This is a genomic window from Pseudomonas sp. NBRC 100443 (genome assembly GCF_030268185.1).
In the GTDB taxonomy this organism is placed as follows: Bacteria; Pseudomonadota; Gammaproteobacteria; order Pseudomonadales; family Pseudomonadaceae; genus Pseudomonas; species Pseudomonas citronellolis.
Genome location: NZ_BSQE01000021.1, coordinates 1 through 109,212 on the forward strand (window position 1 = coordinate 1; position 109,212 = coordinate 109,212).

The 109,212-nt window shown below is 68.9% G+C and carries 107 protein-coding genes and 1 pseudogene (1 of these 108 only partly in view); 53 read left to right on the forward strand and 55 right to left on the reverse strand.

What is annotated here, in order from left to right; all coding sequences use genetic code 11:
• From QSJ95_RS24190 to QSJ95_RS24205, 4 genes and pseudogenes are all read left to right on the forward strand, one after another.
• Positions 1-267, forward strand: a pseudogene (locus QSJ95_RS24190) (IS4 family transposase); the annotation flags it as partial.
• 203 nt (positions 268-470) lie between these two features.
• Positions 471-1,229 carry a gluconate 2-dehydrogenase subunit 3 family protein gene (locus QSJ95_RS24195; protein ID WP_043313361.1) on the forward strand — a complete coding sequence of 253 codons (759 nt, stop codon included), beginning with the start codon at positions 471-473 and terminating at the stop codon, positions 1,227-1,229.
• A 4-nt stretch (positions 1,230-1,233) separates the two neighbouring features.
• Positions 1,234-3,021 carry a GMC family oxidoreductase gene (locus QSJ95_RS24200; protein ID WP_285645778.1) on the forward strand — a complete coding sequence of 596 codons (1,788 nt, stop codon included), beginning with the start codon at positions 1,234-1,236 and terminating at the stop codon, positions 3,019-3,021.
• 11 nt (positions 3,022-3,032) lie between these two features.
• The gene (locus QSJ95_RS24205; RefSeq protein ID WP_502945316.1) at positions 3,033-4,346 is read left to right on the forward strand and encodes a cytochrome c; all 1,314 of its coding nucleotides are present in this window, start codon (positions 3,033-3,035) and stop codon (positions 4,344-4,346) included.
• 216 nt (positions 4,347-4,562) lie between these two features.
• Here the strand turns inward: QSJ95_RS24205 and QSJ95_RS24210 are convergent, their stop codons facing one another.
• Positions 4,563-4,742: a hypothetical protein gene (locus QSJ95_RS24210; protein WP_009622599.1), complete on the reverse strand. Its 180-nt coding sequence runs from the start codon at positions 4,740-4,742 to the stop codon at positions 4,563-4,565.
• 345 nt (positions 4,743-5,087) lie between these two features.
• Between QSJ95_RS24210 and QSJ95_RS24215 the strand changes: the two genes are divergently transcribed.
• Together QSJ95_RS24215 and QSJ95_RS24220 are read left to right on the forward strand one after the other, a co-directional pair.
• Positions 5,088-5,753 carry a TIGR04211 family SH3 domain-containing protein gene (locus QSJ95_RS24215; RefSeq protein WP_043313368.1) on the forward strand — a complete coding sequence of 222 codons (666 nt, stop codon included), beginning with the start codon at positions 5,088-5,090 and terminating at the stop codon, positions 5,751-5,753.
• Between the two features lie 712 nt (positions 5,754-6,465).
• On the forward strand, positions 6,466-7,083 hold the full coding sequence (locus tag QSJ95_RS24220) for a DUF502 domain-containing protein (RefSeq protein WP_285645781.1): 618 nt from the start codon (positions 6,466-6,468) through the stop codon (positions 7,081-7,083).
• Positions 7,084-7,096: 13 nt separating this feature from the next.
• Here QSJ95_RS24220 and yghU read toward each other — a convergent pair whose 3' ends face one another.
• The 17 genes from yghU to QSJ95_RS24305 form a co-directional block, all read right to left on the reverse strand.
• Positions 7,097-7,939: a glutathione-dependent disulfide-bond oxidoreductase gene (gene yghU, locus QSJ95_RS24225; RefSeq protein ID WP_064583368.1), complete on the reverse strand. Its 843-nt coding sequence runs from the start codon at positions 7,937-7,939 to the stop codon at positions 7,097-7,099.
• Between the two features lie 162 nt (positions 7,940-8,101).
• Positions 8,102-8,866: an SDR family NAD(P)-dependent oxidoreductase gene (locus QSJ95_RS24230; RefSeq protein ID WP_285645784.1), complete on the reverse strand. Its 765-nt coding sequence runs from the start codon at positions 8,864-8,866 to the stop codon at positions 8,102-8,104.
• Positions 8,867-8,908: 42 nt separating this feature from the next.
• On the reverse strand, positions 8,909-9,616 hold the full coding sequence (locus tag QSJ95_RS24235) for a GntR family transcriptional regulator (RefSeq protein ID WP_009622591.1): 708 nt from the start codon (positions 9,614-9,616) through the stop codon (positions 8,909-8,911).
• 62 nt (positions 9,617-9,678) lie between these two features.
• Positions 9,679-10,707: a proline racemase family protein gene (locus QSJ95_RS24240; RefSeq protein ID WP_058489956.1), complete on the reverse strand. Its 1,029-nt coding sequence runs from the start codon at positions 10,705-10,707 to the stop codon at positions 9,679-9,681.
• Between the two features lie 10 nt (positions 10,708-10,717).
• The gene (locus QSJ95_RS24245; protein ID WP_285645789.1) at positions 10,718-12,196 is read right to left on the reverse strand and encodes an aldehyde dehydrogenase family protein; all 1,479 of its coding nucleotides are present in this window, start codon (positions 12,194-12,196) and stop codon (positions 10,718-10,720) included.
• Entirely contained in the window at positions 12,193-13,473 is a 1,281-nt protein-coding gene (locus tag QSJ95_RS24250; protein ID WP_285645791.1) for an NAD(P)/FAD-dependent oxidoreductase, read from the reverse strand. Before QSJ95_RS24250 ends, QSJ95_RS24245 begins: the two co-directional genes overlap by 4 nt.
• Positions 13,470-14,513: a 4-hydroxyproline epimerase gene (locus QSJ95_RS24255; RefSeq protein WP_285645793.1), complete on the reverse strand. Its 1,044-nt coding sequence runs from the start codon at positions 14,511-14,513 to the stop codon at positions 13,470-13,472. The genes QSJ95_RS24250 and QSJ95_RS24255 overlap by 4 nt, the downstream gene beginning before the upstream one ends.
• Positions 14,514-14,565: 52 nt before the next feature.
• Positions 14,566-15,444 carry a 4-hydroxy-tetrahydrodipicolinate synthase gene (dapA, locus tag QSJ95_RS24260; protein ID WP_043313382.1) on the reverse strand — a complete coding sequence of 293 codons (879 nt, stop codon included), beginning with the start codon at positions 15,442-15,444 and terminating at the stop codon, positions 14,566-14,568.
• A 28-nt stretch (positions 15,445-15,472) separates the two neighbouring features.
• Positions 15,473-16,138, reverse strand: coding sequence for an amino acid ABC transporter permease (locus QSJ95_RS24265; RefSeq protein WP_043271778.1), 666 nt, complete (start codon positions 16,136-16,138; stop codon positions 15,473-15,475).
• A gap of 10 nt (positions 16,139-16,148) precedes the next feature.
• Positions 16,149-16,820 carry an amino acid ABC transporter permease gene (locus QSJ95_RS24270; RefSeq protein WP_009622578.1) on the reverse strand — a complete coding sequence of 224 codons (672 nt, stop codon included), beginning with the start codon at positions 16,818-16,820 and terminating at the stop codon, positions 16,149-16,151.
• A 10-nt stretch (positions 16,821-16,830) separates the two neighbouring features.
• Positions 16,831-17,652, reverse strand: coding sequence for an amino acid ABC transporter ATP-binding protein (locus QSJ95_RS24275; protein WP_043313386.1), 822 nt, complete (start codon positions 17,650-17,652; stop codon positions 16,831-16,833).
• A 54-nt stretch (positions 17,653-17,706) separates the two neighbouring features.
• Positions 17,707-18,546: a substrate-binding periplasmic protein gene (locus QSJ95_RS24280; RefSeq protein WP_043313388.1), complete on the reverse strand. Its 840-nt coding sequence runs from the start codon at positions 18,544-18,546 to the stop codon at positions 17,707-17,709.
• Positions 18,547-19,063: 517 nt separating this feature from the next.
• Positions 19,064-19,225: a DUF2474 domain-containing protein gene (locus tag QSJ95_RS24285; protein WP_285645796.1), complete on the reverse strand. Its 162-nt coding sequence runs from the start codon at positions 19,223-19,225 to the stop codon at positions 19,064-19,066.
• 28 nt (positions 19,226-19,253) lie between these two features.
• Positions 19,254-20,153, reverse strand: coding sequence for a LysR family transcriptional regulator (locus tag QSJ95_RS24290; protein ID WP_285645797.1), 900 nt, complete (start codon positions 20,151-20,153; stop codon positions 19,254-19,256).
• Positions 20,154-20,456: 303 nt separating this feature from the next.
• The gene (locus QSJ95_RS24295) at positions 20,457-21,626 is read right to left on the reverse strand and encodes a GGDEF domain-containing protein (protein ID WP_285645798.1); all 1,170 of its coding nucleotides are present in this window, start codon (positions 21,624-21,626) and stop codon (positions 20,457-20,459) included.
• Between the two features lie 116 nt (positions 21,627-21,742).
• A complete protein-coding gene (locus QSJ95_RS24300) occupies positions 21,743-26,224 on the reverse strand; it encodes a PAS domain S-box protein (protein WP_285645799.1) in 4,482 nt (1,493 codons plus the stop codon).
• Between the two features lie 40 nt (positions 26,225-26,264).
• A complete protein-coding gene (locus tag QSJ95_RS24305) occupies positions 26,265-27,956 on the reverse strand; it encodes a putative bifunctional diguanylate cyclase/phosphodiesterase (protein ID WP_043271758.1) in 1,692 nt (563 codons plus the stop codon).
• 263 nt (positions 27,957-28,219) lie between these two features.
• Here QSJ95_RS24305 and QSJ95_RS24310 point away from each other — a divergent pair, with 263 nt between their 5' ends.
• The 7 genes from QSJ95_RS24310 (at position 28,220) to QSJ95_RS24340 (ending at position 34,256) form a co-directional block, all read left to right on the forward strand.
• Positions 28,220-29,911: a sensor domain-containing diguanylate cyclase gene (locus tag QSJ95_RS24310; RefSeq protein ID WP_285645800.1), complete on the forward strand. Its 1,692-nt coding sequence runs from the start codon at positions 28,220-28,222 to the stop codon at positions 29,909-29,911.
• A gap of 60 nt (positions 29,912-29,971) precedes the next feature.
• On the forward strand, positions 29,972-30,424 hold the full coding sequence (locus QSJ95_RS24315; RefSeq protein WP_009622497.1) for a GNAT family N-acetyltransferase: 453 nt from the start codon (positions 29,972-29,974) through the stop codon (positions 30,422-30,424).
• A gap of 69 nt (positions 30,425-30,493) precedes the next feature.
• Positions 30,494-30,781: a hypothetical protein gene (locus tag QSJ95_RS24320; protein WP_074978542.1), complete on the forward strand. Its 288-nt coding sequence runs from the start codon at positions 30,494-30,496 to the stop codon at positions 30,779-30,781.
• 865 nt (positions 30,782-31,646) lie between these two features.
• Positions 31,647-32,204, forward strand: coding sequence for a tetratricopeptide repeat protein (locus tag QSJ95_RS24325; protein WP_285645803.1), 558 nt, complete (start codon positions 31,647-31,649; stop codon positions 32,202-32,204).
• A gap of 152 nt (positions 32,205-32,356) precedes the next feature.
• Positions 32,357-32,851: an RNA polymerase sigma factor gene (locus QSJ95_RS24330; protein WP_285645959.1), complete on the forward strand. Its 495-nt coding sequence runs from the start codon at positions 32,357-32,359 to the stop codon at positions 32,849-32,851.
• Positions 32,848-33,642, forward strand: a complete 795-nt coding sequence (locus QSJ95_RS24335) for an anti-sigma factor family protein (RefSeq protein ID WP_285645805.1) — start codon at positions 32,848-32,850, stop codon at positions 33,640-33,642. Before QSJ95_RS24330 ends, QSJ95_RS24335 begins: the two co-directional genes overlap by 4 nt.
• Positions 33,639-34,256 carry an START domain-containing protein gene (locus tag QSJ95_RS24340; RefSeq protein WP_502945317.1) on the forward strand — a complete coding sequence of 206 codons (618 nt, stop codon included), beginning with the start codon at positions 33,639-33,641 and terminating at the stop codon, positions 34,254-34,256. The genes QSJ95_RS24335 and QSJ95_RS24340 overlap by 4 nt, the downstream gene beginning before the upstream one ends.
• A 687-nt stretch (positions 34,257-34,943) precedes the next feature.
• Here QSJ95_RS24340 and paaZ read toward each other — a convergent pair.
• The 15 genes from paaZ to paaF all read right to left on the reverse strand — a co-directional run bounded on the left by paaZ (position 34,944) and on the right by paaF (position 50,716).
• Complete coding sequence (gene paaZ, locus QSJ95_RS24345) at positions 34,944-36,995, reverse strand: phenylacetic acid degradation bifunctional protein PaaZ (RefSeq protein WP_285645808.1); 2,052 nt, start codon at positions 36,993-36,995, stop codon at positions 34,944-34,946.
• A gap of 270 nt (positions 36,996-37,265) precedes the next feature.
• Positions 37,266-38,342 (reverse strand): 1,2-phenylacetyl-CoA epoxidase subunit PaaE, encoded by a 1,077-nt coding sequence (gene paaE, locus QSJ95_RS24350; protein ID WP_285645810.1) that lies wholly within the window; start codon positions 38,340-38,342, stop codon positions 37,266-37,268.
• A gap of 25 nt (positions 38,343-38,367) precedes the next feature.
• Positions 38,368-38,901, reverse strand: a complete 534-nt coding sequence (paaD, locus tag QSJ95_RS24355) for a 1,2-phenylacetyl-CoA epoxidase subunit PaaD (protein ID WP_285645812.1) — start codon at positions 38,899-38,901, stop codon at positions 38,368-38,370.
• Entirely contained in the window at positions 38,888-39,649 is a 762-nt protein-coding gene (gene paaC / locus QSJ95_RS24360) for a 1,2-phenylacetyl-CoA epoxidase subunit PaaC (RefSeq protein WP_285645814.1), read from the reverse strand. Before paaC ends, paaD begins: the two co-directional genes overlap by 14 nt.
• Positions 39,650-39,663: 14 nt before the next feature.
• On the reverse strand, positions 39,664-39,945 hold the full coding sequence (gene paaB, locus QSJ95_RS24365) for a 1,2-phenylacetyl-CoA epoxidase subunit PaaB (protein ID WP_024764426.1): 282 nt from the start codon (positions 39,943-39,945) through the stop codon (positions 39,664-39,666).
• Between the two features lie 20 nt (positions 39,946-39,965).
• Positions 39,966-40,961: a 1,2-phenylacetyl-CoA epoxidase subunit PaaA gene (gene paaA, locus QSJ95_RS24370; RefSeq protein WP_285645823.1), complete on the reverse strand. Its 996-nt coding sequence runs from the start codon at positions 40,959-40,961 to the stop codon at positions 39,966-39,968.
• A 365-nt stretch (positions 40,962-41,326) separates the two neighbouring features.
• Positions 41,327-41,680 (reverse strand): DUF1428 domain-containing protein, encoded by a 354-nt coding sequence (locus QSJ95_RS24375; protein WP_009622479.1) that lies wholly within the window; start codon positions 41,678-41,680, stop codon positions 41,327-41,329.
• Positions 41,681-42,197: 517 nt separating this feature from the next.
• Positions 42,198-43,832: a cation acetate symporter gene (locus QSJ95_RS24380; RefSeq protein ID WP_285645825.1), complete on the reverse strand. Its 1,635-nt coding sequence runs from the start codon at positions 43,830-43,832 to the stop codon at positions 42,198-42,200.
• Positions 43,829-44,134: a DUF485 domain-containing protein gene (locus QSJ95_RS24385; protein ID WP_043271749.1), complete on the reverse strand. Its 306-nt coding sequence runs from the start codon at positions 44,132-44,134 to the stop codon at positions 43,829-43,831. Before QSJ95_RS24385 ends, QSJ95_RS24380 begins: the two co-directional genes overlap by 4 nt.
• 342 nt (positions 44,135-44,476) lie before the next feature.
• The gene (gene paaK, locus QSJ95_RS24390; RefSeq protein ID WP_285645827.1) at positions 44,477-45,796 is read right to left on the reverse strand and encodes a phenylacetate--CoA ligase PaaK; all 1,320 of its coding nucleotides are present in this window, start codon (positions 45,794-45,796) and stop codon (positions 44,477-44,479) included.
• Between the two features lie 128 nt (positions 45,797-45,924).
• Positions 45,925-47,151 (reverse strand): 3-oxoadipyl-CoA thiolase, encoded by a 1,227-nt coding sequence (gene pcaF, locus QSJ95_RS24395; RefSeq protein WP_285645829.1) that lies wholly within the window; start codon positions 47,149-47,151, stop codon positions 45,925-45,927.
• Positions 47,148-47,594, reverse strand: coding sequence for a hydroxyphenylacetyl-CoA thioesterase PaaI (paaI, locus tag QSJ95_RS24400; RefSeq protein WP_285645831.1), 447 nt, complete (start codon positions 47,592-47,594; stop codon positions 47,148-47,150). Before paaI ends, pcaF begins: the two co-directional genes overlap by 4 nt.
• Entirely contained in the window at positions 47,587-49,104 is a 1,518-nt protein-coding gene (paaH, locus tag QSJ95_RS24405) for a 3-hydroxyacyl-CoA dehydrogenase PaaH (protein ID WP_285645833.1), read from the reverse strand. Before paaH ends, paaI begins: the two co-directional genes overlap by 8 nt.
• 1 nt (position 49,105) lies before the next feature.
• Positions 49,106-49,897, reverse strand: coding sequence for a 2-(1,2-epoxy-1,2-dihydrophenyl)acetyl-CoA isomerase PaaG (gene paaG / locus QSJ95_RS24410; RefSeq protein WP_009622460.1), 792 nt, complete (start codon positions 49,895-49,897; stop codon positions 49,106-49,108).
• A 45-nt stretch (positions 49,898-49,942) separates the two neighbouring features.
• Positions 49,943-50,716, reverse strand: a complete 774-nt coding sequence (gene paaF, locus QSJ95_RS24415; protein ID WP_285645836.1) for a 2,3-dehydroadipyl-CoA hydratase PaaF — start codon at positions 50,714-50,716, stop codon at positions 49,943-49,945.
• Positions 50,717-51,226: 510 nt separating this feature from the next.
• Here paaF and paaY point away from each other — a divergent pair.
• From paaY to QSJ95_RS24450, 7 genes are all read left to right on the forward strand, one after another.
• Complete coding sequence (gene paaY / locus QSJ95_RS24420) at positions 51,227-51,823, forward strand: phenylacetic acid degradation protein PaaY (RefSeq protein ID WP_285645838.1); 597 nt, start codon at positions 51,227-51,229, stop codon at positions 51,821-51,823.
• 80 nt (positions 51,824-51,903) lie between these two features.
• The gene (paaX, locus tag QSJ95_RS24425) at positions 51,904-52,827 is read left to right on the forward strand and encodes a phenylacetic acid degradation operon negative regulatory protein PaaX (RefSeq protein WP_024128733.1); all 924 of its coding nucleotides are present in this window, start codon (positions 51,904-51,906) and stop codon (positions 52,825-52,827) included.
• 139 nt (positions 52,828-52,966) lie between these two features.
• The gene (gene feaR / locus QSJ95_RS24430; protein ID WP_058071930.1) at positions 52,967-53,884 is read left to right on the forward strand and encodes a transcriptional regulator FeaR; all 918 of its coding nucleotides are present in this window, start codon (positions 52,967-52,969) and stop codon (positions 53,882-53,884) included.
• A gap of 844 nt (positions 53,885-54,728) precedes the next feature.
• Entirely contained in the window at positions 54,729-55,130 is a 402-nt protein-coding gene (locus QSJ95_RS24435; protein WP_009622449.1) for a c-type cytochrome, read from the forward strand.
• Positions 55,131-55,197: 67 nt separating this feature from the next.
• The gene (locus QSJ95_RS24440) at positions 55,198-56,688 is read left to right on the forward strand and encodes an aldehyde dehydrogenase family protein (RefSeq protein ID WP_285645844.1); all 1,491 of its coding nucleotides are present in this window, start codon (positions 55,198-55,200) and stop codon (positions 56,686-56,688) included.
• Positions 56,689-56,763: 75 nt separating this feature from the next.
• Positions 56,764-57,477, forward strand: coding sequence for a ferric reductase like transmembrane component (locus tag QSJ95_RS24445; protein WP_285645845.1), 714 nt, complete (start codon positions 56,764-56,766; stop codon positions 57,475-57,477).
• The gene (locus QSJ95_RS24450) at positions 57,474-57,851 is read left to right on the forward strand and encodes a cytochrome c3 family protein (protein WP_009622446.1); all 378 of its coding nucleotides are present in this window, start codon (positions 57,474-57,476) and stop codon (positions 57,849-57,851) included. Before QSJ95_RS24445 ends, QSJ95_RS24450 begins: the two co-directional genes overlap by 4 nt.
• Here the strand turns inward: QSJ95_RS24450 and QSJ95_RS24455 are convergent.
• The 4 genes from QSJ95_RS24455 to QSJ95_RS24470 all read right to left on the reverse strand — a co-directional run bounded on the left by QSJ95_RS24455 (position 57,848) and on the right by QSJ95_RS24470 (position 62,352).
• A complete protein-coding gene (locus QSJ95_RS24455) occupies positions 57,848-58,783 on the reverse strand; it encodes a FecR family protein (RefSeq protein WP_285645848.1) in 936 nt (311 codons plus the stop codon). The two genes, QSJ95_RS24450 and QSJ95_RS24455, sit on opposite strands and share 4 nt — an antisense overlap.
• Positions 58,784-58,844: 61 nt before the next feature.
• A complete protein-coding gene (locus tag QSJ95_RS24460; protein WP_285645850.1) occupies positions 58,845-59,366 on the reverse strand; it encodes an RNA polymerase sigma factor in 522 nt (173 codons plus the stop codon).
• A gap of 152 nt (positions 59,367-59,518) precedes the next feature.
• On the reverse strand, positions 59,519-60,907 hold the full coding sequence (locus QSJ95_RS24465) for an FAD-dependent oxidoreductase (RefSeq protein WP_285645852.1): 1,389 nt from the start codon (positions 60,905-60,907) through the stop codon (positions 59,519-59,521).
• Between the two features lie 86 nt (positions 60,908-60,993).
• Entirely contained in the window at positions 60,994-62,352 is a 1,359-nt protein-coding gene (locus QSJ95_RS24470; protein ID WP_285645854.1) for an MFS transporter, read from the reverse strand.
• Between the two features lie 269 nt (positions 62,353-62,621).
• Here QSJ95_RS24470 and QSJ95_RS24475 point away from each other — a divergent pair, with 269 nt between their 5' ends.
• A complete protein-coding gene (locus QSJ95_RS24475; protein WP_009622435.1) occupies positions 62,622-63,506 on the forward strand; it encodes a LysR substrate-binding domain-containing protein in 885 nt (294 codons plus the stop codon).
• Positions 63,507-63,697: 191 nt separating this feature from the next.
• Here QSJ95_RS24475 and QSJ95_RS24480 read toward each other — a convergent pair whose 3' ends face one another.
• Complete coding sequence (locus QSJ95_RS24480; protein WP_043314358.1) at positions 63,698-64,567, reverse strand: LysR substrate-binding domain-containing protein; 870 nt, start codon at positions 64,565-64,567, stop codon at positions 63,698-63,700.
• Positions 64,568-64,713: 146 nt separating this feature from the next.
• Here QSJ95_RS24480 and QSJ95_RS24485 point away from each other — a divergent pair, with 146 nt between their 5' ends.
• The 3 genes from QSJ95_RS24485 to QSJ95_RS24495 all read left to right on the forward strand — a co-directional run bounded on the left by QSJ95_RS24485 (position 64,714) and on the right by QSJ95_RS24495 (position 68,239).
• Entirely contained in the window at positions 64,714-65,829 is a 1,116-nt protein-coding gene (locus QSJ95_RS24485) for a 2-aminoethylphosphonate--pyruvate transaminase (protein ID WP_285645858.1), read from the forward strand.
• 51 nt (positions 65,830-65,880) lie between these two features.
• The gene (phnX, locus tag QSJ95_RS24490) at positions 65,881-66,708 is read left to right on the forward strand and encodes a phosphonoacetaldehyde hydrolase (protein ID WP_285645860.1); all 828 of its coding nucleotides are present in this window, start codon (positions 65,881-65,883) and stop codon (positions 66,706-66,708) included.
• Between the two features lie 109 nt (positions 66,709-66,817).
• Positions 66,818-68,239: an IS1182 family transposase gene (locus QSJ95_RS24495; RefSeq protein WP_285645861.1), complete on the forward strand. Its 1,422-nt coding sequence runs from the start codon at positions 66,818-66,820 to the stop codon at positions 68,237-68,239.
• A 444-nt stretch (positions 68,240-68,683) separates the two neighbouring features.
• On the opposite strand, the gene QSJ95_RS24500 is transcribed toward QSJ95_RS24495, so the two are convergent.
• Positions 68,684-69,286 (reverse strand): helix-turn-helix domain-containing protein, encoded by a 603-nt coding sequence (locus QSJ95_RS24500; protein ID WP_285645862.1) that lies wholly within the window; start codon positions 69,284-69,286, stop codon positions 68,684-68,686.
• A 50-nt stretch (positions 69,287-69,336) separates the two neighbouring features.
• On the opposite strand from QSJ95_RS24500, the gene rhtA reads away from it, so the two are divergent.
• Complete coding sequence (gene rhtA / locus QSJ95_RS24505) at positions 69,337-70,224, forward strand: threonine/homoserine exporter RhtA (protein WP_043271732.1); 888 nt, start codon at positions 69,337-69,339, stop codon at positions 70,222-70,224.
• Here the strand turns inward: rhtA and QSJ95_RS24510 are convergent, their stop codons facing one another.
• From QSJ95_RS24510 to QSJ95_RS24525, 4 genes are all read right to left on the reverse strand, one after another.
• Complete coding sequence (locus QSJ95_RS24510) at positions 70,225-71,124, reverse strand: LysR family transcriptional regulator (RefSeq protein WP_043314362.1); 900 nt, start codon at positions 71,122-71,124, stop codon at positions 70,225-70,227.
• 332 nt (positions 71,125-71,456) lie between these two features.
• Positions 71,457-72,221, reverse strand: a complete 765-nt coding sequence (locus tag QSJ95_RS24515) for an SDR family oxidoreductase (protein WP_276213804.1) — start codon at positions 72,219-72,221, stop codon at positions 71,457-71,459.
• Between the two features lie 76 nt (positions 72,222-72,297).
• Positions 72,298-73,101 (reverse strand): 2,5-didehydrogluconate reductase DkgB, encoded by an 804-nt coding sequence (gene dkgB, locus QSJ95_RS24520; protein ID WP_276213805.1) that lies wholly within the window; start codon positions 73,099-73,101, stop codon positions 72,298-72,300.
• A gap of 475 nt (positions 73,102-73,576) precedes the next feature.
• Entirely contained in the window at positions 73,577-75,043 is a 1,467-nt protein-coding gene (locus QSJ95_RS24525) for a high affinity choline transporter 1 (RefSeq protein WP_249916836.1), read from the reverse strand.
• A 460-nt stretch (positions 75,044-75,503) separates the two neighbouring features.
• On the opposite strand from QSJ95_RS24525, the gene QSJ95_RS24530 reads away from it, so the two are divergent.
• Positions 75,504-76,388, forward strand: coding sequence for a Dyp-type peroxidase (locus tag QSJ95_RS24530; RefSeq protein ID WP_285645868.1), 885 nt, complete (start codon positions 75,504-75,506; stop codon positions 76,386-76,388).
• A gap of 16 nt (positions 76,389-76,404) precedes the next feature.
• Here QSJ95_RS24530 and QSJ95_RS24535 read toward each other — a convergent pair whose 3' ends face one another.
• Positions 76,405-76,569 carry a hypothetical protein gene (locus QSJ95_RS24535; RefSeq protein ID WP_167361018.1) on the reverse strand — a complete coding sequence of 55 codons (165 nt, stop codon included), beginning with the start codon at positions 76,567-76,569 and terminating at the stop codon, positions 76,405-76,407.
• Positions 76,570-76,759: 190 nt separating this feature from the next.
• On the opposite strand from QSJ95_RS24535, the gene QSJ95_RS24540 reads away from it, so the two are divergent.
• From QSJ95_RS24540 to QSJ95_RS24560, 5 genes are all read left to right on the forward strand, one after another.
• Entirely contained in the window at positions 76,760-77,122 is a 363-nt protein-coding gene (locus QSJ95_RS24540; protein ID WP_285645874.1) for a VOC family protein, read from the forward strand.
• 186 nt (positions 77,123-77,308) lie between these two features.
• Positions 77,309-77,470, forward strand: coding sequence for a hypothetical protein (locus QSJ95_RS24545; RefSeq protein ID WP_156060087.1), 162 nt, complete (start codon positions 77,309-77,311; stop codon positions 77,468-77,470).
• 11 nt (positions 77,471-77,481) lie between these two features.
• Positions 77,482-78,996, forward strand: a complete 1,515-nt coding sequence (gene ilvA, locus QSJ95_RS24550; RefSeq protein WP_276213811.1) for a threonine ammonia-lyase, biosynthetic — start codon at positions 77,482-77,484, stop codon at positions 78,994-78,996.
• A gap of 118 nt (positions 78,997-79,114) precedes the next feature.
• Complete coding sequence (locus QSJ95_RS24555) at positions 79,115-79,513, forward strand: cupin domain-containing protein (protein ID WP_276213809.1); 399 nt, start codon at positions 79,115-79,117, stop codon at positions 79,511-79,513.
• 64 nt (positions 79,514-79,577) lie between these two features.
• On the forward strand, positions 79,578-80,102 hold the full coding sequence (locus QSJ95_RS24560) for a thioredoxin family protein (RefSeq protein WP_285645876.1): 525 nt from the start codon (positions 79,578-79,580) through the stop codon (positions 80,100-80,102).
• 479 nt (positions 80,103-80,581) lie between these two features.
• Here QSJ95_RS24560 and QSJ95_RS24565 read toward each other — a convergent pair whose 3' ends face one another.
• Positions 80,582-81,031 carry a GNAT family N-acetyltransferase gene (locus QSJ95_RS24565; RefSeq protein WP_285645877.1) on the reverse strand — a complete coding sequence of 150 codons (450 nt, stop codon included), beginning with the start codon at positions 81,029-81,031 and terminating at the stop codon, positions 80,582-80,584.
• A 96-nt stretch (positions 81,032-81,127) separates the two neighbouring features.
• Between QSJ95_RS24565 and QSJ95_RS24570 the strand changes: the two genes are divergently transcribed.
• The 4 genes from QSJ95_RS24570 (at position 81,128) to QSJ95_RS24585 (ending at position 84,547) form a co-directional block, all read left to right on the forward strand.
• Positions 81,128-81,688, forward strand: a complete 561-nt coding sequence (locus QSJ95_RS24570) for a GNAT family N-acetyltransferase (protein ID WP_502945318.1) — start codon at positions 81,128-81,130, stop codon at positions 81,686-81,688.
• 142 nt (positions 81,689-81,830) lie between these two features.
• Positions 81,831-82,259 carry a nuclear transport factor 2 family protein gene (locus tag QSJ95_RS24575; protein ID WP_069866708.1) on the forward strand — a complete coding sequence of 143 codons (429 nt, stop codon included), beginning with the start codon at positions 81,831-81,833 and terminating at the stop codon, positions 82,257-82,259.
• Between the two features lie 103 nt (positions 82,260-82,362).
• On the forward strand, positions 82,363-83,559 hold the full coding sequence (locus QSJ95_RS24580) for an MFS transporter (RefSeq protein ID WP_285645882.1): 1,197 nt from the start codon (positions 82,363-82,365) through the stop codon (positions 83,557-83,559).
• A 106-nt stretch (positions 83,560-83,665) separates the two neighbouring features.
• Positions 83,666-84,547, forward strand: coding sequence for a helix-turn-helix domain-containing protein (locus QSJ95_RS24585; RefSeq protein WP_285645883.1), 882 nt, complete (start codon positions 83,666-83,668; stop codon positions 84,545-84,547).
• A gap of 206 nt (positions 84,548-84,753) precedes the next feature.
• Here QSJ95_RS24585 and QSJ95_RS24590 read toward each other — a convergent pair whose 3' ends face one another.
• Genes QSJ95_RS24590 through QSJ95_RS24600 form a run of 3 tightly spaced genes read right to left on the reverse strand, consistent with a single transcriptional unit; the run spans position 84,754 to position 88,552 of the window.
• Positions 84,754-86,049 (reverse strand): NAD(P)/FAD-dependent oxidoreductase, encoded by a 1,296-nt coding sequence (locus QSJ95_RS24590; RefSeq protein ID WP_285645884.1) that lies wholly within the window; start codon positions 86,047-86,049, stop codon positions 84,754-84,756.
• A gap of 14 nt (positions 86,050-86,063) precedes the next feature.
• Positions 86,064-87,149: a polyamine ABC transporter substrate-binding protein gene (locus QSJ95_RS24595; RefSeq protein WP_285645886.1), complete on the reverse strand. Its 1,086-nt coding sequence runs from the start codon at positions 87,147-87,149 to the stop codon at positions 86,064-86,066.
• A 44-nt stretch (positions 87,150-87,193) separates the two neighbouring features.
• Positions 87,194-88,552, reverse strand: a complete 1,359-nt coding sequence (locus QSJ95_RS24600) for a glutamine synthetase family protein (RefSeq protein WP_009622397.1) — start codon at positions 88,550-88,552, stop codon at positions 87,194-87,196.
• A 533-nt stretch (positions 88,553-89,085) separates the two neighbouring features.
• On the opposite strand from QSJ95_RS24600, the gene QSJ95_RS24605 reads away from it, so the two are divergent.
• The 3 genes from QSJ95_RS24605 (at position 89,086) to QSJ95_RS24615 (ending at position 90,308) form a co-directional block, all read left to right on the forward strand.
• Positions 89,086-89,355 carry a hypothetical protein gene (locus QSJ95_RS24605; protein ID WP_009622396.1) on the forward strand — a complete coding sequence of 90 codons (270 nt, stop codon included), beginning with the start codon at positions 89,086-89,088 and terminating at the stop codon, positions 89,353-89,355.
• A 176-nt stretch (positions 89,356-89,531) separates the two neighbouring features.
• On the forward strand, positions 89,532-90,095 hold the full coding sequence (locus tag QSJ95_RS24610) for a GNAT family N-acetyltransferase (protein ID WP_009622394.1): 564 nt from the start codon (positions 89,532-89,534) through the stop codon (positions 90,093-90,095).
• A 15-nt stretch (positions 90,096-90,110) separates the two neighbouring features.
• On the forward strand, positions 90,111-90,308 hold the full coding sequence (locus QSJ95_RS24615) for a hypothetical protein (RefSeq protein ID WP_009622391.1): 198 nt from the start codon (positions 90,111-90,113) through the stop codon (positions 90,306-90,308).
• 79 nt (positions 90,309-90,387) lie between these two features.
• Here QSJ95_RS24615 and QSJ95_RS24620 read toward each other — a convergent pair whose 3' ends face one another.
• Positions 90,388-91,284, reverse strand: a complete 897-nt coding sequence (locus QSJ95_RS24620; protein WP_009622389.1) for a universal stress protein — start codon at positions 91,282-91,284, stop codon at positions 90,388-90,390.
• 106 nt (positions 91,285-91,390) lie between these two features.
• Positions 91,391-92,092, reverse strand: a complete 702-nt coding sequence (locus QSJ95_RS24625) for a ferredoxin reductase domain-containing protein (protein ID WP_285645891.1) — start codon at positions 92,090-92,092, stop codon at positions 91,391-91,393.
• 205 nt (positions 92,093-92,297) lie between these two features.
• Here QSJ95_RS24625 and QSJ95_RS24630 point away from each other — a divergent pair, with 205 nt between their 5' ends.
• The 4 genes from QSJ95_RS24630 (at position 92,298) to QSJ95_RS24645 (ending at position 94,987) form a co-directional block, all read left to right on the forward strand.
• On the forward strand, positions 92,298-92,840 hold the full coding sequence (locus QSJ95_RS24630; protein ID WP_043271710.1) for an Hsp20/alpha crystallin family protein: 543 nt from the start codon (positions 92,298-92,300) through the stop codon (positions 92,838-92,840).
• A 111-nt stretch (positions 92,841-92,951) separates the two neighbouring features.
• A complete protein-coding gene (gene fnr, locus QSJ95_RS24635; protein WP_285645893.1) occupies positions 92,952-93,692 on the forward strand; it encodes a fumarate/nitrate reduction transcriptional regulator Fnr in 741 nt (246 codons plus the stop codon).
• A 144-nt stretch (positions 93,693-93,836) separates the two neighbouring features.
• Complete coding sequence (locus QSJ95_RS24640) at positions 93,837-94,301, forward strand: CBS domain-containing protein (RefSeq protein WP_058071656.1); 465 nt, start codon at positions 93,837-93,839, stop codon at positions 94,299-94,301.
• A 14-nt stretch (positions 94,302-94,315) separates the two neighbouring features.
• The gene (locus QSJ95_RS24645) at positions 94,316-94,987 is read left to right on the forward strand and encodes a phosphoribosyltransferase (protein ID WP_285645895.1); all 672 of its coding nucleotides are present in this window, start codon (positions 94,316-94,318) and stop codon (positions 94,985-94,987) included.
• 2 nt (positions 94,988-94,989) lie between these two features.
• Here the strand turns inward: QSJ95_RS24645 and QSJ95_RS24650 are convergent, their stop codons facing one another.
• On the reverse strand, positions 94,990-95,556 hold the full coding sequence (locus QSJ95_RS24650) for a phosphoribosyltransferase family protein (RefSeq protein ID WP_009622377.1): 567 nt from the start codon (positions 95,554-95,556) through the stop codon (positions 94,990-94,992).
• 190 nt (positions 95,557-95,746) lie between these two features.
• Here QSJ95_RS24650 and QSJ95_RS24655 point away from each other — a divergent pair, with 190 nt between their 5' ends.
• Complete coding sequence (locus QSJ95_RS24655) at positions 95,747-96,655, forward strand: universal stress protein (RefSeq protein ID WP_285645898.1); 909 nt, start codon at positions 95,747-95,749, stop codon at positions 96,653-96,655.
• On the opposite strand, the gene QSJ95_RS24660 is transcribed toward QSJ95_RS24655, so the two are convergent.
• The gene (locus tag QSJ95_RS24660) at positions 96,652-97,338 is read right to left on the reverse strand and encodes a type 1 glutamine amidotransferase domain-containing protein (RefSeq protein WP_285645900.1); all 687 of its coding nucleotides are present in this window, start codon (positions 97,336-97,338) and stop codon (positions 96,652-96,654) included. The two genes, QSJ95_RS24655 and QSJ95_RS24660, sit on opposite strands and share 4 nt — an antisense overlap.
• A gap of 178 nt (positions 97,339-97,516) precedes the next feature.
• On the opposite strand from QSJ95_RS24660, the gene QSJ95_RS24665 reads away from it, so the two are divergent.
• From QSJ95_RS24665 to QSJ95_RS24700, 8 genes are all read left to right on the forward strand, one after another.
• Positions 97,517-97,834, forward strand: coding sequence for a DUF2388 domain-containing protein (locus tag QSJ95_RS24665; RefSeq protein WP_285645902.1), 318 nt, complete (start codon positions 97,517-97,519; stop codon positions 97,832-97,834).
• Between the two features lie 121 nt (positions 97,835-97,955).
• Positions 97,956-98,471, forward strand: coding sequence for a sigma-70 family RNA polymerase sigma factor (locus QSJ95_RS24670; protein ID WP_064583078.1), 516 nt, complete (start codon positions 97,956-97,958; stop codon positions 98,469-98,471).
• Positions 98,468-99,442: a FecR domain-containing protein gene (locus QSJ95_RS24675; RefSeq protein WP_285645904.1), complete on the forward strand. Its 975-nt coding sequence runs from the start codon at positions 98,468-98,470 to the stop codon at positions 99,440-99,442. Before QSJ95_RS24670 ends, QSJ95_RS24675 begins: the two co-directional genes overlap by 4 nt.
• Positions 99,443-99,563: 121 nt before the next feature.
• Complete coding sequence (locus QSJ95_RS24680) at positions 99,564-102,008, forward strand: TonB-dependent siderophore receptor (RefSeq protein ID WP_285645908.1); 2,445 nt, start codon at positions 99,564-99,566, stop codon at positions 102,006-102,008.
• 601 nt (positions 102,009-102,609) lie between these two features.
• The gene (locus tag QSJ95_RS24685; RefSeq protein ID WP_043271693.1) at positions 102,610-103,068 is read left to right on the forward strand and encodes an HvfA family oxazolone/thioamide-modified RiPP metallophore; all 459 of its coding nucleotides are present in this window, start codon (positions 102,610-102,612) and stop codon (positions 103,066-103,068) included.
• Between the two features lie 61 nt (positions 103,069-103,129).
• On the forward strand, positions 103,130-103,975 hold the full coding sequence (locus tag QSJ95_RS24690) for an HvfB family MNIO-type RiPP peptide maturase (protein ID WP_061561867.1): 846 nt from the start codon (positions 103,130-103,132) through the stop codon (positions 103,973-103,975).
• Positions 103,968-104,759, forward strand: coding sequence for an HvfC family RiPP maturation protein (locus QSJ95_RS24695; RefSeq protein WP_285645912.1), 792 nt, complete (start codon positions 103,968-103,970; stop codon positions 104,757-104,759). The genes QSJ95_RS24690 and QSJ95_RS24695 overlap by 8 nt, the downstream gene beginning before the upstream one ends.
• Positions 104,756-105,181: an organic hydroperoxide resistance protein gene (locus QSJ95_RS24700; RefSeq protein ID WP_285645914.1), complete on the forward strand. Its 426-nt coding sequence runs from the start codon at positions 104,756-104,758 to the stop codon at positions 105,179-105,181. The genes QSJ95_RS24695 and QSJ95_RS24700 overlap by 4 nt, the downstream gene beginning before the upstream one ends.
• Before the next feature lie 422 nt (positions 105,182-105,603).
• Here the strand turns inward: QSJ95_RS24700 and QSJ95_RS24705 are convergent, their stop codons facing one another.
• The 3 genes from QSJ95_RS24705 to QSJ95_RS24715 form a co-directional block, all read right to left on the reverse strand.
• A complete protein-coding gene (locus QSJ95_RS24705; RefSeq protein ID WP_285645916.1) occupies positions 105,604-106,092 on the reverse strand; it encodes an HvfX family Cu-binding RiPP maturation protein in 489 nt (162 codons plus the stop codon).
• A gap of 109 nt (positions 106,093-106,201) precedes the next feature.
• Complete coding sequence (locus QSJ95_RS24710) at positions 106,202-107,494, reverse strand: sensor histidine kinase (RefSeq protein WP_043314552.1); 1,293 nt, start codon at positions 107,492-107,494, stop codon at positions 106,202-106,204.
• Positions 107,495-107,499: 5 nt separating this feature from the next.
• The gene (locus tag QSJ95_RS24715) at positions 107,500-108,240 is read right to left on the reverse strand and encodes a response regulator (protein ID WP_009622351.1); all 741 of its coding nucleotides are present in this window, start codon (positions 108,238-108,240) and stop codon (positions 107,500-107,502) included.
• A 222-nt stretch (positions 108,241-108,462) separates the two neighbouring features.
• Between QSJ95_RS24715 and QSJ95_RS24720 the strand changes: the two genes are divergently transcribed.
• Complete coding sequence (locus tag QSJ95_RS24720; RefSeq protein WP_009622349.1) at positions 108,463-108,717, forward strand: DUF2790 domain-containing protein; 255 nt, start codon at positions 108,463-108,465, stop codon at positions 108,715-108,717.
• Positions 108,718-108,778: 61 nt separating this feature from the next.
• On the forward strand, positions 108,779-109,212 hold the 5' portion of the coding sequence (locus tag QSJ95_RS24725) for a cytochrome c biogenesis protein DipZ (protein WP_285645917.1). It continues 775 nt past the right edge of the window; the window shows 434 of its 1,209 coding nt (coding positions 1-434); it begins with the start codon at positions 108,779-108,781; the stop codon falls past the right edge of the window.

Below are 109,212 nucleotides of genomic sequence, written 5' to 3' on the forward strand. Positions count from 1 at the left end.
TGGATCAAGCAACACCTGAAGGTCAGGCGTTTCCTGGGCCGTAGCGAGAATGCCGTGCGCCTCCAGATTCTCTGTGCGCTGATCAGCTACTTGCTGCTGAACCTTTACCAACGCAGGACGGGAACGCGGCAAAGCCTGTGGATGCTGATGGTGGAGGTACAGGCGACGCTGTTTCAGCGTCCTGGCCTGGAGGCCGAACGTTACCGACGACGGCAGGAGCGAATACGCGAGATCAACCTGCGTCAGGGGCAACTGTTAATAGCATGAGGCGTGCCGGACAGTAGTGCGCGTTCGCGGGAATGACGAGGGGAGATCGGATCACCAGACCGATGACCCCAGCGCGCTTTCGATAGCCACCTATGCTTACCGACACGAACAACAGCCCCGCGCGCCCGGCACCACCGGCCGCAAGAGGGGCGAGAAGACCTACACGACCTGATTGACCTGTTGGAAAAAGGAGAGACCCAGCCATGTCCAACGACGACCCAGCCGCCGCGCAACCGGCGCGGCGTGACTTCCTGCGCAAGTCCCTGGCGCTGATCCCCGTGGCCACCCTGGCCGGCACCGGCGTGGGCAGCGTGGTGCTCGGCGGCCCGAGCACGCCCGCGGCCGACCCGCAGCCCGCCGCCGAGCCGCGGCAGGGCGGCGCGCGCGCCTACCAGCCGACTTTCTTCACCGCCCAGGAATGGGCCTTCGTCCAGGCCGCCGTGGCCGTGCTCATCCCCACCGACGCGCTGGGCCCGGGGGCCGCGGACGCCGGCGTGCCGGAGTTCATCGACCGCCAGCTGAACACCCGCTACGGCAGCGGCGGGCTCTGGTACATGCAGGGGCCCTTCCACCCGGATGCCGCGCCGGAGCTGGGCTACCAGCTCAAGCTCAGCCCGCAGGAAATCTACCGCCTGGGCATCCAGGAGACCGACGCCTGGTGCAAGGCCAAGTGGAACAAACCCTTCGCCGAACTGGACGCGGCGCAGCAACAGCAGGCGCTGGAAGCCCTGGACGGTGGCAAGGCCGAGTTCCAGGCGGTGCCGGCGGCGACCTTCTTCGCCATGCTCTGGCTGAACACCCGCGAGGGCTTCTTCAGCGACCCGCTGCACGGCGGCAACCAGGGCCTGGCCGGCTGGAAGCTGATCGGCTTCCCCGGCGCCCGCGCCGACTTCATGGACTGGGTGGAGCGCGACGAGCGCTATCCCTTCCCGCCGGTTTCCATCAGTGGCGAGCGAGGTTGAGGCAATGGCCCAGGTATTGAAGAAAGTCGATGCGGTCATCGTCGGGTTCGGCTGGACCGGCGCCATCATGGCCAAGGAACTGACCGAGGCGGGCCTGCAGGTGGTGGCCCTGGAACGCGGCCCGGCCCGCGACACCTACCCCGACGGCGTCTACCCGCAGACCATGGACGAGCTGACCTACAACTCGCGCAAGAAGCTGTTCATGGACATCTCCCGCGAGACCGTGACCCTGCGCCACGGCCTCGACGACCTGGCCGTGCCCTACCGCCAGTTCGGCGCCTTCCTGCCCGGCACCGGCACCGGCGGGGCGGGGCTGCACTGGTCGGGCGTGCATTTCCGCGTCGACCCGGTGGAACTTCGCCTGCGCAGCCACTACGAGGAACGCTACGGCAAGGCCTTCATCCCCGAGGGCATGACCATCCAGGACTTCGGCGTCAGCTACGACGAGCTGGAGCCATACTTCGACTTCGCCGAGAAGGTCTTCGGCACCTCCGGCACGGCCTGGTCGATCAAGGGCCAGGTGGTGGGCCGCGACAAGGGCGGCAACCCCTTCGCCGCCGACCGTTCCAGCGACTTCCCGCTGCCGGCGCAGAAGAACACCGTGTCCGCGCAACTGTTCGAGAAGGCCGCCCGCGAGGTCGGCTACCACCCCTACAACCTGCCCTCGGCCAACACCTCCGGGCCCTACACCAACCCCTACGGCGCGCAGATGGGGCCGTGCAACTTCTGCGGCTTCTGCAGCGGCTACGCCTGCTACATGTACTCCAAGGCCTCGCCCAACGTGAACATCCTGCCGGCGCTGCGCCAGGTGCCCAACTTCGAACTGCGCAACAACGCCCACGTGCTGCGGGTGAACCTCAACGCCGAGAAGGACCTGGCCACCGGCGTCACCTACGTCGACGCCCAGGGCCGCGAAGTGGAGCAGCCGGCGGACCTGGTGATCCTCGGCGCCTTCCAGTTCAACAACGTGCGCCTGATGCTGCTCTCGGGCATCGGCAAGCCCTACGACCCGCTGAAGAACGAGGGCGTGGTGGGGCGCAACTTCGCCTTCCAGAACATCTCCACGGTGAGCGCCTTCTTCGACAAGGCCAGCCACCACACCAACCCCTTCATCGGCGCCGGCGGCAATGGCGTGGCGGTGGACGACTTCAACGCCGACAACTTCGACCACGGCCCCCACGGCTTCGTCGGCGGCTCGCCGTTCTGGGTCAACCAGGCCGGCACCAAGCCCATCGCCGGGGCCAAGGTGCCGCCGGACACGCCCAAGTGGGGCAGCGCCTGGAAGGCCGCGCTGGCCGACAGCTACCGGCACATGCTGGCGATGGACACCCACGGCGCGCACCAGTCCTACCGCGACAACTACCTGGACCTCGACCCGGTGTACAAGGACGCCTACGGCCAGCCGCTGCTGCGCATGACCTTCGACTGGAAGGACAACGACGTGAAGATGAACCGCTTCATGGTCGCGCAGATGCGCAAGATCGCCGATGCCATGGGCGCCAAGGTGGTCACCGCGCCGATGAAGGAGTTCGGCCAGCACTTCGATGCCACCGTCTACCAGACCACCCACCTCAACGGCGGGGCGATCATGGGCACCGACCCCAAGACCAGCGCCTTGAACCGCTACCTGCAGGTGTGGGACGTGCACAACGTGTTCGTCCCCGGCGCCTCGGCCTTCCCCCAGGGCCTGGGCTACAACCCCACCGGGCTGGTGGCGGCGCTGACCTACTGGTCGGCGCGGGCCATCCGCGAGGTGTACCTGAAGCACCCGGGCCCGCTGGTGCAGGCATAGGAGGCCGGAACATGAAGACATTCCTCAGCGCCGCCCTGGCCATGGCCGCCAGCACCGCGCTATACGCCGCCGATACAACCGATCCTGCGCAGGTGAAGCAGGGCGAATACCTGGCCCGCGCCGGCGACTGCGTGGCCTGCCACACCGCCAAGGGCGGCGAGCCCTTCGCCGGCGGCCTGCCGATGGCCACGCCCATCGGCACCATCTACTCGACCAACATCACCCCGGACAAGACCGGCATCGGCAACTACAGCTACGAGGACTTCGAGCGCGCCGTGCGCCAGGGCATCGGCAAGGGCGGCAGCACCCTGTACCCGGCCATGCCGTACCCGTCCTACGCCCGCGTCAGCGACGAGGACATGCGCGCGCTCTACGCCTACTTCATGCACGGCGTGGCGCCGGTGGTGCAGGAGAACAAGGACAGCGACATCCCCTGGCCGCTGAGCATGCGCTGGCCGCTGGCGATCTGGCGCGGGCTGTTCGCCCCGGAGGTGAAGCCCTTCGCTGCCGCCGGGCAGGACCCGACCCTGGCCCGCGGCGCCTACCTGGTGGAAGGCCTGGGGCACTGCGGCGCCTGCCACACGCCGCGGGCGCTGACCATGCAGGAGAAGGCCCTGGACGCCGCCGACGGCCCGGCCTACCTGTCCGGCAGCGCGCCGCTGGAAGGCTGGATCGCCAAGAACCTGCGCGGCGATCACAAGGACGGCCTGGGCAGCTGGAGCGAGGCGCAGATCGTCGCCTTCCTCAAGACCGGGCGCAGCGAGCGCAGCGCGGTATTCGGCGGCATGAGCGACGTGGTCGAGCACAGCATGCAGTACATGACCGACTCCGACCTGACCGCCATCGCCCGCTACCTGAAGTCCTTGCCGCCGGTGAACCCTGACGACAAGCCGTTCCGGGAAGACCGCCAGGTCGCCGGGGCGCTGTGGAAGGGCGACGACGGCAAGACCGGCGCCGCACTCTACGTCGACAACTGCGCCGCCTGTCACCGCACCGACGGCAAGGGCTACGCCCGGGTGTTCCCGGCGCTGGCCGGCAATCCGGTGCTGCAGAGCGCGGACGCCACCTCGCTGATCCACATCGTGCTCGACGGCAGCACCCTGCCGGCCACGGCGACGGCGCCGTCCACCTTCAGCATGCCCGGCTTCGCCTGGCGCCTGTCGGACCAGCAGGTGGCCGAGGTGGTCAACTTCATCCGCAGCAGCTGGGGCAACCAGGCCGAGCCGGTGGACGCCGGGCAGGTGAAGACCTTGCGCAGCCAGCCCAGGCCGGAGCTGAAGGCGGCGACGTTGATCGGCGATACCACGAGGAAGGAGGCGCCGTAGGGGGCGCCGCCGGCGAGTCCAATCGCGGACAAGGTCCGTTCCTACGACCGTGCTTCCTGGAATCGTAGGAGACCTTGTCCGCGATAGCCGAAACCACCGGTGCGATTCGCGGATGAGCTCCTACGCCTCCGGCAAACACCATACCCCGTAGGATGGGTATCGCTTCGCTCAACCCATCCTACGAAAAGCACCCCGGCACCGCCGCCAATCCAAACCTCAATACCTGGGCAACGACTGAATCCGCGGATCGATCTGTTGCCTGGGAATCTGCTGGCGGCTGTCGCGTTCCTTGCAGTCCGTCTGCTGCCCGGAGGCGCAGTCCCGGCTGCTGCAGGCGGCCGTTCCCAGCGTCAGGACGATCAGCGTGGCGAGCGAGAACAGGATCTGCCGGCGCATGGCGGGCCCTCCGCGAAGGTGGTGCTTAAAGCAAACACGCGAATGCCCGCGGGCGCCCGGGCGGGCGACGAGCGGAGGCGGGCGGTGCGACGAACTACAGGCTCGCCGTCAGTCATCAGTGCGCCACCGACCACCCATCCCCCCATCATGGCGCCCGGTGAACTCATTGCGCCGTTGCGCTGTCTGTCTGCTGTCGGCCCACCGGGCGGCGGGCCCGGGCCCGCACCAGCCGGGTGATTGCGCCGCGTCGATAGCAAGATCGTAGCCGCCCCGGAGCATCTGCCTGGCCGGCTTTTTACCGCGCCCGCTCGCCGGGGTTCGTTTATCGCCATGTGAAGATTGCCCATGTCCCTATCCCGTCATTTCCCCGCCTCCGTATCCCTTCCCACCCGCGCCCTGGGGGCCTGCCTGCTGGGTGGCCTGCTGGCGGCCGGCGCCGCGGCGCAGGCCGAGGAGGGCGCCGGCAATGCGCGCTGGGTGAGCGACAGCCTGACGACCTACGTGCGCAGCGGCCCCACCGACGGCTACCGCATCGTCGGCACCCTGACCTCGGGGCAGAAGGTCGAGCTGCTGAACACCCAGGGCGACTACAGCCAGGTGCGCGGCGAAAGCGGCAGCAGCGTGTGGATCCCCAGCCGCGACCTGCAGGACAAGCCCGGCCAGGCCGAGCGCCTGCCGCAGCTGGAGCAGAAGGTGAGCGAGCTGAGCGCTGAACTGGCGGGCATCAACGACAGCTGGAAGACCCGCGTGCAGGGCATGCAGGAAACCCTGGACTCGCGCAAGAAACTCATCGACGAACTGCAGGCGGCCCGCGCCGGCCTCGACGACGAACTCACCAAGGCCCGCTCCGAACTGCGCGCGGCGCAGGCGCAACTGGGCGACGAGAACAAGCAGGTGCTGATGCGCTACATGGCCTACGGCGGCAGCATCGCCGGCGCCGGGCTGCTGGTCGGGCTGATCCTGCCGACCCTGCTGCGGGTGCGGCGCAAGCGCAACGATCAGTGGATCTGAGGCGCTGGTTGCGGTGGGATTAGGGGTGCCTTGGTTCAGCGAAGGCGCCCAGTCCAGGCTCCGCACCCTCACCCCAGCCCTCTCCCGGAGGGAGAGGGGGCCGTTCGGCGTGGGCGGCAAGTTCGGAATCATCCTGAGCGCGTAGGGCGTATAACCGTTCGCGGTTATACGCCGTTGGCCGAAACGCCGAAGCGATTCTGGACCCGTAGGAGCGGACTCCGTCCGCGATTGGTTTGGCTAGACGGATGTGGGGGCAGGGCGCTTCGTGATTGCGCTTCATGCCGAACGGTTCCCTCTCCCGCTTGCGGGGGAGGGTTAGGGAGGGGGAGCGGAGTCAGGGTTGGCAGAGGTGTGTGGGGGGAGTCCGTAACCCTCTCCCCAGCCCTCGGCTGCGCGCCCCGCCCTGAAGGGAGAGGGGGCCGTTCGGGGTGGGAGGAAAATCCTGAGTCATCCTGAAACGCCTAACCATCCCCCGTCATTCCCGCGAACGCGGCAACCCAGTGACTGCGGGGTTCGCGAGCAAGCTCGCTCCTACGAAGAGCAAAAGCGGCTCTTGCTCTGGTTTTTGGTCTTCCAGAGCCAAGGGAAAGTGAAACGACCCACCGTCGTCTAGGCTATCTCCAAGCCCTGCCGGCCTCCCGCCGGCACGCGTGGCCGACCCTGCGCAGGTGTTTTCCACGGGCCGCGGCCAGCAACCCGAGGAGGTGCTTCCGTGAAAAACGCCGTCGCTTTCATCGGCAGGTGCGTGCTGGCAGGCCTGCTGGTCATCCTGCCGATCTACCTGGCCCTGCTGCTCCTGCTCAAGGGCATCGCCTCGGCCGGCCAACTGGTCCGGCCCTTCACCCAGCTGCTGCCGGAGAGCCTGCCGGCCCAGCAGATATTGTCCGCGCTGCTCGTGCTGGTGATCTGCTTCGTCATCGGCCTCGCCGTGCGCACCCGCCTGGGAAAGCTGGCCCGTGGCCGGCTGGAGCGCTCGGTGTTCGAGCGCATTCCGGGCTACGAACTGCTGCGCAGCCTGACCCTGCAGGTGGCCGGCGAGAAGAACGACGGCATCTGGAAGCCGGCCCTGGTGGAAATCGAAGAGGCCCTGGTGCCCGGCTTCATCATCGAGGCCTTCGAGGACGGTCGCTACACCGTGTTCGTGCCCTCGGTGCCGACGCCCTTCGCCGGCGCCGTGTACGTGCTGGAGGCGCATCGCGTGCACCCGGTCGACGTGCCCTTCACCGAGGCGGTGAAGGTCATCACCAAATGGGGCTCCGGCGCCCGCGGCCTGGTACAGGCCATGGAGGCGGCCCGTGGCCGGGAACCGCCCGGCGGCGGTTCCGCCTGACCGGCTGCCCGTCTCAGCGCCGGAAGTCGTCGGGCCCGTGGCGTTCGGGCACTTGCTCGTGGGCCTCGCCCCAGGTCCGGTTGACCTTGACCCCACGCTGCACGGCGGGGCGCTTGCCGATTTCGTCCGTCCAGCGGCGCACGTGGGTGTAGGTCTCGACGTCGAGAAATTCGGCGGCGGCATAGACCTGGTTGTTCATCAGCGCGCCGTACCAGGGCCAGATCGCCATGTCGGCGATGCTGTATTCGCTGCCGGCGACGTAGCGGTTGCTCGCCAGCTGCTGGTCGAGCACGTCCAGCTGGCGCTTGACCTCCATGGCGTAACGGTTGATGGGGTACTCGAACTTTTCCGGCGCGTAGGCGTAGAAGTGGCCGAAGCCGCCACCCAGGAAGGGGGCGCTGCCGACCTGCCAGAACAGCCAGTTCAGGGTTTCGGTGCGCCCGGCAATGTCGCCTGGGATGAAACGCCCGAACTTCTCGGCCAGGTAGAGCAGGATCGAGCCGGACTCGAAGACGCGCAGCGCGGGCTCCAGGCCGGTATCCAGCAGGGCGGGGATCTTGGAGTTCGGGTTGACCTCGACGAAGCCGCTGCCGAACTGCTCGCCCTGGCTGATGCTGATGGGCCAGGCATCGTATTGCGCGCCCTCCAGGCCCAACTCCAGCAGCTCTTCGAGCAGGATGGTCACCTTGACGCCATTGGGCGTGGCCAGCGAATACAGCTGCAGCGGATGCTTGCCGCGCGGCAGGGGCTTGTCGTGGGTGGCCCCGGCGACCGGACGGTTGATGCCGGCGAAGGCGCCGCCATTGTCCTTGTCCCAGGTCCAGACGCGCGGTGGGGTGTAGGTTTCGTTCGGCATGTCGATCCTCGCCTTGGACGGAGTTCGTCGGTCGCCACGCGCTTGGTTCTGTCGTGGCCGCTAAAGCCCTTCAGAAAACCCTGTCAGCCGCCTGATGTCCAGCCTCTCGTTGTAACGGGCGGGACGGCCTCCGGCAACCTGGTCGGCGACCAGGGTCAGCCGCTAGCGGATATAGCTGCCGCCGTTCAGGTCCAGCGTCGCGCCGCTCAGGGACGGCAGCGAGGGCCGCAGGGCGAAGGCCACCAGTTCGGCCACTTCGTCCGGCTCGGCCATTTCGCCGATGGGGATTTCGGCGACCGCCGCGGCCTTGCCGTGCCTGGCGATGAAGTCTTCGGCCATGTCGGTGCGCACCCAGCCGGGGGCGATGGCCACCGCCGCCACGCCGTCCTGGCCGAAGCTGCGGGCGATGGATTTGGTGAGGTTGAGCAGCGCCGCCTTGGTCGCGCCGTAGGGCATGGCGTCGGCGGCATAGCCGCGTTGCCCGGCGCGGCTGGCGAGGTTGACGATGCGCCCGCCGCCGAGGGCGCGGAAATGGCGCAGGGCTTCCTTGCACAGCGTGGCGGCGGAGAAGAAGTTGACCTGGAACTCCCGTTGCCAGGCCGCCGTCCAGGCCGTCTCGTCGGCATCGATGGAGATTTCCGTGCGGATGCCGGCGTTGTTGACCAGGCCGTGCACCCGCCCGGCCAGGGCCTGGGCCTCGTGCCACAGTTCGAAGGGCCCCTGCGCGTCCGACAGGTCGGCCTGGACCAGCCAGCCCTCGCCGCCGACAGCGGCGAGCAGCGCCTCGGCGCCGGCCCGGTCGCGGCCGAAATGGATGATCGGCCGGGCGCCTTCCTGCGCCAGGCGGCGGACGATGGCCGCGCCGATCTGGCCGGAGCCGCCGGTGACTAGAATGTTTTGCCCGCACAGCGGTTTCGCGGAAGACATCCCTTGCTCCTGTGTCGGTTGAAGTTCAGGGGTGGTCGAAGTTCAGGCCAGGCTCATTTTCGCCGTCAGGTTCTGCTGCATGTATTCCAGGAAGCGGCGCTGGAACAGCATGGTGTGCTCGTGGGCGGCCTTTTCGGCGGCTTCCGCGTCGCGGGCGGCGATGGCTTCGATGATTTCCTCGTGGTCGCGGCCCAGGCGGGCGGTGCCGGCCGAGCTGACGATGTAGTCGAAGTGCAGGTGCAGCAGGCGCTGGCCTTCGCCCAGCAGGCGTTCGTAGTAGCTGACGAAGTAGGGGTTGCGCCCGGCCTCGGCGATGGCCATGTGGAAGGCCTTGTTCAGCTCGGACATCGCCTGGAAGTCGCCGGACTCCACGGCCGCCATGTAGGCCGCGTCGGCCTTGCGGATCGCCTGCAGGTCCTCGTCGCTGCGCTGGAGCGCGGCCAGGCGCGTGACCGCCCGCTGGATGAGGTCCAGCGCGGCCACGTAGTTGGGGAACTCCTCGATCTCGAAGGGGGTGACCAGGGTGGTGCGGTTGGGCAGGATGGTGACCAGGCCTTCGCTGGTCAGCCGGGCCAGGGCATCGCGCACCGGCGAGCGCGACAGGCCGAACTGCGCCGCCAGGGAGACCTCGTCCAGCTGCACGCCGGGCTTGAGCTTGAGGGTGAGGATCTGCTTGCGCAGCTCCTCGTAGATATAGCGCCCGCCATGGCGGCGCCCGGGGCTTTCCACTTCTTCTTCTTTGGCCATCATCAGGTCTCGGTGTGCGCGGGCTGTGTCATACAGACCAGCCCGCCATCTTAGCGTGGCCGCGTTCAGCGCGGAAACGCCGGGCCCCAGGTGTCACTGAGCATGAAGCCCGCGGCCAGCGGGTCGTCCGGGTCGACGCCGATCTGCTGGATGCCGTACAGCCACGCGCGGCCCTCCACCCGCGGCAGCACCGCCGGCTTGCCGGCCACTTCCGTGGTGCCGAGCAGTTCCACCTGGAACTCGCCGCCGATGGTGGAGCGCGACACCAGGCGCTCGCCGGGCCGCACCAGGCCGCGCGCGCTCAGCGTGGCGAGGTTGGCCGAGCTGCCGGTGCCGCAGGGCGAGCGGTCGACGCGCCCCGGCGGCAGGGTGGTGCAGGTCTGGTAGGTGCGCGCGTCCAGGCGGTTGCGGAACATCACGTAGGCCACCTCGTCGATCTGCGGGTACAGCGGGTGGCGCACGCGCACCTGCTGGTTGATCAGGCCGCGCAGCTTCACGCCGGCATCGGCCAGCTCGCGGGCGTTCTCCGGGGCGATGGCCAGGCCGACCTGCTCGACGTCGATCAGCGCGTAGTACACGCCGCCGAAGGCGATGTCGGCCTTCAGCGGGCCGAACTCGCCGCCGTCGATCGGCACGTCCAGTTGCTCGACGAAGGCCGGCACCATGTCCAGCGACACTCCCAGGCAGCGCCCGTCGGCGCAGCGCGCGCGGGCGGTGACCAGCCCGGCGGGGGTGTCCAGCACCACGGTGGTTTCCGGCTCCTGCATCGGCAGCATGCCCAGCTCCAGCAGCGCGGTGACCACGCAGATGCAGTTGCTGCCCGACATCGGGTGGGCCTTGTCCGCCTGCAGCACGATGAAGCCGGCGTCGGCCGCAGGGTTGGTCGGCGGCAGCAGCAGGTTCACCGACATCTGCAGGCAGCCGCGCGGTTCCATGACCACCAGGCGGCGCAGGCTGTCGTCGACCTCGTTGATGTAGTTCATCTTGTCCAGCATGGTTTCGCCGGGGATGCCCAGCACCCCGCCGGTGATGACCTTGCCGATCTCGCCTTCGCAGTGCACGTCGGCCAGTTGCAGCGTCTTCTTCCAGCGCATCAGTCGCACCTCACTTGATGTACCAGCCCCAGGGCTGCTCGCTGTCGTAGCGGGTGATCTGCTTGGTTTCCAGGTAGTTGTTCAGGCCCCATTCGCCCAGCTCGCGGCCGATGCCGCTGTGCTTGTAGCCGCCCCAGGGCGCCTCGCTGAAGGTCGGTTGCGAGCAGTTGATCCACACGATGCCGGCGCGGAACCGCCGGGCGACGCGCTCGCAGCGCGGCAGGTCGCGGGACATCACCGCGGCGCCCAGGCCGAAGCGCGAGGCGTTGGCCGAGCGCACGGCTTCGTCCTCGCTGTCGAACGGGCGCACGCAGACCACCGGGCCGAAGATTTCCTCGTTCCAGATCCAGGCGTCTTCGGGCACGTCGGCGAACACCGTGGGCTGCACGTAGTAGCCCTTGTCCAGCCCGGCCGGGCGCTCGCCGCCGCAGACCAGCCGCGCGCCTTCTTCCTGGCCGCGGGCGATGGCCTGCAGCACCTTGTCGTACTGCGCCTTGTTGACCAGCGGGCCGAGCAGCACGCCTTCGCGCAGGCCGTTGCCGATGGTGATCTTCCGCGCCTCTTCGGCCAGGCGCGCCAGCAGCGGCTCGTACAGCGCCCGCTGCACCAGCACGCGGGAGGTGGCCGAGCAGACTTCGCCCTGGTTCCAGAAGATGCCGAAGAGGATCCACTCCACGGCGGCCTCGATGTCGCTGTCGGCGAAGATCACGAAGGGCGACTTGCCGCCCAGCTCCAGGCTGATGTTTTTGATGTCGCGGGCGGCGGCCTGCATGATCCGGCTGCCGGTGGGCACGCTGCCGGTGAAGGCCAGCTTGTCCACGCCCGGGTGCTCGGCCAGCGGCGCGCCGGCGTCGGCGCCCAGGCCGGTCACCACGTTGAGCACGCCCGCCGGCAGGCCGGCTTCATGGGCGATCTGGGCCAGGTGCAGGGCGGTCAGCGGCGTCAGTTCCGAGGGCTTGAGCACCATGGCGCAGCCGGCGGCCAGGGCCGGGGCGACCTTCCAGGCGGCCATCAGCATGGGGAAGTTCCAGGGGATGATGGCGCCGGCCACGCCCACCGGCTCCTTGCGCGCCACCGAGCTGAAGCGCTCGTCGGCCAGGGCGATTTCCTGCTCCTGGCCAGCGTCGAGCTTTTCCGCCAGATCGGCGTAGAAGTCGAAGCAGCCGGCGGTGTCGCCGATGTCCCACAGCGCCTCGGGCAGCGGCTTGCCGTTGTCGCGCACTTCCAGTTCGGCCAGTTCCTGCTGGCGGCCGCGGATGCCTTCGGCGATGCGGCGCAGCACGGCGGCGCGCTCGGCTCCGCTCATGCGCGGCCAGGGGCCTTCGTCGAAGGCGCGGCGGGCGGCGCGCACCGCGGCGTCCACGTCCTCGGCGGTGGCGGCGGCCACCCGGGCGAGGAGGGTTTCGTCGCTGGGGTCGAAGGTATCGAAGCTGCCGCCCTGGGCGGGGGCGAGCCATTGGCCGTCGATGTAGAGCTGCTGGTAGTTCATGCGGTTCCTCCGATGAAGGCGAAGCGGCGAGCGCTGAAGGGGCTGAGGTCCTGGGCCGGGCGGCGGCCGGCGGCGAGGTCGGCGACCAGGCGGCCGGTGGTGGCGCCCAGGGTGAGGCCGAGCTGGCCGTGGCCGAAGGCCATGAGCACGTTGCCCAGGCGCGGCGAGCGGTCGATCACCGGCTTGGTGTCGGGCAGGAAGGGGCGGTAGCCGACGCCGAACTCGACCTTGGCGGTGTCGAGCTGCGGCAGCACGCGGCGGGCCTTTTCCAGGATGATCTCGGCGCGCCGGAAGTTGGGTTCGGCGTTGGGGCCGGCGAACTCGATGGTGCCGCCGATCTGCAGGCCGCGGGTCATGGGGGCGAAGCAGAAGCCGCCGTCGGCGTAGATCACCGAATGTCGGATGTCCACGCCCGGGGTGGGCAGCACCGCCTGATAGCCGGCGATGCCGGCCAGCGGGATGCTCACTCCGAGTTGCTCGAAGAACTGCCGCGAGCCGGTGCCGGCGGCCACCACCACCAGTTGGGCGGGGTAGCGGCTGCCGTCAGCCAGGGTGACGCCGGCGGCGCGGTCGGCGCTTTCGTCGATGTGCTTCACCCGCTCGCGCACGCGGATGCCGCCCTGGGCGACGAAGCTTTCGGTCAGCGCGGCGATGAAGCCTTCGGTGTCGTTCACCGCGCGCCAGTCGGGGAATAGCAGGCCGTGCTGGAACTTGCCGGCCAGGGCCGGTTCGAGGTCGCCGATGGCGGCGCCGTCGAGTTCCTCGGACTGGAAGCCCAGCGACTTGCGCAGCTCCAGGTGCGGGCGCTCGTGGACCAGGGCGGCGGGCGAGTCGAACACCTCGATGATCGGCCGCTGGCCGAGCAGGCTCTTGTCCGCGCAGGCGTCGAGCAGCGGCGCGTAGTCCTCATAGACCTGGTGGGTGAGGCGCGCCATGTCGCGGGCGATCTCGGCGATCTTCGAATGCCGCGCGCAGGCGACGAAGCGCAGGAACCACGGCAGGATGCCCGGCAGCGCGCTGGGGCGCAGGGCCAGCGGGCCCCGCTGGTCGAGCAGCCAGCCGGGCACCTTCATCAGGATGCCCGGCTTGGACAGCGGGATGACCTCGCTCACCGCCATCTGCCCGCAGCTCCATTTCGCCGTGCTGTCGCCCGGCGCGGCCGGGTCCACCAGGGTCACGCGGTAGCCTTCGCGCTGCAGGTACAGGGCGCAGCAGACACCGACGATGCCGCCACCGACGACGATGGCGTTTTGCGAAGCGGCTTGCGGGTCGTTCATTTCAGGGTCTCTTCCGGGCTGCGGTGGTCGGTGAAGTCTTCCAGGCTGAAACCCTGCCAGTAGGGTTGGGCCCTGTCGACGTAATGTTCGGCGCGACCGGTGATGCAGGCCCGGCCCTCGATGCTCGGGCGCACCGCCGGCGTGCCGTCGGCCAGGGCCAGGACTTCCTCGACGCGGCCGTCGAAGCGGCTGCCGATCAGGCTTTCATGGCGGAACACGGCGTCGCGCGCCAGCAGGCCGCGGGCATGGCGCTGGGCCACCCGGGCCGAGGTGCCGGTGCCGCAGGGCGAGCGGTCGATCAGGCTGTCGCCGGCAATCACTACGCTGCGCCCATCGGCGTCGGCTGCCAAGGGGCGGCCGGCCCACATGCAGTGCTTCACGCCGCGGATGCTGGCGTCCTCGGGGTGCGCCACGGCGAACTCGCGGTTCACCAGTGCCTGCACCTCGCGCCCCCAGGCCAGCAATTGCTGCGGGGTGAAGTGCTCGCAGCCGGGGTAGTTCGGCTGCGGCTCGATGATCGGGTAGAAGTTGCCGCCGTAGGCGATGTCCAGGCGCAGCTCGCCGAGGGCCGGCAGCCGGATGCTCAGGTCGCGGTGCAGGAGGAAGCTCGGCACGTTGGCGAAGCGCACGCCGCCGACCTTGCCGTCCTGCATGCGGTATTGCGCGCTGACGCGCCCGGCGGGGACGTCGACGATCACCGTGCCCGGCGTCTTCGGCCGGACCAGGCCGGCTTCCAGGGCGAAGGTAATCGAGCCGAGGGTGGCGTGGCCGCACATGGGCAGGCAGCCGGAGGTCTCGATGAACAGCAGCGCGAGGTCGGCGTCCTCGCTCACGGGCGGGTAGAGCAGGGTGCCCGACATGTGCGCGTGGCCGCGCGGTTCGAGCATCAGCGCCCGGCGGATCCAGTCGTGCTCGGCCAGAAAGTGCTGGCGCCTTTCGCTCATGCTGGCGCCGTGCAGCTCGGGGACGCCGTCGATGACCATGCGCACGGGCATGCCTTCGGTATGGCCTTCGATGCAGGTGAAACTCTGTCGGCTCATGGGGTGCGTCCTCCAGGGGACGCCGCTGCCGGGGGCAGCGGCGTCCATGCGCTCAGCGCTGGGAAGCCTCGAATACCTTGCGGAATTCGGCCTTTTCTTCGTCGGTCAGCGGCAGCAGCGGGGCGCGCGCGTTGCCGGCGCTGAAGCCGGCCAGCTCGCAGCCGTACTTCACCTTCTGCACGAACTTGCCGCTTTCCAGGCTGGCCATCACCGGGAACAGGCTGCGCATCACGTCCTGGGCGCCGGCCAGGTCGCCGGAGGCGAACTTGCGGTAGAAGTCGGTCACCTGGTCGGGGAAGCAGTTGGCCGGGCCGCAGATCCAGCTGCTGGCGCCCCAGAGGAAGAAGTCCAGGGCCTGGTCGTCGGAGCCGCAGGACAGCTGCACCTTGTCCTTGTAGTTGGTGCCGATCTCGATGGCGCGCAGCAGGTTGCCGCTGCTTTCCTTGATGGCGATGACCCGCGGGTGCTCGGCCAGCGCCTGGACCACGCCCATGCCGACCTCGACGTTGGTGCGCACCGGGTAGTTGTAGAGCACCAGGTTGATTTCCGGGAAGGTCTCCAGGATGGTCCGGTAGTGCGCCAGCAGTTCTTCCTGGGACGGCAGCGCGTAGTAGGGCGGGGCGATCAGCAGGTTGGTGTAGCCGGCTTCCACGGTTTGCTTGACCTGCTCCAGCACCTCGCGGGTGCAGGAGCCGTTGGCGCCGGCGATCAGGGTGCCGCGCTCGCCGACCACTTCCTTGACCGTGGCCAGGACCTGGCGGCGCTCCTCGTTGGTGAGCGCGTAGTACTCGCCGGTCGAGCCCAGCGGGACGAAGCCGCTGACACCGGCCTTGAGCTGGTATTCGAGGATCGAGGCCAGGGTGTCGTGGTCGACCGCGCCGGACTTGTCGAAGGGCGTGACGAGGGCGGGCAGGATGCCAGTGAGTTGCATGGTGGATCTCCGCATCGGTGGTGGGGGGTTAGTAGGCGTAGCGCCTGAGCATCCGGGCTTCGATCACGCCGACCAGGCGGGTCAGCGGGAAAGCCACGAGGAAGTAGATGACCGCTACGGCGGAGAGGAACTCGACCGGCCGCGCGGTGCTGTTGGAGATGTTCTGGCCGACGAACATCAGGTCGGCGACGCCGACGGAGGAGATCAGCGCGCTCTCCTTGAACAGGCTGACGACGTTCGACAGCAGCGGCGGCACCGCGCGCAGCAGCGCCTGCGGGAAGACCACGTAGAGCACCTTCACCCGCGGCGTCAGGCCCAGCGCGGTGCAGGCGTCGTGCTGCTCGCCGGCGATGGACTTGAGCGCGCCGCGGAAGGTCTCGCTGGTGATGGCGGCCATGTACAGCGTCAGCGAGATCACCACCGAGACGTAGGGCGGGATGTCCAGGCCGAACACCACCGGGAAGCAGAAGAACACCCAGAACAGCTGGATCAGCAGCGGCGTGCCGCGGAAGAACTCGACGAACAGCGTCACCGGCAGCTTCAGCAGGCGGCTGCGCACGTTGCGCAGCAGGGCCAGGACGAAGCCGGCCAGGCTGCCGATAAGGGCGCAGCCGAGGGTGAAGGCGAGGGTCAGGGCCAGGCCCTTGAGCAGCACCTGCCAGTAGGAGAAGACGACGGAAAAATCGAGGCTCATGGCGGTTTCCTCAGCGCTGCGTCGCCAGGTCCTGGCGCCGTTCGAGGTACTGCACCAGCTGGCCGATGGGCAGCGACAGGGCGAAGTAGACGAGGGCGATCAGGGTGTAGGTTTCCAGGGGGCGGTAGGCCTCGGTGGCCAGGCTCTTGCCGACGTACATCAGGTCGGACACCGCGACTATCGCCACCAGGGCGCTTTGCTGCAGGCTGCCGATGCCGTTGGTCATCAGCACCGGCACCGCGCTGCGCAGGGCCTGTGGCAGCACCACGTAGAGCGTGCGCTGCCAGGGCTTCAGGCCCAGGGCTACGCAGGCGTCCAGGTGCTCGCGCGGCACCGCCTGCACGCCGGCGCGGTAGGCCTCGGCGTTGAACGCGGTGAGGTTCAGGCCCAGGGCCAGGAAGCCCATGGCGATGGGGTCGATGAACACGTTGAAGAGCATCGGCACGCAGTAGAAGAACCAGACGATCTGCAGCAGCGCCGGGGTGCAGCGGAAGAACTCGATGAACAGCTGCGCCGGCCAGCGGACGAAGAACCAGCGGCTGAGGGTCATCAGGCACAGGCCGAAGCCGCAGACCAGGCCGATCAGGTTCGACACCAGGGCCAGCTCCAGGGTGACCTTCAGGCCGCCGAGCAGCGCCGGCAGGCTGCCGCTCAAGAAATGGAAGTCGAATTGGTAATTCATGGCGCCGCCCTCAATCCAGGTGCACGACCTTTTCCAGGAACTCGCGGGTGCGGGCTTCCCGGGGTTGGCTGAAGATCTGCTCGGGCGGGCCCTGCTCGACCACCCGGCCGTTGGCGCAGAACACCACGCGGGTGGCGATGTGGCGGGCGAAGTGCATGTCGTGGGTGACGATGATCATCGCCATCTTCTGCTCGGCCAGCTGCAGCATCACGTTCTGCACCTCGATGACCATCTCCGGGTCCAGCGCCGAGGTGACTTCGTCGAACAGCATCAGCTTGGGTTCGAGCATCAGCGCGCGGGCGATGGCCACGCGCTGCTTCTGGCCGCCGGAGAGCTGGCTGGGGTAGGCGTGCAGCTTGCTCTCCAGGCCCAGGCGGGCGAGGTAGGCGCGGGCCTTCTCCGTCGCCGCGGCCCGGGACAGGCCATGGACCTTGCACGGGGCGAGGATCAGGTTGCCCAGCACCGACAGGTGCGGGAACAGCGTGTAGTGCTGGAAGACCATGCCGATCTGCGTGCGCAGCGCCTCGTTCAGCGGCTTGCCGCGGCGCTGGCCGCCGCTGATGTAGGGCTGGCCCTGGAAGGCGATGCTGCCGCCCTGGATGCCCTCCAGGCCCATCAGTACCCGCAGTAGAGAGCTCTTGCCGCTGCCGGACGGGCCGATGATGACCAGGCGGTCGTCGGCGCGCATGTCCAGGTCCATGTTGTCCATCACCACCAGCTGTTCGCCGTAGGCCTTGCACACGCCTCGGAGCTGGATGAAGTCGCCGCCGGCGGTGGAATCCGGGGCGAACGGAGCCTGTGGCTGGGCAGCCACCAAACGCGGGGTATTCATGAGCGGTGTTCTCCGCGGGGGCCGCCGTTGCGCGGCCCCCGGTGTCGGCGGGAGTTACTTGGCGGCGGTCTTGGCGTTGACTTCGGCGGAGGCCTTGTCGACCAGGCGGTCGATCTCGCCGGTCTCGCGGCGCTGGGTCACGTAGATGTTGAGCACCTGCAGGTCCGCCGCGGAGATGTCGCGGCGCATGCCGAAGGCCACGCCCTGCTTGGCCAGGGCCGGCTTGGGCAGGACTTCCCTGGCCCAGTCGTTGGCCATGGCGAACAGGTGGTTGGTGTCGCTGGCGTCGACCAGCACGTCGGCGCGCCGCGACATCAGCGCCAGGCGCGTTTCGTCCATGCCCGGCAGGCGCATGACGGTGCCCTGCTTGAGCACAGAGGAAATCGCCTTGTCCTGGGCGGTGCCGGACATCACCGCGAAGGTCACGCCGGGCTTGTCGTAGTCGGCGATGGCGTTGCCGGCGCCGCTGAACTTGGGGTTCTCCTTGTTCACCACCAGCGACACCTGGTAGTCGGTGGCCGGCGCCGAGAAGGCCACCGCCAGGGCGCGCTCGGGCGTCTGGTTGAGGGCCATGGCCAGGTCCCACTTGCCGCTCTGCAGGCCGGCGACGAGGTTGTCCCAGTTGGTGTCGACGAACTCCACCTTGACCTTCAGCACCTTCTCGCCGAAGTCGCGGCACAGGTCGACGAAGTAGCCGCTGTACTGGCCGCTGCCGGCGTCACGCATCACATAGGGCGCGGCGACCGCCGCGCCGCAGCGCAATACGCCGGTCTTCTGCACGCCCTGCCACATGGACGTATCGGCGGCCTGGGACGGGGTCTGGGTGAGCAGCGCGCCGACGGCGGCCGCGCAGGCGAGGGCCTTGCGGATGGAGCGGGGGAACATACGAGCCATTTTGACCTCTCCGTAAATTTGTTTTTGTAGGCAGAAGGCAAACAACTTTCATCGCTGTGTGGTGTGTTGTGCGCTTTGATGTGTGCAGCGATGTATTCAGCGTATGGGCGATGGGCAAAACCTGTCAACAGAGGTCGCGGGCTTTTTCTTCAGCGAATGACCGGGCGGTCGGCTACGTCGGCCGGGCATAGGGCGCAATGGTCGGTCGCGTCAGGCCGCCAAGCGGCCGCCGACGCGCGCCGGAGGCGGGCTGGGGCGCTGGGGAGAGGAACTGGAGGGGGAGGGCTTGCGTGAGGTTTTTGAAACCTGAAGGTGAGAAAAAGCGTACTCAACCAATCTATCGGGGCGAGGTGAGCGGCACGGGGCGGCTGGGCCGCCGCGGGCGGGGTGCGTGCCGGCCAGCACGTTGGGCTCGTCGAATAGCTGCAGCAGGGCGCTGGCGATGCTGTCGCCCTCGTAGCCCTTATAGTCGCGGCCGTGGCGGCGAACCTGGCGAAGCGCCGCGACTAGCGGCGCGTCAGTGGCTCTTCAGGCCGGCGGCGGCCATGGCCAGGCGGATCGCCTCGGCGGCCAGCAGCACGCTGCCGACGCCGCCCAGCCACAGGGCGAGCAGCCATAGCAGCTGCTTGCGCAGGGGCTGGCCCGGCTGCCGCGGTGCGGGGTTCGGGGTAGGGCTCATGGGGGCTCCGTGACTGGGTTTCAGTGGCTCATTCGGCCGGGCTTTCGCCGGCGAGGATAGTGCGCGCCTCGGCGAAGCATTTCTCCGCCAGGGCCGAACGCGGTTCGGTGCGCCGCTGCAGCAGGCCGATGGGGCTGTGGATGCTGGCGCCGGCGATGGGGGTGATGCGCAGGTGCTCGCTGAGGGTTTCCAGGCCGCAGTTCAGCGGCATGATGGCGCAGCACATGCCTTCGCCGATGGCCTGGATCAGCTGGAAGGTGGAGTCGCTTTCCAGCACCGGCAGCGGGTCCAGGCCGCGGCTGCGGAAGCTCAGGTCGACGGACTGGCGGTAGTGCATGCCCTTGCTCAGCAGCCCCAGGGGCAGGTCGTTGAGCTTGTCCCACTTGAGCTCGCCGTCCTCGAACTGGAAGTGCCGCACGTCGTGCAGCAGGCCCATGGTGGTGGTGGCCAGTTCCAGCACTTCGAAGTAGGTGGTGTTGACCTGGTCGAGGTAGCAGATGCCCAGGTCCAGCTGGTTGCGGCTGAGGCCGTCGATGATCTGCTCCGAGCTCATCGACGACAGCTGGAACTGCAGCTCCGGGTAGCGCTGGGACAGTGGCTTGAGCACCTGCATCGGGTTGAAGCTGGACAGCGGCACCAGGCCCAGGCGCAGGCTGCCCACCAGTTGCCCGCGGCAGCTGGCGGCCTCTGCCTGCAGGCCGTCGTAGGCGGCCAGCAGGGTGCGGGCCCAGGCCAGGATGCGCTCGCCGGCCTCGGTGAAGCCCTCGAAGCGCTGGCCACGGGTCACCAGCACCAGGTCCAGCTCGTCCTCGAGGTTGCGCAGGCGCATGGACAGCGTGGGCTGGGTGATGTGGCAGAGCGCGGCAGCCTGCCCGAAGTGGCGGGTCTGGTCCAGGGCGATGAGGAACTTGAGCTGCTTGATGTCCATGGGAGCTGCCTGTCGGGTAGTGGGGCCAAGGCCTGGCCGGCGTCATTTATCGATATGTAGCCGAACGTGCGGCGCTGCGCCGTCGGTCTTGTCGTGGGAATGCGGATGAGCGGCACGTTACCGGGCGCGGCGGGCGGCGTCCAATCGTTGCTGCCGACCGCCCGATAGGCCGGCCTCAAGCCGGGCAGGCCCTGCGAATCGCGGCAGGTCGTTCTCCGCTCGGCCGAAGGGGGCTTCCAGTTCGTTGTTGATGGCGTCCGGACCCCGGCGGGCCTTTCCCGGCCCGGGAACTGGCAGTGGCGGCTAGTCGCCGGCCAGGCACACGCGGTCGCGGCCCTGTTGCTTGGCCTGGTAGAGCAGGCGGTCGCAGCGGGCGAGCAGTTCGCCCGGCTCGGCGGCGCCGTCGGACAGCCCGCCGCCCAGGCTGATGGTCAGGTGGCAGCGGCGGTCGGGGCGCTTCAGGTGCTCGATGTCCAGTTCCGCCACGCGCTCGCGCAGGCGCTCGGCGACCTGGCGCAGCTCCAGCGGGCTGGCCACCTGCAGGAGGATGACGAATTCCTCGCCGCCGTAGCGGAACACCCGGGCCTGGCCGCTGCGCAGGGTGTCGGCCATGCAGTTCGCCACCTCGCACAGGCAGCGGTCGCCGGCGGGGTGGCCGTAGTGGTCGTTGAACGGCTTGAAGTAGTCGATGTCGGCCAGCAGCAGGGCGAAGGGCCGGCCGTGGCTGCGCATCTGCCGCCAGCTCTGTTCCAGGTGCAGGTCGAAGGCGCGGCGGTTGCCCACGCCGGTCAGCGCGTCGGTGGCGGCCAGGGCCTGTAGGCGCTGGTTCAGTTCGGCCAGTTCGGCGCGCTGGCGCTGGCCCTCCAGGTCGGCGAGGAAGGCCCGGCGCACGCCGTTGATGTTGGTCCAGCTGATGAACAGGCTGAAGGCCAGCACCGGCAGGTAGACCAGGGTGAACACCAGCAGCGCCTTGGGTTCGCCGGCGTGGATCAGCGCCACGTTGCCGAGGATCACCGCTGAGATGGCGATGGAGCAGGCCAGGATGCCGGCGAAGGAATAGCGCACGCCGAGGTTGCCGAGGACGATGAACACCACCGAGGCGTAGAGGAAGGTGGGCACCTCCGGCGAGGCGCTGCGCTTGAGCAGTTCGAACCAGGCGATGGCCGAGACGATGTCGTGCAGCGGCATCAGCAGATCCATCAGCAGCACGCTGCGGCTGTGGCGGAACACCAGGTAGATGTTCAGCAGGCCGACCAGGCTGAGCAGCCCGCGCAGCAGCAGCGACTGCAGGGCCATGTCCGGGATCAGCGCGGCGTCGGCGAGGACGTAGGCGTCGTAGGCCGCCATGGCGATGAAGTTGATCGCCAGCAGGAAGCCGCGGTAGTGCTGCAGCACATAGGCGCGCAGGGCCGGCTGCAGGTGCGCGGGGATGTGCCGCTCGCTGCTGGCCAGAGGGTGCTCGGGTAAGCTCATGACGCCCGCCTCATCGGGATGCCGCGCGCAGGCCCACGCCAGGCACGCTACTGCAGGAGTGTGTCGGCAACATGTCCGCCGGCTTGAGCGGACGCCGGCCATGCCCGCCGCGCGGCTCACAGCTCATCGAGCATCTCCCGGCCCAGTTGCAGCGCGCCCTTGAAGTCCAGGGCCTGGACCAGGTCGTTGAAGCGCAGGAACTGCCGCGGCCAGGCGTGCTGGTGGCGGGCCAGCGCCTCCAGGCGTTCGAGGGCGTCGAGGTTGCCCGACTCCAGCAGGCCGAGGATTTCCCCCACCCGCTCGCGCACCTGCGGGCGGCTGAGTTGCGCGGCGGTGCCCGGGGCCAGGCCGGGCGGTTCGGCGAACAGCGTCTGCAGCTCGGCCAGTGTCACCGCCAGCAATTGCCGCAGCTCGTCCACCGGCAGCGCGGCGAGGGCAGCGGCCTGCGCCTCGGCCGGGGTGCGCAGCAGGTCGCTCTCCAGGGCCGCGCAGCGCGCGGCCAGGGCACGGGCGCCCATGGTGCCGGCGCTGCCCTTGAGGGTGTGCAGCAGGCCGGCGCTGGCGCTCACGTCGCCGCTGCCGCGCAGGCTGTCGAGGCGCCCCAGCAGCTTGTCCATCTCCGGCTCGAAGCTGCGCAGCACGCGGTGGATCAGCTTCTCGTCGCCGCCGAAGCGGCCCAGCACGCTGTCGCGGCCCTCGACGATGGCGTCTTCCTCCGGCAGCTGCGGCGGCGCTTCCCGCGCGCGCTGCGGCGCCTCCAGGTGGGCCAGCAGGCGGTTGACCATGTGTTCCTTGTCGATCGGCTTGGCGATGTGGTCGTTCATCCCCGCCAGCAGGCAGGCCTCGCGGTCGGCCTGGGCGGCGTTGGCGGTCATGGCGAGGATCGGCAGGGCGGCGAAGCGGCCGTCGGCGCGGATCCGCCGGGTGGCCTCCAGGCCGTCGATGTCGGGCATCTGCACGTCCATCAGCACGGCGTCCAGGGGCACGCCGCCGTGGCACACCTGCTCGACACCCTCCAGCCCGCCCTCGGCCAGCAGCACCTCGGCGCCCTCGCTGGCCAGCAGTTCGGCGGCCACCTGGCGGTTCAGCGCGTTGTCCTCCACCACCAGCAGGCGCCGCCCGGCCAGGCGCCTGCTGTCGGCGGCGGGCGCCGTGGCCGGCTCGGCGGCCTGGCCGCCCAGGGCCTGCTGCACGCTGTCGGCCAGTTGCCGCGGGGTGACCGGCTTGGTCAGGAAGTCGATGAAGGGCGGGGTGTCGCCGTCGCGCACGTCGGCCAGCACCTCGCGGCCATAGGCGGTGATCATGATGATGGTCGGCGGCGTGTGCGCCCCGGCCTCGCGCTGGATCAGCCGCGCGGCGCGCAGGCCGTCGAGGTCGGGCATGCGCCAGTCCATCAGCACCACGTCGTAGCTCAGGCCCTGGCCCGTGGCCTCGCGGTAGCGCGCCACCGCCTGCATGCCGCCGCTGACCTGGTCGGCCTGCCAGCCCAGGGATTCGCAGGTGCGCAGCAGCAGTTCGGCGGCGCTGGGGTTGTCGTCCACCACCAGCAGCCGCAGCGGCCGGTCGATGACGGCGCAGCCGGCCTTCAGCGGGCGCTCGCCGACCACCGCCAGGTCCAGGTCGAACCAGAAGCGGCTGCCGAAGCCCAGCTGGCTTTCCACCTGCAGGCGGCCGCCCATCAGTTCCACCAGGCGCTTGCAGATGAACAGGCCCAGGCCGGTGCCGCCGAAGCGCCGGGTGGTGGAGGCCTCGGCCTGGGTGAAGCTGTCGAAGATGCTCTGCAACTGCGCCGGGCCGATACCGATGCCGCTGTCGCGCACGCCGATGCGCAGGCGCAGGCGGTCGCCCTCGCGGCCCAGCTGCCTGACGCTGACCACCACCTGGCCGTGGTCGGTGAACTTGATGGCGTTGCCGGCCAGGTTGATGAGGATCTGCTGCAGGCGCAGGGCATCGCCCAGCAGGCTGCCGGGCAGGTTGGGGTCGATGTCGAAGAGCATCTCGACGTCCTTGCTGCCGAGGTTGCCGGAGAGCACCACGGCGAGGTCGCGCATCAGCGTCTCCAGCTCGAAGGGGTGTTCCTCCAGCAGCAGCTTGCCGGCCTCGATCTTGGAGTAGTCGAGGATGTCGTTGAGCAGGCCGAGCAGGGCGGTGGCGGCGGAATGGGCCTTGTCTATGTAGTCGCGCTGGCGCGGGTTCAGCTCGGTCTGGCGGGCCAGGAAGAGCATGCCCAGCACGGCGTTCATCGGCGTGCGGATCTCGTGGCTCATGTTGGCCAGGAAGCTGGACTTGGCCGCGTTGGCGGCGTCGGCCTGCTCCTTGGCCTGGCGCAGCGAGGCCTGCATCTCGCGCTCGCGGGTGATGTCCAGGTTGATGCCGGTGACGCGCAGCGGCGTGCCGTCGGCGTCGCGCTCGACGCGGGCGGCGGCCTGGATGTAGCGCACCTGGCCGTCGGGGCGGACGATGCGGAAGGTCGGCTCGTAGTTGCCGTGGCCCTGCACCGCGGCGTTCAGGCTGGCGAGGGTGGCCGGGGCGTCTTCCGGGTGCAGGCGCTCGCGCCAGTGGCCGATTTTCAGGCCGTTGCCGTTGAGTTCCGGCGGCTGCTGGTAGAGCTCGAACATGCGCTCGTTCCAGTGCAGGGTGTCGTCGGCCGGGCGCCACCACCAGATGCCCAGGCCGGCCGCTTCGGCCGCCAGGGCGAGCTGGTCGTGGGCCAGGCGCAGGCGGTCCTCGGCGGCCTTGCGCTCGGTGATGTCGACGGCGATGCCCAGGTAGCCGCTGACCTGGCCGGCCTCGTCGCGCATGGCGGTGACCACCAGGCTCATCGGCACGCGGCTGCCGTCCTTGCGCAGGTAGGTCCATTCGCGGGTCTCGGCGCCTTCGTCCTCGGCCTTCTGCACCAGGGCGCGGAAGCCCGGCACCGGGCGGCCGTATTCCTCGCCCAGCTGGGCGGCGCGGCTGGCCACCTCGTCCTCCGGGTGCAGGCGCTGCGGCGTGGCCTGGCCGACCAGTTCCTCGGCGCGGTAGCCCAGCAGGCGCTCGGCGCCGCGGTTGAAGATGCGGATGATGCCGTTGGCGTCGGTGGCGATGATCGACACCTCCGAGGCCGAGTGCAGCACGCTGGTCAGCAGGCGGTTGGCCGCGGCGAGTTCGGCGGTGCGCTCGGCCACCTGGCGCTCCAGGCCGCTGTTGAGTTCGTGGATGCGCGCCTCGGCGGCCTTCTGCGCGGAGATGTCGCGCACCGTGGTCGAGGTGCCCACCACCTCGCCGTGGGGGCCGCGGATGGGCGAGGCGCTCAGCGATACGTCGATCAGCCGGCCGTCCTTGTGTCGGCGCTGGGTGTCGAAGGGCGGCAGGCGCTCGCCCTGGGCCACGCGGCGCAGCAGCGGTTCCTCTTCGGCCACCCGCTCGGCGGGCACCAGCAGGCCGTTGGCCTGGCGCCCGAGGACTTCCTCGGCGGTATAGCCGAGCAGCTTCTGCGCGCCGGCGTTCCAGCTGGTGATCTCGCCCTGCAGGTTCTTGCCGGCGATGGCGTCGGCGGAGGACTCGACTATCGCCGCCAGCCGCGCCTGCTGCTCCAGCACCTGGGCGCGGCGCTGGCGGCTGACCGCGGTGGCCCCGAGCAGGGCGGCCAGCAGCAGGCTGCCCAGGCAGCCGGCGCCGAACACCAGGGGCGGGGAGAGCGGGTGCAGGCGCTGGACGAACGCCGGGTGGGCGCTGAAGTCGATCTGCCAGCGGCGGCCGAACACGTCGCGCTGCAGGCTCTGCGGGTACAGCCGCGGCGCCTTGGCGTCGTCGGCGCTGCTGTAGAAGGTGTCGCCGGGCTCGCCGTCGGTCACGTCGGCGAGCTGGAAGTGCACGGCGGCGTCGTCCAGGCGCAGGTCGTCGAGCACCTCGCGCATCAGCAGCGGCGCGTAGCCCAGGCCGATGGCCTGGGCCTCGCGCTGTTCGATGCTGGCCGGAGTGACGCCGCCGCGGTAGATGGGCAGCAGCATCAGGAAGGACTGCTGGGTCGCGCCGGAAGCCTGCACCAGGGTGATGGGCGCGGAGAGCCGCGGCAGCCCGGTGCGCAGCGCCGCCTGGGCGGCCTGCTGGCGGCGCGGCTCGGAGGCCACGTCCAGGCCGATGGCGGCCAGGTTGGGCTGTTCCGGCTCGATGTACTGGATGACGTAGCGCTCGCCGGGGTTGGGCGTCACCTCGTGCACGGCGAAGTCCGGCCGGCCTTCGGCGCGGGCGTTGCGCAGGAAGTCGTCGAGCGCCTCGGCCGGCACCCGGCGGACGAAGCCGAAGCCGCGGGCGCCGGGAAACTCCCGGGCGACGTCGCGGGTCTGGGCGTAGCGGTGGAAGACCTCGCGGCTGATGTGCGCCTCGCCGGCGGTCAGTACCGCGCCGCGGGCGCCGCGCAGGCCGTACTGGTACAGCTCGATGCGCGCCAGCACGGTGTCGGCCAGGCGGTTGGCCTCCTGGGCCACGGCGGCGCGCGCCTGCTGCTGGTTGCCGCGCTGCACCAGGGCGGCGCCGAGGGCCGAGCAGAGCACGCCCAGGGCCAGGACGGCCCAGGACCAGCGGTTGAACCTGAGGTTGCCCGGTGTCGTCTTCACCCGATCCTTCCCGTTGCGGTCGTGCCCGTGGCACGGGTGGTCATGGCTGCAGGCCGGTGGCCAGCAGGCGGCTCATGTCGTCGCGCGGCACCGGGCGGCAGTAGAGGTAGCCCTGCATCACCGGGCAGCCCAGCGCCGCCAGCGCGCGCTCCTGGTTCGGGCATTCCACCCCTTCGGCCACCAGCTCCAGACCCAGGGCCTGGGCGAGCTTGATGATGGCCTCGATGATCGCCGCGTCGCTGCGGTCCTGGAGCATGTCGCGGACGAAGCTCTGGTCGATCTTCAACACGTCCACCGGGAAGCGCTTGAGGTAGGCCAGGCTGGAGTAGCCGGTGCCGAAGTCGTCGATGGCGATGCGTACCCCCAGCTCGCGCAGCGCCGCCAGGGTCTGGCGCGAGGCGTAGCGGTCGCTGGCCAGCACGCCCTCGGTGATCTCCAGTTCCAGGTTGCCCGGCTGCATGCCGGTCTGGGCGAGGATCTCGGCCACCTGGTCGACGAAGCTCTCGCTGCGGAACTGCACCGCCGAGATGTTCACGCTGACCGTCAGCGCGTGCCCGGCATCGTTCCAGGCGCGGGCGTCCTGGCAGGCGCGCAGGAGGATCTGCTGGCCGATGGGCACGATCAGCCCGGTTTCCTCGGCCAGCGGGATGAACTCCGCCGGCGGCACCAGGCGGCCCTCGCCGTCGCGCCAGCGGATCAGCGCCTCGACGCCGACGATGGCGCGCGTGGCGGCGTGCACCTTGGCCTGGTAGAACACCTCGAACACGCCCAGCTCCAGGGCCAGGCGCATGTGCCGTTCGAGCAGGTGGCGCTCGCGCATGCGCGCCTCGATGTCCGCCGAGAAGAAGCTGTAACCGTTGCGCCCGGCGGCCTTGGCCTGGTACATGGCGGCGTCGGCGTGGCGGTAGAGGTCCTCGGCGCCGTCGCTGTCGTCGGGGTAGAGGCTGATGCCGATGCTGGCGGTGAGGTGGTAGCTGGTGCCGCGGATGACGTAGGGCTCGCCCAGGGCCGCCTGCACCCGCGCGGCGAAGTCGCCGATGGCCTCCAGGCTGTGCACCTCCGGCAGCAGCACGGCGAACTCGTCGCCGCCCGGCCGGCACACGGTGTCCATGGCCCGGCACTGGCGGCTGAGGCGCAGGGCGGTCTCCTGCAGGATGGCGTCGCCCAGGGAGTGGCCCTCGGCGTCGTTGACCGCCTTGAAGTTGTCCAGGTCCAGCAGCAACAGGCCGACGCGCTGCTGGTTGCGCCGCGCGCCTTCGATGGCCTGGGCCATGCGGTCGGCGAGCAGGGCGCGGTTGGGCAGGTTGGTCAGCGGGTCCTGATTGGCGAGAATCTTCGCCATGTGCCGCAGGCGCGCGTGGGTGCGGATGCGCGCGCGGGCCACCGGCAGGTTCATCGGCTTGGTGATGAAGTCCACGCCGCCCATCTGCAGGGCGCGCAGCTCGTGGGACACCTGGTCGTAGGCGGTGACGAAGATCACCGCGGCGTCGTTGAGCTTGGCGTCGGCCATCAGCGCCTGGCACACCTCGAAGCCGTCCATGCCGGGCATCTCGATGTCCAGCAGGACCACGTCCGGGCGGATGCGCCGGGCCAGTTCGAGGGCCTGGCGGCCGTCCGAGGCGAAGTGCGTCACGCCCAGCCCCCTGGCCGCCTCGCCCAGCAGCTGTATGTCGCTGACCTGGTCGTCGACGATCAGGATGACCGAGTCGAAGTTACGCGGATCTTCCGGCATTCCATTGCTCCAGCGGAACACTTTTGTAGGAGAATTCTGGTGTAGGAAAATTCTGGCATGAGGCTAGCCTAGATTACGAAAGCCTACCTCTGCATGATGGCGAATTGGCATGTTTTCTCGGGAATGCCGTGCGGACAGTGGCCGATGAGCTGTGTCTGTCAGCTGATGGGCTGTCATGACGCCAGAACGCCATTATGGATAGACTCGAAACGACGGCCGACTTTCCCGGCGGTTCCCTGGGTGCCTGAGCGAGCAGTGTGCAGATGCAGTCCGTGAGTACGGGATACGCGATGGAGAGTATGGGCGAGCGCCACCATGCCGGGCTGCTGCGCCTGGCGTTGGGCCACCTGGCCCTGGATGCGGCGGCGCTGATGCGCGATGACGGCGGCGCCTGGCGGCTGTGCGCCTGCCTTGGCCTGGGCGCCGAGGACAGGGCCTGGCTGGAACGCCCGGGCGGGCTCCCCGACGACGGCGCGGCGGCGCTGGCCGCGCGCTGGGCGTTCCGGCACCTGTGCCCGCTGCGCTCGGCCGACGGCCTGCCGCTGGGGCAGCTCTGGCTGCTGGGCGAGCGCCCGCGCGAGCTGGACGCTCCCCAGGCCGAGGCCCTGGCCGAATACGCCGGCCTGGCCGCCGCGCTGCTGGAACTGGAGCGCGGCGCCGAGCGCACCCGCATCACCGAGCGGCGCCTGGCGCTGGCGGTGGAGGGCAGCGGCACGGGCATCTGGGACCGCCACGTGCCCAGCGGCGTCATCCATTATTCCTCCGGTTGGAAGGCCCTGCTGGGCTACGCCGAGGACGAGATCGGCGAGCGCATCGAGGAAAGCTACGCCCGCGTGCACCCGGACGACCTGGCCTACGTCAGGGCGACCATGGAGGCGCACTTCGCCGGGCAAACCGCGGCCTACGAGGTGGAGCACCGCATCCGCCGCAAGGACGGCAGCTACATGTGGGTGTGCAGCCGCGGCAAGGTGGTCGAGCGCGACGAGCAGGGGCGGGCGCTGCGCATGCTCGGCACCACTACCGACATCACCGCCCAGCGCGTGCTGGCCGAGAAGCTGCGGCAGAACCTCGAACTGCTCACCGACCTGACCAACGAGATTCCCGGCATGGTCTTCCAGTACCGCCGCCTGCCCGACGGCTCGGCGCGCTTCCCCTACGTCAGCGCCGGCAGCCGGGAAATCTACGGCATGGCCCCGGAGGAACTGGCCGACGGCCCCACCGAGCGCATCCGCGCGATCATCCACGACGAGGACATGCCGCGCTACCTGGCCGCGCTGGAGGCCTCGGCGCGGACCCTGGTGCCCTGGCAACTGGAGTACCGCGTGCAGTTGCCGGACCAGGGCCTGCGCTGGCGCCAGGGCAACGCCCACCCGCGCCGCCAGGCCGACGGCAGCGTGCTCTGGCACGGCTTCATCACCGACATCACCGAGCGCAAGCGCATCGAGGCCGAGCTGCAGGTGCTGGCCACCACCGACTTCCTCACCCAGTTGCCCAACCGGCGCTGCTTCATGCACCAGCTGCAGGCCGAGCTGGGCCGCGTGCAGCGCGGCGGCGAGCGCAGCGCCGCGGTGCTGATGTGCGACCTGGACCACTTCAAGGCGATCAACGACCGCTGGGGCCACGCGGTGGGCGACCTGGCGCTGCGCCATTTCGCCGACGTGCTCGCCGGCCTGGTGCGGCGCAGCGACTGCGTCGGGCGCATGGGCGGCGAGGAGTTCGCCGTACTGCTCAGCGATGCCAGCCGCGACAATGCCGTGGCCTTCGCCCAGCGCCTGCAGGAGCACCTGGCGCAGACGCCGCTGCTGCATGCCGGCGAGCGTATCCCGCTGACGCTGAGCATCGGCGTGGCCGACATGCTCGCCGGTGACGCCACGGCCGAGGCGGTGCTGTCGCGCAGCGACCTGGCGCTGTACCGCGCCAAGCAGGCCGGGCGCAACCGCATCGAGTACCTCTGAACGGGCCGGATGGCCTGCCTTGGGCTATGGTGCAGGGAGCACCGCCCAAGGGAGGCCACCGTGAACCCGCAAGTCGAAGTGCAGGTCGCCGGCCCGGACGAGGAGCCGCTGCTGGCGGCCATGCTGCCGGGCTACCTGCGCGAGCTCGGCGTCGAGTCGGACCTGTACCCGTACCTGGCGCTGTACTGGCTGGAGCCCGGGCGCCGGCCCTACCTGATCCGCGTCGACGGCCAGGTGGCCGGCTTCGCCCTGGTGCGCGCCCTGGAGCGGCCGGGGCTGCACGAGCTGGCCGAGTTCTATGTCGGCCAGGCGTTCCGCCGCCAGGGCGTGGGCCGCGCCGCGGCCTGGACGCTGTTCGAAGGGCAGCCCGGCGACTGGCAGCTCAACGTGCTGACCGGCAATCGCAACGCCCTGGCGTTCTGGCTGCGGGTGGTGCCGTGCGGCACCGTGCCGCTGCCGGTGGACGATCCCGAGGCCTGGCCGCACCTGCGCTTTCGCTTTCACGTCGGCTGACCCTTGCCAGGCGCCGCCGCGCCGGGCAGATTGGCGCCCGCATTCATTTCCCCAGCCCTGGAGCCCTTCATGCCGCACTTCACCGCCACCGTCACCGTCAGCGCCGAGCACCGGGGGCGCGAAACCGAGGCCGTGGACAACCCGGCCATTGCCGTCGAGCTGCGTACCCTGGAGCCGGGGGTGATGGAGCTGGTGTTCCAGGGGCAGCTGGATGCGCCGGAGGAGCCGAGTCACGTTTGCGTGAGCCTGGACAATGGCCTCAACTACTACGGGCCGATCACTGGCGGCAGTGCGGATGAGAAAGGTGGGCGGATCAGTTTCGAATGCGACATGGTCGAGCCCGAACTGCTGGTCTGATCGCCCGGCCCCTGTAGGAGCGAGCTTGCTCGCGAACGGAGTTTCCCGGCGGAGTAGATGCTGGGTTCAAGAGCGCCCTCTCCCCAACCCTCTCCCTGAAGGGAGAGGGGGCTGTCCTGAGCGGCTTGTCGGTCAGGCGCCATCCTCACACCTTCGTCATTCCCGCGAACGCGGGAACCCAGTGGCTTGGGGGCTTGGTGTAGCGCGCCGCACCGAGTCTGCGGAGGTTTTTTGTTTCGCCCCCTCGGGCGAGTCCCTTTTGTCAAACGGTGGAAGGCCACCCCCGCAAAAAGGAACCAAAAAGGCTTGCCCCAACATACGGGCCCGATGAAGCCGGGCTACCCCCACGAACTCCCCCGCCACGGAGGCCCGCCCCGAGGGTACGTCCCTGTAGCCCGCGGGGCTCTCGCGACATCCATGTCGCATGACCTCCTGAGCGGGGGCTTCGTTCGGCCTTCTGAAGGGGCGCTCCGGAGTGCGCGGAGGTTTCTCTGGAAATCCGAATCGCGGACAGAGTCCGCTCCTACGGTTCCAGGAAGCACAGCTTTTCGTAGGATGGCGTTGAGCGAAGCGATACCCATCACCTCGGTGCAAGGGAGTCGCTCCTACGGTTCAGGGAAGCACGGGCGTAGGAGCGGACTCCGTCCGCGATTGGACTCAACGCCCCCGCTGGACACCCCGGTGGCACGAATGGCCCCCTCTCCCGCTTGCGGGAGAGGGCTGGGGAGAGGGCGCTCTTAACCCCAGGTGCATAGGGCTCCGGTGCCTCCGACGAACGGCCGAAAAACCGCCCTGCGCACCGAATAACGCCCCACCCTTGGGTGTTCACTCCTGGCCACCCCCGCCGTTGCCAGGAGATTCCGCCATGACCCCGCGCCCCGTCTTCCGCCTTCCGTCGCTGCTGTTGCTGGCCTGCCTGGGCGCCGTGCTTTCCGGCGGCCCGCTGCAGGCCGACGGGGGCGGCGGCAACGATGACGACCGCTCCCAGGCCGCGCCCGACTGCCCGGCCGGACAGGTCCGCGAGCGCGCCGAGCAGCGCTGCGTCGAGCAGACCAGCGCCAGCCTGGGCGACGCCGACCGCACCGCCTACGCCTACCGCCTGGCCAAGGCCGGACGCTACCAGGAGGCCCTGGCGCTGCTGGACAGCCTGCGCCAGCCGAACACCGCCGAGGCGCTCAACTACCGCGGCTATGCCACGCGCAAGCTGGGTCGCGTGGATGAAGGCATCGGCTACTATCTGCAATCAGTACGCCTCGATCCGCAGTACGCCAAGGTGCGCGAGTACCTGGGCGAAGCCTACGTGACCCAGGGGCGCCTGGACCTGGCCCGCGAGCAGTTGCGCAGCATCCAGGGGCTCTGTGGCACGGGCTGCGAGGAGTACCGTGACCTGGCGCAGGCGATAGCCGCGTCCGCGACCCTATGAACGAGCGCAGCCAGACGCTGTGGCCGCCGGCATGGGAGCACCCGCGGACCCCGGCCGTGGTGCCCGAGCGTCATCCACCCGGCCCGCCGTCGCGGCGGCCGCGCAGCCCAGCGGAGGCGACCATCGCACAACCTGCGGATATTCGCGCCGAGATCGGCCAGTACCTGGCGCGCCTGTGGCGCTACGCCATGGTCCTGGCGCACCAGCCCCACGTCGCCGACGACCTGGTGCAGGCCACCTGCGTGAGGGCGCTGGAACGCGCCGCCCAGTTCAGCGCCGGCAGCCGCCTGGACCGCTGGCTGTTCTCCATCCTGCGCTCCATCTGGCTCAACGAGGTGCGCGCGCGGCGGGTGCGCAGCGGCCACGGGGTGGTGGACGCGGAAAGTGAACTGGTCTTCGACGGCGAGCGCCAGGCCCAGGCCGAGGTGCTCGCCAGCCAGGTGCTGCGGCGCGTGGCGGCGCTGCCGGAGGCGCAGCGCGAGACGCTGTTCCTGGCCTATGTCGAGGGGCTCAGCTACCGCGAGGTGGCGGACATCCTCGGGGTGCCGCTGGGCACGGTGATGAGCCGCCTGGCGGCGGCCCGCTTGAAACTGGCCGAAGCCGCGGCGCCGGACGACGCGGAAGCGGCCAGGGGAGGACGGCGATGAACGAACATGGCACAGGCCCGCGGGTTTCCGACGAGACCCTGGTCGCCTTCATCGACGGCGAACTGGACGCCGCGCAGGCCCGCGAAGTGGAGGCGCGGATCGCCGTCGACGCCGAGCTGGCCCAGCGTTTCGACACCCTCTGCTGCGGCGGCCAGGGCCTGGGCGAGGCCTTCGACGCGCTGCTCGACCAAGCCCCGCTGCAGCGCCTGGGCGCCGGCCTGGCCAGCCTACCGCTGGCGCAACCGCGGGCGCCGCGCCGGCGTGGCCTGGCCCTGGCCGCGGCGGCCTGCCTGGTGCTGGGCATGGCCCTGGACCGCCTGCTGCTCGGCGGCCTGCCGCTGCACCACGAAGAAGACTTCAACTGGCGCCAGCGGGTGGCCGACTACATGTCGCTGTATACCGTGCAGACCCTCGACCACCTGCCGGGCGATGTGGCCATCCACCAGGCCCAGCTGGCCACGGTGGGCGAGCGCCTGGGCCTGGCCCTGCCGGCGCCGGACCTGGCCCTGGAAGGCGCCCAGCTGCGCCGCGCGCAGATCCTCGAATACGACGGCATTCCCATCGCCCAGCTCACCTACCTGGACGCGCGCTACGGCCCCATGGCGCTGTGCATCACCCGCAGCGACGGCCGCGCCGCCGCGCCGCAGCAGGAGCGCCGCGAGGGCATGAACCTGGTGTACTGGCAGGACGCCGGCCACGCCTACCTGCTGATCGGCCACAACCCGCCGCAGGACCTGCAGTCCATGGCCGCCGGCCTGCGCCAGCGCCTGGGAGGCGGGGGTGGGGTGTGAAGGCCTGGCTGGCGGGGCTGCTGCTGGCCGCCGCCGCGTCGTTGCAGGCGGCGCCCCAGGAGCACTGGCGCCTGGCCCGTGACGAGGACGGCATCCGCGTCTACCTGACCGCGGTGCCCGGCTCGCGCTACCAGAGCTACCGCGGCGTGGCCGACATGCGCGCCGACGTGGGCACCCTGGCCGACCTGCAGGAGAACCTGCGGGTGGCCTGCAAGTGGCTGTACGCCTGCGCCGAACTGCGCCTGCTGAAGGCCAGCGGCGACGACGTGTGGCTGTACATGAGCACCCAGCTGCCCTGGCCGGTGCAGCCGCGCGACATGGTGCTGCTGGTGACCACCCGGCGCACTGCCGACGGTGGTTTGTTGCGGGACATCCGCGCGTTGCCGGACTACCTGCCGGTGGTGCCGGGGCAGATTCGTGTGCGTGAGTTGAGCGGTATCTGGAGCCTGGCGCCGTTGGGGGATGGGCGGACGCGGGTGACTTACCAGATGCGTGCGGAGCCTGGCGGGAGTGTACCGTCCTGGTTGGCGGATAGTTTTGTCGTCGATGCGCCGTTGGATACCCTGAGGACCCTGCGGGCGGTAGCTGAGCGGCAGGCGCCGCGGCGGCCGTAGTTTTGGCGTTTGGCTTTTCGTAGGAGCGAGCTTGCTCGCGAATGGGGGGCTGTTCGTGCCACTGGGGCGTCCGGCGTGGCCGGTGAGTCCAATCGCGGACGGAGTCCGCTCCTGCGCCCGTGCTTCCCGCAACTGTCTACCGGCTGCGCCGAGGTGCTTTTCGTAGGATGGGTTGAGCTTGCGATACCCATGCTGCCGTGGTGATGGGTATCGCTTCGCTCAACACCATCCTACGCGGCGTCGTGTTTGCCGGTGGGGTAGGAGCAACTGTCTTGCGCCGAGGTGCTTTTCGTAGGATGGGTTGAGCCTTGGCGAAACCCATGCTACCGGGGTGATGGGTATCGCTCCGCTCAACGCCATCCTACGCGGCGTCGTGTTTGCCGGTGGGGTGGGAGCAATTGTCTTGCGCCGATGTGCTTTTCGTAGGATGGGTTGAGCTTGCGATACCCATGCTGCCGGGGTGATGGGTATCGCTCCGCTCAACGCCATCCTACGAAAAGCCGTGCTTCCTGGAACCGTAGGACTCTATCCGCCCTACGATGAAACATCCTATCGGGATGACCCCGAACTCCCCATTCACTCCGGACGGCTCCCTCTCCCTCCGGGAGAGGGCTGGGGTGAGGGGCTCTGCACGAACGAAAGACCGGCCCTGGGGCCGGTCGAGGGTGACACCGGAGTTGGAGAAAATCAGCTGCGCTTGAGCACCAGCGTCAGGATGTCGTAGCTGGCCACCAGCTCGCCGAGCTGGTTGGTGACTTCCACGTCCCAGGCGACCACGCCTTGCGGCTCGCCCTTGGGGCTCTTCTTGCCCTGGTCGATCTTGCGCTTGCAGGTCAGGCGGGCCTGGATGGTGTCGCCGATGCCCACCGGGTTGATGAAGCGCAGGGTGTCCAGGCCGTAGTTGGCCAGCACCGGGCCGACGCCGGGGGAGACGAACAGGCCGGCGGCCGCCGAGAGCACGAAGTAGCCGTGGGCGATGCGCTTGCCGAACTGCGAGTCCTTGGCCGCCAGCTCGTCGAAGTGCATGTAGAAGTGGTCGCCCGACAGGCAACCGAAGTTCACCAGGTCGGCCTCGGTGACGGTGCGTCGGTGGGTCAGCAGGGATTCGCCGATCTTCAGCTCGTCGAAGTAGCGGCGGAACGGGTGCACGTCGGTCCCGTAGACCTTGGCGCCGCGCACGTATTCGCCGGTGACCGCCATCAGCATGGTCGGCGAGCCCTGTACCGCGGTGCGCTGCAGGTAGTGCTTGACCGCGCGCACGCCGCCCAGCTCCTCGCCGCCGCCGGCGCGGCCCGGGCCGCCGTGCTTGAGCACCGGCAGCGGCGAGCCGTGGCCGGTGGATTCGGCCGCCGACTCGCGGTCGAGGATGTGCAGGCGGCCGTGCAGGGCGCCCATCACCGGGACCACCTTGGCCGCGACCTGCGGATCGCGGGTGATCAGGCTGGCCACCAGGCTGCCCTTGCCGCGCGCGGCCAGGGCGATGGCTTCGTCGAGGTCGTCGTAGGCCATCAGGGTGCTGACCGGGCCGAAGGCCTCGATGTCGTGGGCGCCGCCTTCGGCATGCGGGTCGCGGCTGCGCAGCAGGGTCGGGGCGAAGAACGCGCCTTCGCTCACGCCTTCGCCGCGCGGGGCGAAGCCGTCCTTCGCGCCGAAGACCAGCTCGCTGGATTTCAGCAGCGCTTCCACGCGCTCGGCCACGTCGGCCTGCTGGGCGTGAGAGGCGAGGGCGCCCATCTTCACGCCTTCCACCGACGGGTCGCCGACCACGACCCTGGCCAGGCGCTCGCGCAGGCGTTCGGCCACGGCGTCGATGTGTTTGGCGGGAACGATGGCGCGGCGGATGGCGGTGCATTTCTGCCCGGCCTTGACGGTCATCTCGCGGGCCACTTCCTTGACGAAGAGGTCGAATTCCTCGTCGTCCGGGGTGACGTCCGGGGCCAGGATGGCGCAGTTCAGCGAGTCGGCCTCGGCGTTGAAGGGCACCGAGTTGCGGATCAGGTTGGGGTTCACCCGCAGCTTGGCGGCGGTGTCGGCGGAGCCGGTGAAGGTGACGATGTCCTGGCCCAGCAGGCGGTCGAGCAGGTCGCCCGTGCCGCCGATGATCAGTTGCAGGCTGCCGGCCGGCAGCAGGCCGGATTCGTGCATCAGGCGCACGGCCGCTTCGGTCACGTAGCTGGTGGCGGTGGCCGGCTTGACGATGCAGGGCATCCCCGCCAGGAAGCTGGGCGCGAACTTTTCCAGCATGCCCCAGATCGGGAAGTTGAAGGCGTTGATGTGTACGGCGATGCCGCCGCGCGGCACCAGGATGTGGCTGCCGGCGAACTTGCCGGTCTTGCCCAGGGGGATCGCCGGGCCTTCGTGGACCACGTTGCCCGAGGGCAGCTCGCGGCCGCCGACGCCGGCGTAGGCGAACAGGGTGCCGGCGCCGCCCTCGATGTCGATCCAGCTGTCGGCGCGGGTGGCGCCGGTGTGGCGGGAAATCTCGTAGAGCTGTTCCTTGCGCTCGGTCAGGTACAGGGCTAGGGCCTTCAGGCGCTGGGCGCGCTGCTGGAAATCCATGGCCATGAGTGCGGCCAGGCCGCTCTGGCGGGCGTGGGCCACGGCTTCGGCGAAGTCCGGGGCCTCTTCGTGGGTGCGCGCCACGAGCTGGCCGTTCAGTGCGCTACGCAGCGCCTGGGCGCCATGCTGGCCGATCCAGCGGCCGCCGATGAAACTCTGCAGGGTGGGCTCTTGGGCCATCACTCTATCCTCCAAAAGGTACGCAAGGGTTCCGGCCGCGGCCGGTGACCGCCGTAGCCGGGTGGGCTGCGGCGGCGCGTTGGAACGGTGGCGGGGAAAGGCCGCCGGGTCAGGGACGCCAGGGGCCTTTTGGGCCCGGGGCGGTGAAACCTGGCTCTTTGTAGGAGCGGGCCCTGCCCGCGATTCGCGCGCAGGGCCCGCTCCTACATGGAGACCGCGTAGGATGGGTTGAGCGAAGCGATACCCATCATCGTGGCCTACGAAGAGCAGTCAGAGCTGGTCGAAGTCGAGGACCACCTTGTCGCTCAGCGGGAAGGCCTGGCAGCTGAGCACGTAGCCGGCCGCCACTTCGTAGTCTTCCAGGGCGAAGTTGCTGTCCATTTCCACTTCGCCTTCGATCACCTTGCACTTGCAGGTCGAGCACACGCCGGCCTTGCAGGAGTAGGGCAGCTCGGCGCCCTGGGCGTTGCCGGCGTCGAGCACGCTGACGCTGTTGCGCGCCAGTTCGAAGGACAGTTCGCGGCCGTCGCTGATCACCGTGACCTGGCTCTTGCCGCTGTCGCTCGCGGCGGCGGCCTGGCGGGCTTCGCGCCTGCTTTCGCTGCCGGCGGCGGCGAACAGTTCGAAGTGGATGCGCTCGGCCGGCATGCCGTTGGCCTTGAGCTGGTCGCGCACGGTCTCGGTCATCGCCTGCGGGCCGCAGATGAAGGCGGCGTCGAGGCTCTTCACGTCCAGCCAGCGGCTGAACAGCTGGCCGCACTTGTCGGCGTCGATGCGGCCGTTGTACAGGTCCACGTCCTGCTGCTCGCGGCTGAACACGAAGATCAGGTTGAGGCGCTGCAGGTAGCGGTTCTTCAGGTCTTCCAGCTGTTCGCGGAACATCGCGGCGTTGCTGGAACGGTTGCCGTAGAGCACGGTGACGCGGCTGTGCGGCTCGGCCTCCAGGGTGGTCTTGACGATCGACAGGATCGGCGTGATGCCGCTGCCGGCGGCCACCGCCAGGTAGTTGCCGTGGCGCGCCGCATCCAGCTGCACGTTGAAGTGGCCGGCCGGCGGCATCACTTCCAGGCTGGCGCCGGCCTTCAGCGCCTCGTTGGCGTAGGCCGAGAAGCGCCCGCCGGGCACGCGCTTGATCGCCACGCGCAGCTCGCCGTCGTTGACGCCGCTGCAGATGGAGTAGGAGCGGCGCACTTCCTCGCCGTCCAGGTGGGCGCGCACCACCAGGTGCTGGCCCTGCTCGAAGCGGAAGCTGTCCTGCAGGTCCTGGGGGATGTCGAAGGCGATGGACACGGCGTCGCGGGTCTCCGGGCGCACTTCGCGGATCTTCAGGCTGTGGAATTTGCTCATTGTTCTTCTCCGGCGGCGGCGCCGCTCAGATGCACTTGAAATAGTCGAAGGGTTCGCGGCAGTCGAGGCAGCGGTACAGCGCCTTGCAGGCGGTGGAGCCGAACTGGCTGAGCTGCTCGGTGTGCAGGCTGCCGCACTGCGGGCAGCGCACTTCCGGGGTCTCGCCGAGCAGGCTGCGCTTGCTGGTGCTGCCGGCCGGCGGGGCGATGCCGTATTCGCGCAGCGCCTGGCGGCCGGCGTCGCTGATCCAGTCGGTGGTCCAGGCTGGGTCCAGGCGCCGCTCCAGTTGCGGCGCGGCGAAGCCGGCGTGTTCCAGGGCCTGCTGGATGTCCTGCTCGATGACCTCGGTGGCCGGGCAGCCGGAGTAGGTGGGGGTGACCACCACGTGCAGGTGCCCGCCGTGCCACTCCAGGCCGCGGACGATGCCCAGGTCGACCACGCTGACCACCGGCACTTCCGGGTCCATCACCTGGCCCAGCACGCTCCAGGCGTGACTGAGGTCGTCAGCTGTGCCTGCGCGCGCGCCGCGGTCGCTGGCGATCAGCTCACCAGGTCGCATCGGGGTAGGCCCGCTGGAGGAACTGCATCTCGGCCAGGAGGATGCCCAGGTGCTCGGTGTGCAGGCCGCGGCGGCCGCTGAGGTAGAAGTGCACCGCGGGCTCGGGCAGCGGCAGGGTGGCGCTGGCGAAGATGTCGGCGACCTTGGCGCGCCAGGCGGCGGCCAGCTCTTCAGGGTTCGGCGCCACGCCCTCGGCGAACAGGTGCTGTTCCACCTCATCCGCGTTAGTCATCTCGACGGTGAAGCGCCAGACCTGCGGAATTGCCGCCAGCATGCGCGCATGGCTTTCCTCCGTGCCGTCGCCCAGGCGCTCGATCCACTCGCCGGAACGGCGCAGGTGGTAGGTGACTTCCTTCAGGCCCTTGGCGGCGATGGCGGCGATGCGCGCATCACTGGAGTCGCTGAGGGCGCGCAGCACGTGGAAGTGCCAGGCGTCGTAGAGGAACTGCTTGGCCATGGTCACGGCGAAGTCGCCGTTGGGCTGCTCGACCAGCAGCAGGTTGCGGAAGGCGCGCTCGTCGCGGCGGAAGGCCAGGTGGTCGGCGTCGCGGCCGTCGTCCAGCAGCTCGGCTGCGTACTCGTACCAGTTGCGCGCCTGGCCGACCAGGTCGAGGCCGACGTTCATTAGCGCCAGCTCTTCTTCCAGGGCCGGGGCGCGGCCGCACCATTCGCACAGGCGCTGGCCCTGGATCAGGGCGCTGTCGGCGAGGCGCAGCAGGTATTCGATCTTGTCGTTGTTCGGGTTCATCGCACGCGTCTCACTCACATGTGGCCGACTTCGGGCGGCAGCTCGTAGAAGCTGGCGTGGCGGTAGACCTTGTCCTGCGCCGGGTCGAACAGCGGGTCCTTCTCGTCGGGCGAGGAGGCGGTGATCAGCGCCGAGGGCACCACCCAGAGGCTCACGCCTTCGTTGCGGCGGGTGTAGAGCTCGCGGGCGTTCTCGATGGCCATCGCGGCGTCGGCGGCGTGAACGCTGCCGACATGCTTGTGGTTCAGGCCGTGCTTGCTGCGCACGAAGACTTCGAAAAGGGTCCATTCACTCATGGCGGTTATCTCCTCGCGGCTCAGGCGGCGTCGCATTTGCGTTGTTGTTTTTTACGGGCATGGGCGACCGCGGCCTCGCGGACCCAGGCGCCGCTCTCGATGGCGTTGCGGCGGGTGGCGATGCGCTCGGCGTTGCACGGGCCGTTGCCCTTGAGCACTTCGTAGAATTCTTCCCACTGGATTTCGCCGAAGTCGTAGTGGCCGCGTTCCTCGTTCCACTTCAGGTGCGGGTCGGGGGCGGTGCAGCCGAGCAGTTCCAGCTGCGGCACGGTCTGGTCGATGAAGCGCTGGCGCAGCTCGTCGTTGCTCTGCCGCTTGATCTTCCAGGCCATGGACTGGGCGCTGTTGGGCGAGTGTTCGTCGCTGGGGCCGAACATCATCAGCGCCGGCCACCAGAGGCGGTTGATGGCGTCCTGGACCATGTCCTTCTGCGCCTGGGTGCCGTGGCGCATCATGGTCAGGAGGATTTCGTAGCCCTGGCGCTGGTGGAAGCTCTCTTCCTTGCAGATGCGGATCATCGCGCGCGAATAGGGGCCGTAGGAGGTGCGCTGCAGCACCACCTGGTTGACGATGGCGGCGCCGTCCACCAGCCAGCCCACCGCGCCCATGTCGGCCCAGTTCAGCGTCGGGTAGTTGAAGATGCTGGAGTACTTGGCGCGGCCGGAGTGCAGCTTGGCGACTTCCTCGTCGCGGTCGGCGCCGAGGGTTTCCATGGCGCTGTACAGGTACAGGCCGTGGCCGGCTTCGTCCTGGACCTTCGCCATCAGCTGCAGCTTGCGCTTGAGCGTCGGCGCGCGGGTGACCCAGTTGCCCTCCGGCAGCATGCCGACGATTTCCGAGTGGGCGTGCTGGGAGATTTGCCGGATCAGGGTCTGGCGGTAGGCGTCGGGCATCCAGTTCTTCGCCTCGATCTTGATCTCGGCGTCGATCTTCTCCTGGAAGGCACGCTCCTCGGGGGACATGTCCTCGAGCGACTTGACGCGTTTGACGCCAGTCTCGACCAGTTGTGCATACATGCTGTGTCTCCAGCCTTTGTTCTGTTGTGGGGGAGGCCTTGGCCATGGCGTTATTTTTAAATGATACAGAAAGCAATGTCTAACACTAAATAGTGTGTCGTATGTGTTTTTTGTATCGCTTTGGGGGTAGGCGGGGGTGAAGCGTTGGGTGCCAGTGGAAGGCTTGTAGTGACTGGTTGCTGGAATTTGCGGCTATCTGGCGGTGAACGTGATGATAGAGGAGGGTGTGGATCAGGCGGGTGGTCGCGGCTCCGGCGCGATACCGGAGTGACGAATGGAGGGGTTAAAGCGATACGTAAAATTAGAATGTGGCTGGTGTGCGTGTTTCTGATGTGGCGCCCGCCGGGGCGGGCGCCGGTATCGGTTCAGGCGTCGACGATCACCTGGAAGCCGCCGAAGATCATGCGCTGGCCGTCGAAGGGCATGGACTGGAAGTTGTCCTTCAGGCGTGGGTCCTCCATGACCTTCTTCATCCCGGCGTCGCGTACCTCGCGGGACGGCCAGGTGATCCAGGAGAACACCACGGCCTCGTCCTCCTTGCGTTTCACGGCCATGGGGAAGGAGGTCACCTTGCCTTCGGGGACGTCGTCGCCCCAGCACTCGACCACGCTGAGTGCGCCGTACTCCTTGAAGACCACCGCCGCCTTGCGGGCCAGCTCGGTGTAGGCCTCGCGGTTGGCGGTGGGGACGGGGACGATGAAGCCGTCGATGTAGTTCATGGTGGGGCTCCCTTTGCTGTTTGAGGGGGAGGTGGGTCTCCCGTGGGGTCGATTGCTAGTCGTTCAGGGTGGGGGAGGATCGACGGGGGTGAGGCGGAAGGTGATGGGCGGTCGGGGAATGGGCTGGATGTTTTTGGTGTGGGGGTGAGTTGGGTTCCCTCTCCCCAGCCCTCGGCTGCGCGCCCCGCCCTGAAGGGAGAGGGGGCTTGTCCGTGCCGAGAAAGGTGATGGTTTCCGCCGGCAGCCACTGCGCTAGCCGGCTAACGCCATAACACCAAACCCTGCCCAACGGTCCCCTCTCCCTTCAGGGAGAGGGTTAGGGAGAGGGAGCGGAGGTCCGCTTGACGATGAAGCCAAGCCTTATCACTCAGACGATGAAGCCAAGCCTTATCACTCAATAGCCAAAGGCCGCAGGAGTGCTCGGATGTTTCAGCAGGTAGAGGACGGCTCCCTCTCCCTTCAGGGAGAGGGCTGGGGAGAGGGAGCGGAGGTCCGCTTGACGATGAAGCCAAGCCTCTCAATGCCGACTGGCCACAGCAGCCCCAATCCCCGTCATCGACCGGATGAACTGCCCCATATACCGCCCACGCTCCGCCTCCGCCCGGGCCGAGCGGTCGCTCACCGAGAACCCCCAGGCCGCCAGGAAGGCTGCGCTCATGGAGAACAGCGCCGGGTTGCTGTAGGGGAACACCGCTTCGGCGTTGCCCAGCACCGCCACCCACACCGGCGGGCCGAGCACCAGCAGGGCGATGGCGCTGAGCAGGCCGGCCAGGCTGCCGGCCACCGCGCCGCGGGTGGTCAGGCCGCGCCAGAACATCGAGAGGAACAGCACCGGGAAGTTCACCGAGGCGGCGATGGCCAGCACCAGGCCGGAGAGGAAGGCGATGTTCTGCGACTCGAAGAGCACGCCGAGGATCACCGCCAGCACGCCTATGCCCAGGGTGGCCAGGCGCGACACGCGCATTTCCTCGGCCTCGCTGGCCTGGCCCTTGCGCAGCACGCAGGCGTAGAGGTCGTGGGACACCGCCGAGGCCGCCGACAGCGCCAGGCCCGCTACCACCGCGAGGATGGTGGCGAAGGTCACCGCGCAGATGAAGCCGAGGAACAGGTTGCCGCCCACCGCCTGGGCCAGGTGCACGGCGACCATGTTGCCGCCGCCGATCAGCGCGCCCTCGGCGGTGCGGAAGGCCGGGTCGTCGCCGACCATGATGATGGCGCCGAAGCCCACGGCGATCAGCAGCAGGTAGAAGTAGCCGATGAAGCCGGTGGCGTAGAACACGCTCTTGCGCGCCTCGCGGGCGTCGCTGACGGTGAAGAAGCGCATCAGGATGTGCGGCAGGCCGGCGGTGCCGAACATCATGCCCAGGGCCAGGGAGATGGCGTCCACCGGGTTCGCCAGCAGGCCGCCCGGCGCCATGATCGCCACGCCCTTGGCGTGCACTTCGGTGGCCGCGGCGAACATCGCCTCGCTGCTGAAGCCGAAGTGGCGCAGCACCATGAAGGCCATGAAGCTGGTGCCCGAGAGCAGCAGCACGGCCTTGATGATCTGCACCCAGGTGGTGGCCAGCATGCCGCCGAAGGTCACGTAGCAGACCATCAGCGCGCCCACCACCAGCACCGCCTGCAGGTAGCTCAGGCCGAACAGCAGTTCGATCAGCTTGCCGGCGCCGACCATCTGCGCCACCAGGTACAGCAGCGCCACGATCAGTGTGCCGAGGGCCGCGGTGATGCGGATCGGCGCCTGCTCCAGGCGGTAGGCGACCACGTCGGCGAAGGTGTACTTGCCCAGGTTGCGCAGGCGCTCGGCGATCAGGAACAGGATGATCGGCCAGCCGGCGAGCACGCCCAGGGCGTAGAGCAGGCCGTCGTAGCCGCTGGCGAACATCATCGCCGAGATGCCCAGGAAGGACGCCGCGGAGATCATGTCGCCGGCGATCGCCAGGCCGTTCTGCATGCCGGTGAGGCCGCCGCCGGCGGTGTAGAAGTCCGCCGCCGAGCGGGTGCGCAGGGCGGCCCAGCGGGTGATGGCCAGGGTGGACAGGACGAAGGCCAGGAACAGGCCGATGGCGTGCCAGTTCAGCGGGCGTTCGGCGCCGGCGGCCAGGGCCGGCTCGGACAGCGCCAGGCCGGCGAGCAGGAACAGGGCCTTCATGCCTGGGCCTCCTGCTTGAGCCGGTCGTTCAGCGGGTCCAGCACCTTGTTGGTCTGGTGCACGTAGAGGCCGGTGAGCAGCACCGAGAGCAGGATCAGGCCGACGCCGGCGAGCATGCCGACGCTGGTCACCCCGCCGGCGAGCGGGCGGCCCAGCAGGCCGGGGGCGAAGGCCACCAGCAGGACGAAGCCGTAGTAGGCCAGCAGCAGGGTGGCGGTAAGGGACCAGGTGAGGCGTTGCTTGCGGCGGACGAGAAGGAGGAAGTCCGGGTGTTCCCGGAGGCGTTCCAGGGGCAGGGTCATGGCGCGCTCTCTGTTGTTGTGAGGTTGTCGAGGCGGTTTGTTTGATACGTAAATATATTGTTTATTTGTAATTACGTATCGTAATTGATTGTCGCTCAGCGGGCATGGGGCGGGGAGGGTGGTGCGGGCGAAGTTCGTGTCGGGATGTTGCCGGGAGAGGGCTTTTCGTAGGAGCGAGGGGGACGCCTAGCCCCGTAGGATGGGTTGAGCTTGCGATACCCATCACCATGGCCCGATGGGTATCGCTTCGCTCAACCCATCCTACGAAAAGCAACTCGGCGCGATCGCCTGCGGGGGAAATGAAAAACCCCGCCGAGGCGGGGTTTTCGTGGCGCGGGGCGATCAGCCCTGGTTGCGTTTGTCGAACACGTGGCAGGCCTTGCCTTCCGAGCGCTTGAGGCTGTGGAAGGGCTGGATCAGGATGCGCGCGCTGATGCCGATGTGCGTCTTGACCTGCTTGCTCAGCTCGTTGGCCACCTGTTTCTGCTGCTCGGCGTCCAGGTGCTGCAGTTCGTGCTTGAGTTCGACGTGCACGTCCATGCTGTCCATGTTGCCATTGCGATACAGGTGGATTTCGTAGACTTCGGCCAGCTGTTTCACTTTCAGCACCTGCTCCTCGATCTGCGTGGGGAACACGTTCACCCCGCGGATGATCAGCATGTCGTCGCTGCGCCCGGTGATCTTGTCGATGCGCCGCATCGGCCGCGCGGTGCCCGGCAGCAGGCGGGTCAGGTCGCGGGTGCGGTAGCGGATCATCGGCAGCGCTTCCTTGGACAGCGAGGTGAACACCAGCTCGCCGTATTCGCCGTCGGGCAGCACGCGGCCGGTGGCCGGGTCGATGATCTCCGGGTAGAAGTGGTCTTCCCAGACGGTCGGGCCGTCCTTGGTCTCGGCGCATTCCATGGCCACGCCCGGGCCCATGATCTCGGACAGCCCGTAGATGTCCAGGGCGGTGATGCCCAGGCGCTCTTCCACGGCGCGGCGCAGTTCGGCGGTCCACGGCTCGGCGCCGAAGATGCCCAGGCGCAGCTTGAGGCTGTGCGGGTCGATGCCTTGGCGTTCGATCTCGTCGGCCAGGTTGAGCATGTAGGACGGGGTGACCATGATGATGTCCGGCTGGAAGTCGCGGATCAGCTGGACCTGCTTCTCGGTCTGGCCGCCGGACATCGGGATCACCGTGCAACCCAGGCGCTCGGCGCCGTAGTGGGCGCCCAGGCCGCCGGTGAACAGGCCGTAGCCATAGGACACGTGGACCTTGTCGCCCTTGCGCCCACCGGCGGCGCGGATCGAGCGCGCCACCACGTTGGCCCAGGTGTCGATGTCGTTCTGCGTGTAGCCGACCACCGTGGGCTTGCCGGTGGTGCCGCTGGAGGCGTGCAGGCGCACGATCTCGCTCTGCGGCACGGCGAACATGCCGTAGGGGTAGTTGTCGCGCAGGTCGTTCTTGCCGGTGAAGGGGAACTTCGCCAGGTCGTCGAGGGATTTCAGGTCGTCGGGGTGCACGCCGGCTTCGGCGAAGCGCTGGCGGTACAGCGGGACGTTGTCGTAGGCGTGCTTCAGGCTCCAGCGCAGACGGTCCAGCTGGTGCTGGCGCAGTTCATCGAGGCTGGCGGTCTCCAGCGGGTCGAGCAGGGCACGTTCGGCATCATGGTACATATTCATGGGTTCACTCGATTTGTTCTTGTACGCCAGCCCGCGTACGGGCTGCGAGTGTCATGGGGGGAGGATACGCCCCCCGCGGAATCCGGTCTTTGCGCTTCTGGCCAGGGTCTTTGGCGTCCCTGCCAGAGTTACCGCGGCAGGCGCTCGATGACCATGGCGATGCCCTGGCCGACGCCGATGCACATGGTGCACAGGGCGTAGCGGCCGCCTCGCTCTTCCAGTTCGTGCAGCGCGGTGGTGACCAGGCGCGCGCCGCTCATGCCCAGCGGGTGGCCCAGGGCGATGGCGCCGCCGTTGGGGTTGACCCGTTCGTCGTCGTCGGCCAGGCCCAGTTCGCGCAGCACGGCCAGGCCCTGGGCGGCGAAGGCTTCGTTGAGTTCGATCACGTCCATGTCGTTCAGCGACAGGCCGGTCAGCTCCAGCACCTTGCGCGTCGCCGGCACTGGGCCGATGCCCATGATCCGCGGCTCGACGCCGGCCACCGCCATGCCGACCACCCGGCCGCGGGCCTTCAGGCCGTGGCGCTGGGCCGCCTGCGGGCTGGCCAGCAGCAGCGCGCAGGCGCCGTCGTTGACCCCCGAGGCGTTGCCGGCGGTGACGCTGCCGCCCTCGCGGAACGGCGTGCCGAGCCTGGCCAGCTGTTCCAGGGTGGTGTCGCCGCGCGGGTGCTCGTCATGCTCGACCACCTTGGCCGGGCCTTTGCGCTGGGGAATTTCCACCGGGACGATTTCCTTCGCCAGGCGGCCGCGGGCCTGGGCGGCGGCGGCCTTGTGCTGGCTGCGCAGGGCGAAGGCGTCCTGGTCGGCGCGGGAGATGTCGAACTGTTCGGCGACGTTCTCCGCGGTTTCCGGCATGGAGTCGATGCCGAACTGCGCCTTCATCAGCTTGTTGACGAAGCGCCAGCCGATGGTGGTGTCGAAGATCTCCGCCGTGCGGCCGAAGGCCTGCTCGGACTTGCCCATGACGAAGGGCGCGCGGGACATGGATTCGACGCCGCCGGCGAGCATCAGCCCGGCCTCGCCGCAGCGCAGGGCGCGGGCGGCGTTGCCGATGGCGTCCAGGCCCGAGCCGCACAGGCGGTTGATGGTGGTGCCGGGCACTTCCTGGGGCAGGCCGGCCAGCAGCGAGGCCATGTGCGCGACGTTGCGGTTGTCCTCGCCGGCCTGGTTGGCGCAGCCGAGGATGACGTCGTCGATGGCGCTCCAGTCCAGCTGCGGCTGGCGCTGCACCAGGGCCTTGAGCGGGATGGCGGCGAGGTCGTCGGCGCGCACTCCGGAGAGGGCGCCGGCGTAGCGGCCGATCGGCGTGCGCACTGCGTCGATGATCAGGGCATCGCTGAGGGTGGCGTTGGTCATTCGGGGGTCTCCTGCGTCAGCACGGTGCCGCGCACTTTGTAGGATTTGCCGTGGAACAGGGCGATCAGCTGTCCGTGCTGGTTTTCGATGCACACGTCGTAGTTGCCGGTGCGGCCGCTGCGGCTCTGCTCGCTGGCCGTGGCGGTCAGTTCGTCGCCCAGGCGCGCCGGGGCCACGTAGTCGATGCTGCAGCCGATGGCCACGGTGGCTTCGTCATAGCTGTTGCAGGCGAAGGCGAAGGCCGAGTCGGCCAGGGCGAAGAGGAAGCCGCCGTGGCAGGTGCCGTGGCCCTGGATCATGTCCTCGCGCACCGGCATGCGCAGCCGCGCGCTGCCGGGGCCGGCGTCTAGCAGGGCGATGCCCAGGCGCTGGGTGGCCTGGTCGCGGCTGAACATGGCGTCGGCGCAGGCGCGGGCCAGTCGTTCGGGGGTGCGTTCAGTCATGCAGGCGGCTCCCTTCGGCGTGCTTGCGGCGCAGCAGCAGGGACGGGCGGTAGCGTTCCTCGCCGTAGCTGCGTTGCAGGTTGTCCAGAGTGCGCAGCACGTAGCCGACGCCGATGGCTTCGGCCCAGGCCAGCGGGCCGCGCGGGTAGTTCACCCCGGCGCGCATGGCCAGGTCGATGTCGGCTGCCGAGCCCACGCCTTGCAGCACGGCGTCTGCCGCTTCGTTGGCAAGCATGGCCACGGTGCGCAGCACGGCCAGGCCGGGCAGGTCGGCCAGGGCGGTGACCTTCAGGCCGGCACGGCGCAGCAGGGCCACGGCCTGGTCGCGGGCTTCGGCGCTGGTGTCGGCGGACCAGCCGATGGCGATGCGCGAGGCCTTGGCGTAGTCCAGCGCCAGGTCGAACAGCACCAGGTTGCGCAGGCCGTCGTCCTTGCCGCGCTGGCTGGCCAGGCGGCCGTCGGAGAGCGCCAGCACAGCATCGCCGACGCGCAGCAGGCCGCTACCGGCGCGCTCGATCACCTGCACGCCGGCATCCTTCAGGCGCTGCACCAGCGGCTGGGCCACGCCCAGGTCGCCTTCGACCACGCAACTGGCCACTTCGGCGGCGCTGTCCAGTTCCGCCGCCTGCGGGCGCTCGGCGCCTTCGGCGTAGTCGTAGAAGCCGCGGCCGCTCTTGCGGCCCAGGCGGCCGGCGTCCACCAGCTCCTTCTGGATCAGCGAGGGCTGGAAGCGGAAGTCGCCGTAGTAGGCGGTGAACACCGAGCAGGTCACCGCGTAGTTGACGTCGTGGCCGATCAGGTCGGTCAGCTCGAAGGCGCCCATGCGGAAGCCGCCGGCGTCGCGCAGCAGGGCGTCGAGGCTGGCGCAGTCGGCGGCGCCTTCCTGCAGCAGGCGCAGGCTTTCGGCGTAGAACGGGCGGGCCACGCGGTTGACGATGAAGCCCGGGGTGGAGCGGGTGTACACCGGTTGCTTGCCCCAGTTCTTCGCGGTGGCGTGCAGGGCCTTGGCCAGTTCCGGGCAGGTCGCCAAGCCCGAGACGATCTCCACCAGGGCCATCAGCGGCGCCGGGTTGAAGAAGTGCATGCCGATCACCCGCTCGGGGTGCTTGAGGCCGGCGGCGAGGCTGGTGATGGAAAGCGAGGAGGTGTTGCTGGCGAGGATGCAGTCGGCCGCGCACAGCGCTTCCAGCTGGTTCAGCAGGCCGCGCTTGACCTCCAGGTTCTCGACGATGGCCTCGATCACCAGGCGCGCATCGGCCAGGGCCTCGATGGCTTCCACCGGTTGCAGGCGCGCGACTATGGCGGTGCGCGCGGCGGCGTCGAGCTTGCCTTTTTCCACCAGGCGGCCGAGCTGGCGGTCGATGCCGTCGATGGCCTGGGCGGCGGCGCCCGGGCGGTTGTCGTAGAGCTTCACCGGGTGGCCGGCCTGGGCCGCCACCTGGGCGATGCCGGCGCCCATGGCGCCTGCGCCGATCACCGCGACCTGGGCATTGATATCCAGTGCGTGCATGTCAGCGGCCCTTGAAGCTGGGGGTGCGTTTTTCCATGAAGGCGCCGACGCCTTCGCGGTAGTCCTCGCTGCGCCCGGCCAGGCGCTGCAGGTCGCGCTCCAGCTCCAGCTGCTCGTCGAAGCTGTTGTTCAGGCTGGCGTTGAGGCTGCGCTTGATCAGCGCCAGGCCGTAGGTCGGCTGGGTGGCCAGGTGGCGGGCCAGCTTCAGGGCTTCCTCGCGCAGGTTGGCGTCGTCCACCACCTGGTAGATCAGGCCCCATTGCTCGGCCTGTTCGGCGGACAGGCGATTGCCCAGCAGGGCCAGGGCCTTGGCGCGGGCCAGGCCGACCAGCCGTGGCAGCGTCCAGGTGCCGCCGGAATCGGGGATCAGGCCGATCTTGCAGAAGGCCTGGATGAAGCTGGCCGAGCGCGCCGCCAGGACCAGGTCGCAGGCCAGCGGGATGTTCGCCCCGGCGCCGGCGGCCACGCCGTTGACCGCGCAGATGACCGGCAGCGGCAGGTCGCGCAGGGTGCGGATCAGCGGGTTGTAGAACTTCTCGATGGACTCGCCCAGGTCGGGCATCTCGGCGCCCGGGGCGACGTTGCGGTCGGACAGGTCCTGGCCTGCGCAGAAGCCGCGGCCTTCGCCGGTCAGCAGCAGCACGCGGGCCTCTTCGCTCTGGCGCACCTGCTTGAGCGCTTCGCGCACCTCGCCGTGCATCCTGGCGTTGAAGCTGTTCAGCTGCTCCGGGCGGTTCAGGCTGAGGAGGGCGACGCCGTCCTCGATGGAAAACAGGATGTGCTCGAAGGTCATGGGCGGGCTCGCTCCATCAATCGGTATAGAAGGAAGAAAGGGGCTTCAGCGGCCGAGGAAGCGCGCCGGGCGCTTTTCCTGGAAGGCGCGGATGCCTTCCTCGCGGTCGGCGGTGCCGGCCAGCAGGGTGAAGGCGTGGCGCTCGAAGCGCAGGCCGCTGGCCAGGTCGGTGTCCTGGGCCTTGAGCAGCGCTTCCTTGGCCATGCGCACGGCCAGCGGCGCCTTGCGCGCGATGACGCGGGCGACCTGCAGGGCGCGCTCGACGGTGAACTCGGGTTGGGTGACTTCGCTGACCAGGCCGGCGCGCAGGGCGTGGCGGGCATCTATGGCTTCGCCGGTGAGGACCATCTGCATGGCCAGGGACTTGCCCACCGCGCGCAGCAGGCGCTGGGTGCCGCCGGCGCCGGGGATGATGCCGAGGTTGATTTCCGGCTGGCCGAAGCGGGCGTCCTCGCCGGCGATGAGGATGTCGGCGTGCATCGCCAGTTCGCAGCCGCCGCCCAGGGCGAAGCCGTTGACCGCGGCGATCAGCGGCTTGGCGAAGGCGGTGATGCGCTGCCAGTGGGCCACGCGCGGGTCGTTGAGGATGCCGACCAGGTCGCGCTCGGCCATCTCCTTGATGTCGGCGCCGGCGGCGAAGGCCTTGCGGCTGCCGGTGATGACCACCACGCGGGTCTCGGCGTCGCGCTCGGTGGCGTCCAGTTCCGCGGCCAGTTCGCCCAGCAGTTCGGTGTTCAGGGCGTTGAGCGCCTCGGGGCGCTGCAGGGTGATCAGGCGGACGCCGTCCTCGGGCGCCTGCACGGCGAGGGTACGAGGCATGTAAAGCTCCTCAGGCTGCACGCACGGCCTGAGGCCGGCTCATTGGAATTGTTCTGCGGGCCCGTCGCGCCTCTGTGGGTGCGGACGGGCCCTGGCTGGCATCCAGTATATGCCTTAAGTGATACAAAACAGCAATAACAAAATTGATTTATGTGTCTCGTGTGTCGAGCGAGCTGCCAGGTTCGGGTTTCCGCAAGGGGCTGCGAAGCCCGTTGGACAAGGGCTGAGAGCTATAGGATTTGCGGCTTGGCAGGCGTGCCGGTGCTCGCTCGGGAAAGCGATACAGCATCGGGCGCATTGACGATCGGATTTGTTGTGATACAAGATTTTCCAAACAACGAATCACGACGGGTCGCTTTCCCGTCCCGCCTTGCCGGCGCCTCTGGCGCCGCCGTGCACAAGGAGCCACCCCGATGCCGTCCGTCGCCTGCGCGCTGGAACCCTTCGCCGAAGCTGGATGCCCGTTCAGGGTGCAGCGCCACCTCGATCTGCCCGAAGAGGAGGCCTGAGATGCCCTGCTACAGCCTCGAAGGCCTGACCCCGGTGGTCGATCCGACCGCCTATGTCCACCCCACGGCGGTGCTGATCGGCGACGTCATCGTCGGCCCCGGCTGCTACGTGGGGCCGCTGGCGGCGCTGCGCGGCGATTTCGGGCGGATCATCCTGGAGGAGGGCGCCAACCTGCAGGACACCTGCGTCATGCACGGCTTCCCGGACAGCGACACGGTGGTCGAGCGCAACGGCCACATCGGCCATGGCGCGGTGCTGCACGGCTGCCGCATCGGCGCCGACGCCCTGGTGGGGATGAACGCAGTGGTGATGGACAAGGCCCGCATCGGCGAGCGCTGCATCGTCGCCGCCACCGCCTTCGTCAAGGCCGGCTTCGAATGCCCGCCGCAGCGCCTGGTGATGGGTTCGCCGGCCACGGTCAAGCGCGAGCTGAGCGAGCAGGAAATCGCCTGGAAGCAGCGCGGCACCGCCGAATACCAGCAATTGAGCAAGCGCTGCCTGGCCAGCCTGGTGGAATGCCAGCCGCTGGCCGCGGTGGAGGCCGGCCGCCCGCGCCTGGGCGATTCCGGGTTCCGCCCGAAGGGGCAGGGCGCATGAGCCTCATTGGGGTTCGCTCCAATGGCCAGGCGGCCCGGCGGGCAGGTATAGTCGGCGCTTTATCCGCGCCCGACCGAGCCATGAGCAGTCTCGCCCCGCTGAACCAACTGATCGCCCGCTTCCAGGAACAGACGCCGATCCGCGCCAGTTCGCTGATCATCACCCTTTATGGCGACGCCATCGAACCCCATGGCGGCACCGTCTGGTTGGGTAGCCTGATCGGCCTGCTGGAGCCCATGGGGATCAACGAGCGGCTGATCCGCACCTCGATCTTCCGCCTGACCAAGGAAGGCTGGCTGACCGCCGAGAAGGTCGGCCGGCGCAGCTACTACAGCCTCACCGGCACCGGCCGGCGGCGTTTCGAGAAGGCCTTCAAGCGCGTGTACAGCCCCGGCCTGCCGGCCTGGGACGGCGCCTGGACGCTGGTGCTGCTGTCGCAACTGGCGGCGGACAAGCGCAAGCAGGTGCGCGAGGAGCTGGAATGGCAGGGCTTCGGCGCCATCGCCCCGAGCGTGCTGGCCTGCCCGCGCTGCGACCGCGCCGACCTCACCGCGACCCTGCTGGACCTGGACGCGCTGGACGACAGCATCGTCTTCGAGACCCACGCCCAGGAGGTGCTCGCCTCCAAGGCCATGCGCCTGCAGGTGCGCGAGAGCTGGAAGATCGACGAGCTGGGCCAGCACTACAGCGAATTCATCCGCCTGTTCCGCCCGTTGTGGCAGGCGCTGCGCGAGCAGGGCGAGCCGGATGCCCAGGACTGTTTCCTGGCGCGCACCCTGCTGATCCACGAATATCGCAAATTGCTACTGCGCGACCCGCAACTGCCGGACGAACTGCTCCCCGGCGACTGGGAAGGGCGCGCGGCGCGGCAGCTGTGCCGCAACCTCTACCGCCTGGTGTACGCCAGGGCCGAGGTGTGGCTGAACAGCGCCCTGGAGACCGCCGACGGCCCCTTGCCGGATGCCGGCGAGAGCTTCTACCGGCGCTTCGGAGGGCTGAACTGAGCCAGACTGGCTCGAAACATGCTTCACAAGCGCCGGACCGAGGCGGCGCTGCGGGACCACCGGCCGGACGGCCGGACCATGACGGGCGCCTGCCTGAGCGTCCGCTGATAAAAACAATGCGTGCATGAGGCTTTAGGTCATGAACCCTTCATCGATTTCCAGGGATGAGGCTTTCGAAGCGTGGTTGTGCCAGGTCAACCAGGCGTGCGGGCGTTTCGACGCGCGCACCCTGGGGCCGTCCTTCCACGGGAAGCTGCGGGAGTACCAGGGCGGTGCCATCAAGCTCAGCGTGGTCGACATGTCCCAGGTGCACCTGTACCGCACCAGCAAGGAGGTCAGCGCCAGCGGCAACGGCCACTTCTACGCGGTGTTCCAGCTCGAAGGGCGCTCGCGCCTGGAGCAGGACGGCAACCGCGTGCAGCTGGCCCGCGGCGACATCACCCTGGTGGACGCCAACCGCCCCTGCGACATGACCTACGAGGAAGACTCGCGGCAACTGTCGCTGATCCTCCCGCGCCAGGTGCTGGAGCGCGGCCTGCGCTTCTCCGGCATCGACTGCGCGCGGCGCATCCCGGCCAGCTCGCCGGTGGCGGTGCTGGCCAACACCCTGATCCTCGAAACCACCCGCCAGAACGGCCTGGGCATGCAGGAAAGCGAGGCCACCCTCGACGCCCTGGTCAGCCTGCTGCGCCCGGCGCTGGCCGGCGCGGAAGCCGAGGGCGACAGCCATGAAAGGCTGTTCCGCAAGGCGCTGGCCTTCATCGACGAACACATCGGCGCGGAGGAACTCTGCCCGGAACTGATCGCCCGCGAAGTGGGGGTATCGGTGCGCGGCCTGTACCGCATGTTCGCCAAGAAGGGCCTGGTGGTGGCGCAGTACATCAAGAACCGCCGCCTGGACTTCTGCGCCGAATCCCTGCGCAACGCGGCGGGCGAGCAGAAGCTGTCGGCGCTGGGGTATGCCTGGGGGTTCTCGGATTCCAGCTACTTCTCCACGGCGTTCAAGTCGCGCTTCGGGGTTTCGCCGGGGGAGTATCGGAAGCGGTATGTGCATTGATGTAAGAGCCGCTGGAGGCTGGAAGCTGGAAGCAAGAGCGCCCAGAGCCCTTCTCTCTGAAGGGAGGGAGGCAGCTTCGTAGGGCGAATAACCGTTCGCGGTTATCCGCCGTCGGCCAGAACGCCACCCCGGCTGCAAGCTGCAAGCAAGAGCGTGAAGAGCCCCTCTCCCCAACCCTCTCCCGCAAGCGGGAGAGGGGGCTGTCCGTGCCGAGAGGAGAAATGGTTTCAGCTGGAGTCCGCGGTGCTAGCCAGGCCGGCTGCGCGCACCTGCTTTTCGTAGGAGCGAGCTTGCTCGCGAACGGGGGCTCCCTGTGGCACTGGCATATCAGGTCGACTCCGCTCCCTCTCCCCAGCCCTCTCCCTGAAGGGAGAGGGGGCTTGTCCGTGCCGAGAGGGGGCCTGGTTCCAGACGGCAATCCCTGTGCTAGCCGGCTAACTCCAGAACATCCAACCCTGCCCAACGGTCCCCTCTCCCTTCAGGGAGAGGGTTAGGGAGAGGGTGCTCTTGGGGCCGGCACCACCACAACCATAGCCTCCCAGCCCCGTAGGATGGGTTGAGCGAAGCGATACCCATCGCCCCCACCGCATGGGTTTCGCAAACGAAAAGCCACGAAAGCCCCTCGGCGCAGCCGGCGAGACGGTTGACCCCACCGCTCTTGCTTCCAGCTTCCAGCTTCCAGCTTCCAGCTTCCAGCCTCCAGCCTCCAGCGGCTCTTCTGGCACCCCCACCAACACGACTGGCACACAGAAAAACACCCGCACTCGCGCCCCTGGCGACAATCGTCCTCGACCGGCACCTGCCTTGTGTCCGGCCGATAAGAATCGATCGAGAGTGCCCCTGCATGCTTTTCACCGTGAAAACCCGAATCAAGACCGGCCTCTGCGGCCTGCTGCTGGCCGTGGCCGGTACCCAGTCCGGGCTGGCCCTGGCCGATGACCTGGCCGCCAAGGGCCAGGCCGTTTTCGAGCGCGACTGCTCCGTTTGCCACACCGCCAATGCCGGCGGCGCCAACATCATGGGGCCGAACCTGCATGGGGTGATCGGCCGCAACGCCGGTTCCCTGGCCGGTTTCAGCTATTCCCAGGCGATGAAGGACAGGGGCGCGGCCTGGAGCCGCGAGAGCCTCGAAGCCTTCGTCACCCAGCCCCAGGCCGCCGTGCCGGGCACCTACATGCCCTACCAGGGCCTGGCCGACGCCGACGAGCGCAAGGCCCTGAGCCTGTGGCTCAGCCAGCAGCACTGACCTTTCCCGGCCGCTCCCGGCGAGCGGTTCCCTGCCTGGCCCGCGGGCCGCAAGAACAGGAGTCACCATGAGCATCACCGCAACCCTGCCGCAGGTCGCCGAGTTCCTCCAGCGCCGCCACGGCTGCTTCATCGACGGCGCCTGGGTGGCCTACGACGGCCCCACCAGCGACGTGCTCAACCCGGCCACCGGCGAAACCATCGCGCAGATCGCCGACATCGATACCGACATGCTCGACCGCGCCGTGAAATCCGCCCATGCCGCCTTCAAGTCGCGCGTCTGGTCCGACCTGCGCCCGGCCGACCGCGAGCGCATCCTGTTGCGCTTCGCCGACCTGGTGGAGCAGCACGCCGAGGAACTGGCCCAGCTGGAAACCCTCAGCCAGGGCAAGTCGATCAACCTGACGCGCATGCTCGACGTCGGCGCCACCGTCGAGTTCATGCGCTACATGGCCGGCTGGGCGACCAAGATCGAGGGCCAGTCCCTGGACGTGTCCATCCCGCTGCCGCCGGGCACCAAGTTCACCGCCTTCACCCGCCGCGAGCCGGTGGGCGTGGTCGCCGGCATCGTGCCCTGGAACTTCCCGCTGATGATCGCCGTGTGGAAGCTGATGCCGGCCCTGGCCACCGGCAACACCGTGGTCATCAAGCCCGCTTCGGAAACCCCGCTGACCGCCCTGCGCCTGGCCGAGCTGGCCTTCGAGGCGGGCGTGCCGGCCGGGGTGTTCAACCTGGTCACCGGCGACGGCGCGCGCATCGGCGGCGGCCTGGCTTCGCACAAGCTGATCAGCAAGGTGTCCTTCACCGGCTCCACCGCTGTCGGCCGCAGCGTCGGCATCGCCGCCATGCAGAACATGACGCGCTTCGCCCTGGAACTGGGCGGCAAGAACCCGATGATCATCCTGGCCGACGCCGACATCGACAAGGCCGTGCAGGGCGCGCTGCTGGGCGGCCTGCTCAACAGCGGCCAGGTGTGCGCCGCGGCCTCGCGCTTCTACGTGCACGAGTCGCGCTATGCCGAGTTCGTCGACAAGCTCGGCGCGGTGGTCGCCGGCATGAGCATCGGCCAGGGCATGGACGACACTGCGCAGATCACCCCGCTGGTGTCGCGCAAGCAGCAGGCCTCGGTGCTCAAGCACATCGAGACCGCCCGCCGCGAAGGCGCCCGGGTGGTCTGCGGCGGCGAGCCGATGGACTGCGACGGCTTCTTCGTGCGCCCGACCGTGCTGGCCGACGTCACCCAGGACATGGCCGTGGCCCACAATGAAGTCTTCGGCCCGGTGCTGGCGGTGCTTTCCTTCAAGGAAGAGGACCAGGCCATCGAGATGGCCAACGACAGCGAGTACGGCCTGGGCGCCAGCCTATGGACCAACGACCTGACCCGCGCCATGAACCTGGTACCGCGCATCGAGTCCGGCACCGTGTGGGTCAACGCCCACGTGCTGCTGGACCCGAGCATGCCTTTCGGCGGCGTCAAGCAGTCCGGCATGGGCCGCGAGTTCGGCCGCGCGGTGGTCGAGGCCTACACCGAGATCAAGTCGGTGTGCATCGCCCACTGAGGGCGCCTTGCGTAGCGTGCCGCGCGGCGGCACGCTACGCCGCTTTCCCGGATGGCGGCAGAGGAGGCTGATCGCATGTTCGCCCTGACCCTGCGCGTGGCGCTGGCCTGCCTGCTGCCGTTCGCCGCCATCTTCCTGCTCGACGCCATGCCCGGCGTGCACCCGGCCTGGGACTTCGCCAACGTCGCCGGCTTCGTCGCCGGGGCGCTGTTCCTGCTGCTGTTCGCCTACACCGGCAAGCCCATGGCCCGGCCGCGGCACGACGGCAAGTTCTTCATGGTGCTGCACCGCGACCTGTCGTTCGTCGCCGCCGTGCTGTTGGTCGTCCACGTGGCGGTGCTGCTGGTGGACGAGCCGCTGGTGCTCGACGAACTGCTGCCCGGCGCGCCCTGGCACATGCTCGCCGCCGACGGCGCGACCCTGCTCCTGCTGCTGATCCTGCCGCTGAGCCTGACCGCCGTGCGCCGGCGCATCTGGCCCAGGCATGCGGACTTCCGTCGTTGGCATTATGGGTGGAGCGCGGCCATAGTCGCGCTGGCCGGCGTGCACATGATCGGCGCCGGCTACTACAGCGGCGCCACCTGGAAGGCCGTGCTCTGGGGCGCGCTCAGCGTCGCCGCGCTGGCCTGGCCGCTGCTGCCGCGGCCCACGCCGCACTATGCCGAGGGCGGGCGCCGGCGGCACAGCGCCTACCTGGCCAGCCGCCTGAGCCTGGGCGTGCTCTGCGCCGGCCTGGCCCTGGCCGGGCTCTATGCGCTGCTCGGCAGCGTGGACCTGCCGCTGCTATGAAGCGCTGGTACCTGCTGTTGGCCATCCCGCTGCTGGCGGCTTTCGTCCTCGGCGCGCGGCACGGCCACGACCAACTGGTGCGCCAGCACCCACTGCTGCCGATGAACTTCGACCACACCAACCACGGCAGCATCAACTGTGTCACCTGCCACCACGACTTCGTCGACCGCTCCACCTCGGCCTCGCCCAGCGGCAGCCGCACCTGCGTGCTCTGCCACAAGGAGTCGCCGCAGCTGGCCGTGACCATCGAGCACGACTTCCACCAGTTCTGCGAAAGCTGCCACCTCAAGCGCCTGCAATCCTTCCAGCAGGCCGGCCCGGTGCGTTCCTGCAAGGGCTGCCACACGCCGCCCGCGATGGCGGGCGCGCCTTAGTTGAGGATCAGCAGGCGCGGGTATTCGCGCAGGTGCGAGGAGGTGATCTGGGCGAGGGAGCGCATGGCGCCCAGCGGGTCGTCCAGGCGGTAGTTGGCGGTGATGCTGACGTCTTCCAGGCGCTCGTCGGCATTGACGATCCAGCCCGGGTAGTAGCGCCGCAGCTCGGCCAGCACCTGGCTCAGCGGGCAGTTCTCGAACACCAGGCGGCCCTGCACCCAGGCCAGCAGGCGCTGGCTCTCGCCGTTGTGGCGGCGCTCGCCGAAGCCGCCGGGGCCGACGCGGATGCTGTCGCCGGCGCCGAGGCTGACGCGGGTGTCGTCGCCGGCGCTGCGCAGGTCCACCTCGCCGTGCTGCACGCTGACTTCCGCCTCGTTGCCCAGGTAGCGCACGGCGAAGGCGGTGCCGCGCACGCTCACCTGCACCGGGCCGGCCTCCACCTCGAAGGGGCGGCTGCGGTCGTGGGCCACGTCGAAGTAGGCTTCGCCGCGGAACAGCCGGGCGCTGCGGCGCTGCTCGTCGAGGTGGCTGGACAGGGCGGTGTCGGTGTTCAGCAGGATGCGCGAGCCGTCGGCCAGTTGCAGGCTCTGGCGCTGGCCCACGGCGGTGTAGTGGTCGGCGCGGATGTGCGTCAGCAGGTCGCCCTGCAGGGCCACGCCCACTGCCAGCAACAGCCCCGCGGCGGCGGCGAAGGAACGCCAGCGCCGGCGCTTGCCCTGCCGCGCCTGGTGCTGCGCCTGGGCCTCCAGGCCGGTGGCGGCCAGGCCGAGCAGCGGCGAGTCCCACAGGCTGCTGGCGTGCCGGAAGGCGCGGGCGTTGGCCGGGTCCGCGGCCAGCCAGGCGTCGAAGCGCCCACGGGTGGCGGCGTCGGCGTCTTCCAGCTGGAGCAGCCAGTCCAGCGCTTGGGCCAGGTGCGGGTCCGGGGCGGTCACGCGGCGTTCCTCGAATCGGGGGCGCACATTGTGGGCCAGCCGCGGGCCGATGGGTAGCCCGTCATGCCGGCGGCTCCAGGCGCCCGAGCACGCCGATGCAGATGGCCATGATGAGCTTCAGTTCCTTCTGCACGGTGCTGGGCGATACCCCCAGTTGCTCGGCGATTTCCGCGTAGCCGCAGCCGTGCAGCCGGCTGAGGATGAAGATCCGCTGCTGGCGCGGGGTGAGGCGTTCCAGGGCCGAGCCCAGGCGCTCCAGCAACTGCTCGGCGTGCAGGCCGTCCTCCGCGGATGGCTGGCTGGAGGGCACCGCCTGGAGCACCTGCTGGGGCACGTCGTCGAGCAGGGTGCGCGATTGCATTCGCAGGTGGCGCAGGTGGTCCAGGGCGAGGTTGCGGCCGGTCTGGAAGAGGAACGGCTCCAGGTGTTCCACCGGGCGCTCGCGCAGGGTGCGGGCCACGCGCAGGTAGGTTTCCTGGACCAGTTCTTCGGCGATGCTGGGGTTCTTCACCATTCTCGCCAGGGTGCGCAGCAGCGGGGTGCGTTGGGCGAGGAACACGGTGTCGAGGTGGGAAAGGCTCACGCGACGTCCATGCAAGTCATTTTCTGATGAGAATAATTATCGTTCGACGGGCGTGCTCGGCACAAGCCGGGGCGCCGAGAAAAAAAGAGCGAGGCCCGCAAGCGCGCCTCGCTCGTCCCTCAGCCGGCTTGTGAGGGAAAAGGGGGAGGGGCTCAGGCCTTGTCGGCCTTGCCGGCGGCCGCGGCGAACTTCGCCAGGCGCACGTCCAGGCGCCGCGGGCGGCGGCCGTGGTCCTCGGCCTGCTCCTTGCGGCGGATGGCGTTGCGCACCATCAGCGAGCCCAGGTAGCGCACCGGCTCCGGCGGGAAGTGGCCGAGCGGCCCCTGGGCCAGCGGCGAGCGCGTCCACTCGTCGTCCAGGCCCTGCACCAGCGAGGCGAGGAGCTGCCCGCCCATGTGGCAGGGGCCGACGCCGCTGCCGGAGTAGCCGAAGCCGTAGAAGATGTTGCCGCCGGCGCCGAGCCGGCCGAAGAACGGCAGGCCGGTCACCGAGCGGTCGGAGGGGCCGTTCCAGCTGGCGGCGATGGGCACCTCGGCGAAGGTCGGGAAGAACTCGCCGAGGCTGCGCCGCAGCAGGCCGAGGTAGGGCGAAGGCTGGTCGAACACCGGCAGCATGCGCCCGCCGTAGGCGAAGGTGTTGCCGCCCTTGCCGAGCATGAGCCGGCCGTCCGGGGTGTTGTGGTAGTAGTGCACGAAGATGCGCGAGTCGAGCACGGTCACCCCCGAGGTCAGGCCGATCTGCCGCAGCAGGTCCGGGCGCGGCTCGGTGATGATCATGTCGCTGGAGACGATGGCCACCGTGCGCTCGAACTGCGGGAACGCCCGCGCCATCCAGGCGTTGATCGCCAGCACCACGCGGTCCGCCGCCACCTGGCCATGGGGCGTGTGCACGCGGGCGGGGTGGCCTTCCTCCAGGCCGGTCATGGGCGTGCCTTCGTACAGGCGCACGCCCAGCTGCAGCGCCACCCGGCGCAGGCCGCGTACCAGCTTGCCCGGCTGCACGCTGGCGGCGGCGGGGGAGAACCAGCCTTCCAGGTGCTTGTCCGAGCCGGCCATGCGCCGCACGTCTTCCAGCGGGCGGCGGGTGAAGGAGTTGATGCCGTGCTTCTCCAGCGCGGCGATCACCCCGTCGGTGGCGCCGACCTGGGCGGCGTTGGTCGCGGTGTACAGGGTGCCGTCCAGGCGGTAGTCGGCATCCACCCCGTACTTCTCGCAGAACTCGCCGATGGCCTGGATGCTGCGCTCGGAGGCCTTCACCAGGCGGATCGCCTCGGCCAGGCCGAACAGCCGCTCCAGGGTGAAGAACTTTGCCGACCAGGACAGCGCGCAGCCGCCGTTGCGCCCGCTGGCGCCGGCGCCGCAGATGTCGGCTTCGACTATCACCACGTCCAGTTCGGGGTTCTGTTCCTTGAGCTGGATGGCGGTCCACAGGCCGGTGTAGCCGCCGCCGACGATGCACACGTCGGCGCGGGTGTCCTGTTGCAGCGGGGCGGCCCTGTCGCTGTCGTGCTGCAGGGCCTGGGCGAGCCAGAAGGGGCGCATGGGGAGTCTCCGTGATTGAGGCGCAGGGTAGGGCGTTCGGTATGCGGTTTATCGGGCGGGGTGGGCACGTCCCTGTGCCCCGGGAATCAGGTGCGCGCCGGGCGCACCTTCAGGGGGCGGTTCGGCGTGGCCGGGGCGCTCTTGCGCGCGCCTTCGGGCAGGCTGTTCCAGTGCGGCACCAGGATGGCGGCGGCGATCAGCGCGGTGACGGTGAAGCCGATGAACACGCTGTAGGTGTCGAAGTAGCCGGGCAGCAGGCCGCCGAGGATGGCGCCCACCGAGCCGCAGCCGTTGACGAAGCCGGCGGCGGTGCCCGCGGCCTTGCCGGTGCCGAAGTCGATGGCGGCGGCGCCGCTGATCATCGAGTCCGGGCCGTAGAGGGTCAGGCCCATCATGAACAGCAGGGCGAACACCAGCATCGCGCTGCCGGTCTGCATGGCCGGGACGAACAGCGCCAGGCAGGCGGTCAGGCCGATCAGGCTGATGACGCAGGCGGGCATGCGCCGGGCGCCGAACAGCTTGTCCGAGGCCAGGCCGATGAGGATGGGGCCGAGCAGCCCGGCGATCTCGAAGGCGGTCGGCAGCACCGCGGCGCCCACCTTGCCCAGGGCCGGCATGCGTTCGTAGACGATCACCGGGCCCCACAGCAGGATGGCGTAGCGCGCCGGCTTGAGCAGGAAGTAGGCCAGGCCGAGGGTCATCACGGTGCGGTTGCGCAGCACGGCGCCAAGGGTTTCCCAGAAGCCGGGGTTCTTGCCCTGCTCATGGAAGCCGGCGTAGTGCACGGCCTGCGGCTCTTCCGCCTCGACCGGCGGCAGGCCGACGTCCTGCGGGCGGTTGCGTTGCAGCAGCAGGAACAGCAGGGCGACGCCGCCGACCACCGCGGCGGAGGAATAGAAGGCCGCGTGCCAGGTGCCGAACACGCTGTAGGCCCACCAGCCGGCGAAGGGCGAGGCGACCAGGCCGCCGAAGGCGTAGCAGGTGCTCCACAGGCCGAGGATGCGCCCGCGCTCGTGGGCGGCGAAGAAGCTGCCCATGTTCTTGCACAGCCCGGACCAGCCGGTGGACTGCGCCAGGCCCTGGATGACCATGCAGCTGGCGAAGATCGGCACGGTGGCGAAGGTGCCCATGACCAGGGCGGCGAGGGTGGAGATCGCCAGGCCGCCGAACACCACGATGCGCGGGCCGAAGCGGTCGGCGAAGACGCCCCAGGTGAACTGGCCCACGGCGTAGGCGGCCAGGTAGATGGCGTCCATGTCGGCCATCATGGCCTTGTCCAGTTCGAAGGTCGTGTCCTCGGCGATGCCGAGCTTGGCCACGGAGAAGGCCTTGCGGGTGAAGTAGAAGGCGGCGTACGCGAGCCAGGTGATCGCGAAGATCTGCACGCGCCAGCGCTGCATGGAACCTTTGCCCGCGTGGGCTGCGGTGCCGGTGGGGTTGCTCATCTGATCTGACCTCGTTGTTGTTGGAGTGCCGGCAGTCAGGGAAAAACTTGTTGTTGTTATATGAGCGGGCCGTACCTTTCCGGAGGTGACGGGTCAGGGCGGATGCGGTGAGGTTGCCGTGGGCCGGGGCCCTTGGTGAAACGCATGGAAACAAGTTCGGATAAATAAATAAAATCGATTTATCAAATTTTAAAAATAAGTCTGACTTGTAAGTTGCGGCGCCGGCCGACTACAGTGGCGACCTTCCCGAACCCTACGGAGCCAGGCCCATGCAGGTTTCCCACGCGCAACTGAAGGCCTTCCACGCCGTGGCGCTGACCGGCAGCTTCACCCGCGCCGCCGAGCGCCTGTTCCTCACCCAGCCGGCGGTTTCCGACCAGGTGCGCAAGCTGGAGGAGCGCTACGGCGTGCTGCTGTTCCACCGCAACAAGCGCTCGGTGCGCCTGACCGACCTGGGCGAGCGCCTGCTGGCGGTGACCCAGCGGCTGTTCGTCATCGAGGCCGAGGCCCACGAACTGCTGGCGGCCTCCAGCGCGCTGCAGACCGGCAACCTGACCCTGGCGGTGGACGCCGCGGTGCACCTGCTGCCGCAGGTGGCGCGCTTCTGCCAGCGCTACCCGGGCATCCACGTGCGCATCGAGAGCGGCAACACCGACGAATCGCTGCAGTCGCTGTTCAACTACCGGGCCGACCTGGCGCTGCTGGGGCGCACGGTGGAGGACGAGCGGTTGCTGTCGGTGACCCTGCGCAGCGACCCCATAGTCGCCTTCGTCGCCAGCGGCCACCCCTGGGCCGGGCGCGAGTCGATCCGCCTGGCGGACCTGGACGACGCGCCGCTGGTGTTGCGCGAGCAGGGCTCGGTGACGCGCCAGACGCTGGAAGAGGAAATGCACCGCGCCGGCCTGCGCATCCGCCCGGCCATCGAGGTGGAAGGCCGCGAGGCCGCCCGCGAGGCAGTGGTGGCGGGCATCGGCCTGGGGGTGGTGTCGGCCGCCGAATTCGGTGCCGACAGCCGGGTGCATGCGCTGCCGATAGTCGATTGTGAAAGGCGGATGAGCGAGACGTTGGTGTGCCTGCGCGAGCAGAGTTCGCGGCGGATCGTGTCGACCTTTCTCGACGTGGTGCGCGAGGATTTGTGGGAGGGGGCTGGCTAGTCCGGCGTCGCCTTGGGGGCAATCGCGGACGGTACACCTTCCGGCAACACCCCGTAGGATGGGTTGAGCGGAGCGATACCCATCACCGCAACCGCATGGGTTTCGCAAGCTCAACCCATCCTACGGTGCCGTGCCTATGCGGGATGTGTAGGAGCGGACTCCGTCCGCGATTATCCGTCGTCAACGGCAGGTCAGGCCCCGCCATCCTCCGCCAGCTCCAGGAACGCACTCACCACCCGCAACCCACGGCGCCGCTCCAGGCAGCCGAGGGAATGCCGGTTCACCAGCGCCTCGCCGAGCAGCGGCACGGCGCGCACCCGCGGGTCGCGGCTGACTTCCAGCGAGGAGACGATGCCGATGCCCAGCTCCGCCGCCACCGCCTCGGTGACCGCCTCGCGGCTGCTCAGCTCCATCAGCACCCGCGGCTGTATCGGCAGGGCGCCGCAGGCGCGGTCGAAGGTGCGGCGGGTGATGGAGTCCGGCTCGCGCAGCACCATGATCTGCTGGTCCAGCTCCGCCAGCGGGATGCCCTCGCCGCGCCCGCACCAGGCGTGTTCCGCCGGCAGCAGGGCGCACAGGTGCGACTGCACCAGCTCGCGCAGGTACAGCCCCGGCCGCTCGTCCACCTCGGTCACCACGGCCACGTCCACGTGCTCGCTGAGCAGCGCGTTCAGCGTCTCCTGGGCATTGCCCAGGCGCAGGTTGACGGTGATGCCGGGGTAGCGCGCGCGCAGGCGGGCGAGCAGGGGCATGACCAGGTGCGGGCCGTCGGCCGCCACCTCGATGCGCCCGCTGAGCAGCTTGCGGTTGGCGTCGAGCAGCGTCTCGGCCTCTTCCTCCAGGGCGAACAGCGTGCGGCTGATGGCCGCCAGGCGGCGGCCTTCCTCGGTCAACTCCACGGCGCGGGCGGTGCGGCGGAACAGGTTGACCTGGTAGTGCTCTTCCAGCGCCTTGACGTGCCCGGTCACCGCCGGCTGGCTGATGAACAGGCGCTCGGCGGCGCGGGTGAAGCTGCCTTCGCGGGCCACGGCGTCGAAGGCGCGGAGCTGGAACAGGTTCATAGGGTATAGGTCCTACTTATGCCTGGGATCATGACAAACAATTTGAGCGATAACGCGTCGCTTGGCAACGTATGTCCAGGCCCGCTCGACGGGCCGCGACAAGAACCTCACCCCGCACAGGTTTTCCCCTGATAGAGGAACCGAGCATGAGCACTGCCGAGCGCGCGCCCATCCTGTTGACCCCCGGCCCCCTGACCACTTCCCCGCGGACCCGCCGCGCCATGCTGGTCGACTGGGGCTCCTGGGACAACGATTTCAACGCCCTGACCGCCGAAGTCTGTTCCCGCCTGCTGGCCATCATCCATGGCGAAGGCAGCCACACCTGCGTGCCGCTGCAGGGCAGCGGCACCTTCTCCGTCGAGGCCGCGGTGGGCACCCTGGTGCCGCGCGACGGCAAGGTGCTGGTGCTGATCAACGGCGCCTACGGCAAGCGCCTGGCGAAGATCTGCCAGGTGGTCGGCCGGCAGTTCAGCACCTTCGAGACCGAAGAGGACGTGCCCACCACCGCCGAGGACGTCGACCGCCTGCTCGCCGCCGACCCGGCCGTGACCCACGTGGCGCTGATCCACTGCGAGACCAGCACCGGCATCCTCAACCCGCTGGAAGCCATCGCCAAGGTCGTCGAGGCCCACGGCAAGCGCCTGATCATCGACGCCATGAGCTCCTTCGGCGCCCTCGACATCGACGCCCGCAAGGTGCCCTTCGACGCGCTGATCGCCGCTTCCGGCAAGTGCCTGGAAGGCGTGCCCGGCATGGGCTTCGTCTTCGCCCGCAACGAGTCGCTGGCGGCCAGCGCCGGCAACTGCCACTCCCTGGCCATGGACCTGCAGGACCAGCAGGCCTACATGGCCAAGACCGGCCAGTGGCGCTTCACCCCGCCCACCCACGTGGTCGCCGCGCTGCACGAGGCGCTGAGCCAGTACGAGGAGGAGGGCGGCCTGGCGGCCCGTCACAATCGTTACGCGGACAACTGCCAGACTCTGCTGGGCGAGATGGCCAAACTCGGATTCCGCAGCTTCCTGCCGGCGGCGATCCAGGCGCCGATCATCGTCACCTTCCACGCCCCGCGCGATGCCCGCTACAGCTTCACCGAGTTCTACAACCGGGTGCGCGAGAAGGGCTACATCCTCTACCCGGGCAAGCTGACCCAGGTGGAAACCTTCCGCGTCGGCTGCATCGGCCAGGTCGACGCCCAGGGCATGCGCGAGGCGGTGGCGGCCATCGCCCAGACGCTGCGCGAGATGGAAGTCTTCGAGATCTGAACCCCTTTCCCGGCGCAGGCCCGGCCTGCGCCCGACAACAGGATGCAAACGATGAACTACGAACAACCCAAGCAACTGCAAGCCGTGGTACTGGACTGGGCCGGCACCGTGGTCGACTTCGGCTCCTTCGCGCCGACGCAGATCTTCGTCGAGGCCTTCGCCGAGTTCGGCGTGCAGGTCAGCCTGGAAGAAGCCCGCGGCCCCATGGGCATGGGCAAGTGGGACCACATCCGCACCCTGTGCGACATCCCGGCCATCGCCGAGCGCTACAAGGCGAAGTTCGGCCGCACGCCGACGGACGATGACGTCACCGCCATCTACGAGCGCTTCATGCCGCTGCAGATCGAGAAGATCGCCGAGCACTCGGCGCTGATCCCCGGCGCCCTCGACGCCATCGCCAAGCTGCGCGAACAGGGCCTGAAGATCGGCTCCTGCTCCGGCTACCCGGCGGTGGTGATGGAAAAGGTGGTCAAGCTGGCCGCCAGCAATGGCTACGTCGCCGACCACGTGGTGGCCACCGACGAAGTGCCCAACGGCCGCCCGCACCCGGCCCAGGCCCTGGCCAACGTGATCGCCCTGGGCATCGACGACGTGGCCGCCTGCGTGAAGGTCGACGACACCTGGCCGGGCATCCTCGAAGGCCGCCGCGCCGGCATGTGGACCGTGGCGCTGACCTGCTCGGGCAACGCCCTGGGCCTGACCTACGAGCAGTACAAGGCGCTGCCGCAGGACAAGCTGGAACAGGAGCGCCGGCGGATCGGGCAGATGTTCGAGGGTTCGCGCCCGCATTACCTGATCGACACCATTGCAGAGCTGCCGGCGGTGGTGGCCGACATCAACGCCCGCCTGGCGCGGGGGGAGATGCCGCAGAGTTTCTGAGGCTTCCGGCATGAGAGAAAGGCCCGCTTCGCAGACTGTGTGAAAACCTAGCCGTCTGAGTGGAGGCCGAAGACAATGCCCGTATCGATCGATACGGGCATTGTCGTTTATGGGCTACATCCAGGGAGAGGCGCGCGGTCAGGACAGTCTGTTTCCTCCGTCATTGGACGAACTGGTTCCCGAGGACCATCTGGTGCGGGTGATCGAGGCCTATGTGGCGCAGCTGGACCTGCAGGTCCTGGGTTTCAGCAAAGCGCAGCCGCAGAAGACGGGGCGGCCGGCCTACGATCCCGCGGACCTGCTCAAGCTTTACCTGTACGGCTACTTCCAGCGCATCCGTTCCTCGCGCCGGCTGGAAGCCGAGTGCCGACGCAATGTCGAGGTGATGTGGTTGCTGGGCCGGTTGGCACCGGACTTCAAGACCATTGCCGACTTCCGCAAGAACAATGGGGCGGCCTTTCAGGCGACCTGCCGGGCCTTCGTGCAGTTCTGCCGTCAGGTGGGGCTGATCAGTGGCCAACTGGTGGCCATCGATGGCAGCAAGTTCCAGGCGGTGGCGTCGCAGCGCAAGCACCTGAGCCTGGCCAAGCTCAAACGCCAACAGGCCAAGCTGGAGGCGCAGATTGCCCGCTATCTGGCGGAGCTGGACGAGGCCGACCGTAGCGAAGCGACTGAAGTGGTCGATCGCAGCGCGGTCAAGACCGCGCTGCAACACCTGGAGAACCGGCATGCCGACAACCTGACAGCCCAGGCACTGATGGAGGCGCAGGGGCTGGAGCAATTCGTGGTTGGCGAGAGCGAAGCCCGCCTGATGCGCACGCACCAAGGAGTCAAGGTGGCCTTCAACGTGCAGAGTGCGGTGGATGGTGAGCATGGCCTGATCCTGCATCATGCGGTGACCCAGGACGGCAGCGACAACCAGCAACTGGAACCCATGGCCAAGGCCGCCCAGGCCGTGCTGGAACAGGCGCACTTGACGGTCACGGCGGATGCCGGCTACTCCAATGGCGAGCAGTTCCAGGCCTGTGACGAGGCCGGCATCATCGCCTATGTGCCGGCGAATCGGGGGATCAACAATCAGGGCGACGGTCCCGCGCTGTTCGACCGCAGCGCCTTTACCTACGACGCGGAAACCGACCAGTACCAATGCCCGGCGGGCGAATGGCTGCCGCTCAAGCAGGTGAACGGCAAGCAGCGCATCTATGCGGCCCGCACCGATTGCAGCGCTTACCCCTTGCAGCCGCAGTGCACGAAAGCCAAACGCCGACACGTCACCCGGCATGCCCATGAAGCGGCTTTCGAGCGCATGCAGCAGCGGATGCAGGCCCATCCGGAGATGATGGTCAGGCGCCGGTCCATCGTCGAACATCCCTTCGGCAACCTGAAACAGTGGATCCTGGGCAACGGCCGCTTCCTGCTCCGCCAGTTGCAGGGGGCGCGCACGGAAATGGCCTTGGCGGTCAACGCTTACAACCTGAAACGGGCCCTCAATGTGCTCGGTGCTCGCCGGTTGATCGAGCTGATGGGCTAAAGCCCACCCTTTTTCCATGGCCCAGAAACACCAACGCCCCGAACCAGTCGGGGCGTTGGCTTGGCCTGCAGTCAGGGTGTTTTCACACGGCCTGTTCGGCGGGTCTTTTTCGTTGCTGGGTGGGGGGCTTTTCGTAGGAGCGAGGGGGACGCCTAGTCCTTGCTCGCGAACAGAGTTGGCTGGGGATTGCAGGTGCTGGGGTTGAGAGCGCCCTCTCCCTAACCCTCTCCCTGAAGGGAGAGGGGACCGTTGGGCAGGGTTTGGTGTTCTGGTGTTAGCCGGCAGCTCTGGCGGTTTCCAGCTAAAACTATTCCTTCTCTCGGCACGGACTAGCCCCCTCTCCCTTCAGGGCGGGGCGCGCAGCCGAGGGCTGGGGAGAGGGTTACGGGCTCAATCCAATGCACCACGACCGCCGGGAGGCACCATCGAAAGCAACCCCACCCCTCAATTCACCACATTGCGCACAAAGCGCAGCAACCCATTCCCCAGGTTCCGATAGGAAAACCGCTGGTTGCTCTTGAACACATGGAACCCCCCGCAAGCCACCTCCCAGCGCTGGTCACCGATCTCCAGCGTCAGCTGACCCTCGATGACGTAGACCATGTCATACCACCCCTCGGCATCGGGCTCTGCGTCGTAGCTGTCCCCCGGCGCCAGGGACCAGTGCCACAGCTCGGCCTGGCCGCGGGCCGGGGTGCTGGCCAGCAGGGTGCCGCGGCTTTCCGCCTGGCGGCCGGCCCAGGCCACCACGTCGACCCGCGAGAGGTCGCCGGTCTGCGGGGCGCGCACCAGGTCGGCGAAGGTCACCGAGAGGGCCGCGGCGATGCGGTCGAGGGTGGCCAGGCTGACGTTGGTGTCGCCGCCTTCGATGCCGACCAGCATGCGCCGGCTGACGTCGCTGGCCTTGGCCAGGGCGTCCTGGCTCAGGCCCGCGGCGCGGCGCAGGGTCTTGACGTTGTCGGCGACGTGGACGAGCACGCTGGGGCGTTCGTTGGTGTTGGGCAATATATTGCTCATTCGACCGATTTTGCGCATTATGTTGCGCATAAGCATACGCCAGGTCCCTGGCTGCATTTCAACCTTTTCGGTCTGCCTCCATGCCGCGTTCCCGTTTCGCCACGCTGTTCTTCCCGGTCGCCGTGCTGCTCGTCTCCATGGCCTCGATCCAGGGCGGGGCGGCCCTGGCCAAGAGCCTGTTCCCGGTGCTCGGCGCCCAGGGCGTGACGGCCATGCGCCTGCTGTTCGCGGCGATCATCCTGCTCGCCGTGCTGCGCCCCTGGCGCAAGCCCGTCGCGCGCAGTTCCTGGGGGCCGCTGCTGGCCTACGGCATTACCCTGGGCGGCATGAACCTGATGTTCTACATGGCCCTGCGCACGATTCCGCTGGGCGTCGGCGTGGCCCTGGAGTTCACCGGGCCGCTGGCGGTGGCGCTGTACTTCTCGCGCAAGCCCATCGACTTCCTCTGGATCGCCATCGCCGTGTGCGGCCTCTGGCTGCTGCTGCCCATCGGCGAGCTGGGCCATGGCGTCGACCCGCTGGGCGCCGCGCTGGCCCTGGGCGCGGGCGCCTGCTGGGCGATGTACATCCTGTTCGGCCAGCGCGCCGGCAACGACCATGGCACCCAGACCGCCGCCATGGGCGTGACCATCGCGGCAATATGCATCTTCCCCGTGGGCCTGGTGCATTCCGGCGCCGCGCTGTTCGACCTGCAACTGATCCCGGCGCTGCTGGGCGTGGCGGTGCTCTCCAGCGCCTTGCCCTACACCCTCGAGATGATCGCCCTGACGCGCCTGCCGGCGCGCACCTTCGGCACCCTGATGAGCATCGAGCCGGCTTTCGCCGCGCTGTCCGGCCTGGTGTTCCTCGGTGAGCAGCTGACCGTGCTGCAGTGGCTGGCCATCGCCGCGATCATGCTCGCCTCGGTGGGCACCACCCTGACCAGCCAGCCGAAGCAGCCGGCCGCGAGCGTGGTGGCGGCGGACTGATCAGCCGCCGAGGGTGGTCGCCAGCCGTTCCTGGATGAAGTCCAGGAAGCACTGGATGCGCAGGGCCAGCTGCGAGTTGCGGTAGTACACCGCGTTGATCGGCTGGCGCGTCTCGCGCACCAGTTCCGGCAGCACCTTGACCAGGCGCCCGGCGGCGATGTCGTGGCAGGTCATGAAACCCGCCAGGCAGACGATGCCCTGGCCGGCCAGGGCCAGCTGGCGCAGCGTCTCGCCGCTGGAGGCGGAAAGGTCGGGGGTGATCGCCAGGCTTTCCCCACCGGCATGGGGCAGCGGCCAGACGTTCAGGCTTTCCGGCTGGGTGAAGCCGAGCAGGCTGTGCCGGGCCAGGTCTTCCACGCTTTGCGGCGCGCCGTGTTTCTCCAGGTAGGCCGGGCTGGCCAGCAGGTTCAGCCGGCTGCTGCCCAGGGGCCGGGCATGCAGCGTCGAATCGCTGAGGGTGCCGATGCGGATGGCGACGTCGGTGCTCTGTTCCAGCAGGTCGATGTTCAGGTCGTTGGTGTTCAGCTGCAGCTCGATGTCCGGGTACTGCGCGCGGAAGGCGTCGATGTGCGGCACCACGGCGTGCAGCATGAAGGGCGAGGCGGCATTGATCCGCAGGCGCCCGGCCGGCCGTTGTTGGCGCAGCGCCAGGCGTTCTTCCAGCTCGTCCATCTGCGCCAGGATGTGCCGCGCGCTGTCGAGGAAGAACTGGCCTTCCTCGGTGAGCTTCATGCGCCGCGTGGTGCGGTTGAGCAGGGTGGTGCCGAGTTTGTCCTCCAGGCGCGCCAGGGTGCGGCTGACGGCCGAGGCGGTGAGGCCCAGCTGCTCGGCGGCGGCGGTGATGGAGCCGCTGTCGATGACGGTGGTGAAGGTGCGGAGTTCGTCGGATTGGACTTTCATCGGGGGCCCTGGAGGCAGTTTTTCGTAGGAGCGAGCTTGCTCGCGAATGGTAGTTCCCGGTGGGCGTGGTGCGTTGGGTTGACTCCTCTCCCCAGCCCTCGGCTGCGCGCCCCGCCCTGAAGGGAGAGGGGGCTAGATCGTGCCGAGAAAAGTGATGGTTTCAGTTGGGAACCTTCGGTGTTGCCGGCTAACGCCAGAACATCCAGCTCTGCCCAACGGTCCCCTCTCCCTTCAGGGAGAGGGTTAGGGAGAGGGCGCTCTCAAATCCAGCACCTGCATTCCCGGTGAACTCTGTTCGCGAGCAAGCTCGCTCCTACAAGTAAAGCCGCCACTCAGAACGTCCCCGGATAAGCCCCACCATCCAGCAATAGATTCTGCCCGGTGAGATACCCCGCATGGGTACTGCAAACAAAGGCACAGAACGCCCCGAACTCCTCCGGCGTGCCGAAGCGCCCGGCAGGGATCGCCTGCAGCCACTGCTCGACCTTGCCCTGGTCATCGCCCAGCCCCTTGCGCAGGCGGTCGGTGTCGAAGGAGCCGGGCAGCAGCGCGTTGAGCGTGACGTTGCGCGAGGCCAGGCGGCGCTGGCGGGCCAGGCCGGCGACGAAGCCGGTGAGGCCGCTGCGCGCGCCGTTGGACAGGCCGAGGATGTCGATCGGCGCCTTCACCGCCGAGGAGGTGATGTTCACCACCCGGCCGAAGCCGCGCTCGGCCATGCCGTCCACCGTGGCCTTGATCAGCTCGATGGGCGTGAGCATGTTCAGCTCCAGGGCGCCCAGCCATTCCTCGCGGCCCCAGGCGCGGAAGTCGCCGGGCGGCGGGCCGCCGGCGTTGTTGATCAGGATGTCCACCTGCGGGCAGGCCGCCAGCAGGGCCGCGCGCACCTCCGCCTGGCCCACGTCGCCGGGCACGCAGCGCACCTCGATGCCCGGCGCGTGCCGGCGCAGTTCCGCGGCGGTGGCTTCCAGCGCCTCGGCGCCGCGGGCGTTGATCACCAGGTTCACGCCTTCGCCGGCCAGCGCCTTGGCGCAGCCCTTGCCCAGGCCCTTGCTGGCGGCGCAGACCAGCGCCCAGCGTCCAGCTATTCCAAGATCCATGGCGTTCTCCCATTCGAAGCGAAAGTGGCGGCCACGACATTTACCCGCGCCGTGGCTGCAGCGCAAGCCGCCGGCTTCAGTCCCAGGCCGGGGCCAGGCTGGCCGGGCTGGTGATGCGTTCGTTGCGTTCCAGGGCGGCGATGGCGGCCATGTCCGCGTCGCTCAGGCGCAGCTCGCGGGCGGCCAGGTTGCTCGCCAGGTTGGCGCGCCGGGTGGAGGAGGGGATTACCGCGTAGCCCAGTTGCATGGCCCAGGCCAGCACCACCTGCGCCGGGCTGGCGTCGTGGCGCTGGGCGATCTCGCCGATCACCGCGTCGCCCAGCACCTTGCCGTAGCCCAGCGTCATGTAGGAAGTGATGCGGATGCCGTGGCGTTCGGCGAAGCCGGCGACCTTGCGGTTCTGCAGGTAGGGGTGCAGCTCCACCTGGTTGGTGGCGATCTCGCCGGCGCCGACCACGTCGATGGCCTGCTGCATCAGCGCCAGGGTGAAGTTGGACACGCCGATCTCGCGGGCCAGGCCACGCGCCTTGGCCTCGGCCAGGGCCGCCATGTATTCGGCGACCGGCACCGCGCCGCCCGGCGAGGGCCAGTGGATCAGGCAGAGGTCGACGTAGTCGGTCTTCAGCTTGTCCAGGCTTTCTTCCAGGCTGGGGATCAGCCGCTCGCGGGAGAGGTTCTCGGTCCAGATCTTGGTGGTCAGGTACAGCTCGCCGCGCGGCACGCCGCTGGCCGCCACGGCCTGGCCGACCTCGGCCTCGTTGCCGTAGATCTGCGCGGTGTCGATGGCGCGGTAGCCCAGCTCCAGGGCGGTGGATACCGAGTCGATGACCACCTGGTCCTTGAGGCGGAAGGTGCCGAGGCCGAGGGCGGGAATGCTCATGGGAAGCTCCTGTGGGGGATGGGTTGCACTGGAGCTTAGTATCCGGGGATGCACTGCTGAGAAAAACGCGGGTAGCGGCAAAGGATATTTGCCGTGAAGTCACGAATGGTTGGTTCCACGGGCAATTGCTTCGCTCACATGGCGGAAGGCGCACCGTCGTAGGATGGCGTTGAGCGAAGCGATACCCATCATCGCCGCTACAGGGAAATGGTGTGGGTGGGGCGGAGCGGATCTCATCCGCGAATCGCGCCGGGACGTCCGGCTATCGCGGACAAGGTCCGCTCCTACGGTTCCAGGAAGCACGGCTTTTCGTAGGATGGCGTTGAGCGAAGCGATACCCATCACCACGGCAGCATGGGTATCGCAAGCTCAACCCATCCTACGAAGAGCATCTCGGCGCAAGACAGTTGCTCCTGCGAAGAGCGCGCAAAAGAAAAGCCCCGCCAAGGCGGGGCTCTTCCATTCAGCGCGAGGCTTAGTTGCCGGCGGCAGCTGCTGCGGCCTGCTCGGTCAGCGTCTCGGTGTGGTCGCCGTGGTTCTTGCTGAACTGCGGGGCCAGGGAGCCGATGATCATGCCGAAGGCGCTGCAGATCAGGCCCACCAATTGCGGCGGCCAGAAGTCGCCTTCCTGGTGGCCCATCTCCAGCGAGATCCAGCCGATCAGCCCGCAGGCGATGGCGGTCAGGGCGCCCTGGGTGGTGGCGCGCTTCCAGAACAGGCCGAAGAACAGCGGCACCACGGCGGCGACCAGGGTCACCTTGTACGCGTTGCCGACCATCTCGTAGATGCTGGCGTTGGAGTAGAAGGCGAACAGGCAGGTGGCGATGGTCATGGCCAGCACGCTGGCGCGCATCAGCTTCAGCGCCTGGTGGTCGTTCAGGTGCGGCAGCATGGGCTTGAGGATGTTCTCGGTGAGGGTCACCGACGGGGCCAGCAGGGCGCCGGAGGCCGAGGACATGATCGCCGAGAGCAGGGCGCCGAAGAACATGATCTGGGCGAACATCGGGGTGCGCTCCATGATCAGGTGCGGGAGGATCTGCTGGGCGTCCTCGTTCAGCCAGTGCTTGACCATCTGCGGGTCGATCATCGACGCGGCGTAGGTCAGGAAGATCGGCAGCATGCAGAACACCAGGTAGCAGGCGGCGCCGGTCATGGTGGCGCGCGAGGCGATCTTCTCGGTCTTGGCCGACATCACCCGGGCGTACACGTCCTGCTGCGGGATGGAACCGAACATCATGGTCACCGCCGCGCCGAGGAAGGCGACTATGTCCTTGGCCGAGGTGCCCTGCAGGAAGTGGAACTTGCCTTCGGCCGCGGCGTGGCTGATCACCACCTGCGGGCCGCCGGCCATGTCGCCGATCAGCCAGACCAGGTAGCACAGGCCGCAGACGATGATGATCATCTGCAGGAAGTCGGTCAGGGCCACGGACCACATGCCGCCGAACAGGGTGTGCAGCAGCACGATCACGGTGCCGATGAGCATGCCCTGGGTGGTGGTGATGGCGCCGTCGGAAAGCACGCTGAAGCACACGCCGAGCGCGGTCAGCTGGGCGGCTACCCAACCCATGTAGGAGATGATGATCACCAGGCTGGTGAAGATTTCCACGTGCTGGCCGAAGCGCTTGCGGAAGAAGTCACCGATGGTCATCAGGTTCAGGCGGTACAGCGGGCGGGCGAAGACCAGGCCCACCAGCATCAGGCAGCCGAAGGAACCGAAGGGGTCTTCGATGATCCCGGCGAAGCCTTCCTGGAGGAAGGTGGCGGGAATGCCCAGAACGGCCTCGGAGCCGAACCAGGTGGCGAACACCATGGTCACGACCAGGGGGAAGGACATGCTGCGGCCGGCCGCTGCGTAGTCCGAGGAGTTGTGCACGCGGGTCGCGGCGTAGAAGCCGACGATGACCGTAATCAGCAGGTAGATCCCGACAAACCAGATCAGCATTTGTTCGTTCTTTCCATTGGCTGGCCAGGTGCGCTTGGCGGGTAGGGGAGGCGCAGACTGGCGGTTTTTGTTTTTGGACTTGGCGGCCCCGGCGAGTGCCGGGCCCGGTCGGCAGGAGGGGCTGCCGGCCGGAACGCAACGGGCGAGCAGTCTGCCAAAGACGTAAAATATGTCAAACAATTACAGAGCGATTGAATGAAAAAAATGACAGGCGAGCAGGCTTGATTCGTTCAACTGTTTGATTTAGTGCGGTTGAGCTGCGCCGATAGTCAGAAATATTTGACAGTAGGTGTTCGATAAGAACAACGCAGGTGCCGGCGCCAGGCTGACCTGCAAGGCGTTTCGTGACCGCTGCGTCCGGCCTGCCCGGCATGGGCAGAAGCGCCGCAGCGGGCGCCGCGCATTGACGCGGAGCCGCCGCCAGCCAGTAGAATCGCGCCTTTTCGCCCAAGGACGCCCCATGAGCCTCTACCAGCCCGGCATTCTCGCCACCCCGGTTCCCGCCCAGGCCCGCCACCTGTTCTTCGACCTGCAGGCCGCGGAACACTTGCCGGCCGCCCTCGACCGCCTGCTGCAGCTGGCCGACGGCGAGAGCGCGGTGGTCGGCTTCGGCGCATCGCTGGTGCGCGTGCTGGGCCGCCAGGTCGAGGGGCTGCGCGAGTTCCCGGCGCTGTCCGGCGCCGGCGTCGACAACCCGTCCACCCAGCACGCCCTGTGGGTGTGGCTGCGCGGCGAGGACCGCGGCGACCTGCTGCTGCGCACCCATGCGCTGGCGCGCGAACTGGCGCCGGCGTTGCAGCTGGTGGAGCAGGTCGAGGCCTTCCGCCACGGCGCCGGCCTGGACCTGACCGGCTACGAAGACGGCACCGAGAACCCTCAGGATGAAGACGCCGTGGATGCGGCGGTCGTCGCCGGCGCCGGCGCCGGCCTGGACGGCGGCAGCTTCGCCGCCATCCAGCAGTGGCGCCACCAGCTGCAGGCCTTCGCCGCGCTGCCCCAGGCCGAGCAGGACGACATCATCGGCCGGCGCAAGAGCGACAACGAGGAACTGGACGAGGCGCCCGAGTCCGCCCACGTCAAGCGCACCGCCCAGGAGAGCTTCGAGCCCGAGGCCTTCGTGGTGCGCCGCTCGATGCCCTGGACCGCGGGCGCCGAGGCCGGGCTGATGTTCCTGGCCTTCGGCCGCAGCCTGGACGCCTTCGAGGCGCAGTTGCGGCGCATGAGCGGCCTGGAAGACGGCATCGTCGACGCCCTGTACCGTTTCAGCCGCCCGCTGACCGGCGGCTACTACTGGTGCCCGCCGCGCCGCGACGGCCTGCTCGACCTGGGCGCGCTGCTCGGCTGAGGCGAGGCGGGCGCTCTCAGCGGCTGAGGTGGATGCGCATCTGCGTATAGCCGTTGACGAAGCGCCCGGTGCTGCCGAAGGCCGCATAGCGGAAGGCCCGGTGCATGGCGGTGAGGCCGCTGCAATGCAGGTTGCGCAGCTTGCGGTAGGCGGTCTGGTAGCGGTGAAGGAAGTTCTGCACGAAGGACGTCTCCCTGTTCGCGGTTGGGCGATCCCTGCATCGAGCGGTATCGACAGTATGGCCAGGCCTGGGATTTCTGCCGGCTTGCCTGCATGGCGATGGGGCTGTTGCCGGCGATTTCCTGGCCTATCCTGGAAAGACCGTCGAAGATCGCCACTGTTCCCCGGCGAATTGAAAAATGGAGTAGGCCATGGCTGTCAGACGCCTGGTCGCCAACCTGGCCGTGGACGATCCGGCGGCGCTGGCGGCCTTCTACCGGCAGGTATTCGAACTGGACCTGCTGATGGACCACGGCTGGATTCTCACCCTGGGCGGCGAGGGCCGCGCCCATGCGCAGTTCTCCCTGGCCAGCGAGGGCGGCGGGGGTGCCCCGGTGCCGGCGCTGTCGGTGGAGGTGGACGACCTGGAGGCCGTGTTGCAGCGGGCCCGCGAGGCCGGCGCGGCAATCCTCTTCGGGCCGCGGGACGAGCCCTGGGGCGTTCGCCGCTTCTTCCTGCGCGACCCGGCCGGGCACATCGTCAACGTCCTGGTCCACCTCGACGCCGACGCTTGACGGCCGCCCCCGGCTTCGCCTAAGTTGGCCGGCATGACCCGCACAACCCTGCACTTCGGCCGAATCATTATTACCGCCATTACGCAATTGGCGGGTTAGCCGACGTCCACCGAACCCGCCCTGGAGGCGGGTTTTTTCTGACTGTCTCCCGGGCCCCGTGAAAAAGCCCAGCAGGAGACAGGCCCAATGAGCCCCCACCGCGTCACCCAGGCCATCGAACAGGCGGATCGGTTGATCAACGCCCGGCAGTTCGAGCCCCTCATGGATTCCCATACCGATGACGCCTGCGGCGCCGACCTGCTCGACAGCCTGCCTGCCGGCGGCCGAACCCGGGAGGCGCGCGCATGAGCCAGGACGCGCTGCTCAAGGAATACGTGCGCAAGATCCTCGCCGCGCCGGTCTACGACGTGGCCATCGAAACCCCGCTGCAAGCGGCCCGCCAGCTCTCCGAGCGCCTGGGCTGCCAGGTGCTGCTCAAGCGCGAGGACCTGCAGCCGGTGTTCTCCTTCAAGATCCGCGGCGCCTACAACAAGCTGGCGCAACTGAGCACCGCGGAGCGTTCGCGCGGGGTGATCGCCGCCTCCGCCGGCAACCATGCCCAGGGCCTGGCGCTGGCGGCGAAGGAACTGGGCGTGAGCGCGACCATCGTCATGCCGCGCACCACGCCGGAGCTGAAGGTGCAGGGCGTGCTCTCCCGCGGCGGCAAGGTGCTGCTGCACGGCGACGCCTTCCCCGAGGCCCTGGCCCACGCCCTGCAACTGGCCGAGGCCCACGGCTACACCTTCGTGCCGCCCTACGACGACCCGGACGTGATCGCAGGGCAAGGCACCGTGGCCATGGAAGTCCTCCGCCAGCACCCCGGGCGCCTGGACGCCATCTTCGTGCCGGTGGGCGGCGGCAGCCTGGTCGCCGGCATCGCCGCCTACGTGAAGTACCTGCGCCCGGAAGTGAAGGTCATCGGCGTCGAGCCGGACGACTCCAACTGCCTGCAGGCCGCCCTGGCCGCCGGCGAGCGCGTGGTGCTGCCACAGGTGGGCCTGTTCGCCGACGGCGTGGCGGTGGCGCAGATAGGCGCGCACAACTTCGAAGTGTGCCGCCATCACGTGGACGAGGTGATCACCGTCAGCAGCGATGAAATCTGCGCGGCGATCAAGGACATCTACGACGACACCCGCTCCATCACCGAGCCCGCCGGCGCCCTGGCGGTGGCCGGGATCAAGAAGTACGTCGAGCGCGACGACGCGGCGGGGCAGACCCTGGTGGCCATCGATTCGGGCGCCAACATCAACTTCGACCGCCTGCGCCACGTCGCCGAGCGCGCCGAACTGGGCGAGAAGCGCGAGGCCATCCTGGCGGTGACCATCCCCGAGCGCCCGGGCAGCTTCAAGGCCTTCTGCGAGGCGGTGGGCAAGCGCCAGATCACCGAGTTCAACTACCGCTACGACCGCAGCGAGGAAGCGCAGATCTTCGTCGGCATCCAGACCCACCCGCAGAACGATCCGCGCCCGGCGCTGGTGGAGCAACTGCGCGAGCGGGGCTTCCCGGTGCTGGACCTGACCGACAACGAGGCCGCCAAGCTGCACATCCGCCACATGGTCGGCGGCCGCGCGCCGCAGGTGGAGCAGGAACGGTTGTTCCGCTTCGAATTCCCCGAGCGGCCGGGGGCGCTGTTCAACTTCCTCGAACGCCTCGGCGGGCGCTGGAACATCAGCCTGTTCCACTACCGCAACCACGGCGCCGCCGACGGCCGCGTGCTGGCCGGCCTGCAGGTGCCCGAGCATGAGCGCGGCGAATTGGGCGCGGTGCTGGACGCCATCGGCTACCGTTACTGGGACGAGAGCGAGAACCCGGCGTACCGGCTGTTCATCGGCTAGGGCGCGGCAGTGGACTGGCGAACTTCGCCGCGATTGGCCCTTGGGCCGGCCCCGGGGCCGGGGTAGCTTGGGCAGACGCCCTTCAACCCGCTGGGCCCCTGGCCCGAGGAGCCGTCCGATGTCCCTTCGCAATCTGCTGTTCGCCGGCCTGGTGCTGGCGCTGCCCGCGCTGGCCCACGGGGCCGAGCACGAGAAGATCGCCACCCTGCAGGAACACGCGCTGCCCGACGCCCCCGGCAAGAAGGGCCTGCTGATCGAGGTCAGCTACAAGCCTGGCGAGGCCTCGGCGCCCCACGTCCACGCCGGCGCGGTGTTCGCCTACGTACTGGAAGGCGCGGTGGTGTCGCAGCTAGAGGGCCAGCCGCCGGTGACCTACAAGGCCGGCCAGTCCTGGTACGAGGCGGCCAACACGCCGCACCTGGTCTCGCGCAACGCCAGCGCGACGCAGCCGGCCAAGCTGCTGGTGTGGATGCTGCTGGACGAAAAGGCCCCGGTGCTGACGCCGCTGAAGCAGTGAGATTGCCGCCGCCGGCCATTTCTGCTGGGATGCCCCGATCGACCGACAAACGAGGGAGCCCGCAATGGCCAGCTACCAGGAACTCTTCGCCATCGGCGAAGGCTTCGACGCCTTCGTCGCCCACGGCCTGCCGGCGGAAATCGCCGCGGTGCGCGCGGTGCAGCAAAGGCTCGAAGAGCCGGGCCTGATCAGCGCCGCCACCCGCGAACGCCTGGCCGCGGTGCAAGGCCGCTACCACCTGCTGGTGGCCGGCGAGATGTGGTGCCCGGACTGCCAGCTCAACATCACCGCCCTGGACTGGCTGTGCCGCCAGCAGCCGCGCATCGACCTGGCGGTGATCTCCAAGGGGCGTGCCGAGGATGAGCTGCAGCAGCGCCTGGGATTGGAGCGCGTGGCCATTCCGCTGGTGACGGTGCTGGATGCCGGGTTCGAGGTGGTGGGACGCTTCATCGAACGGCCGCAGGTGGTGGTGGCGGGGTGGGACGGGGTGAAGCCGGCGTATCGGGCGGGAGATTATCTGGAGAGTACGGTGCTGGAGCTGGTGGCGGTGTTTGAGGGGGTGGAGGGGAGGGTGTTTGCTGGTGGGTGAGGTGTTTGGGGTTGATGCCGTTCCCTCTCCCCAGCCCTCGGCTGCGCGCCCCGCCCTGAAGGGAGAGGGGGCCAGTCCGTGCCGAGAGAAGGAATGGTTTGCCGGTACCCGCCGGGCTAGCCGGCTAACTCCAAAACGCCCGCATCTGCCCAACGGTCCCCTCTCCCTTCAGGGAGAGGGTTAGGGAGAGGGCGCTCTTCAAGCCATACACCGAACCTGGCCGGCAACTGCGGTGGTTCTGCTTGAACTGGTGGGGGCGTTTGCCGGTGGCCGAGGCGTTTTGGGTTGACGCCGCTCCCTCTCCCCAGCCCTCTCCCTGAAGGGAGAGGGGGCTAGTCCATGCCGAGAGAGGGCCTGGTTTCAGCCGGCAATCTCAGTGCTAGCCGGCTGACTCCAGAACACCAGCGTCTGCCCAACGGTCCCCTCTCCCTTCAGGGCGGGGCGCGCAGCCGAGGGTTAGGGAGAGGGCGCTCTCCAGGTCACACACCACAACCATCCGGCCCCACCAACCGCTTCTTCAGATAAAACCGCTGATGCCCCGGCGGGCAATCCTCCAGCACCCCCATCAACTCGAACCCCAGCTTCTGATAGAACCCCGGCGCCTGGAAGCTGTAGGTATAAAGGAACACCCCCACACACCCACGACACCGCGCTTCCTCCTCGGCCAGCGCCAGCAACTGCGCCCCCAACCCCGCACCGCGCTGCCTCGCATCCAGCCACAGATAGTCCACGTACAACCAACCCATCCCCGAATGGCCGAACAACCCGCCCACCACCTGCCCCTCGGCATCACGGGCATACAGCTCGAAACCCTCGTAGCCATACGCCGTACCCATCCGCTCGACGTTATAGGCCCGCAGGCCTTCCTCCACGACGGCCCGGGCCTGGGGATCGGCGCCGGGGGTGAACTGGTAGCGGGCTTGCGACATGGCGCCTCCTGAGCGTGGGAAAGCGCCTAGTCTAGAGGGTAAGCGGGGCCCGTGTCCGGTGCCCCGCGCTGGCACCGGCGCGTGCTTTGGTGAAGAATGCGCGCCCGCGCCAGACACCGAGCACCCCATGACCGCCACCCGCGAGCACCGCCCATGAGCAGCACCACCGTCGAGCTGCTGCGGACCGGCCCCGAGCACAGCGAGCTGATCCGCAACCTCTACCAGTTCTATGCCTACGAGTCCTCGGACTGGGAGCAGGAAGACGTCGAGGCCGACGGCCGCTTCTACGTCCACGAGGAACACCTGGCGCGCTACTGGCAGGCGCCGCAGTGGAGCGCCGAGCTGGTGCTGGTCGACGGCTTCATCGCCGGCTTCGTGCTCATCGAACGCAGCGAACTGCCGGGCATCGACGCCCTGGAGCTGGCCGACCTGTTCATCCTGAAGAAGTACCGCCGCCAGGGCATCGGCCGCGCCGTGGCGACCCAGGTGCTGACGCGCGGGGAGGGCGCCTGGCTGGTGCGCTTCTACCGCCAGGACGAGGCGGCGCGGGCCTTCTGGCAGGCGGTGCTGGAGGTGCTGCCGCGGCCGGCGCTGCCCGTCGAGCCGGGCGACGACGAGCAACTGCTGAGCTACCTGGTGACGCCGGCCATCCACTGAGCCGCTGTGCGCGCGGGTCATAGGTCTGTCATTTGCGATCATTGAGCCGCGCCGGGGCCGGTCTTATGGTTCCTCTGACCACAGCGTCCGGCGCTGCCGGATGGCCCTGCATTACAAGAACGACGAGACAGAGGAACCGATGATGAGCGAATTGCAACTGCAACCCCGGGCTGCCGCCTCCCTCCAGCACTGGCACCGCATGATCGCGCAGCGTGACTTCAGCGCGTTGCCCGAGCTGCTGGCCGAGGACGTGGTGTTCCGCTCGCCCATGGCGCACACGCCCTACCCGGGCGCGAAGGTGGCGGCGACCATCCTCAACACCGTGCTGCAGGTCTTCGCCGACTTCACCTACCACCGCGAGCTGGCCAGCGCCGACGGCCTGAGCGTGGTGCTGGAGTTCAGCGCCAAGGTCAACGGCCGCGAGCTCAAGGGCATCGACATGATCCGCTTCGACGAACAGGGCCGCATCGTCGAGTTCGAAGTCATGGTGCGCCCCATGAGCGGCCTGCAGGCCCTGGGCGAGGAAATGGGCCGGCGCGTGGGCGCCTACCTGGCGACGGCCAAGGCCTGACCGGAAACCCCATCGGCCCGGCATACGCGCCGGGCCGAACCCCGGGTGCGGCGGCGCCCTGTGCTAGGCTGAGGCGGTTGTCCCCCCAGCCGAGTGAACACGGATGCTCGCTGCACTCAAGCGTTACCCGCGGTCGGTGAACCTGCTGTTCTGCGCCACCTTCGTCCTGACCCTGGGGCGAGCCATCAGCCTGCCGTTCCTGGTCGTCTACCTGTCCTCGGCCTTCGCCCTGCCGATCGCCCGCATCGGCGCCATCGTCGGCGGCGCGCTGATCGCCGGCTCCGTGCTGAGCCTGTACGGCGGCTACCTGACCGACCGCCTGTCCAGCCGCGGACTGATCCTGGGCTACACCGCGTGCTTCATCGCCGGCTTCGTCGGCATGTGCCTCACCGCCAACCTCTGGCTGTTCTTCGGCTTCCTGGTGGCCTTCAACTTCGCCTATTCGGCGGTGGACGTGGCGGTGAAGGCGAGCTTCGGCCGCCTGCTGCCGGCGCAGGAGCAGGGCCGCGCCTTCTCCATCCGCTACACCTTCATCAACATCGGCTACGCCGTCGGCCCCTTCCTCGGCGCCGGGCTGGCGCACTGGGTGCCGAAGCTGCCGTTCGTGGTCTCTGCGCTGCTCGGCGCCGGCTTCCTGCTGCTGTACCTGGGCTACGGCGAGCGCAGCCAGCGCCCGGCGCCGGCGGGGCAGGCGCCGGTGTCCTTCCTGGCTCTGGGCCGCGTGCTGCTGGATGACCGGCGCCTGGTCTGCTTCACCTTGGGCGGAGTGCTCAGCGCGGTGGTGTTCGGCCAGTTCACCGCCTACCTCTCGCAGTACCTGGTCACCACCCGCAGCGCCGAGGTGGCCTACCAGGTCATCAGCACCGTGGTGGCGGTCAACGCCCTGGTGGTGATCGCCCTGCAGTACCCGCTGGGCCGGCGCATCGACGAGAACCGCCTGGAGACCTGGCTGCTGGCCGGGCTGGCGCTGTTCCTGGCCGGGGTGATCGGCTTCGCGCTGTCCACCAGCGTGCTGCACTGGGTGCTGGCGATGACGGTGTTCACCCTGGGCGAGATCATCGTGTTCCCCGCCGAATACATGTTCATCGACCGCATCGCCCCGCCGCAGCTGCGCGGCATGTACTACGGCGCGCAGAACCTATCGAACCTCGGCGGCGCCCTGGGCCCGGTGCTCTGCGGCTGGGTGCTGGCGAGCCTGCCGGCGCACTGGATGTTTGTGATGCTGGGCGCCTTCGTCGTCGCCGGCGGGGTGTTCTACCGCCTGGGCGCGGCGCTGCCGGTGCCACCCCGGCAGGCCTGAATGCCGGAACCGCCGCCTTCCGGGCCCGCCGGCACGGGTTGCCGCTTGCACCACCTTCGTCGCCATTGATAGCCTTCGCGGCCTAAGAAGAACACAGGCCCCGGGTATGGTGATCAGGGTTGTCGAAGCGCAGGAAGTCGATCAGCAGCGGATAGCCATTCCGGGTTGGGAGCAGCAGTACACGCAGATGTCCGCCGGGCGCTTCGCCGGGCGCATCCTGCATGCCGAGGTCGAGGGTATCGAGCTCTACGAGGAGCAGATGAACCTGCGCGTGGAGCAGGAGTTCCATGCGCCGTCCGGCGCGCTGGTGTTCAGCTTCGACATGTCGGAGAACACCCTCTACCTGCTCGATGGCGAGACGCGCAACGCCTGGGTCACGCCGGAGAACTACCGCGAGGTGGCGGTGGTGATCAAGCAGGCGGGGCAGTGGGGCCAGGCGCTGGACGACTTTGCCGACCTGGTGCTGACGCCCCTGCGCTCCGACGGCTGCCGCTCGCTGGCCGCGTCGCTGAGCGACCTGCTCGCCGGCGCAGGCGCCGGGCGCCATCCGGTGGAGGCCCCCGGCGTGGCGCAGGCCATAGTCGCCAATTGCTTCTCCCTGCTCTGCGAGGCGCCGGCCGGCGACGAGCAGCGTTCGCGCTCCATCGTCCAGGCCAAGCGCGTGGTGCAGCGGGTCAAGGACGTGGTGAACGATTGCCCCGAAGAGAACTTCGCCATGGCCGAGCTGGCGGCGAAGGCGGGCGTTTCGCCGCGCACCCTGCAGCAGTCCTTCCTGCGTTACGCCGGCATGCCGCCCATCGTCTGGCTGCGCAACCGCCGTCTGAACGCCGCCCGCCGCGACCTGCTGGGCGCCGCCGAGTCGGGCATGACCGTCGCCGAGGTGGCGATGAAGTGGTCGTTCTGGCACCTGGGGCGCTTCTCCCAGTCCTACCATGCGCTGTTCGGTGAGTACCCCAAGGCTACTGTCAGGCAGGGTGCCTGGCCTTAGCGCCGTTACCTTCGGCCAGCGGCGGATAACCGCGAACGGTTATGCGCCCTACGGGGCAGGGAGCAGCTGTCTTGCCCACCGCACCGGGGCGCTTTTCGTAGGATGGGTTGAGCCTGCGAAACCCATGCGGCCACGGTGATGGGTATCGCTTCGCTCAACCCATCCTACGGGTGTTGTGTTTGCCGAAGAGCATTTCGGCGCGGGCCTCAGCCCAGCTTCTCGCGTATCCGGTACCAGGCCATGCCCAGGGCCAGCAGTGGCGAGCGCAGCAGCTTGCCGCCGGGGAAGGTCAGGTGCGGCACCGCGCTGAACAGGTCCAGGCCCTGGCTGTGGCCACTGTGGATGGCCTCCGCCAGCAGCTTCGCCGACCAGTGCGTGACGTTCAGCCCGTGGCCGGAGTAGCCCTGGGCGAAGAACACGTTCGGGTACGCCTTGAGCCGCCCCACCTGGGGGAAGCGGTTGGCGGTGATGCCGATCATGCCACCCCACTGGTAGTCCAGCCTTACGTCCGCCAGTTGCGGGAACACCTTGAGCACCTTCGGCCGCATGTAGGCGCCGATGTCCTTCGGGTCGCGCCCGGAATAGTGGCAGGCGCCGCCGAACAGCAGGCGTCGGTCGGCCGTCAGGCGGTAGTAGTCCAGGCCCACCTTCTGGTCGCACAGCGCCATGTTCTGCGGGATCAGCTGCGCCGCCAGCGCCTCGGGCAGCGGCTCGCTGGCCACCACGTAGCTGCCGGCGGGCAGCACCTTGCCGGTCAGCCGCGGTTCCAGTTCCTCCAGATGCGCGTTGCAGCCGAGCACCAGGTTGTCGGCCAGCACCCGGCCCCGCGCGCAGTGCACCACCACCTGGCGGCCATGCTCGATGTGCAGGGCGGGGCTGCGTTCGAACACCTTGGCGCCCAGGGCCGCCGCCGCGCGGGCCTCGGCGCGCACCAGGTCGAGCGGGTGCAGGTGCCCGGAGCCCATATCCACCAGGCCGCCGGCGTACTGGTCGCTGGCCACCACTTCGCGGATGCGCTCCGGCGCCACCAGATGCGTCTCGTGCGGGTAGCCCTGGGCGCTCAGCTGGGCGTGCTCCTCCACCAGGCCGGCATATTGCGCCGGGGTGTTGGCCAGCTCGCAGAAGCCCCAGCGCAGGTCGCATTCGATGGCCAGGCCGCGGATGCGCTGCGCCACCAGCTCCACCGACTCGCTGCCGGCCCGCTCCAGGTAGCGCACGCCTTCCTCGCCGACGTACTTGGCGAAGCCGCTGACGTCGTGGCCGATGCCGCGGATCAGCTGGCCGCCGTTGCGCCCGCTGGCGCCCCAGCCGATGCAGCGGGCCTCCAGCAGCACCACGCCGAGGCCGCGCTGGGCCAGCTCCAGCGCGGTGTTGACGCCGGTGAGCCCGCCGCCGACGACACAGACGTCCGCGCGAACCTCGCCCTCCAGCGCGGGGTAGGGCTGTTTGTCCCGGGCGCTGGCGGCGTAGTAGGACGCGACCTGCTCGTCGGTGTGGCTCATGGCTCGCTCTCGCTTCATTGGTTGAACTTGATCTTGCTCCAGCTGCGGGTCATCAGGCGCATGATCTTGGGCGGCGGCGCCTTGGAGATGTACAGCTTGTCCAGCACCTGCTGGCTCGGGTAGACCTCGGGGTCGTTCTGCATCTGGGCGGGCAGCAGCGCCTTGGCGTCGGCGTTGGCGCTGGGGTAGCCGACGTACTCGCTGATGCCGGCGATCACCTGCGGATCGAGAACATAGTTGATGAAGGCCAGGGCCTGCTCGGGGTGCGTCGCGTCCGAGGGAATGGCCATCAGGTCGAACCACAGGTTCGCGCCTTCCTTGGGAATGGCGTAGGCGATCTCGATGCCGTTCTTCGCTTCCCGGGCCCGCGCGGCGGCCTGGAACACGTCGCCGGAGTAGCCGAAGGCCACGCAGATGTTGCCGTTGGCCAGGTCCGAGATGTACTTCGAGGAGTGGAAGTAGGTGACGTAGGGGCGCACCGCCGCCAGCTTGGCCTCGGCCTTCGGGTAGTCCGCCGGGTTGGTGCTGTTGGGGTCCAGGCCCAGGTAGTTGAGCACCGAGGGGATCATCTCGTCGGGCGAGTCCATGAAGGCCACGCCGCAGGCGCTGAGCTTCTTGATGTTCTCCGGCTCGAACAGCACCGCCCAGGAATCGATGCGGTCGACGCCCAGCACCTGCTTGACCTTCGCCACGTTGTAGCCGATGCCGTTGGTGCCCCACAGGTAGGGCACCGAGTGCTTGTTGCCCGGGTCGTTCTGCTCCAGCAGCTTGAGCAGCTGCGGGTCCAGGTGCTTCCAGTTCGGCAGCTTGCTGCGGTCCAGCTCCAGGAACACCCCGGCCTGCACCTGGCGGGTGAGGAAGTGGTTGGAGGGCACCACCACGTCGTAGCCGGAGCGGCCGGCCAGCAGCTTGCCTTCCAGGGTTTCGTTGGAATCGAAGACGTCGTAGACCGGCTTGATGCCGGTGGCCTTCTGGAAGCCGCCAAGGGTGTCCGGGGCGATGTAGTCGGTCCAGTTGTACACGCTGACGGTCGGTTCGGCGTGGGCGCCCGCGGCCAGCGTGGCCAGGGCGAAGGGCGCAAGGTAGCGCAGCAGTCTCATGACGACTCCTGAATTGTTGTTGTGGTTGAGGCGAAAAGGGCGGATCAGACGCTCAGCAGCAGGAACTCGCGCTCCCAGGAACTGATCACCCGCTTGTAGTTCTCGTGCTCGGTGCGCTTCACCGCGACGTAGCCCTGCACGAACTTGCGGCCCAGGTATTCGCCGAGCACCTCGCAGTCTTCCATCTGCGCCAGGGCGTCCTCGATGGTGATCGGCAGGCGCAGGTTGCGGCGCTCGTAGGCGCGGCCCTGTACCGGCGCGCTGGGGTTCAGCCGCTCGATCATGCCCAGGTAGCCGCACAGCAGGCTGGCGGCCAGCGCCAGGTAGGGGTTGGCGTCGGCGCCGGGCAGGCGGTTCTCCACGCGCATGGCCGCGGGCGGGGCGGCCGGCACGCGCAGGCCCACGGTGCGGTTCTCTTCGCCCCACTCGACGTTCACCGGCGCGGAGGTGTCCGGCAGGAAGCGGCGGAAGGAGTTCACGTTCGGCGCGAACATCGGCAGCACTTTCGGGATGTACTTCTGCAGGCCGCCGATGAAGTGCAGGAACAGCTCGCTCATGGAGCCGTCCTCGTTGGCGAAGACGTTTTTGCCGGTGGCGATGTCCAGCACGCTCTGGTGGATGTGCATGGCGCTGCCCGGCTCGTCGGTGATCGGCTTGGCCATGAAGGTGGCGCTCACGTCGTGCTTGAGCGCGGCCTCGCGCATGGTGCGCTTGAACACGGTGATCTGGTCGGCCAGGTGCAGCGCGTCGCCGTGGCGGAAGTTGATCTCCATCTGCGCCGGGCCGTCCTCGTGGATCAGCGTGTCCAGGTCCAGGCCTTGCAGCTCGCACCAGTCGTAGACGTCCTCGAACAGCGGGTCGAACTCGTTGGCGGCGTCGATGGAGAAGCTCTGCCGGCCGCTCTCGGCGCGGCCCGAGCGGCCCACCGGGGCTTCCAGGGGGAAGTCCGGGTCGCTGCTGCGCTTGGTCAGGTAGAACTCCATCTCCGGCGCCACCACCGGGCTCCAGCCCTTGTCGGCGTACAGCTTCAGCACGCGCTTGAGCACGTTGCGCGGCGACAGCTCGATGGGGTTGCCGTATTTGTCGAAGGTGTCGTGGATGACCATCGCGGTCGGCTCCAGCGCCCAGGGCACCACGAAGATGGCGTCCGGGTCGGGCTTGCAGAGCATGTCGATGTCGGCCTCGTCCAGCAGGTCGTAATAGACGTCGTCGTCGACGAAATCGCCGGTGACGGTCTGCAGCAGCACACTTTCCGGGAGCCGCATGCCCCCTTCGCCGAGGAACTTGTTGGTGGGGGAAATCTTGCCGCGGGCGATGCCGGTCAGGTCGCTGACCACGCATTCGACTTCGGTGATTTTCTGTTGCTTCAGCCGTTGCTCCAGTTGCTCGGCGGGGGTGCTCATACAAGCCTCGGATGGTTCATGGGTTCTGGGTGGGGGCGCCGGCAGCGTGGCGCTGCCTGGCCGCGGGGCTAGTTTCGTCCGCCGGGCGGGGGCGTTCTATCCACTTTCCGCACGCTTGAGGCCGCGGGGGGCGCAGGGCGGGGGACTTGTGGCGATTCTTCGGGCGGAATCAGGGGAAGTTTCCGTCGCGGCAACTGCCTTGAGCCCTTACAAGGCGCATCCGTAGATTCCGTCTGCCACGGTTCGCCCGTGGTGGGGCGTAGGAACCCCTGAACGACAACAGAGCACGGCGGCGCCATAGCCGCAGGGAAAGGCAGCTTCTTGTGTCTGACTCCCTGCGTTTCCATGGCGGGCCGTGCGAGGAGGCTTCGGCCTGCCGGTTTCTCTGTTGTCCGGTATTCCTACCCTGGCACGGTCCGCCTCTCCCTTCCAGGAGGCGGCTCCCATATCCCATAGAGGAGCAAGACGGAACATGCATCGCCTTGTCGTTCAGTCCAAGCAACACCCCCGCAGCACCCGCCAGGAGGTCCGTCATGGCTGACCTCATCCCCCTCATTCCCCTCAGCCCGGCCACCGAGCCCCACGACGACGTGCTGTACGTCAACCCCAACGCCCCCGCCGACCACCTCCACGAAGCCGCCGTCCGCCGCCTGAGCGCGCTGGAAGACCTGCTGCACATGCTGGAGGACAGCGCCGACGAAATGCCCCTGACCCACCTCCAGGCCCGCATGGCTGCCGCGCTTGCGCCGCTGGCGGCGGAAGCACGGCAGCTGTACGAGCTGGCGCAGGTCAAGCGAGGGTAATGCCCCGGCCCCGGGCGCGCCGGGGCCATGACGGGGCGGCGCTGGCGGCGTACCGTTCGACCGCCGGCAGCGTCGTCCTCCCCGTGATTTGATCGTGGTCAAACTTCCGTTCGCCCCGCGGCGTACAAGTGACCCGGCGGTTCCTTCCCACGCCGGCGCCACGCCAGGAGGTTTCCATGCCCACCACCCAGCCTTCACAGCCCACCACCGAAGCCCCCGACGAGCATTGGGTCGAGGCCCTGCCCGACGGCAGCCATGTTCTGATCCGGCCGTTGCGCGCGGAAGACCGCCAGCGCGAGGCGGACTTCATCGCCCGGCTGTCGCCGGAGGCGCGGCATTTCCGCTTCCTGTGCAGCATGCGCGAGGTCAGCCCGGCGCTGCTCGACCAGTTGATGACGGTGGACTTCCACGACAGCGCCGCCTACATCGCCCTGGTGCACCAGGACGGCGAGCTGGTGGAGGTGGGCGTCAGCCGCTACGCCCGCGGCGCCGACGCCGGCCATTGCGAGTGCGCGGTGACGGTGGCCGATGACTGGCGGCACCGCGGCCTGGGGGTGGCCCTCATGCGCCACCTGATCGAAACCGCCCGGCGCAACGGCATGACGCAGATGTATTCGATCGATTCGGCAGCCAACGCGCCGATGCACGAGCTGGTGCGCTTCCTCGGCTTCAGCAGCCACCAGGACCCCGAAGACCCCACGCAGACCATCCATACCCTGCAGCTGCAACCGGCGACCTGAAGCGGGGAGGCTGCCATGCACATCCAACTGCTGTGCACCGGCGACGGGCGTTGCTACGTCCAGCTCGACCAGTTCCGCGTGCCTTTCCGCAACGCGGAGCAGGCCAACGCCTACCTCGAGCGCCTGCAGCAGCGCATCGCCGCGCCCCACGTGCTGGCCGAGGCGCAGCGCCGCGACGCCGACAAGCGTCAGGCCCAGCGCCGCGCGGGCTGAGCCTTCCACGGGCCGCGGTCACGGCCGGCGCGCCGTGGGCCTCCTGGCCGCCTACAAGGGGCGGCCGCTCACCGGCCGTTCAGGGGCGTATCGCCAGGATGCTGGAGTGCACCCGGTACAGCGCCTGCTCAGTGGTGCTGCCGACGATCTTCGCCAGCCCGGCGTGGTAGAGGGTGCCCATGACCACCACATCCATGCGGTAGTCGTCGACGAATTCGGCGATGACGCGGTTGGCCGCGCCCTTGATAAGGTGCAGGCACTTCTGCTCGATGCCGAAGCGCTCGCCCAGGCGCTGCATGCGCTCGGTGGCGCGGCCGCTCATCTGTTCCTGTATTTCGCTGGTCCAGGCCACCGGCCCCACGGCATAGGCGAGGAAGCTGCTGCTCAGGTCGTAGGCCTGCAGCAGGTGCAGCTCGGCGTCGCATTGCAGCGCGAGCTGCTGGGCCGATTCGACGATGCGCTCGTTCAGTTCGTCGACGCGGGTGTCGTCCTGGGACAGGTCCAGCGCCGCCACCACCTTGCGCGGCAGGGGATGCTCTGCGTGGCTGACCAGGTGCAGCGGCACCGCGCACTGGCGCAGCAGTTGCCAGTCCAGCGGCGTCATCAGTGCCCGGCTCACGGCCGTTTCGTAGTGGATGTCCTTGATCAGCAGGTCGAAGCCGCGTTCGCGCACCCGGTGCAGGACTTCCTGCAGCGGGTCGTCGCTCCACACCGCCTCGGCGCTGGCCTCGATGCCGCGCCCGCGCAGCAGCTCCACCTGGTCGTCGAGCCAGGCCTGGTGCCGCTCCTGGATGGTGTTGCGGGCGCGTTGCTGCAGGTCGTAGTCGAGGGTGTTCAGGGCTGGCGCCAGGCTGTCGATCATCAGCATGTGCAGGCTGGCACCGGCGGAGCCGGCCAGGGCCTGGGCGCGGGCCATGGCGGCGGAACAGTGCTGGTGGGTGTCGCAGATCAGGAGCAGGCGCGAGTAGGCGTTCATGGCGGTCTCCGCAGCGGCGCCCGCGCCACGGGCGGCGCGGGCTGGGTGGCTGTGAGCCTGGGCCGGGGCGCGTGCGGGCACTTTGATGCGCATCAAGAACGATGCATCAAGAACGATAGTGGAGAGCGGGCGGCAGGCGGTCGAAGCGGACCACCGGTCCTTCGCCCGGGGGCGGCGACAGCAGGCGCTCGTTACGCAGCCAGATGCTCGCCGCCGGCACCCCGCTGCGCAGGCACGCCTGGGCCGCGCTGCGGCCGAGAAAATCCGGGGTGGCGCAGAACACCACGTCGGGTGGCCGCTCCAGCAGTTGCCGGTGCAGGCGTTCCAGCAGGCAGGCGCCGTGGACCCTTTCGTCGAGCAGGCCCAGCGAGTGCAGCCAGCGCCGGCATTCCTCGGGCAGGCCCGCCAGGCTGGCAGCGTCGGCGATCAGGTCCAGGCGCAGCGCGGGCATCCAGCAGGCCAGTTCGTCGATCGCCGCCGCCACCGACAGCAGGCCGTTGCCGCTGGCCACCACCAGCAGCCGGCCGGCGCGCAGCGGCAGGGGCCAGCCGACGCCCAGGGGGCCGCGGTAGTCCAGCCAGCCGTCCGTGGCCGCGAACCGGCCGGGGTGGCTGGCGCTGACGATGAACGGCCCGTGGTGCTCCGGCAGGCTGATGTAGCTGCACGGCTGCAGGGCCCCGCCATGCACGCCCAGCAGGCAATACTGGCCGGGTATGACGGCGCTGCCCGCGTCGTCCTCCAGCAGCAGGCGCAGGCATTGCCCGGTGCCCGGCAGGCAAAGCACTTCCAGTAGCCGTACCCGTTCCATTGCGCGCCCCCTTGGCGAGGTCGACCAGACGCGTCGCTTCGGTCCAGGCTAGGCGCCGCGGGCCGGGCCGCCTTGACCGTCATCAAGTTCTGCGCCGCGGGGGCCGATGCCGGCGTTTTGACCGGGATCAAGGACAGCCGCCATGGCCGTCGCAGAATCGATTCGCCCCATTTCCGAGGCGGTTCATCCAGCGGAGGAATTCCCCATGTCCGACCCCGCAAAGCAAGTCCCCGTCACGCCGTCCCCCAGCCAACCGGCCAAGGCGCCAACCCCCGGCGCCAGCCCCTTCGATACGCTGCGACGGCAGATCGACAGCCTGTTCGACGACTTCGGCCGCACGCCGCTGCGCCTGCCCTTCGGCCACAGCGCCTTCGACGTGGAGCCGTTCTGGCGGCGCGAGCCGTTCAGCCGCGGCCTGCCCGCGGTGGACGTCAGCGAGCAGGCCGAGGAGTACCGCATCAGCGCCGAGCTGCCCGGCATGGATGAGAAGGACATCGAGGTGAAGCTGGCCAACGGCAACCTGGTCATCAAGGGCGAGAAGAAGGAAGAGAAGGACGAGAAGCGCAAGGAGTACCACCTGTCGGAACGCCACTACGGCAGCTTCGAGCGAGTGTTCCGGCTGCCCAAGGAAGTGGATGCGGAGAAGGTCCACGCGCAGTTCTCCAAGGGCGTGCTGCAAGTGCACCTGCCCAAGCGCGCCGAGGCGGTGCACCCGGAGAAGGTCATCCCGGTGAAGAACGGCGATTGATGCACTCGGGCGCGCCTGCTGGCGGCAGGCGCGCCCCTTCGTCGAGTGGCGTAGCGCGGCCAAGCGCAACGGCTATAGTGGGAAAATCCCCTTATTGCCGGAGGCGCCGCCATGTCCGACGCTTACCGCTCCCCGCCGCGCCCGCAGGTCAACTGCCAGGCGTGTTCGTTGAGCCGCCTGTGCCTGCCGGCGAGCCTCAGCGACGGCGAGGTCGAAGAGCTGGACCGCATCGTCCGGCGCAGCCGCCCCCTGCAGAAGGGCGAGTACCTGTTCCGCGCCGACGAGCCGATGCAGCACGTGTTCGCCGTGCGCTCCGGGGCGCTGAAGAGCTACCTGCTCGACGCCAACGGCGGCGAACAGGTGACCGGCTTCGTGCTGCCGGGCGAGATGCTGGGGCTGGACGCCATCGGCTCGCCGCGCTTCCCGGGCTATGCGGTGGCGCTGGAGGTTTCCATGGTGTGCAGCATCGGCCTGGAACAGCTGGAGGACCTGTCCGGGCGCATCCCCGGCCTGCGCCACCAACTGCTGCACATCCTCAGCCAGGGCATCCAGGGCGAGTACGCGCACATCCGTTGCAGCCGCGAGCGCGCCGAACAGCGCCTGGCCGGCTTCCTCCTCGGCCTGTCGGCCCGCTACCAGCAGCGCGGCCTGTCGCAGGACCGCTTCACCCTGCCGATGAGCCGCGGCGACATCGGCAACTACCTGGACCTCACCATGGAGACGGTCAGCCGGCTGTTCACCCGTTTCGTGCAGACCGGCCTGATCGACTGCCACGGCCGCGAGGTGCGCCTGCTCGACCGTCAGAACCTGTGTAGGCTGAGCGGCGTGGAGGCGCAGCCGGAGCGCCCGTGAGCCGCTGAGCGAGCCGTTCATCCGCTGGCCGCGGCGCGGGCGGCGGGCGCGCCGCCAATCTGATCGAGATCAAAGTCGGGCCGTGGCGTCGCGCCCATCGTGCAAGGCGAGCGAATGTCCGCTTGCCAGCACAGGAGACGAGCCATGGCCATCGGCGAATACTGCAACCGCGACGTCGTCATCGCGGCGCCTACCGTATCCATCCTGACCGCCGCCCGGTTGATGAGCGAATACCACGTCGGCGACCTGGTGCTCGCCGAGCAGGTGGAGCGCGAGCGCTACCGGCCCGTGGGCATCATCACCGACCGCGACATCGTGCTGGAGGTGGTCGCCAACAACGAGCCGGAGCCGGGCAGCATCCAGGCCGGCGACATCCAGCTGCGCAACCTGGTCACCGCCCAGGAAAGCGACGATGTGTTCGACGTCATCACCCGCATGCGCCAGGCCGGCATCCGGCGGATGCCGGTGGTCGACGAGCAGGGGCTGCTGGTGGGCATCGTCTCGGCGGACGACCTGCTCGGCGTGCTGGCCGACAACCTGCGCGACCTCTCGCGCCTGGTGGGCTTCCAGAACCTGCGCGAAGAGGGCGAGCGCGAAGCCGACTACTAGGCGAGGTGGCTGCCATGCATGACGTGACGCTTCCCTTCGTCGACCGCGCCGCTGCCGGCAAGGCCCTGGCGCGGTTGCTGCCGGCCTACCGGGGCCGCCCCGGGGCGATCGTGCTGGCCCTGCCGCGCGGCGGGGTGCCGGTCGGCTATGAGGTGGCCAGCGAACTGGGCGTGGAACTGGACCTGATGATCGTGCGCAAGCTCGGCGTGCCCTGGTACCCGGAGCTGGCCATGGGCGCCATCGCCAGCGGCGGCGTGCGGGTGCTGAATGACGACGTGCTGCGGATGCATGGCGTCGACGCGCACGCCCTGGAGACGGTGGAGCGCAGGGAAAGCGCCGAGCTGCACCGGCGCGAGCGCGCCTACCGTGGGCAGCGGCCCGTGCCGACGCTGGCTGGCCGCCAGGTGATACTGGTCGACGACGGCCTGGCCACCGGCGCCACCATGCTGGCCGCCGTGCGCGCGGTACGCCAGCAGGCGCCGGCGGCCATCGTCGTCGCCGTGCCGGTGGCGCCGGCGGAAGTGCTGGAAGAGCTGCGCCACGAGGTCGACGAGGTGGTCTGCCCGTTCACCCCGGAGCCGTTCAGCGCCATCGGCCGCTGGTACCTGGACTTCTCCCAGACCTCCGACGCCGAGGTGGTGGAACTGCTGCAACGGGCCTGGCGGCGGGAGGCGGGTGAGGCCTAGCCTCAGGTGCAGCGCCGGCCGTGGCGCAACACGTCGATGCGCAGCTCCGGCTCGTAGGGCGGCACGTTGCATTCGACGATGTCGTCCGGCGCCACCTGCAGGCGCAGCCCCACCACGTCGGCGTGCACCGGTTGGCGGCTCACGCAGCGGTCCACCAGTACGCCGGCCAGCACGTGCCGCGCCCCGAGCTGGGCCAGGTAGGCGCAGGCGCGCAGCAGCGAGTGGCCTTCGTAGAGCACGTCGTCCACCACCAGCAGCGTGGTGCGGCTGAGGTCCATGCCGGCCAGTTGCGGGTTCTCCGTCAGTTCCGTCTCGGGGTGCAGCAGGCTCAGGTCGTCGGCGTAGCGCTTCACCTTCAGGGCGTGGACGGGCAGGGGCGGGTGCCCGCATTGCACCAGGTGTTCCTGCAGCCGGTGCGCCAGGGGCTCGCCACGCCGGACTATGCCGACCAGCGCGCTTTCGCCTGGGGGCAGCAGCGGGGCGGCCTTTTGCGCCATGGCCTGGAGCACGGCATCCAACTCCCGGGCGTCGTACAGGGTCAGGCGTTGCGGAGCGTTCGGGGTCGCCATGGTGGGCCTCCAGGTCGTTGCCGGGCATGGCTTTCACCATCGCGCGTCGGGCGAGGGGCGAATTTGATCCAACGCAAATCCGGCGCAGGCCAGGGGGCTGAAACTCGTCCGTAGTTCCCCCATCGAGCCCGATGCGGGCCCCTGCCTTCCGGCGCGCTGGCGGCGTGGCCGGATACCCACGAGGTGCGCTATGAGCCAGCCACGCAAGCTCCTGTTCCTGACCCACCCCGAGCAGCACGACTCCCCCGGCCTGCAGCGCGCGCTCGCCCTGGCATCGGCCTGCAATGCGGCCTTGCATGTGCTCGTCTACGTGGGGCCCTTCGCGACCTTCCTGCTGGACCGCAAGGTCATGGAGCAGGCCCGGGAAAGCCTGGTGCAGGCGCAGCGTAAAACCTGGGAAGGCGAATGCGCGGCCCTGCGCGGGCGGGGGCTGGAGGTCACGGCCTCGGTAGTGGCGGCGGACAACCTGCGCGAGGAGATGCTCCAGGACATCCGCGAACTGCAGCCGGACATGGTGATCAAGGACGTGCGGCATGAACCGGCGCTCAAGCGTTCCTTCGTCACCCCGCTGGACTGGCACCTGCTGCGGGAGTGCCCGGCGCCCCTGCTGCTGGTTAACGACATCCGCCAGCCGATGCCGCGCAAGATAGTCGCCGCGGTGGACCCGTCCGACCCGCAGACCCAGCTCAGCGACATCAACGACAGGATCATCGCGGCCGCCAACGGCCTGGCCCTGCAATGCGACGCGGAGCTGCACCTGCTGTTCGTCTACGACTGCATGCCGGCCTACATGGCCAATGGCGGCGAGGGCGGCGTGGCCTGGGTCGACCTGGTCGAGGAGATGCGCGGCGCGCTGCACAGGCCCTTCGTCGCCCTGGCGGACAAATACGGCGTGCCCGAGGAGCGCCGCCACTTCCTGATGGGCACGGCGGTGCGCGGCATCGCCAACTTCGTCCAGCAGAACGCCATCGACGTGACCGTGATGGGCCGCATCCACCGCAGGGCCGTGGACAGGCTGATCGGCAGCACCACCGAGCACCTGATCGAGCATGTGCAGGGCAGCGTGCTGGCGCTGCAGCCGGGCGAGCAGGGCGCCTAGCGCAGCAGTTCGGCCACCCGCAGCGCCGTGACCTTCGCCGACTGCGGGTTCTGGCCGGTCACCAGGCGGCCATCCACCACCACCTTGGGCACGAACGGCAGCAGGGCCTTCTCGTAGCGCGCGCCGCGCCGTTTCATTTGCTCTTCGGCGTTGTAGGGCATCTTCTTCGCGACGCCGGCGAGGATTTCCTCGCGCCAGGAGAAGCCGGTGAGTCTGCGCCCCGCCACCAGCAGGCTGCCGTCCGACAGCGTTGTGTTCAGCAGGCCGCAGTAGCCGTGGCAGACCGACGCGACTATGCCCCCGCGTTCGTAGATGGCGCGGGTGAGGCGCTGCAGGCCGGCGTCGTCCGGGAAGTCCCACATCACCGCGTGCCCGCCGGTGAAGTAGATGGCATCGAAGTCCGCCGGGTCGATGTCCCCGGGCTTGGCGGTGTTGGCGAGCAGCGCCCGGTGGGCGTCGTCGGCCAGCCAGGCCTTGGCCGAGGCATCCCGGTTCGGCCATTTGAGCGAGCGCGGCTCCAGCGGCGTGACGCCGCCCTTGGGGCTGACGATCCGCTGCACATAGCCCCTGTCGGCGAACACGTCGTAGGCGTGGGTCAGCTCCGACAGCCACAGGCCGGTGGGGTCGGTTGGGTCGGCATAGTGCGCGACGTTGCTGACGACGTGGAGAATGCGCTTGCTCATTTGCCCTTCCTTCCCGGTGGTTGACCTTGCCGGCCTGTATCGGCGGCGTGGGGGAACTCTAAGCTTGAATATAACTTTAAGGTCAAGGGGCCTGGGGATGGGAGATGAAGGGGCTGATCTGGCCACCAGCGCCAGGGCAGGGTAAAAGAGCGGGTTCATTGCCGCAGGATGCCATGCCTTGAAACGCGCAAGCCCATTGCTGATCGCCACGCTCCTGGCCGCCGCCGGCCAGGCGGGGGCCATGGACGGGAAAGGCAACTCGTCCGACCACTTCACCGTCGCCACCAGCCTGGGCAGCGCGGCGCTCAGCGAGTCCACCAGCCAGCCGCTGCGGACCTACCGGGCCGCCCGCGACGATGCCCTGGCGTACATCGCCTCCGACGGGCGCATCCATGGCGCGCAGCTGGAACAGGCGCTGCGCTTCTACCGGCAGGCGCATCCGCAGTCCGACCTGAGCGACATGCAGCTGGCCCGGGCTATCGCCAGCCTAGGCTGAGCCCTGCTCGCCGGGGCCTGGGGTCGGCGAGGTCCGCATTGTGGAAATGCACGGCATTGAAATAAAATGAGACGCTTTCTCATTTTCACTCTTTTGGCGTTCCCGCCAAGGATGCCCGCGCATGTTTTCCGCTTCGTCCCACGCTTCGCCGGCCGTCGCGCTGGAGCGCCTGTATGGCGACCACCACGGCTGGCTGTTCGGCTGGCTGCGCCAGCGCCTGGGCAATGCCCCGGACGCGGCGGACATCGCCCATGACACCTACCTGCGCATCCTCAGCTCCGGGCGCACGCCGCCGCTGGCGGACTCGCGGCGCTACCTGGTGCAGGTGGCCAAGGGCCTGGTCATCGACCTGTGGCGCCGCCAGGACGTGGAGCGGGCCTACCGCGAGGCCATCGCGCACCTGCCCGAGGCGCAGGTGCCGGCGCCGGAAACCCACTGGCTGATCGTCGAGTCGCTGCTGCGCATCGACGCGATGCTCGACGGCCTGCCGAGCCAGACGCGCGAGGTGTTCCTGCTAGCGCAGTTCCACGAGCTCACCCTGCAGCAGATCGCCGAGCGCACCGGCATGGCGCTGATCACCGTGCGCCGGCACATCCACAAGGCGCTGGTGGCCTGCATGACGGCCTGCGAGCCATGAGCCGCGGAGAGGCCCGCGCCGCGCCGGCGGCCAGGCTGCTGGAAGAGGCCGCCGAGTGGGTCATGACGCTGCGCTTCGACGCCCCCGGCGAGGCGCAGTGGCAGGCCTTCGAGCGCTGGCGCGGGCAGAGCGACGCGCACCGCGAGGCCTGGGCGCGCGCCGAGCGGGTATTCGGCACCTTCGACGCGGTGCCCACGGAGCTGGGCCGCCAGGCGCTGCATGGCCTGGAAGGGCTCAAGGGCCTGAGCCGCCGCCGCGCGCTGCGCCTGCTGAGCGCGCTGCTGATGGCCGCGCCGGCGGGCTGGCTGGTGGCGCGCAGCGCCCCCTGGGACAGCTGGATGGCCGACGCCAGCACCGCCACCGGCGAGCGCAAGGCGCTGACGCTGGCCGATGGCAGCCGGGTGGTGCTCAACACCGTGTCGGCGCTGGATGTTCACTTCGACGCCACGGCGCGCCGCCTGCGCCTGCGCACCGGCGAGGTGCTGGTGACCACCCATGCCGACCCGGTGGCGCCGCGCCGGCCGTTCCTGGTCGACGCGCAGCAGGGCGTGGTCGAGGCGCTGGGCACGCGCTTCAGCGTTCGTCAGTTGGGCGAGCAGTGCCAGGTGGCGGTGTTCGCGCACCAGGTGGAGATTCGCCCGCGCGCCGGTGCTGCGGTGCGCCTTTCCGCCGGCCAGCAGGCCTGGTTCGACGCGCGCGGTGTGTTGCGCAGCGCCCCGGTGGACGACAGCGCCGCGCTCTGGGAGCAGGGCATGCTGGTGGCCCGCGACCAGCCGCTGGCGGAGGTGCTGGCGGAGCTGGCGCGCTACCGCCACGGCCTGCTGCGCTGCGACCCCGAGGTGGCCGAGCTGCGCGTTTCCGGCGCGCTGTCGGTGGCGGACACGGACCAGGCGCTGAACGCCCTGGAACTGACGCTGCCGGTGCGGGTGTCGCGCCTGAGCCGCTACTGGGTGACGGTTTCGGCCCGCTAGCGAAAAAATTTCGCGCCCCCCTGAGCACTTTTTCCATCTCGTCCGGGATAGAGGGTGAACACGCCTCATGGGGAGGGGTGGGCAGCCCGCGCGAGGCGCGGCTTGAAGGATGGCAAAGCACATGGCTTCGAAGCACCGACGGCATTCCGGCACTCGTCGATTCACCCACCTGGCCCTGGCGGCGGCGATCCATGGCGTGGCCCTGGGCTGCGCCGGGCTGGCCCTGGCCCCATCCGTGGCCATGGCCGCCGAGGCCGCGCGCGACTATGCCATCGGCGCCGGCGCCTTGAGCGACGTGCTGGCCCGCTTCGCCGCCAGTGCCGGGGTGCAGTTGGTGTTCGACCCGGCCAGGCTGGCCGGGCGCAACAGCCCGGGCCTGAAGGGCCGCTACACGGTCGAGCAGGGCTTCCAGCAGCTGCTGCGCGGCAGCGGCCTGCAACTGGTGCAGCGCGGCGCGGGCATCTACGCCCTGCAGGACGCCGGCAGCGCCCTGCAGATGCCGGCCGAAACCGTGGTCGGCAAGGGCGGCGATACCCTGGCCATGTCCGCGACCGTGATCCAGGCGAACGCCAACGGCGCCGGCACCCCCACCGGCTACCAGCAACTGAGCGACAGCAGCACCACGCGCCTGGGCCTGACGCCGCGGGAAACGCCCCAGGGCGTCACCACGCTGTCGCGCCAGCAGCTGGACGACTTCAACATGAACAGCGTGAAGGACGCGCTGCGCAGCGCGCCCTCGGTGACGGTGGAGCAGTACGAGACCGACCGCACCAACTTCACCTCGCGCGGCTTCGACATCAACAACTTCGAGTACGACGGCATCGGCTCGCCGTTCAGCGCCGGCCTGCTCAGCGGCGACCTGGACCTGGCCGAGTACGAGCAGGTGGACATCCTGCACGGCGCCAACGGCCTGATGAGCGGCACCGGCAACCCCTCGGCCACCGTCAACTTCATCCGCAAGCGCCCGACCTACACACCGCAGGCGCAGGTGAAGCTGTCGGTGGGCTCCTGGGGCACCCGGCGCATCGACCTCGACGCCTCCGGCCCGCTGACCGACTCGGGCAAGGTGCGCGGCCGCTTCATCTACGCCAACGAGACCGGCAATTCCTACCTGGACCGCTACTCCCACGAGAAGAACGTGCTCAGCGGCATGCTGGCCTTCGACCTCTCCGAGGCGGACACCCTGACGGTCGGCTTCTCCGACAACAAGAGCAACTCCAACGGCAGCAGCTGGGGCGCGCTGCCGCTGACCGACCAGGCCGGCAACCTGATCCACTACAGCCGCCGCGGCGCCAACATCGGCCAGGACTGGACCTACTGGGACGTGCACACCCAGCGCGCCTTCGTCGAGCTGGCCCACGACTTCGGCGGCGGCTGGAAGGGCAAGCTCAACGTCACCGGCGTGGACCAGAGCCAGCAGGCGGACATGTACTACCTGATGGCCAACGACGCCGACACGCCCTGGCTGGCCGACCCCAGCCACAGCCATTCCGGCGAGAAGCAACTGCTGGGCGAGGCCCAGTTGAGCGGCCCGTTCAGCCTCGGCGGGCGCCAGCACGAGCTGACCCTGGGCGTGGACTACGGTCGTTCGCGGCACAGCGACCGCGGCTACTACAACAACGAAGACGAGTTCATGGACGCCGACCTGGGCCAGACCCTGAGCGGCGCGGTGCCCAGGCCGAGCCTGACCTACACCAACGACACCATCGAGATGGCGCGCTTCACCGACCGGCAGAAGAGCGTCTACGCCGGCACGCGGCTGAACCTCACCGACCAGCTGCACTGGATCCTCGGCGCGCGCATGCTCAGCGTCGACAGCGACGGCACCGACTACGGCAGCGCCCGCGACGTGCGCATCCACGGCGAGGTGACGCCGTACACCGGCGTGGTCTACGACCTCGACGAGCAGTATTCGCTGTACACCAGCTACACCAAGATCTTCAACCCGCAGTATGTGATGGACGCCCAGGGCAAGGTGCTCGAGCCGCTGGAGGGCAAGAGCTACGAGGCCGGCATCAAGGGCAGCCTGCTCGACGACCAGTTGAGCGTGTCGGCCGCGCTGTTCAAGACCGACCAGCGCAACGTCGCCGAGGCCACCGACCAGAGCCTGCCCGGCGGCGAGACCATCTACAACGGCGAGGACTTCAAGAGCCGCGGCGCGGAGCTGGAAGCCAGCGGCCAGCTGGCCCCCGGCCTGCAACTGCAGGGTGGCTACACCTACGTGCACATCGAGGACCCGGACGGCCACAAGGCGCGCCAGTACGTGCCCAGCCACAGCCTGCGCAGCAGCCTGACCTACCAGTTGCCCGGCCTGCCCCAGGCCAAGGTCGGCACCCGGGTGAGCTGGCAGAGCGCGATCCAGCTCGACGACGACAGCCGTGTGCGGCAGAACGCCTATGCGCTGGTGGATTTGATGGGGAGCTATGACATCGACAAGCACTGGAGTGCGTCGTTGAACCTGAACAACCTGACCAATCGCAAGTATCTGATGAGCTTGTATAGCGGTGGGTCCGGTTTCTATGGGCCGTCGCGCAATGTGACGGCTTCGGTGAGTTACAACTTCTGAGGTTGGGGTTTTGTGGGGGGAGGGGCTGCCCGTGCCACCGGGGCGTCCGGCGTGGCCTACGGCCCGTGTTTCCCTGGAACCGTAGGAGCAACTGTCTTGCCGACTGCACCGAGGCGCTTTTCGTAGGATGGGTTGAGCCTTGGCGAAACCCATGCTGCCGCGGCGATGGGTATCGCTTCGCTCAACACCATCCTACGTGGCGTCATATTCGCCGGCCACGCCGGACATCCCGGTGGCACGGCCAACGGCGGATAACCGCGAGCGGTTATTCGCCCTACGAACCTCCCGGCTGACGCCGTGTTATCCACCCACGCCGAACGGCCCCCTCTCCCTCCGGGAGAGGGCTGGGGTGAGGGGCTCTTGACCCCCCACATCGCCAGCCACCCCCAAGCCGCTGTATCCCAATGTATCCAACCCACCCCTCCGCAAGGCACGCATACAAACCCAACCCCCCTCCGATACGCCACCGATACATGGCGCGGGCCAAATGGCCACACCCGGACGCGACACCCGGCGGGCTCGGAAAGCCAGCCCCTCGCGCATCCCGGTCCGACCAAGCCCCAGACCCGCGCCCCAAGCGCCCAGCATCGGAGAAACACCCATGTCCCGTAACCCGATCCAGACCAAGACCCGCATCGGCCTGCTCGCCATCGCCCTGGTGGGCGGCGCCAACCTGGCCACCTCGGCCTTCGCCGTCGAGGCGCTGCCGCAGGGCTACCAACTCGCCGCCGCCGACAAGGCCGGGGAGGGCAAGTGTGGCGAAGGCAAGTGCGGCGCCAGCAAGGCCAAGGTCACCCAGGCTGAAGGCAAGTGCGGGGAGGGCAAGTGCGGCGACGCTTCCTTCACGCGCACCGACAGCGACCACGACGGCAAGGTCTCGCGCGACGAGTTCCTGGCCGTGGCCAGGGACCGCGCCGGCGACTTCGACGGGATCGACGCCGACCACGACGGCTTCATCTCCGAAGCCGAGGCCTACCAGCACCTGAAGAACGTCTTCGAATCCAACGGCAAGCCAATGCCGGCCGGGCTGTTCGCCAGGTTCCAGGGCGACCGCCACTAAGCCGGACGCGCCACCCAGCCCTCCCTGCCGGGAGGGCGTTCCCCCTCCGCGGAGCCTTGCCATGAATGCCCATTCCCTATTGCGCGGGGCTGGCCTCGGCCTGCGTCGCTCGCTGCTGCCCGAGCTGCTGGCGGTGCCCGCCACCGCCGTGGACTTCCTCGAATGCGCGCCGGACAACTGGATCGGCGTCGGCGGTGCCTACGGCGACGGCCTGGCGCAGCTCGCCGAACGCTTCCCGCTGGCCTGCCACGGCCTGTCGCTGTCCCTCGGCGGCCCCGGACCGCTGGACCTGGAGCTGCTGCGGCGCACCCGGCAGTTTCTCGACCGCCACCGCGTCGGCCTGTTCAGCGAGCACCTGAGCTACTGCGCCGACGACGGCCAGCTCTACGACCTGCTGCCGCTGCCCTTCACCGACGAGGCGGTGCGCCACGTCGCCGAGCGCATCCGCCAGGTCCAGGACGTGCTGGGGCGGCGCATCGCGGTGGAGAACATTTCCTACTACGCCGCGCCCTACCAGGCGCTGAGCGAGATCGAGTTCCTGCGGGCCGTGCTGGCGGAAGCCGACTGCGACCTGCTGCTGGACGTCAACAACCTGGTGGTCAACGCCTGCAACCACGGCTACGACGCCGCCGCCTTCCTTGCCCAGGTGCCCGCCGAGCGGGTGGCCTGCATCCATGTGGCGGGGCACTACGACGAGGCGCCGGACCTGAAGATCGACACCCACGGCGCCAGCGTGCAACAGCCGGTGTGGAACCTGCTGGCGCAGGCCTATGCCCACTGCGGCCTGGTGCCGACGCTGCTGGAGCGTGACTTCAACCTCCCGCCGCTGGCCGAGCTGCTGGCGGAAGTGGAGCACATCCGCACCCTGCAAGGCGCCGCCGCACCGCGGGAGGTACGCCATGGCTGACACCCTGCGCGAGCAGCAACTGCAACTGGCCCGGTACATCCGCGACCCGCAGCGCAACGCGCCACCGCCGGGCATCGAGGCGCGGCGCCTGGCGGTGTACCGCCAGCTGTTCCTGGGCAACGTGCAGTCGCTGCTGGCCGGCAGCTTCCCGGTGCTGCGCGCCAGCCTGGCCGAGGCCCACTGGCAGGCGCTGACGGAAGCCTTCTATGCCGACTACCGCTGCCAGACGCCGCTGTTCACCGAGTTGGCCGGCGAGTTCGTCGCCTTCCTCGAACAGGGCGGGATAGACGCGCCAGCCTGGGCTGCCGAGCTGGCGCACTACGAATGGGTGGAGACCGCACTGTTGCTCAGCGACAGCCAGGAGCCGGCCCACGATCCCCAGGGCAACCTGCTGCACGGCGTGCCGCTGCTGTCGTCCCTGGCCTGGCCGCTGACCTACGCCTGGCCGGTGAGCGAACTGGGCCCCGGCCACCTGCCCGAGCAGCCGCCGGAGCAGCCGACCCTGCTGCTGGCCCGTCGCGGCGACGACCGGCAGGTGTATTTCGCCCGCCTGGCGCCGCTGGCCCACGCGCTGCTGGAGTCGCTGCGCGACCGCCAATTGAGCGGTCGCGAGCACTTGCAGGCGCTGGCCGAAGCCATCGGCGCCGACCCCGAACCCGTCCTGCAGCAGGGCCTGGCCCTGCTGCTCAGCCTTCACGCACAAGGCGTGGTGCTCGGCACGCGCAACCTGTGCGCCACCCACCGCCGACAGCCTTCCCCAGCCCCCAAGGAGACACCGCGATGACCGACATCCTGGACAGCATCCTCTACACCGCCCACACCCGCACCACCGGAGGCCGAGACGGCCGCGGCAGCTCCAGCGACGGCGAGCTGGACGTGCGCCTGAGCCCACCCGGCTCCGGCCGCCCCGGCAGCAACCCCGAGCAGCTGTTCGGCGTGGGCTGGTCCGCCTGCTTCATCGGCGCCCTGCGCCGCGCCGGGCAGAAACTGGAGATCCGCCTGCCGGCCGACGTGGCGGTGGCCGCCGACGTGACCCTGGGCACCACCGACAACGGCAGCGGCTTCGCCCTGGCGGCCAGGCTGACGGTGGAACTGCCGGGGCTGGCCGCCGGGGACAAGGCGAAGCTGGTGGAGACGGCGCACCAGATCTGCCCGTATTCCCGGGCTACCCGGGGGAATATCGAGGTGACTTTCGAGGTTCCGTGATGGGGTGAGGTGATGATTGGAAAGCCCGCGTGCCTGGTCAGGTGCGCGGGCTTTTTCGTTTTGGGGAGGCGAGGGCTTGGAGATTGCTGGTGAAGGGTGTTTACCGTTGGCGAGGGCTTTTCGGATCGCCTCCGTTCCCTCACCCCAGCCCTCTCCCAGGGGGAGAGGGGGCCGTCCTGAGTGGCCGGAGGATTCGGAGTCATCCTGATACGTCGCGGTTCGCGAGCAAGCTCACTCCTACGCCTTCTGGAAGCCCGCAGGGCAGCGGTAAAAGGACAGCGCCGAGCTTCCAAAGCGCACGGGACAGCCCCCTCTACCTTCAGGGAGAGGGTTGGGGAGAGGGCGTTCTTAAACCCAGCACCAACGACACCAGGAAAAAAAGAACCCGCCATGCGGCGGGTTCGTCAGTGCTGTGCGGCAGCCTACGCAAACCGCCGCCCCAACCACGCATCCAGGCTCAACCGCCCGGCCCCCTTGAGCAGCAGCGGCAGCAGCGCCACCAGGTAGATCAGCGGCAGCTTGTAGTTGCCGTAGCCGTTATCGCTGATCGAGTAGCCCATGGCCAGTTCGCCCAGGCTGGACCAGTGCGCCGGCCAGTGCACGGCGGCGATGGCTACCAGCGTCAGCACCATCAGCACCGCCGAGGCGAAGCGGGTGCCCAGGCCCAGCAGCAGGAGCGCCGGGGCTATCAGTTCGGCCCACAGGGAGATTTGCCAGTCCAGGCTCGCCGGCAGGCGGTCGAAGGGAAAGGGGAAGGCGTCGTGGATTTGTGCGAACCAGTTTTCGCCGTTCCACTTCTCCAGGCCGGATTCGAGGAATTCCCAGGCCAGGAACAGCCGCAGGGGGATGTCGGCGCCCCAGGCGCCGAGGCGGTCGAGGGGGCGCAGGGTGGTGGCGAGGGTGCTTTGCATGGCGGTGTCTCCTTGGGCCGGTTGGTCGGCGGGTGGAGCCATGCTGGCAAGGCGGCTTGTCCCGGATGTGTCCCGCCGGGGGCCGCCTTGTATCGGCTTGTACGCTCGCTCAGGCCGGGAGCGGCAGTTCCAGTTGCGCGCACAGGCCGCCTCCGTCGCGGTTGGCCAGGGTCAGGCGGCCGCCCAGGGCCTGGCTCAGCTGGTGGGCGATGGCCAGGCCCAGGCCGGTGCCGCCGGTGCTGCGGTTGCGCGAGCTTTCCACGCGGTAGAAGGGTTTGAGGACTTCTTCCAGTTCTTCCTCGGCGATGCCCGGGCCGCGGTCGAGCACGCGGATACACAGCTTGCCGTCCTCGCGGTCCACTTCCAGCTGCGCGGCGCCGGAGAATTTCACGGCGTTGTCCAGCAGGTTGCCCAGCACCCGGCGCAGGGCGTGGGGGCGGGTTTCCAGGGGCACGCCGGCGCGGCCTTGCAGGCTGACCTGCTGGCCGGCGTCCTGGTAGTCGAGCACCAGGCTGTCGAGGAAGGCGTCGAGGTCGACGCGGCGCTGCGCCTCGCTGGCGCCGTCCATGCTGCGGGCGTAGGCCACGCCTTCGCGGACCAGGTGCTGCATTTCTTCCAGGTCGCTCCACAGGCGCTCGCTTTCCGGCGACGGCTCCATCTGCTCGACGCGTAGTTTCATGCGCGTGATGGGCGTCTGCAGGTCGTGGGAGATGGCCGCCAGCAACTGCATGCGCTCCTTCAGGTAGTCGCCGATGCGGCCTTGCAGGGCGTTGAAGGCGCGGGCGGCGTAGGCCACTTCGTTGGGGCCGTTCTCGTCCAGCGGCGCGGCCGGGGTGTCCGGGTCGAGATGGTCGACGGCCTGGGCCAGGCGCGTCAGCGGGCGGATCGCGGTGCGCACCGCCAGCCAGGTGCAGACCAGCAGCACGGCCAGCTGCAGCATCAGCACCACCGGCAGCCAGCGCGCCACCGCCGCCACCCCGCGCGGGGTGACGTCTATGGTCAGCGGCCTGCCGTCGGCCAGGCGCAGGTGCGCCTGGAAGTGCGCGGCCGGGCCGGGGAGGGTTTCGAAGCGCAGGGCGTAGCGCGAGCCGATGGCGCTCTCGATGCTGCTTGCGGCCATGGGCGCCCGGGCCATGTCCATGGCCTGGCCGGGTTCGCCTTCGTCCAGGCGGTAGCGGTAGTTGGGGCGGTCGACCATGGGCAGCCACTGCTCGCGCTCGTTCGCCGGCAAGCGGTCGAGCAGGGCCACGGCGGTGCTCACGTCGCTTTCCAGGTTGCCGAGCATCATGCTCCGCGCGCTGACGTAGCGTTCGTAGAACTGCGAGCTGAAGGACAGGCCGTAGGCCAGCACCAGCCCGGTGAGGAAGATCAGCGCCAGGCGCGCTGCCAGGGTGCGGGGCATGGCGGTCACTCGGCGGGTTCGATGAGCTGCACCGGCAGCGAGAAGACGTAGCCTTCGTTGCGTACCGTCTTGATGCAGTCCGGCTCGCGGGCGTCGTCGCGCAGGCGCTGGCGCAGGCGGCTGACCAGCAGGTCGATGGAGCGGTCGAAGACGTCCGCCTCGCGGCCCTGGGTCAGGTTCAGCAGTTGCTCGCGGCTGAGCACCCGCTGCGGGTGGTCGAGGAACACCCGCAGCAGGCGGTACTCGGCGCCGCTCAGGGCGACCAGGGTGCCTTCGGCGTCCAGCAGGTGGCGCGCGCTGGTGTCCAGGCGCCAGGGGCCGAAGCCGATCAGCCGGCTGCTCTCGGTGATCGACAGGTTCGGCGGCAGCATGCGCGTGCGCCGCAGCACGGCGTTGATCCGCGCCAGCAGCTCGCGGGCGGAGAAGGGCTTGGTCAGGTAGTCGTCGGCGCCCATTTCCAGGCCGATGATGCGGTCGGTTTCGTCGTTGCGCGCGGTGAGCATCAGCACCGGGGTGGCCTTGTGCTTGCCCACGCGCAGCTCGCGGCACAGCTTCAGGCCGTCGTCGCCGGGCATCATGATGTCCAGCACTATCAGGTCCACCGCGTTGGCTTCGAGGAAGGCGCGCATCTGCCGGCCGTCCGCGGCCAGGCTGACGCGCAGGCCGCTCTTCTTCAGGTAGTTGCCGACCAGCTCGCGGATCTCGCGGTCGTCGTCGACGATCAGGACGTGATCGACATGTTCCATGGTGGTTCCCCAATCGGTGCGTTCGTTGGGGCAAGTGTATAGAGCAAGGCGGCGCATTCCCGCCAGGGTTTGTATACCAGTGTATCTATTCGCCGCGCCGATACCTGGGGCGGCATTCGCGGGCGGCGGCGGACACAGGCGGGATACCCGCGGCGGGTGAAATGGGCACCAAGCGGAAGGCACAAGGCCTCCGCGCCACGAACCCACACTGAGGACACCGCCATGAAAACCCTGACCCTTGCCGCCGCCCTGTTCGCCTTCGCCGCGCCCCTGGCCAGCTTCGCCGCCAGCGCCCCCGCGCCGGTGGAGCAATACCACTACGGTCAGCAGCTGGACGTGAAGAAGGTCCTGGCCCTGCACGAAGACCCCGGCAGCTGCCAGGTGGTGCAGGCGCGCATGGACTACCTGGACTCCAACGGCCAGCCCCACAGCCTGGCCTACCAGAAGTTCTCCAGCGACTGCAACGAAGGCGGTTGATGCACGCCGCCCCGGCCAGGGATGGCCCTGCCGCTCCAGCCCCCTTCAAAAGGAGATTCCCATGCTGATCGTCGCCTTTCTCGGCGGGGTGCTGACCCTGCTCAGCCCCTGCATCCTTCCCGTATTGCCGTTGTTGCTGCAGCGCGCCGGCGGCCCGGCCTGGTCGCCGCTGCTGACCCTGGCGGGCCTGGCCAGCGGCTTCGCCGTGCTGGCCAGCCTGGCGGCGGTGTCCAGCGCCTGGGTGGTGGAGGCCAGCGAGGTCGGCCGCTACCTGGCCCTGGGGCTGCTCGGGCTGTCCGCCCTGGCCTTGCTGTCGCCACGCTTCGGCACCTGGATTTCGCGGCCCTGGGCCTGGTTGGGCGACCGCCTGCACGGCCAGGCCCGCGGCCTGCCGCCGGCGCTTTCCGCCTGGCTGCTGGGCTTCGCCGCCGGCCTGCTGTGGGCGCCCTGCGCCGGGCCCATACTCGGGCTGATCCTCTCCGGCGCCATGCTCCA

What these genes read in the sequence shown, in the direction of transcription:
- QSJ95_RS24195 (WP_043313361.1), top strand. Translation starts at nt 471, where the DNA reads ATGTCCAACGACGACCCAGCCGCCGCGCAACCGGCGCGGCGTGACTTC.
- QSJ95_RS24200 (WP_285645778.1), top strand. Translation starts at nt 1,234, where the DNA reads ATGGCCCAGGTATTGAAGAAAGTCGATGCGGTCATCGTCGGGTTCGGC.
- QSJ95_RS24205 (WP_502945316.1), top strand. Translation starts at nt 3,033, where the DNA reads ATGAAGACATTCCTCAGCGCCGCCCTGGCCATGGCCGCCAGCACCGCG.
- QSJ95_RS24210 (WP_009622599.1), bottom strand. Translation starts at nt 4,742, where the DNA reads ATGCGCCGGCAGATCCTGTTCTCGCTCGCCACGCTGATCGTCCTGACG.
- QSJ95_RS24215 (WP_043313368.1), top strand. Translation starts at nt 5,088, where the DNA reads ATGTCCCTATCCCGTCATTTCCCCGCCTCCGTATCCCTTCCCACCCGC.
- yghU (WP_064583368.1), bottom strand. Translation starts at nt 7,939, where the DNA reads ATGCCGAACGAAACCTACACCCCACCGCGCGTCTGGACCTGGGACAAG.
- QSJ95_RS24230 (WP_285645784.1), bottom strand. Translation starts at nt 8,866, where the DNA reads ATGTCTTCCGCGAAACCGCTGTGCGGGCAAAACATTCTAGTCACCGGC.
- QSJ95_RS24235 (WP_009622591.1), bottom strand. Translation starts at nt 9,616, where the DNA reads ATGATGGCCAAAGAAGAAGAAGTGGAAAGCCCCGGGCGCCGCCATGGC.
- QSJ95_RS24240 (WP_058489956.1), bottom strand. Translation starts at nt 10,707, where the DNA reads ATGCGCTGGAAGAAGACGCTGCAACTGGCCGACGTGCACTGCGAAGGC.
- QSJ95_RS24245 (WP_285645789.1), bottom strand. Translation starts at nt 12,196, where the DNA reads ATGAACTACCAGCAGCTCTACATCGACGGCCAATGGCTCGCCCCCGCC.
- QSJ95_RS24250 (WP_285645791.1), bottom strand. Translation starts at nt 13,473, where the DNA reads ATGAACGACCCGCAAGCCGCTTCGCAAAACGCCATCGTCGTCGGTGGC.
- QSJ95_RS24255 (WP_285645793.1), bottom strand. Translation starts at nt 14,513, where the DNA reads ATGAGCCGACAGAGTTTCACCTGCATCGAAGGCCATACCGAAGGCATG.
- dapA (WP_043313382.1), bottom strand. Translation starts at nt 15,444, where the DNA reads ATGCAACTCACTGGCATCCTGCCCGCCCTCGTCACGCCCTTCGACAAG.
- QSJ95_RS24265 (WP_043271778.1), bottom strand. Translation starts at nt 16,138, where the DNA reads ATGAGCCTCGATTTTTCCGTCGTCTTCTCCTACTGGCAGGTGCTGCTC.
- QSJ95_RS24270 (WP_009622578.1), bottom strand. Translation starts at nt 16,820, where the DNA reads ATGAATTACCAATTCGACTTCCATTTCTTGAGCGGCAGCCTGCCGGCG.
- QSJ95_RS24275 (WP_043313386.1), bottom strand. Translation starts at nt 17,652, where the DNA reads ATGAATACCCCGCGTTTGGTGGCTGCCCAGCCACAGGCTCCGTTCGCC.
- QSJ95_RS24280 (WP_043313388.1), bottom strand. Translation starts at nt 18,546, where the DNA reads ATGGCTCGTATGTTCCCCCGCTCCATCCGCAAGGCCCTCGCCTGCGCG.
- QSJ95_RS24285 (WP_285645796.1), bottom strand. Translation starts at nt 19,225, where the DNA reads ATGAGCCCTACCCCGAACCCCGCACCGCGGCAGCCGGGCCAGCCCCTG.
- QSJ95_RS24290 (WP_285645797.1), bottom strand. Translation starts at nt 20,153, where the DNA reads ATGGACATCAAGCAGCTCAAGTTCCTCATCGCCCTGGACCAGACCCGC.
- QSJ95_RS24295 (WP_285645798.1), bottom strand. Translation starts at nt 21,626, where the DNA reads ATGAGCTTACCCGAGCACCCTCTGGCCAGCAGCGAGCGGCACATCCCC.
- QSJ95_RS24305 (WP_043271758.1), bottom strand. Translation starts at nt 27,956, where the DNA reads ATGCCGGAAGATCCGCGTAACTTCGACTCGGTCATCCTGATCGTCGAC.
- QSJ95_RS24310 (WP_285645800.1), top strand. Translation starts at nt 28,220, where the DNA reads ATGCAGTCCGTGAGTACGGGATACGCGATGGAGAGTATGGGCGAGCGC.
- QSJ95_RS24320 (WP_074978542.1), top strand. Translation starts at nt 30,494, where the DNA reads ATGCCGCACTTCACCGCCACCGTCACCGTCAGCGCCGAGCACCGGGGG.
- QSJ95_RS24325 (WP_285645803.1), top strand. Translation starts at nt 31,647, where the DNA reads ATGACCCCGCGCCCCGTCTTCCGCCTTCCGTCGCTGCTGTTGCTGGCC.
- QSJ95_RS24335 (WP_285645805.1), top strand. Translation starts at nt 32,848, where the DNA reads ATGAACGAACATGGCACAGGCCCGCGGGTTTCCGACGAGACCCTGGTC.
- paaZ (WP_285645808.1), bottom strand. Translation starts at nt 36,995, where the DNA reads ATGGCCCAAGAGCCCACCCTGCAGAGTTTCATCGGCGGCCGCTGGATC.
- paaE (WP_285645810.1), bottom strand. Translation starts at nt 38,342, where the DNA reads ATGAGCAAATTCCACAGCCTGAAGATCCGCGAAGTGCGCCCGGAGACC.
- paaD (WP_285645812.1), bottom strand. Translation starts at nt 38,901, where the DNA reads ATGCGACCTGGTGAGCTGATCGCCAGCGACCGCGGCGCGCGCGCAGGC.
- paaC (WP_285645814.1), bottom strand. Translation starts at nt 39,649, where the DNA reads ATGAACCCGAACAACGACAAGATCGAATACCTGCTGCGCCTCGCCGAC.
- paaB (WP_024764426.1), bottom strand. Translation starts at nt 39,945, where the DNA reads ATGAGTGAATGGACCCTTTTCGAAGTCTTCGTGCGCAGCAAGCACGGC.
- paaA (WP_285645823.1), bottom strand. Translation starts at nt 40,961, where the DNA reads ATGTATGCACAACTGGTCGAGACTGGCGTCAAACGCGTCAAGTCGCTC.
- QSJ95_RS24375 (WP_009622479.1), bottom strand. Translation starts at nt 41,680, where the DNA reads ATGAACTACATCGACGGCTTCATCGTCCCCGTCCCCACCGCCAACCGC.
- QSJ95_RS24380 (WP_285645825.1), bottom strand. Translation starts at nt 43,832, where the DNA reads ATGAAGGCCCTGTTCCTGCTCGCCGGCCTGGCGCTGTCCGAGCCGGCC.
- QSJ95_RS24385 (WP_043271749.1), bottom strand. Translation starts at nt 44,134, where the DNA reads ATGACCCTGCCCCTGGAACGCCTCCGGGAACACCCGGACTTCCTCCTT.
- paaK (WP_285645827.1), bottom strand. Translation starts at nt 45,796, where the DNA reads ATGAATATGTACCATGATGCCGAACGTGCCCTGCTCGACCCGCTGGAG.
- pcaF (WP_285645829.1), bottom strand. Translation starts at nt 47,151, where the DNA reads ATGACCAACGCCACCCTCAGCGATGCCCTGATCATCGACGCAGTGCGC.
- paaI (WP_285645831.1), bottom strand. Translation starts at nt 47,594, where the DNA reads ATGACTGAACGCACCCCCGAACGACTGGCCCGCGCCTGCGCCGACGCC.
- paaH (WP_285645833.1), bottom strand. Translation starts at nt 49,104, where the DNA reads ATGCACGCACTGGATATCAATGCCCAGGTCGCGGTGATCGGCGCAGGC.
- paaG (WP_009622460.1), bottom strand. Translation starts at nt 49,897, where the DNA reads ATGACCTTCGAGCACATCCTGTTTTCCATCGAGGACGGCGTCGCCCTC.
- paaF (WP_285645836.1), bottom strand. Translation starts at nt 50,716, where the DNA reads ATGCCTCGTACCCTCGCCGTGCAGGCGCCCGAGGACGGCGTCCGCCTG.
- paaY (WP_285645838.1), top strand. Translation starts at nt 51,227, where the DNA reads ATGCCCTGCTACAGCCTCGAAGGCCTGACCCCGGTGGTCGATCCGACC.
- paaX (WP_024128733.1), top strand. Translation starts at nt 51,904, where the DNA reads ATGAGCAGTCTCGCCCCGCTGAACCAACTGATCGCCCGCTTCCAGGAA.
- feaR (WP_058071930.1), top strand. Translation starts at nt 52,967, where the DNA reads ATGAACCCTTCATCGATTTCCAGGGATGAGGCTTTCGAAGCGTGGTTG.
- QSJ95_RS24435 (WP_009622449.1), top strand. Translation starts at nt 54,729, where the DNA reads ATGCTTTTCACCGTGAAAACCCGAATCAAGACCGGCCTCTGCGGCCTG.
- QSJ95_RS24440 (WP_285645844.1), top strand. Translation starts at nt 55,198, where the DNA reads ATGAGCATCACCGCAACCCTGCCGCAGGTCGCCGAGTTCCTCCAGCGC.
- QSJ95_RS24445 (WP_285645845.1), top strand. Translation starts at nt 56,764, where the DNA reads ATGTTCGCCCTGACCCTGCGCGTGGCGCTGGCCTGCCTGCTGCCGTTC.
- QSJ95_RS24450 (WP_009622446.1), top strand. Translation starts at nt 57,474, where the DNA reads ATGAAGCGCTGGTACCTGCTGTTGGCCATCCCGCTGCTGGCGGCTTTC.
- QSJ95_RS24465 (WP_285645852.1), bottom strand. Translation starts at nt 60,907, where the DNA reads ATGCGCCCCTTCTGGCTCGCCCAGGCCCTGCAGCACGACAGCGACAGG.
- QSJ95_RS24470 (WP_285645854.1), bottom strand. Translation starts at nt 62,352, where the DNA reads ATGAGCAACCCCACCGGCACCGCAGCCCACGCGGGCAAAGGTTCCATG.
- QSJ95_RS24475 (WP_009622435.1), top strand. Translation starts at nt 62,622, where the DNA reads ATGCAGGTTTCCCACGCGCAACTGAAGGCCTTCCACGCCGTGGCGCTG.
- QSJ95_RS24480 (WP_043314358.1), bottom strand. Translation starts at nt 64,567, where the DNA reads ATGAACCTGTTCCAGCTCCGCGCCTTCGACGCCGTGGCCCGCGAAGGC.
- QSJ95_RS24485 (WP_285645858.1), top strand. Translation starts at nt 64,714, where the DNA reads ATGAGCACTGCCGAGCGCGCGCCCATCCTGTTGACCCCCGGCCCCCTG.
- phnX (WP_285645860.1), top strand. Translation starts at nt 65,881, where the DNA reads ATGAACTACGAACAACCCAAGCAACTGCAAGCCGTGGTACTGGACTGG.
- QSJ95_RS24495 (WP_285645861.1), top strand. Translation starts at nt 66,818, where the DNA reads ATGGGCTACATCCAGGGAGAGGCGCGCGGTCAGGACAGTCTGTTTCCT.
- QSJ95_RS24500 (WP_285645862.1), bottom strand. Translation starts at nt 69,286, where the DNA reads ATGCGCAACATAATGCGCAAAATCGGTCGAATGAGCAATATATTGCCC.
- rhtA (WP_043271732.1), top strand. Translation starts at nt 69,337, where the DNA reads ATGCCGCGTTCCCGTTTCGCCACGCTGTTCTTCCCGGTCGCCGTGCTG.
- QSJ95_RS24510 (WP_043314362.1), bottom strand. Translation starts at nt 71,124, where the DNA reads ATGAAAGTCCAATCCGACGAACTCCGCACCTTCACCACCGTCATCGAC.
- QSJ95_RS24515 (WP_276213804.1), bottom strand. Translation starts at nt 72,221, where the DNA reads ATGGATCTTGGAATAGCTGGACGCTGGGCGCTGGTCTGCGCCGCCAGC.
- dkgB (WP_276213805.1), bottom strand. Translation starts at nt 73,101, where the DNA reads ATGAGCATTCCCGCCCTCGGCCTCGGCACCTTCCGCCTCAAGGACCAG.
- QSJ95_RS24525 (WP_249916836.1), bottom strand. Translation starts at nt 75,043, where the DNA reads ATGCTGATCTGGTTTGTCGGGATCTACCTGCTGATTACGGTCATCGTC.
- QSJ95_RS24530 (WP_285645868.1), top strand. Translation starts at nt 75,504, where the DNA reads ATGAGCCTCTACCAGCCCGGCATTCTCGCCACCCCGGTTCCCGCCCAG.
- QSJ95_RS24540 (WP_285645874.1), top strand. Translation starts at nt 76,760, where the DNA reads ATGGCTGTCAGACGCCTGGTCGCCAACCTGGCCGTGGACGATCCGGCG.
- QSJ95_RS24545 (WP_156060087.1), top strand. Translation starts at nt 77,309, where the DNA reads ATGAGCCCCCACCGCGTCACCCAGGCCATCGAACAGGCGGATCGGTTG.
- QSJ95_RS24555 (WP_276213809.1), top strand. Translation starts at nt 79,115, where the DNA reads ATGTCCCTTCGCAATCTGCTGTTCGCCGGCCTGGTGCTGGCGCTGCCC.
- QSJ95_RS24560 (WP_285645876.1), top strand. Translation starts at nt 79,578, where the DNA reads ATGGCCAGCTACCAGGAACTCTTCGCCATCGGCGAAGGCTTCGACGCC.
- QSJ95_RS24565 (WP_285645877.1), bottom strand. Translation starts at nt 81,031, where the DNA reads ATGTCGCAAGCCCGCTACCAGTTCACCCCCGGCGCCGATCCCCAGGCC.
- QSJ95_RS24570 (WP_502945318.1), top strand. Translation starts at nt 81,128, where the DNA reads ATGCGCGCCCGCGCCAGACACCGAGCACCCCATGACCGCCACCCGCGA.
- QSJ95_RS24575 (WP_069866708.1), top strand. Translation starts at nt 81,831, where the DNA reads ATGAGCGAATTGCAACTGCAACCCCGGGCTGCCGCCTCCCTCCAGCAC.
- QSJ95_RS24580 (WP_285645882.1), top strand. Translation starts at nt 82,363, where the DNA reads ATGCTCGCTGCACTCAAGCGTTACCCGCGGTCGGTGAACCTGCTGTTC.
- QSJ95_RS24585 (WP_285645883.1), top strand. Translation starts at nt 83,666, where the DNA reads ATGGTGATCAGGGTTGTCGAAGCGCAGGAAGTCGATCAGCAGCGGATA.
- QSJ95_RS24590 (WP_285645884.1), bottom strand. Translation starts at nt 86,049, where the DNA reads ATGAGCCACACCGACGAGCAGGTCGCGTCCTACTACGCCGCCAGCGCC.
- QSJ95_RS24595 (WP_285645886.1), bottom strand. Translation starts at nt 87,149, where the DNA reads ATGAGACTGCTGCGCTACCTTGCGCCCTTCGCCCTGGCCACGCTGGCC.
- QSJ95_RS24600 (WP_009622397.1), bottom strand. Translation starts at nt 88,552, where the DNA reads ATGAGCACCCCCGCCGAGCAACTGGAGCAACGGCTGAAGCAACAGAAA.
- QSJ95_RS24605 (WP_009622396.1), top strand. Translation starts at nt 89,086, where the DNA reads ATGGCTGACCTCATCCCCCTCATTCCCCTCAGCCCGGCCACCGAGCCC.
- QSJ95_RS24610 (WP_009622394.1), top strand. Translation starts at nt 89,532, where the DNA reads ATGCCCACCACCCAGCCTTCACAGCCCACCACCGAAGCCCCCGACGAG.
- QSJ95_RS24615 (WP_009622391.1), top strand. Translation starts at nt 90,111, where the DNA reads ATGCACATCCAACTGCTGTGCACCGGCGACGGGCGTTGCTACGTCCAG.
- QSJ95_RS24620 (WP_009622389.1), bottom strand. Translation starts at nt 91,284, where the DNA reads ATGAACGCCTACTCGCGCCTGCTCCTGATCTGCGACACCCACCAGCAC.
- QSJ95_RS24625 (WP_285645891.1), bottom strand. Translation starts at nt 92,092, where the DNA reads ATGGAACGGGTACGGCTACTGGAAGTGCTTTGCCTGCCGGGCACCGGG.
- QSJ95_RS24630 (WP_043271710.1), top strand. Translation starts at nt 92,298, where the DNA reads ATGTCCGACCCCGCAAAGCAAGTCCCCGTCACGCCGTCCCCCAGCCAA.
- fnr (WP_285645893.1), top strand. Translation starts at nt 92,952, where the DNA reads ATGTCCGACGCTTACCGCTCCCCGCCGCGCCCGCAGGTCAACTGCCAG.
- QSJ95_RS24640 (WP_058071656.1), top strand. Translation starts at nt 93,837, where the DNA reads ATGGCCATCGGCGAATACTGCAACCGCGACGTCGTCATCGCGGCGCCT.
- QSJ95_RS24645 (WP_285645895.1), top strand. Translation starts at nt 94,316, where the DNA reads ATGCATGACGTGACGCTTCCCTTCGTCGACCGCGCCGCTGCCGGCAAG.
- QSJ95_RS24650 (WP_009622377.1), bottom strand. Translation starts at nt 95,556, where the DNA reads ATGGCGACCCCGAACGCTCCGCAACGCCTGACCCTGTACGACGCCCGG.
- QSJ95_RS24655 (WP_285645898.1), top strand. Translation starts at nt 95,747, where the DNA reads ATGAGCCAGCCACGCAAGCTCCTGTTCCTGACCCACCCCGAGCAGCAC.
- QSJ95_RS24660 (WP_285645900.1), bottom strand. Translation starts at nt 97,338, where the DNA reads ATGAGCAAGCGCATTCTCCACGTCGTCAGCAACGTCGCGCACTATGCC.
- QSJ95_RS24670 (WP_064583078.1), top strand. Translation starts at nt 97,956, where the DNA reads ATGTTTTCCGCTTCGTCCCACGCTTCGCCGGCCGTCGCGCTGGAGCGC.
- QSJ95_RS24675 (WP_285645904.1), top strand. Translation starts at nt 98,468, where the DNA reads ATGAGCCGCGGAGAGGCCCGCGCCGCGCCGGCGGCCAGGCTGCTGGAA.
- QSJ95_RS24680 (WP_285645908.1), top strand. Translation starts at nt 99,564, where the DNA reads ATGGCTTCGAAGCACCGACGGCATTCCGGCACTCGTCGATTCACCCAC.
- QSJ95_RS24685 (WP_043271693.1), top strand. Translation starts at nt 102,610, where the DNA reads ATGTCCCGTAACCCGATCCAGACCAAGACCCGCATCGGCCTGCTCGCC.
- QSJ95_RS24690 (WP_061561867.1), top strand. Translation starts at nt 103,130, where the DNA reads ATGAATGCCCATTCCCTATTGCGCGGGGCTGGCCTCGGCCTGCGTCGC.
- QSJ95_RS24695 (WP_285645912.1), top strand. Translation starts at nt 103,968, where the DNA reads ATGGCTGACACCCTGCGCGAGCAGCAACTGCAACTGGCCCGGTACATC.
- QSJ95_RS24700 (WP_285645914.1), top strand. Translation starts at nt 104,756, where the DNA reads ATGACCGACATCCTGGACAGCATCCTCTACACCGCCCACACCCGCACC.
- QSJ95_RS24705 (WP_285645916.1), bottom strand. Translation starts at nt 106,092, where the DNA reads ATGCAAAGCACCCTCGCCACCACCCTGCGCCCCCTCGACCGCCTCGGC.
- QSJ95_RS24710 (WP_043314552.1), bottom strand. Translation starts at nt 107,494, where the DNA reads ATGCCCCGCACCCTGGCAGCGCGCCTGGCGCTGATCTTCCTCACCGGG.
- QSJ95_RS24715 (WP_009622351.1), bottom strand. Translation starts at nt 108,240, where the DNA reads ATGGAACATGTCGATCACGTCCTGATCGTCGACGACGACCGCGAGATC.
- QSJ95_RS24720 (WP_009622349.1), top strand. Translation starts at nt 108,463, where the DNA reads ATGAAAACCCTGACCCTTGCCGCCGCCCTGTTCGCCTTCGCCGCGCCC.